Annotated in this window: 83 protein-coding genes, 1 rRNA gene and 1 other RNA gene (1 of these 85 running past the window's edge); 56 read left to right on the top strand and 29 right to left on the bottom strand. The window is 73.1% G+C overall.

The window, feature by feature from the left end:
* A 5S ribosomal RNA gene (rrf, locus tag ABZY20_RS30625) occupies positions 1-87 on the top strand; the annotation flags it as partial.
* Between the two features lie 94 nt (positions 88-181).
* On the opposite strand, the gene ABZY20_RS30630 is transcribed toward rrf, so the two are convergent.
* The 5 genes from ABZY20_RS30630 to ABZY20_RS30650 are packed head-to-tail and all read right to left on the bottom strand — an operon-like array spanning position 182 to position 5,807.
* Complete coding sequence (locus ABZY20_RS30630; RefSeq protein ID WP_356445668.1) at positions 182-1,492, bottom strand: DUF58 domain-containing protein; 1,311 nt, start codon at positions 1,490-1,492, stop codon at positions 182-184.
* Positions 1,492-2,481, bottom strand: coding sequence for a MoxR family ATPase (locus ABZY20_RS30635; protein ID WP_356445836.1), 990 nt, complete (start codon positions 2,479-2,481; stop codon positions 1,492-1,494). The genes ABZY20_RS30630 and ABZY20_RS30635 overlap by 1 nt, the downstream gene beginning before the upstream one ends.
* The gene (locus tag ABZY20_RS30640; protein ID WP_356445670.1) at positions 2,481-3,677 is read right to left on the bottom strand and encodes a DUF4350 domain-containing protein; all 1,197 of its coding nucleotides are present in this window, start codon (positions 3,675-3,677) and stop codon (positions 2,481-2,483) included. The genes ABZY20_RS30635 and ABZY20_RS30640 overlap by 1 nt, the downstream gene beginning before the upstream one ends.
* Positions 3,674-4,441 (bottom strand): DUF4129 domain-containing protein, encoded by a 768-nt coding sequence (locus tag ABZY20_RS30645; RefSeq protein ID WP_356445672.1) that lies wholly within the window; start codon positions 4,439-4,441, stop codon positions 3,674-3,676. The genes ABZY20_RS30640 and ABZY20_RS30645 overlap by 4 nt, the downstream gene beginning before the upstream one ends.
* A 4-nt stretch (positions 4,442-4,445) precedes the next feature.
* Complete coding sequence (locus tag ABZY20_RS30650; RefSeq protein WP_356445838.1) at positions 4,446-5,807, bottom strand: glycerophosphoryl diester phosphodiesterase membrane domain-containing protein; 1,362 nt, start codon at positions 5,805-5,807, stop codon at positions 4,446-4,448.
* A 140-nt stretch (positions 5,808-5,947) separates the two neighbouring features.
* Between ABZY20_RS30650 and mtnA the strand changes: the two genes are divergently transcribed.
* The 7 genes from mtnA (at position 5,948) to ABZY20_RS30685 (ending at position 15,423) form a co-directional block, all read left to right on the top strand.
* A complete protein-coding gene (mtnA, locus tag ABZY20_RS30655; RefSeq protein WP_356445674.1) occupies positions 5,948-7,096 on the top strand; it encodes an S-methyl-5-thioribose-1-phosphate isomerase in 1,149 nt (382 codons plus the stop codon).
* A 379-nt stretch (positions 7,097-7,475) separates the two neighbouring features.
* Positions 7,476-8,165 (top strand): two-component system response regulator MtrA, encoded by a 690-nt coding sequence (mtrA, locus tag ABZY20_RS30660; RefSeq protein WP_009188938.1) that lies wholly within the window; start codon positions 7,476-7,478, stop codon positions 8,163-8,165.
* Between the two features lies 1 nt (position 8,166).
* Positions 8,167-10,587 (top strand): MtrAB system histidine kinase MtrB, encoded by a 2,421-nt coding sequence (gene mtrB, locus ABZY20_RS30665; RefSeq protein WP_356445676.1) that lies wholly within the window; start codon positions 8,167-8,169, stop codon positions 10,585-10,587.
* Positions 10,577-12,409, top strand: a complete 1,833-nt coding sequence (locus tag ABZY20_RS30670) for an LpqB family beta-propeller domain-containing protein (protein ID WP_356445678.1) — start codon at positions 10,577-10,579, stop codon at positions 12,407-12,409. Before mtrB ends, ABZY20_RS30670 begins: the two co-directional genes overlap by 11 nt.
* 92 nt (positions 12,410-12,501) lie before the next feature.
* On the top strand, positions 12,502-13,458 hold the full coding sequence (locus tag ABZY20_RS30675; protein WP_356445680.1) for a ComF family protein: 957 nt from the start codon (positions 12,502-12,504) through the stop codon (positions 13,456-13,458).
* 311 nt (positions 13,459-13,769) lie between these two features.
* Complete coding sequence (gene raiA, locus ABZY20_RS30680) at positions 13,770-14,471, top strand: ribosome-associated translation inhibitor RaiA (RefSeq protein WP_356445682.1); 702 nt, start codon at positions 13,770-13,772, stop codon at positions 14,469-14,471.
* 205 nt (positions 14,472-14,676) lie between these two features.
* Positions 14,677-15,423 carry a response regulator transcription factor gene (locus tag ABZY20_RS30685; RefSeq protein WP_356445684.1) on the top strand — a complete coding sequence of 249 codons (747 nt, stop codon included), beginning with the start codon at positions 14,677-14,679 and terminating at the stop codon, positions 15,421-15,423.
* A 71-nt stretch (positions 15,424-15,494) separates the two neighbouring features.
* On the opposite strand, the gene ABZY20_RS30690 is transcribed toward ABZY20_RS30685, so the two are convergent.
* Complete coding sequence (locus ABZY20_RS30690) at positions 15,495-16,694, bottom strand: crosslink repair DNA glycosylase YcaQ family protein (RefSeq protein ID WP_356445686.1); 1,200 nt, start codon at positions 16,692-16,694, stop codon at positions 15,495-15,497.
* Between the two features lie 68 nt (positions 16,695-16,762).
* Positions 16,763-17,332 carry a GNAT family N-acetyltransferase gene (locus tag ABZY20_RS30695; protein ID WP_356445688.1) on the bottom strand — a complete coding sequence of 190 codons (570 nt, stop codon included), beginning with the start codon at positions 17,330-17,332 and terminating at the stop codon, positions 16,763-16,765.
* 303 nt (positions 17,333-17,635) lie between these two features.
* On the opposite strand from ABZY20_RS30695, the gene secA reads away from it, so the two are divergent.
* Entirely contained in the window at positions 17,636-20,482 is a 2,847-nt protein-coding gene (secA, locus tag ABZY20_RS30700) for a preprotein translocase subunit SecA (protein ID WP_356445690.1), read from the top strand.
* Between the two features lie 94 nt (positions 20,483-20,576).
* On the opposite strand, the gene ABZY20_RS30705 is transcribed toward secA, so the two are convergent.
* Positions 20,577-21,134: an Rv3235 family protein gene (locus tag ABZY20_RS30705; protein WP_356445839.1), complete on the bottom strand. Its 558-nt coding sequence runs from the start codon at positions 21,132-21,134 to the stop codon at positions 20,577-20,579.
* Between the two features lie 761 nt (positions 21,135-21,895).
* On the opposite strand from ABZY20_RS30705, the gene ABZY20_RS30710 reads away from it, so the two are divergent.
* The 3 genes from ABZY20_RS30710 to ABZY20_RS30720 all read left to right on the top strand — a co-directional run bounded on the left by ABZY20_RS30710 (position 21,896) and on the right by ABZY20_RS30720 (position 28,602).
* Complete coding sequence (locus tag ABZY20_RS30710; RefSeq protein ID WP_356445692.1) at positions 21,896-22,411, top strand: hypothetical protein; 516 nt, start codon at positions 21,896-21,898, stop codon at positions 22,409-22,411.
* 69 nt (positions 22,412-22,480) lie between these two features.
* Complete coding sequence (locus ABZY20_RS30715; protein WP_356445694.1) at positions 22,481-23,146, top strand: HAD hydrolase-like protein; 666 nt, start codon at positions 22,481-22,483, stop codon at positions 23,144-23,146.
* Between the two features lie 494 nt (positions 23,147-23,640).
* On the top strand, positions 23,641-28,602 hold the full coding sequence (locus ABZY20_RS30720) for an NAD-glutamate dehydrogenase (RefSeq protein WP_356445696.1): 4,962 nt from the start codon (positions 23,641-23,643) through the stop codon (positions 28,600-28,602).
* Positions 28,603-28,680: 78 nt separating this feature from the next.
* Here the strand turns inward: ABZY20_RS30720 and ABZY20_RS30725 are convergent, their stop codons facing one another.
* The 4 genes from ABZY20_RS30725 to ABZY20_RS30740 all read right to left on the bottom strand — a co-directional run bounded on the left by ABZY20_RS30725 (position 28,681) and on the right by ABZY20_RS30740 (position 34,347).
* A complete protein-coding gene (locus ABZY20_RS30725) occupies positions 28,681-30,327 on the bottom strand; it encodes a glycosyltransferase family 2 protein (RefSeq protein WP_356445697.1) in 1,647 nt (548 codons plus the stop codon).
* Positions 30,324-32,519 carry a CDP-glycerol glycerophosphotransferase family protein gene (locus ABZY20_RS30730; protein WP_356445699.1) on the bottom strand — a complete coding sequence of 732 codons (2,196 nt, stop codon included), beginning with the start codon at positions 32,517-32,519 and terminating at the stop codon, positions 30,324-30,326. Before ABZY20_RS30730 ends, ABZY20_RS30725 begins: the two co-directional genes overlap by 4 nt.
* Before the next feature lie 78 nt (positions 32,520-32,597).
* The gene (locus ABZY20_RS30735; RefSeq protein ID WP_356445701.1) at positions 32,598-33,428 is read right to left on the bottom strand and encodes an ABC transporter ATP-binding protein; all 831 of its coding nucleotides are present in this window, start codon (positions 33,426-33,428) and stop codon (positions 32,598-32,600) included.
* Entirely contained in the window at positions 33,421-34,347 is a 927-nt protein-coding gene (locus ABZY20_RS30740) for an ABC transporter permease (protein WP_356445703.1), read from the bottom strand. Before ABZY20_RS30740 ends, ABZY20_RS30735 begins: the two co-directional genes overlap by 8 nt.
* Before the next feature lie 231 nt (positions 34,348-34,578).
* Here ABZY20_RS30740 and ABZY20_RS30745 point away from each other — a divergent pair, with 231 nt between their 5' ends.
* On the top strand, positions 34,579-35,205 hold the full coding sequence (locus tag ABZY20_RS30745; RefSeq protein WP_356445704.1) for a TetR/AcrR family transcriptional regulator: 627 nt from the start codon (positions 34,579-34,581) through the stop codon (positions 35,203-35,205).
* A 48-nt stretch (positions 35,206-35,253) separates the two neighbouring features.
* Here ABZY20_RS30745 and galE read toward each other — a convergent pair whose 3' ends face one another.
* Together galE and ABZY20_RS30755 are read right to left on the bottom strand one after the other, a co-directional pair.
* Positions 35,254-36,231: a UDP-glucose 4-epimerase GalE gene (gene galE / locus ABZY20_RS30750; protein WP_356445706.1), complete on the bottom strand. Its 978-nt coding sequence runs from the start codon at positions 36,229-36,231 to the stop codon at positions 35,254-35,256.
* A 58-nt stretch (positions 36,232-36,289) separates the two neighbouring features.
* Complete coding sequence (locus ABZY20_RS30755; protein WP_356445708.1) at positions 36,290-37,969, bottom strand: glycosyltransferase family 2 protein; 1,680 nt, start codon at positions 37,967-37,969, stop codon at positions 36,290-36,292.
* 157 nt (positions 37,970-38,126) lie between these two features.
* Here ABZY20_RS30755 and ABZY20_RS30760 point away from each other — a divergent pair, with 157 nt between their 5' ends.
* Complete coding sequence (locus ABZY20_RS30760; RefSeq protein WP_356445841.1) at positions 38,127-39,683, top strand: glycosyltransferase family 39 protein; 1,557 nt, start codon at positions 38,127-38,129, stop codon at positions 39,681-39,683.
* On the opposite strand, the gene ABZY20_RS30765 is transcribed toward ABZY20_RS30760, so the two are convergent.
* Positions 39,616-40,101, bottom strand: a complete 486-nt coding sequence (locus ABZY20_RS30765; RefSeq protein ID WP_356445710.1) for a MarR family transcriptional regulator — start codon at positions 40,099-40,101, stop codon at positions 39,616-39,618. The genes ABZY20_RS30760 and ABZY20_RS30765 overlap by 68 nt on opposite strands.
* 124 nt (positions 40,102-40,225) lie before the next feature.
* On the opposite strand from ABZY20_RS30765, the gene ABZY20_RS30770 reads away from it, so the two are divergent.
* Positions 40,226-40,639, top strand: a complete 414-nt coding sequence (locus ABZY20_RS30770) for an organic hydroperoxide resistance protein (RefSeq protein WP_356445712.1) — start codon at positions 40,226-40,228, stop codon at positions 40,637-40,639.
* A gap of 12 nt (positions 40,640-40,651) precedes the next feature.
* Here the strand turns inward: ABZY20_RS30770 and ABZY20_RS30775 are convergent, their stop codons facing one another.
* From ABZY20_RS30775 to ABZY20_RS30815, 9 genes are all read right to left on the bottom strand, one after another.
* Positions 40,652-42,211 (bottom strand): hypothetical protein, encoded by a 1,560-nt coding sequence (locus ABZY20_RS30775; RefSeq protein ID WP_356445714.1) that lies wholly within the window; start codon positions 42,209-42,211, stop codon positions 40,652-40,654.
* Between the two features lie 78 nt (positions 42,212-42,289).
* Positions 42,290-44,131, bottom strand: coding sequence for a hypothetical protein (locus ABZY20_RS30780; RefSeq protein WP_356445716.1), 1,842 nt, complete (start codon positions 44,129-44,131; stop codon positions 42,290-42,292).
* Positions 44,128-46,368 (bottom strand): bifunctional glycosyltransferase family 2 protein/CDP-glycerol:glycerophosphate glycerophosphotransferase, encoded by a 2,241-nt coding sequence (locus tag ABZY20_RS30785; protein WP_356445718.1) that lies wholly within the window; start codon positions 46,366-46,368, stop codon positions 44,128-44,130. The genes ABZY20_RS30780 and ABZY20_RS30785 overlap by 4 nt, the downstream gene beginning before the upstream one ends.
* Positions 46,369-46,376: 8 nt before the next feature.
* Positions 46,377-48,578 carry a bifunctional glycosyltransferase family 2 protein/CDP-glycerol:glycerophosphate glycerophosphotransferase gene (locus ABZY20_RS30790; RefSeq protein WP_356445720.1) on the bottom strand — a complete coding sequence of 734 codons (2,202 nt, stop codon included), beginning with the start codon at positions 48,576-48,578 and terminating at the stop codon, positions 46,377-46,379.
* A 176-nt stretch (positions 48,579-48,754) separates the two neighbouring features.
* Positions 48,755-51,016 carry a bifunctional glycosyltransferase family 2 protein/CDP-glycerol:glycerophosphate glycerophosphotransferase gene (locus tag ABZY20_RS30795; protein WP_356445722.1) on the bottom strand — a complete coding sequence of 754 codons (2,262 nt, stop codon included), beginning with the start codon at positions 51,014-51,016 and terminating at the stop codon, positions 48,755-48,757.
* A gap of 142 nt (positions 51,017-51,158) precedes the next feature.
* Positions 51,159-52,073, bottom strand: coding sequence for a carbohydrate ABC transporter permease (locus ABZY20_RS30800; protein WP_356445724.1), 915 nt, complete (start codon positions 52,071-52,073; stop codon positions 51,159-51,161).
* Complete coding sequence (locus tag ABZY20_RS30805; protein ID WP_356445843.1) at positions 52,070-53,353, bottom strand: ABC transporter permease subunit; 1,284 nt, start codon at positions 53,351-53,353, stop codon at positions 52,070-52,072. The genes ABZY20_RS30800 and ABZY20_RS30805 overlap by 4 nt, the downstream gene beginning before the upstream one ends.
* Positions 53,354-53,420: 67 nt before the next feature.
* Positions 53,421-54,821 carry an ABC transporter substrate-binding protein gene (locus ABZY20_RS30810; protein WP_356445726.1) on the bottom strand — a complete coding sequence of 467 codons (1,401 nt, stop codon included), beginning with the start codon at positions 54,819-54,821 and terminating at the stop codon, positions 53,421-53,423.
* A gap of 166 nt (positions 54,822-54,987) precedes the next feature.
* Positions 54,988-59,043: an FHA domain-containing protein gene (locus ABZY20_RS30815; RefSeq protein WP_356445728.1), complete on the bottom strand. Its 4,056-nt coding sequence runs from the start codon at positions 59,041-59,043 to the stop codon at positions 54,988-54,990.
* A gap of 363 nt (positions 59,044-59,406) precedes the next feature.
* On the opposite strand from ABZY20_RS30815, the gene ABZY20_RS30820 reads away from it, so the two are divergent.
* The 4 genes from ABZY20_RS30820 to ABZY20_RS30835 all read left to right on the top strand — a co-directional run bounded on the left by ABZY20_RS30820 (position 59,407) and on the right by ABZY20_RS30835 (position 65,181).
* On the top strand, positions 59,407-61,095 hold the full coding sequence (locus ABZY20_RS30820; protein ID WP_356445730.1) for a serine/threonine-protein kinase: 1,689 nt from the start codon (positions 59,407-59,409) through the stop codon (positions 61,093-61,095).
* Between the two features lie 122 nt (positions 61,096-61,217).
* Positions 61,218-62,465, top strand: a complete 1,248-nt coding sequence (locus ABZY20_RS30825; protein WP_356445732.1) for a serine/threonine-protein kinase — start codon at positions 61,218-61,220, stop codon at positions 62,463-62,465.
* A 688-nt stretch (positions 62,466-63,153) separates the two neighbouring features.
* Positions 63,154-64,260, top strand: coding sequence for a peptide chain release factor 2 (gene prfB, locus ABZY20_RS30830; protein WP_356445734.1), 1,107 nt, complete (start codon positions 63,154-63,156; stop codon positions 64,258-64,260).
* A 291-nt stretch (positions 64,261-64,551) separates the two neighbouring features.
* Positions 64,552-65,181: a hypothetical protein gene (locus ABZY20_RS30835; protein ID WP_356445736.1), complete on the top strand. Its 630-nt coding sequence runs from the start codon at positions 64,552-64,554 to the stop codon at positions 65,179-65,181.
* 123 nt (positions 65,182-65,304) lie between these two features.
* Here the strand turns inward: ABZY20_RS30835 and ABZY20_RS30840 are convergent, their stop codons facing one another.
* Entirely contained in the window at positions 65,305-65,496 is a 192-nt protein-coding gene (locus tag ABZY20_RS30840) for a hypothetical protein (protein WP_356445738.1), read from the bottom strand.
* Between the two features lie 237 nt (positions 65,497-65,733).
* On the opposite strand from ABZY20_RS30840, the gene ftsE reads away from it, so the two are divergent.
* The 5 genes from ftsE (at position 65,734) to ssrA (ending at position 69,649) form a co-directional block, all read left to right on the top strand.
* A complete protein-coding gene (ftsE, locus tag ABZY20_RS30845) occupies positions 65,734-66,423 on the top strand; it encodes a cell division ATP-binding protein FtsE (protein WP_055624645.1) in 690 nt (229 codons plus the stop codon).
* Between the two features lie 38 nt (positions 66,424-66,461).
* Positions 66,462-67,379 (top strand): permease-like cell division protein FtsX, encoded by a 918-nt coding sequence (gene ftsX, locus ABZY20_RS30850; RefSeq protein WP_356445740.1) that lies wholly within the window; start codon positions 66,462-66,464, stop codon positions 67,377-67,379.
* A gap of 68 nt (positions 67,380-67,447) precedes the next feature.
* On the top strand, positions 67,448-68,617 hold the full coding sequence (locus ABZY20_RS30855; RefSeq protein ID WP_356445742.1) for a S41 family peptidase: 1,170 nt from the start codon (positions 67,448-67,450) through the stop codon (positions 68,615-68,617).
* Positions 68,618-68,662: 45 nt separating this feature from the next.
* The gene (smpB, locus tag ABZY20_RS30860; protein ID WP_356445744.1) at positions 68,663-69,142 is read left to right on the top strand and encodes an SsrA-binding protein SmpB; all 480 of its coding nucleotides are present in this window, start codon (positions 68,663-68,665) and stop codon (positions 69,140-69,142) included.
* A 107-nt stretch (positions 69,143-69,249) separates the two neighbouring features.
* Positions 69,250-69,649, top strand: a transfer-messenger RNA (tmRNA) gene (ssrA, locus tag ABZY20_RS30865).
* Between the two features lie 74 nt (positions 69,650-69,723).
* Here the strand turns inward: ssrA and ABZY20_RS30870 are convergent.
* The 3 genes from ABZY20_RS30870 to ABZY20_RS30880 all read right to left on the bottom strand — a co-directional run bounded on the left by ABZY20_RS30870 (position 69,724) and on the right by ABZY20_RS30880 (position 74,278).
* Entirely contained in the window at positions 69,724-70,725 is a 1,002-nt protein-coding gene (locus tag ABZY20_RS30870; RefSeq protein WP_356445745.1) for a LacI family DNA-binding transcriptional regulator, read from the bottom strand.
* The gene (yicI, locus tag ABZY20_RS30875; RefSeq protein WP_356445747.1) at positions 70,725-72,980 is read right to left on the bottom strand and encodes an alpha-xylosidase; all 2,256 of its coding nucleotides are present in this window, start codon (positions 72,978-72,980) and stop codon (positions 70,725-70,727) included. Before yicI ends, ABZY20_RS30870 begins: the two co-directional genes overlap by 1 nt.
* A 77-nt stretch (positions 72,981-73,057) precedes the next feature.
* Entirely contained in the window at positions 73,058-74,278 is a 1,221-nt protein-coding gene (locus ABZY20_RS30880; RefSeq protein WP_356445749.1) for an MFS transporter, read from the bottom strand.
* A gap of 261 nt (positions 74,279-74,539) precedes the next feature.
* Here ABZY20_RS30880 and ABZY20_RS30885 point away from each other — a divergent pair, with 261 nt between their 5' ends.
* The 15 genes from ABZY20_RS30885 to ABZY20_RS30955 all read left to right on the top strand — a co-directional run bounded on the left by ABZY20_RS30885 (position 74,540) and on the right by ABZY20_RS30955 (position 93,467).
* A complete protein-coding gene (locus ABZY20_RS30885) occupies positions 74,540-74,785 on the top strand; it encodes a hypothetical protein (protein WP_356445751.1) in 246 nt (81 codons plus the stop codon).
* A gap of 11 nt (positions 74,786-74,796) precedes the next feature.
* Positions 74,797-75,603 carry a hypothetical protein gene (locus tag ABZY20_RS30890; protein WP_356445753.1) on the top strand — a complete coding sequence of 269 codons (807 nt, stop codon included), beginning with the start codon at positions 74,797-74,799 and terminating at the stop codon, positions 75,601-75,603.
* 348 nt (positions 75,604-75,951) lie between these two features.
* Positions 75,952-76,974, top strand: a complete 1,023-nt coding sequence (locus ABZY20_RS30895; protein WP_356445754.1) for a LysR family transcriptional regulator — start codon at positions 75,952-75,954, stop codon at positions 76,972-76,974.
* A 102-nt stretch (positions 76,975-77,076) separates the two neighbouring features.
* A complete protein-coding gene (locus tag ABZY20_RS30900; RefSeq protein ID WP_356445756.1) occupies positions 77,077-78,093 on the top strand; it encodes a hypothetical protein in 1,017 nt (338 codons plus the stop codon).
* A 418-nt stretch (positions 78,094-78,511) separates the two neighbouring features.
* A complete protein-coding gene (locus ABZY20_RS30905; RefSeq protein WP_356445758.1) occupies positions 78,512-80,701 on the top strand; it encodes a bifunctional polysaccharide deacetylase/glycosyltransferase family 2 protein in 2,190 nt (729 codons plus the stop codon).
* Positions 80,698-81,906 (top strand): acyltransferase, encoded by a 1,209-nt coding sequence (locus ABZY20_RS30910; protein ID WP_356445760.1) that lies wholly within the window; start codon positions 80,698-80,700, stop codon positions 81,904-81,906. Before ABZY20_RS30905 ends, ABZY20_RS30910 begins: the two co-directional genes overlap by 4 nt.
* A 26-nt stretch (positions 81,907-81,932) precedes the next feature.
* Entirely contained in the window at positions 81,933-82,937 is a 1,005-nt protein-coding gene (locus tag ABZY20_RS30915; RefSeq protein ID WP_356445761.1) for a hypothetical protein, read from the top strand.
* A 157-nt stretch (positions 82,938-83,094) separates the two neighbouring features.
* Positions 83,095-84,480, top strand: coding sequence for a nitrate/nitrite transporter (locus ABZY20_RS30920; RefSeq protein WP_356445762.1), 1,386 nt, complete (start codon positions 83,095-83,097; stop codon positions 84,478-84,480).
* Between the two features lie 117 nt (positions 84,481-84,597).
* Positions 84,598-85,749, top strand: a complete 1,152-nt coding sequence (locus ABZY20_RS30925) for a uroporphyrinogen-III synthase (protein WP_356445764.1) — start codon at positions 84,598-84,600, stop codon at positions 85,747-85,749.
* A gap of 679 nt (positions 85,750-86,428) precedes the next feature.
* Positions 86,429-87,022 (top strand): ABATE domain-containing protein, encoded by a 594-nt coding sequence (locus tag ABZY20_RS30930; RefSeq protein ID WP_356445766.1) that lies wholly within the window; start codon positions 86,429-86,431, stop codon positions 87,020-87,022.
* A gap of 352 nt (positions 87,023-87,374) precedes the next feature.
* A complete protein-coding gene (locus tag ABZY20_RS30935) occupies positions 87,375-87,896 on the top strand; it encodes a sigma-70 family RNA polymerase sigma factor (RefSeq protein ID WP_010039908.1) in 522 nt (173 codons plus the stop codon).
* Positions 87,896-88,729, top strand: coding sequence for a zf-HC2 domain-containing protein (locus ABZY20_RS30940; RefSeq protein WP_356445768.1), 834 nt, complete (start codon positions 87,896-87,898; stop codon positions 88,727-88,729). The genes ABZY20_RS30935 and ABZY20_RS30940 overlap by 1 nt, the downstream gene beginning before the upstream one ends.
* A 60-nt stretch (positions 88,730-88,789) precedes the next feature.
* Positions 88,790-91,075, top strand: coding sequence for a UvrD-helicase domain-containing protein (locus tag ABZY20_RS30945; protein ID WP_356445770.1), 2,286 nt, complete (start codon positions 88,790-88,792; stop codon positions 91,073-91,075).
* A gap of 332 nt (positions 91,076-91,407) precedes the next feature.
* Positions 91,408-92,841, top strand: coding sequence for an NAD-dependent malic enzyme (locus tag ABZY20_RS30950; protein ID WP_356445772.1), 1,434 nt, complete (start codon positions 91,408-91,410; stop codon positions 92,839-92,841).
* Positions 92,842-93,185: 344 nt separating this feature from the next.
* The gene (locus ABZY20_RS30955; protein WP_003990598.1) at positions 93,186-93,467 is read left to right on the top strand and encodes an HU family DNA-binding protein; all 282 of its coding nucleotides are present in this window, start codon (positions 93,186-93,188) and stop codon (positions 93,465-93,467) included.
* A gap of 113 nt (positions 93,468-93,580) precedes the next feature.
* On the opposite strand, the gene murA is transcribed toward ABZY20_RS30955, so the two are convergent.
* Positions 93,581-94,921 carry a UDP-N-acetylglucosamine 1-carboxyvinyltransferase gene (gene murA / locus ABZY20_RS30960; RefSeq protein WP_356445774.1) on the bottom strand — a complete coding sequence of 447 codons (1,341 nt, stop codon included), beginning with the start codon at positions 94,919-94,921 and terminating at the stop codon, positions 93,581-93,583.
* Positions 94,922-95,176: 255 nt separating this feature from the next.
* Here murA and ABZY20_RS30965 point away from each other — a divergent pair, with 255 nt between their 5' ends.
* The 17 genes from ABZY20_RS30965 to ABZY20_RS31045 form a co-directional block, all read left to right on the top strand.
* Entirely contained in the window at positions 95,177-95,749 is a 573-nt protein-coding gene (locus ABZY20_RS30965; protein WP_356445776.1) for a YqgE/AlgH family protein, read from the top strand.
* 29 nt (positions 95,750-95,778) lie between these two features.
* On the top strand, positions 95,779-96,060 hold the full coding sequence (locus ABZY20_RS30970; protein WP_073931595.1) for a DUF3039 domain-containing protein: 282 nt from the start codon (positions 95,779-95,781) through the stop codon (positions 96,058-96,060).
* 209 nt (positions 96,061-96,269) lie between these two features.
* Complete coding sequence (locus ABZY20_RS30975; RefSeq protein ID WP_356445778.1) at positions 96,270-97,568, top strand: extracellular solute-binding protein; 1,299 nt, start codon at positions 96,270-96,272, stop codon at positions 97,566-97,568.
* A 5-nt stretch (positions 97,569-97,573) separates the two neighbouring features.
* Complete coding sequence (locus tag ABZY20_RS30980) at positions 97,574-98,632, top strand: sugar ABC transporter permease (RefSeq protein ID WP_356445780.1); 1,059 nt, start codon at positions 97,574-97,576, stop codon at positions 98,630-98,632.
* Positions 98,629-99,474, top strand: coding sequence for a carbohydrate ABC transporter permease (locus ABZY20_RS30985; protein ID WP_356445782.1), 846 nt, complete (start codon positions 98,629-98,631; stop codon positions 99,472-99,474). Before ABZY20_RS30980 ends, ABZY20_RS30985 begins: the two co-directional genes overlap by 4 nt.
* A 1-nt stretch (position 99,475) precedes the next feature.
* Positions 99,476-101,107, top strand: coding sequence for a beta-N-acetylhexosaminidase (locus ABZY20_RS30990; RefSeq protein WP_356445783.1), 1,632 nt, complete (start codon positions 99,476-99,478; stop codon positions 101,105-101,107).
* A gap of 261 nt (positions 101,108-101,368) precedes the next feature.
* Entirely contained in the window at positions 101,369-102,262 is an 894-nt protein-coding gene (locus ABZY20_RS30995; protein ID WP_356445785.1) for an FAD binding domain-containing protein, read from the top strand.
* Positions 102,259-104,805, top strand: a complete 2,547-nt coding sequence (locus ABZY20_RS31000; RefSeq protein ID WP_356445787.1) for a 2Fe-2S iron-sulfur cluster-binding protein — start codon at positions 102,259-102,261, stop codon at positions 104,803-104,805. The genes ABZY20_RS30995 and ABZY20_RS31000 overlap by 4 nt, the downstream gene beginning before the upstream one ends.
* A complete protein-coding gene (locus ABZY20_RS31005; RefSeq protein WP_356445789.1) occupies positions 104,802-107,111 on the top strand; it encodes a molybdopterin cofactor-binding domain-containing protein in 2,310 nt (769 codons plus the stop codon). The genes ABZY20_RS31000 and ABZY20_RS31005 overlap by 4 nt, the downstream gene beginning before the upstream one ends.
* Positions 107,112-107,118: 7 nt before the next feature.
* Positions 107,119-107,649 carry an AAA family ATPase gene (locus ABZY20_RS31010; RefSeq protein ID WP_356445845.1) on the top strand — a complete coding sequence of 177 codons (531 nt, stop codon included), beginning with the start codon at positions 107,119-107,121 and terminating at the stop codon, positions 107,647-107,649.
* A 170-nt stretch (positions 107,650-107,819) separates the two neighbouring features.
* On the top strand, positions 107,820-108,986 hold the full coding sequence (locus ABZY20_RS31015; RefSeq protein WP_356445791.1) for an SUKH-4 family immunity protein: 1,167 nt from the start codon (positions 107,820-107,822) through the stop codon (positions 108,984-108,986).
* Between the two features lie 91 nt (positions 108,987-109,077).
* On the top strand, positions 109,078-110,568 hold the full coding sequence (locus ABZY20_RS31020; protein ID WP_356445793.1) for an MFS transporter: 1,491 nt from the start codon (positions 109,078-109,080) through the stop codon (positions 110,566-110,568).
* A 208-nt stretch (positions 110,569-110,776) separates the two neighbouring features.
* Positions 110,777-110,977: a hypothetical protein gene (locus ABZY20_RS31025; protein WP_356445795.1), complete on the top strand. Its 201-nt coding sequence runs from the start codon at positions 110,777-110,779 to the stop codon at positions 110,975-110,977.
* Entirely contained in the window at positions 110,974-111,348 is a 375-nt protein-coding gene (locus ABZY20_RS31030) for a type II toxin-antitoxin system death-on-curing family toxin (RefSeq protein WP_356445796.1), read from the top strand. Before ABZY20_RS31025 ends, ABZY20_RS31030 begins: the two co-directional genes overlap by 4 nt.
* Positions 111,349-111,484: 136 nt before the next feature.
* Positions 111,485-113,284, top strand: coding sequence for a DEAD/DEAH box helicase (locus ABZY20_RS31035; RefSeq protein ID WP_356445798.1), 1,800 nt, complete (start codon positions 111,485-111,487; stop codon positions 113,282-113,284).
* A 303-nt stretch (positions 113,285-113,587) separates the two neighbouring features.
* Positions 113,588-114,229 carry a helix-turn-helix domain-containing protein gene (locus ABZY20_RS31040; protein ID WP_356445800.1) on the top strand — a complete coding sequence of 214 codons (642 nt, stop codon included), beginning with the start codon at positions 113,588-113,590 and terminating at the stop codon, positions 114,227-114,229.
* 410 nt (positions 114,230-114,639) lie between these two features.
* A protein-coding gene (locus ABZY20_RS31045) for a S16 family serine protease (protein ID WP_356445802.1) crosses the window boundary here: on the top strand, positions 114,640-115,343 show its 5' portion. The gene runs 88 nt beyond the window's last position; 704 of the gene's 792 nt are visible here — the first part of the coding sequence; its start codon is at positions 114,640-114,642; its stop codon lies off the right edge, out of view.

A 115,343-nucleotide genomic window follows, 5' to 3' on the forward strand; every position in this document is an offset into this window, starting at 1 on the left:
GGTTACATTCCGAACCCGGAAGCTAAGCCTTACAGCGCCGATGGTACTGCAGGGGGGACCCTGTGGGAGAGTAGGACGCCGCCGAACAATTATTGGGAAAACCCCCGCATCTTATGATGCGGGGGTTTTCTGCGTTCTGGGCTCCCTTTCGGGAGCCGAATGGATGCTGGAAGGGCGATGCTTAAAGGCGGCCCGCTGCTTTCAACGCCAGGTAGGCGTCCGCCAGGGCCGGCGCCAAGTCGTCCGGGGTGGCGTCGACGACCGTGACGCCGTGGCGGCGGAGTTGTTCCGCCATGCGGTGGCGTTCGGACTGGGCCTGGGCCGCTGCCGCGGCCTCGTAGACGGCGTCGACGTTTCCCCGTGCCGTGGCCATCGCGGTGATGTGCGGGTCGGCGACCGAGGCCACCAGGACCGTGTGGCGTTGGGTGAGCTGGGTGAGGACCGGGAGGAGGCCCTCCTCGATCGGGGCCGCGTCCAGTGTGGTGAGCAGGACGATCAGGGAACGGCGGGGGGACGAGCGCAGTGCCGTGGCCGTGAGGCCCCTGGCGTCGGTTTCCACCAGCTCCGGCTCCAGCGTCGCCATCGCGTTGACCAGAGACGGAAGGACGTCGCCCGCGGAGCGGCCCTGGACGAGGGCGCGGATTCTGCGGTCGTAGGCGAGGAGGTCGACTCGGTCGCCGGCACGGGATGCGAGGGCCGCCAGGAGCAGGCCCGCGTCCATGGAGGCGTCGAGGCGGGGTGCGTCGCCGACCCGTCCCGCTGACGTGCGTCCGGTGTCGAGGACCAGGAGGATGTGGCGGTCGCGTTCGGGGCGCCAGGTGCGGACGGCGACGGCGGTCTGGCGGGCTGTGGCACGCCAGTCGATGGAGCGGGTGTCGTCGCCGGGGACGTACTCGCGCAGGCTGTCGAACTCGGTGCCTTCGCCTCGGGTGAGCACGCTGGTGCGGCCGTCCAGTTCGCGGAGACGGGCCAGCTTCGAGGGCAGGTGCTTGCGGCTGGTGAACGGCGGCAGGACACGTACCGTCCAGGGCACTTTGTGCGCGCCCTGGCGGGAGAAGAGGCCCAGGGGGCCGTAGGAGCGGACGGTGATGCGGTCCGCCTGGCGGTCGCCCCGGCGGGTGGGGCGCAGGCGGGTCGTGACGCGCCGGCGTTCGCCCGCGGGGACCGTGAGGCGGTGGCGGGACGCCGTGGTCTCCGTGCCCGGCTGCCAGCTGCTGGGGGGCCAGGCGTCGCGGAGGTGGCCGCGCAGGGGGCGGCGGGACGGGTTGGTGATCGTGAGGGTGACGTCGGCGGTCTCGCCCAGGCGTACGGAGGTGTCGCCGGAGCGTGTGAGACCCAGGCGGCGTACGGGGGCGGCCAGGGCGAAGTCGCAGGCGCAGGCCAGGGCCAAGGGGGCGTTGACCGCCAGGATGCCCGTCCAGCTGGGCTCCCAGATCCCGACGGGGAGGGAGCCCAGGGCCGCGAGGAGGGCCGCGCGTCCGGTGAGTGCCATCAGCGGGGGACGGGGACGTGGGCGAGGATCGCGTTGATGACGGAGTCGGCTGTCACGCCTTCCATTTCGGCCTCCGGGCGGAGCTGGACGCGGTGGCGGAGCGTGGGGAGGGCAAGGGCCTTCACGTCGTCGGGGATGACGTAGTCGCGGCCGGTCAGCCAGGCCCAGGCGCGGGCGGTGGCGAGGAGGGCCGTGGCGCCTCGGGGGGAGACGCCGAGGGTGAGGGACGGCGACTCGCGGGTGGCGCGGCAGATGTCGACGACGTAGGCGGTGATCTCGGGGGAGATCGTCGTCTTGGCGACGGCGGCGCGGGCAGCTTCCAGGTCGGCCGGTCCCGCTACGGGGCGTACGCCGGCGGCCTTGAGGTCGCGGGGGTTGAAGCCCTCGGAGTGGCGGGTGAGCACGTCGATCTCGTCCTGGCGGGAGGGGAGGGGGATGGTGAGTTTGAGGAGGAAGCGGTCCAGCTGGGCTTCCGGGAGGGGGTAGGTGCCCTCGTACTCGACCGGGTTCTGGGTCGCCGCGACCAGGAACGGGTCGGGGAGGAGGCGGGGGGTGCCGTCGACGGTGACCTGGCGTTCCTCCATGGCTTCCAGGAGGGAGGACTGGGTCTTCGGCGGGGTGCGGTTGATCTCGTCGGCCAGGAGGAGGTTGGTGAAGACCGGGCCGGGCTGGAAGGAGAACTCGGCGGTGCGGGTGTCGTAGACCAGGGAGCCCGTGACGTCGCTCGGCATGAGGTCGGGGGTGAACTGGACGCGCTTGGTGTCGAGTTCGAGGGCGGAGGCGAGGGCGCGGACCAGGAGGGTCTTGGCGACTCCGGGGACGCCTTCGAGCAGGACGTGGCCGCGGCAGAGCAGGGCGACGACGAGACCGGTCACGGCGGGGTCCTGGCCGACCACGGCCTTGGCGATCTCGGCGCGCAGGGCTTCCAGGGAGGCCCGGGCGGTGCCCGGGTCCCCGCTCTGCCCGGCGTTGTCAGTGGTCGGGTCCATCATGGACGGCGTACCTCTCTTTCGAGGGCGTCGAGTCGGTCGGCGAGTGCGATGAGTGCTGCGTCGTCGCTGGGCTGTGGTCCGAAGAGGAGTGCGTGCAGGTCCTGTCCTTCGCCGTTCAGGCGGGCGGACAGGGCGGGGAGCAGTGCCTCGGGCGAGTGCGCCTGGGTGACGGGGACGCCTACGAGGGGGGCGAGGCGGGTGCGCGTGGTGGAGCGGAGAGCGCCGGCGGCGCGGTCGCGGGCGTCGGCCTTGCGGTAGAGGCGTGCGCGGCCTTCGGCGGTCTCGGAGGCGCGGATCGCGACGGGGAGCTTCTCGGGCACCAGGGGGCCGAGTCGGCGTGCCCGCCACAGGGCGGCCAGGGCTGCGGCGATGAAGAGCTGCAGGGTGCCCCAGAGCCAGCCCGAGGGGAGCAGGTCGAAGAAGCCGCGTTCGTCGTCGGTGCCGGTGGCCGAGGTGTCGGAGAGCGAGGGGAGGTACCAGACCAGATGGGGGCGGGAGCCGAGGAGTTGGAGGGCGAGCGAGGCGTTGCCCTGCTCGTCGAGGCGGTCGTTGAGGAGGATGTCGGGGGCGCCGAGGACGACGGTGTCGCCGCCCCCTGTCTCGGCGGGGATGCGCAGCAGGGTTGCCAGACGCTCGCTGGGGTAGCAGGAGTCGGCGTCGAGGTGGGTGGTGGTGTAGCGGACGCCGCCCGTTTCGGCGGTGCCGGCGCGCTGCGCGGTGGGCAGGTCGCAGTCGGGGGCGAGCGCCGAGTCGAGGCTGATGGCGGGGTCGGCGGTGACGCCGGGTGCGAGCCGTTCGACGGAGGCGCTGCCGGAGGCGACCAGGACGGTGCGGCCGCCGGAGTCGGCGAACGCGTCGTGCAGCCGGGTCTGCTGACCGCGGGTCAGCAGGTCGGGGACGGCGACCAGGAGGGTGGTGTCCGGGCCGGTCGCGGTGGCTGCCTCGTCCAGGGTGGTGACGACGCGGGTGTCCACGCCGCGGTCGGCGAGCAGCTCGGCGACGGCGCGGCTGCCGTTGGGGTCGGCGGAGCGCGGGTCGAGTTCGCCGTGGCGGGCGTCGGAGCGGATCACGGCGATGGCGACGGCTCCGGCGAGGAGCACCACGAGGGCGAGCGCGATGCCGCGCGCGCGGGTCCACACCTGGCGGGCGGTGGGCGAGGCCGAGGTGGACGGGAGCGTGGCCTCGGTGGTCATTCGGCGGCTCCCTGGCGGGTGTGGGGGGCCGTGCTCGCGCTGCTCGTCGCGAGCTGGGGCTTGGTGCGTTCCAGATCGCGGTCGAGTTCCGCCATGCGGTGGTACGACTGCTCGGTCGCCGAGCGGCCGCCGTACGTGACGTCGTCGAAGTCGTGGGCGGCGGTGCGCAGCCGGTCCGTGTGGGCGGGGAGGGCGCGGCCGGCCTCCGCTGCGGCCTCGTCGGCGGTGCGGCCGGGGCGGACGTCGAGGAGCGCGCGTTCCTCGAGGGCGCGGACGAGGGCGCGCATGCGTTCCTGGACGGCCTGGTTCCAGTGCCCTTGGGCGGCGTGTGCCTCGGCGGCGGCGCGGTGGTCCGCGGCGCTGCGGGGGCGGTCGTCGAACAGGGCGGGGGACGAGGTGGGCCGGCGGCGGGGGGTGCCCAGGCGCCACCAGACGGCGGCCAGGACGGCGACGACGGCCAGGATGATGACGACGAGGCCGAGCGTGCCGCCGGGGGTGGCGGTGGAGGCGGAGTTGAGGAGTTTGCCGAGCCAGTCCCAGAAGGCGTCGAGGGCGCGCTGGACGAGGCTGGGGTCGTCCTCGTGGTACATCCGTTTGGACAACTCGCGCCGGGCCGCTTCCCGTGCGGGGTCGCGCGGGATGGTGAGGGGCGGCTCGTCCGCGGAGCGGGCCGGCGACAGCACGGAGGTGTCGCCGGCGCTCAGCAGCGTCCGTATGGTGGCGCGCGGCAGCGCCGTGGTGAGAGGTTCCCCCGCCGAACTCACCGCATCAGCTCCCCGGGGTGGTGCCGGGCGCGGCGGGGCCGTAGCCCTGGACTCCGGCGACGCGGGCCAGTTCGAGGTCGAGGGCCTCGCGGCGGATGCGCTGGTCGATGTAGAGGAGCACGGTGACGCCCGCCGTGATCGGGAACGTGATCATGGAGCCGATCACCGAGCCGATGCCGCTGACGATGAGGAACGTCCAGCCGAGGCTGCCGACGCCGCTGTCGAGCCAGCCGGTGAGGCCGTCGCCGCTGAGGGCCGCCGCGAGGAAGGTGAAGGGGATGACGATGATCGAGGCGACGACGTTCGCGATGATCGTGGCGAGCAGCTGGATGCCGAAGATCCGCCACCAGGTGCCCTGGACGAGCTTCGCGGAGCGGCTCATGGCCTTCTTGATGCCCTGCTTCTCCAGCATCAGCGCGGGCGAGGCGAGGGAGAAGCGGACCATCAGCCAGAGGGCGACGATGCCGGCGCCGATGACGCCCAGGACGGTGAGGGCGACGCCCGCTCCGCCGTTCACGGCGACGCCGACGAGGATGCCGGGCAGGGTGCCGACGGTGACGAGTCCGGCGGTGATGAGCAGCAGCAGGCAGATGAGGCCGAACAGCCGGGGGATCTGAGGGCGGGCGTCGCGCCAGGCCTCGCCGATGGTCACCGGCTTGCCGAGCACGGCACGGCTGGTGACGGTCGTGAGCAGGGCGGTGGCGATGACCGTGCCGACCAGGGAGATCACGAAGATGACGGTGGAGTTGAGCAGGGCGTCGCTCATGGCGCGGCTCAGCTCGCTGAGGGTGGCGCTGGGGTCGTTGAGGGCCTCGGTGCTGGAGTCGTCGAGGACGAGCCCCTGGAACAGCACGACGATGATCTCGGTGAGGACCGCGACGGTCAGCGCGATGCCCAGGACCGTGCGCCAGTAGGTGCGCATGGTGGAGACCGCGCCGTCGAGGATCTCGCCCACGCCGAGCGGGCGCAGCGGGATCACGCCGGGCTTGGCGGCGGGCGGCGGGCCGCCCCAGCCGCCTCCCCAGCCGCCGTGCGGAGCGGGGCCGCCGGGCCGGCCGTAGCCGCCGGGGCCTCCGGGTCCGTAGCCGCCGGGGGGCTGGTTGCCCCAGCCGGGGCCGGGCGGCGGGGGCGGGGGTGCCTGGCCGGGGACGGCCGGGCCGCCGGGGGCGCTGGGGGCGGACCACTGGGCCGGTGGCGGCTGCTCCTTGGACCACTGCGGGCCGGTGCCCTGCGGGGTCTGGCCGGCCTGGCCAGGCTGGTCCGCGGGGCCGGGGCGGTCTGCGGGCTCGGCAGGGCCGGACGCGTCAGGCTTCTGCCCGTCGGACGGGGCGGATCCGGGCGAGGCCCAGCCCGGAGTGTCGTTCATCATCGCTCCTTCACGGTGCCCGTCCGCGGTCGCGGCGGCAGGTTGGCAGCCATCGTGCCATGGGGTGGTCTTGGTGTGACCGGCCGCGGTACGGCGTGCGTACCTTCAATTGTCCGCCGGATAGGGGGCAGACTGACGGCATGGCTGATCAGTACGCGTACAGCGGCGAGGACAAGCGGCCGATCGAGATCCCGGCGATCCGTTGGGAGGAACCGCCGGAAGGCCCGGTTCTGGTCCTGCTCGACCAGACCAGACTGCCGGCAGAGGAAGTCGAGCTGGTCTGCACGGACGCGCCCGCGCTCGTGGAGGCGATCCGCTCGCTGGCCGTGCGCGGGGCGCCGCTGCTCGGGATCGCGGGCGCCTACGGTGTCGCGCTCGCCGCCATGCGCGGGTTCGACGTGAACGACGCCGCGTCCGCGCTGGCGAGCGCCCGTCCGACCGCGGTGAACCTGGCCGTCGGGGTACGCCGGGCGCAGGCGGCTCATGAGGCTGTGCTCGCCGAGGGCGGTGACGTCCGGCAGGCGGCAGCGGCCGCGCTGGCCGCGGCGCGGCAGCTGCACCGGGAGGACGCCGAGGCCAGTGCGCGGATGGCCGAGCACGGGCTGGCGCTGCTGGACGAGCTGATGCCCGGCGGCGGGCACCGGATCCTCACCCACTGCAACACCGGTGCGCTGGTGTCGGGCGGGGAGGGGACGGCGTTCGCGGTGGCGCTCGCGGCGCACCGGGTGGGCCGGCTGCGGCGGTTGTGGGTGGACGAGACGCGTCCGCTGCTGCAGGGCGCGCGGCTGACGGCGTACGAGGCGGCGCGCAGCGGGATGGGGTACACGCTGCTCACGGACAACGCGGCGGGGTCGCTGTTCGCCGCCGGCGAGGTGGACGCGGTGCTGATCGGCGCGGACCGGATCACGGCGGACGGCTCGGTGGCGAACAAGGTGGGGAGTTATCCGCTGGCGGTGCTGGCGCGGTACCACCATGTGCCGTTCATCGTGGTGGCACCGGTGACGACGGTCGACCTGGACACGCCCGACGGCGCGTCCGTCGAGGTCGAGCAGCGGCCCGGGCACGAGGTGACCGAGCTGGTGGCGCCGCAGGCTCCGGTGGCCGGTGCCGAGGCGGGAGGGGGGATCCAGGTGGCGCCGCTGGGGACGCAGGCGTACAACCCGGCGTTCGACATCACCCCGCCCGAGCTGGTCACGGCGATCGTGACGGAGGAGGGGGTCGTGTCCCCGGTGACGGCCGAGGCGCTCGCCGAGGTGTGTGCGCGGTCGCGCTCGGCATCGAGGAGCTGAGCTCGGCTTCGGCGTCCTGAACCGACCGGGCCGTTCGGGGGGTCTCCGCTTCCGCGGCTTCGCTCCCCGGGGCTCCGGCTGCCCGCTCGTCGTTCCGTCCGTCGGTGGATGGTGCCCGGCTGCCGGTGCGTGATGCCCGGGTGCCGGCGGGTGGTGCCCGTCCGGCGGTGGAGGGTGCGCCCGCCCGTTGCTGGGTGGTGCCGTCCGGCGGTGGAGCGCCCGTGCGCTGGTGGTGCCGTTCGCGGTCCTCGGCGGGTGCGTACCCGTCGTCGAGATCATCGGCCGGGCGGGCGAGGGCAGACAGTGGCGCTTGCTGCGACTATGGTCACTGGCCGGTGACCTACCTCACCACTGCCTTCGCCACCGTTATGAGAATGGGATGATGTCGTTTATGAAGGGACGAGTCCTTGTCGTCGACGACGACACCGCACTGGCCGAGATGCTCGGCATTGTGCTGCGTGGTGAGGGTTTCGAGCCGTCTTTCGTTGCCGACGGCGACAAGGCGCTGGCCGCCTTCCGTGAGGCCAAGCCCGATCTGGTGCTCCTCGACCTGATGCTGCCCGGCAGGGACGGCATCGAGGTGTGCCGTCTGATCAGGGCGGAGTCCGGGGTGCCGATCGTGATGCTGACGGCGAAGAGCGACACGGTCGACGTCGTCGTGGGCCTGGAGTCGGGCGCGGACGACTACATCGTGAAGCCGTTCAAGCCGAAGGAGCTGGTGGCCCGGATCCGGGCGCGGCTGAGGAGGTCGGAGGAGCCGGCTCCGGAGCAGCTCGCCATCGGTGACCTGGTCATCGACGTGGCGGGGCACTCCGTGAAGCGGGACGGGCAGTCGATCGCGCTGACGCCGCTGGAGTTCGACCTGCTGGTCGCGCTGGCGCGCAAGCCGTGGCAGGTGTTCACGCGTGAGGTGCTGCTGGAGCAGGTCTGGGGCTACCGGCACGCGGCGGACACGCGGCTGGTGAACGTGCATGTGCAGCGGCTGCGCTCCAAGGTCGAGAAGGACCCGGAGAAGCCGGAGATCGTGGTGACCGTCCGTGGTGTCGGGTACAAGGCAGGACCGAGCTGACATGCCCGGCGACAGTGCCGCTTCGGCGCCCGGCCGGTCCGGGGGCCGCCCGGGGCGGCCTGTCGGGCGCAAGGGGTCCGGCTCGCGATGGGGACGGTTCCTGGAGAGCGGGCTGCTGCTCCAGGGCGGTGTCCAGGGCAGCCCGGTCATCCGCCTGCTCATGCGGTGGATACGGCGGCCGCTGCTGCCCGTCATGCGGCTGTGGCGGCGCAACATCCAGCTCAAGGTCGTCGTCACGACGCTGCTGATGTCGCTGGGCGTGGTGCTGCTGCTCGGTTTCGTCGTCATCGGGCAGGTGCGCAACGGGCTGCTGGACGCGAAGGTGAAGGCGTCCCAGAGCCAGGCCGCGGGCGGGTTCGCGGTGGCCAAGCAGCGGGCCGACGAGGCGGCGAGCGGCAGCGGCGACGACGTCGCGACGGCGGACGGCCGTCCCGCGCAGAACGTCATCCAGTGGATGAGTGACCTGGTCTCCTCACTGTCCAGCGGCGGCCAGGGCGCCTTCGACGTGGTCACGCTCCCGGCCTCCGACGCGGACGGCACCGGGGGACGCGGACCGCGCGCTTCGGGCGAGGTGAACTGGAGCACGAGCGTCCCCACCGATCTGCGCGACCGTGTCGGCAGCAGTACGACGGCCGCCCAGAGCTACACCCGCATCACCTACAACAGCGCCACCAAGGACTCCCAGCCGGGCCTGGTCATCGGCAAGCAGGTCAACGACCCCAACGGTGACCCGTACCAGCTGTACTACCTCTTCCCGCTGACGCAGGAGGAGAAGTCGCTGAGCCTGGTCAAGGGCACGCTGGCGACGGCCGGACTGTTCGTCGTCGTGCTGCTCGGGGCGATCGCCTGGCTCGTCGTACGGCAGGTCGTCACGCCGGTGCGGATGGCCGCGGGGATCGCCGAGCGGCTGTCGGCCGGGCGGCTGCAGGAGCGGATGAAGGTCACCGGCGAGGACGACATCGCGCGGCTCGGCGAGGCCTTCAACAAGATGGCGCAGAACCTCCAGCTGAAGATCAGCCAGCTCGAGGACCTGTCGCGGATGCAGCGCCGGTTCGTGTCGGACGTGTCGCACGAGCTGCGTACGCCGCTGACGACCGTGCGGATGGCCGCCGACGTCATCCACGAGGCGCGCGAGGACTTCGACCCGGTGACCGCGCGGTCGGCGGAGCTGCTCGCCGACCAGCTGGACCGGTTCGAGTCGCTGCTCGCGGACCTGCTGGAGATCAGCCGGTTCGACGCGGGTGCGGCGGCGCTGGAGGCGGAGCCGATCGACCTCAGGGACGTCGTCCGGCGGGTGGTCAGCGGGGCCGAGCCGCTCGCGGAGCGCAAGGGCACGCGGATCAGGGTCCTGGGCGACCAGCAGCCCGTCGTCGCCGAGGCCGACGCCCGGCGCGTGGAGCGGGTGCTGCGCAACCTCGTCGTCAACGCCGTCGAGCACGGCGAGGGCAAGGACGTCGTGGTCAGGCTCGCCGCGGCCGGCGGTGCCGTCGCCGTCGCGGTGCGGGACTACGGGGTCGGGCTCAAGCCGGGGGAGGCGACCCGGGTCTTCAGCCGTTTCTGGCGGGCCGACCCGGCACGCGCGCGTACCACCGGCGGTACGGGTCTGGGGCTGTCCATCGCCCTGGAGGACGCGCGGCTGCACGGCGGCTGGCTCCAGGCGTGGGGCGAGCCGGGCGGCGGCTCGCAGTTCCGGCTGACCCTGCCCAGGACCGCGGACGAGCCGCTGCGGGGCTCGCCGATACCCCTGGAGCCGAAGGACTCGCGGCGGAACCGGGGGCTCGACGACGCCGGGCTGCCGAGCGGCGGCGGGGACGGCGAGAAGCGGGCGACCGTACCGGCGCAGTCGGCGAACGGGCAGGCGCCCGCCGCGTCGCACCGGGACCCGATACCGCCGAGGGCCGGTGCGTCGGCTCCCACCGCCGATCCGACGGCGATGCCCGGCAACGGCGCTCGTGTGGTGCCGCGCCCGGCTTCGGGCAACCGGCGGCAGGACGACCCGGAGGCGGCGGCCGGGCCGGCGCGTGACGCGGGCACGAGTGCGAGTGCGAGCGCGCTGACGGGGGCGGGCGGCAACGGCGTGATGAGCGGGAGAGGCTCCGACGGACCCGCCGCCTCCGTCGGTTCCGCGGGATCCACGGGATCCACGGCGACCGACAAACCGACAGTGACCGGCCAATCGTCAGTGACGGACGGATCCACGGTGCCGCCCGGACACACGGTGCCGCCCGGACATACGGTGTCCGCCGGGCCCGTCGTCTCGGTCGGGAGCGGTGTGGCGAGTGGCCCGGCGCGGAGCGAGGCCCGCGGTCCTGTCGTGGGCGGGCCGCGGGGAGCGGAGCGGGACGACGCCGCCGCGCCGCCCGGTGGGGAGACCGGGCCGGGAGAGGCGAACAGGCAAGGGGAGGGATCTCGTGGGCGCTGACCGCGAGGGGCGCGGCCGGCGCAGGCCCGCGCGTGTGATGACGTACGCCGCCGGTGGTGTGCTGGTGCTGGCGGGGTGCGCCTCGATGCCGGACAGCGGCGATCTGCGCGATGTGGAGTCCACCCCGCGCCAGGAGACGCAGGTGCGGGTGTTCGCCGTGCCGCCGGGGGAGGACGCGGCGCCCTCGGAGATCGTGCAGGGCTTCCTGGAGGCGCTCACCAGCGACGATCCGCACTACAAGACCGCCCGCCAGTACCTGACGGGCGAGGCGGCGAAGACCTGGCGGCCGGAGCTGTCCACCACGGTGCTCACGGACGGGCCGGGTGCCAAGCCGGAGAGCACGGGCGGCGGTGAGGACACCCGCCAGATCTCGTTCCGGCTGACCGGCACCAAGGTGGCCACCGTGGACGCGCGGCAGGCGTACGCGCCGGCGACCGGGCCGTACGGCAGGACCGTGCATCTGAAGCAGGACGAGAAGAGCGGGCAGTGGCGGATCGACGCGCTGCCGCAGGGCGTCCTCATCGGTCAGTCGGACTTCCAGCGCAACTACATGTCGGTCAGCAAGTACTACTTCGCCTCGAACTCGGTGGCGGCCGGGACGGACTCCCAGCCGACGGCGGTCGCGGACCCCGTGTACGTGCGGCGGCGCGTGGAGCCCATGACACAGATGGTGCGCTCCCTGCTCAGCGGGCCCACGCGGTGGCTCAACCCCGTGGTGCGCTCCAGCTTCCCGACCGGCACGGCGCTGGCGAAAGACGCCGGAGCCCTCACGCCCGACGACCGGAACCGGCTGACGGTCCCGCTCAACGACAAGGCCGCGGGCATCGGCGCCAACCGCTGCGACGAGATGGCCGCACAGCTGCTGTTCACGCTGCGCACCCTCAGTCCCGCGGTGGACGAGGTCGAGCTGCGGGCCGGCGGGACGGAGCTCTGCACGCTCACGCAGGACGCGGCCGACGCGGCGGCCGTCCGCAGCTCCGCGCGCCATCCCGACTACCTGTACTTCCTCGACGGCAAGGACCGTCTCGTACGGCTCCCCGCCGGCAGCGACGACAGTGAGGCGGACCCGGCGCCGGGAGCGCTGGGCGAGGGCGAGACGGCACTGCGGTCGGTGGCGGTCTCGCGCGACGAGCGCAGCGCCGCAGGCGTCAGCCTCGACGGCCGCTCGCTGTACGTGGGCTCGCTGGTCTCGGGCGGGTCGCTCGGGGAGCCGGTGCTGCGCAGCCAGGGCGGGAGCGAGGCGGAGCGGCTGACGACGCCGAGCTGGGACGCGGAGGACGGCCTGTGGGTGGCCGACCGTGACCCCGACCGTCCGCGGCTGCTGCTGCTCGAGGAGGGCAAGGGCGAGCCGGTGGAGGTCCGGACGCCGTCCCTGGACGGGCGGATCCAGTCCGTACGGGTGGCCGCCGACGGCGTGCGGATCGCGCTGGTGGTGGAGAAGGACGGCAAGAAGACCCTGCTGGTCGGGCTGATCGAGCGGGACGGGAAGCCGGGCGAGGAGCCGGCCGTCCGGGTGGTCGAACTGCGCTCCGCGACACCGGAGTTGGAGGAGGTCACGGCCATGTCGTGGGCCGGGGACAGCCGGCTCGTGGTGGTCGGGCGCGAGCACGGGGGCGTGCAGCAGATGCGCTACGTGCAGGTCGACGGCTCCACTCCGGACGTACCGGCGCCCGCGGCCCTGACCGGCGTCAAGGACGTCACCGCCGCCGACGACGACGAGCTGCCGCTGGTGGCGTACTCGGTGGACGGGATCGTCCGGCTGCCCTCGGGGGCGCAGTGGCAGAAGGTGACGAAGGGGACGGCGCCGGTCTATCCGGGGTGAGCGGTGCGGTGACCGGCAGGCGCCCCCGGTTGTCCACAGGCGGTTTTCCACAGGGGTGGCAGGGCCGTGGCCGGGGCGTCACAGTGGTGTCCATGCGGGGGTGGTGGCAGGACTTCGCCGACCTGGTGCTGCCGGGTGAGTGCGGCGGCTGCGGGGCGCCTCGTGCGGTGCTGTGCGCCCGGTGCCGCGCGGTGCTGGACGGGGCCGGTGTGCGGCGCGTCCGGCCGGTGCCCGAGCCGCCCGGGCTGCCCGTGGTGCACGCGGCGGCCCGGTACGCGGACGAGGTCCGGGCGACGCTCCTGGCCCACAAGGAACGGGGTGCTCTGGCTCTGGCCGGTCCACTGGGCGCGGCGCTGGCGGGAGCCGTGCGGGCGGGGCTCCGGGGAGCGTGGTCACCGGGCGGGCAGCGGTGGTCCCGGCGGGCCGGGGACACCGTGCTGCTCGTGCCCGTGCCGTCCGGGCGGCGCGCCGTACGGGCCCGGGGGCATGACCCGGCGCGGCGGATCGCCCTCGCGGCGGCGGCCGAGCTGCGGCGCGGCGGGGTTCCGGCCCGGGTGCTCGGCGTGCTGCGGCAGCGGCGGGCCGTCTTTGACCAGTCGGGGCTCAACTCCCGTCAGCGACTGGACAATCTCGCGGGCGCGCTGGCGGTGGTGCCCGGTGGCGCCGGGCTGCTGACGGCGGGACCGGTCGTCCTCGTCGACGACGTGATGACCACGGGGGCGTCCCTGGCGGAGGCCGCGCGGGCCGTGCGTGCGGTCGCCCTCGGGCAACCGATGCCGTACGGGGTGCCGCACGGGGTGCCGCACGGGGTGCCGTACGGACCGCGATCGGGGCTGATTTCCCACGCTCGGAGGACTATGGCCGTGTACGGGGGAGAGACGTGGGAAAGCAGAGAGGAACAGTACGTCGGAACAAGGCGGGAGAGGACGGGCCGGCGGCCCGGCAGGCAGGGAATGGCGGGCGCTGACGGCGCCGCCGGAGTCGGCGACGTGGTGTGCGCGGCAGTGGTCGCGGCGCCACCGGACTCTTTCGAAATAAACCGGAACTGACTGAGATCTTGTGTCGTTGCAGGTAATGAGAGGGCCTTTTCACCGGAACGGAGGTACGCCGCAGTAGAGGGTGACGACATCCGTCCGGGCGAGATATGTTCGGTTCAGAGGGAAAGCCGCAGGCCACACCTCTTAAATCCGAATGCCGTACTGCGGGTTTTCGTTCATCACTCGCGACGGTGGAGTGGAGATCTCGCCCTCGGGGGAGGAGGTGGAAGTCACCGAGTCCGAGGTTCCGGGACACCCCGGGACCTGGTGCAAAAGGGAGATGCTCCGCACCGCAGCGGAGCGATCCGGGAACGGAGTTCTGCGTGGACATCGTCGTCAAGGGCCGCAAGACCGAGGTGCCCGAGCGGTTCCGGAAGCACGTGGCCGAGAAGCTGAAGCTGGAGAAGATCCAGAAGCTCGATGGCAAGGTGATCAGCCTCGACGTCGAGGTGTCCAAGGAGCCCAACCCCCGACAGGCCGACCGTTGTGACCGAGTGGAGATCACGCTCCGCTCCCGCGGTCCGGTGATCCGGGCGGAGGCAGCGGCGAGCGATCCGTACGCGGCGCTCGACCTGGCGGCGGAAAAGCTGGAAGCCCGGCTGCGCAGGCAGCACGACAAGCGGTTCTCGCGCCGTGGTGCGCGCCGGATCCCGGCCGCGGAGGTCGCCGACCACGTCCCGGGCGTGGCGACGCTCAACGGGAACGGCGAGGCGGTCCCCGCTCACGAGGAGGAGCCGGAGGCGGCCGTCCCCACGAAGAAGATCGGCTCGCTGGAAGTACAGGGTGACGGCCCCATCGTCGTCCGTGAGAAGACCCACGTCGCAGCGCCCATGACCCTCGACCAGGCTCTCTACGAGATGGAGCTGGTCGGGCACGACTTCTACCTGTTCGTCGACTCCGAGACCAAGGAACCGAGTGTCGTCTACCGACGGCACGCCTACGACTACGGCGTGATCCACCTCCGGACGGACACGATGGTCACACAGGCGCACTCCCCCGAGGCGGGCGGTGCGCTCGGCGGCTGACCGTGCCGGTTGATAGCGGAGAAGGTGCCCCTGGAGCGCGTGTGCGCCCCCAGGGGCACCCCTGTGCGACCACTTCGCGCCCCGCTCCGTCACCCCGGCGCCGTCCGGGCATGAAATCATGGCGGCCACGGCCCAACCGGTGGGTCGTTGCTCTGGGTTGGCGATGGCTCAGGACCTCAGGCCACAGCCTTCAGGGGGAGGAACGATGGCGGACAGCTTCGGACCGATGCGTGACGGGGATGCCGACGACGGCGTCGTCGGCACCGGCCCGGACTCGGGGACTCCACGCAAGGAACCGATCAGAGTCCTCGTGGTGGACGACCACGCCCTGTTCCGCCGCGGTTTGGAGATCGTGCTCGCCGCCGAGGAGGACATCCAGGTCGTCGGGGAGGCGGGCGACGGTGCCGAGGCCGTCGAGAAGGCCGCCGACCTGCTGCCCGACATCGTCCTGATGGACGTGCGGATGCCCAAGCGGGGCGGGATCGAGGCGTGCACCTCCATCAAGGAGGTGGCGCCCAGCGCGAAGATCATCATGCTGACGATCAGCGACGAGGAAGCCGATCTCTACGACGCCATCAAGGCAGGAGCGACCGGTTATCTCCTCAAGGAGATCTCCACGGACGAGGTGGCCACCGCCATTCGGGCCGTCGCCGACGGGCAGTCGCAGATCAGCCCGTCCATGGCGTCGAAACTGCTCACCGAGTTCAAGTCGATGATCCAGCGCACCGACGAGCGCCGGCTGGTGCCCGCACCGCGCCTGACGGACCGCGAGCTGGAAGTCCTCAAGCTCGTGGCGACGGGGATGAACAACCGAGATATCGCCAAGGAGTTGTTCATCTCCGAGAACACCGTGAAGAACCATGTGCGCAACATCCTGGAGAAGCTGCAGCTGCACTCCAGGATGGAGGCCGTGGTGTACGCGATGCGGGAGAAGATCCTCGAGATCCGCTGACGGCCGGGCGTCCGGCCGGCAGCGGCATCCGGGGCGTCCCGGGCGTCAGGCGGTCGCGCGGGCCGGTTCCGTCAGCCGGTCGCGCGGGCCAGTTCGCTCACGAGCGGCTCGCGCAGATCGGGTGCGTCGACCCGTTCCACGCGGACATCCGTGCAGTCCACCCAGGTCGCCGCCTCGACGAGGGCCTGTGCGACGGCCGGGACCGCCTTCGGGCCGTCGAGCGTGACCTGGCGGGCCACCAGTGTGCGCCCCTCGCGGGCCGGGTCCACCCGGCCGACGAGCCGGCCGCCGGCCAGGACCGGCATCGCGAAGTAGCCGTGGATCCGCTTCTGTTTGGGCACGTAGGCCTCCAGGCGGTGCGTGAAGCCGAAGATCCGCTCAGTTCGGGCCCGCTCCCAGATCAGGGAGTCGAAGGGGGACAGGAGTGTGGTGCGGTGACGGCCGCGCGGAGTCGTCTCCAGGGCGGCGGGGTCGGCCCAGGCGGGCTTGCCCCAGCCCTCCACCGTGACCGGGACCAGACCGGAGTCGGCGATCACCGCGTCGACCTGCTCCGCCTTGAGGCGGTGGTAGTCGGCGATGTCCGCACGGGTGCCCACGCCCAGGGACTGGCCCGCCAGACGGACCAGTCGGCGCAGGCACTCCCTGTCGTCCAGCTCGTCGTGCAGCAGCGCCTCCGGGATCGCGCGCTCGGCGAGGTCGTAGAGGCGCTTCCAGCCGCGGCGCTCCACGCAGACGACCTCGCCGTACATCAGGGCGCGTTCGACGGCGACCTTGGAACCCGACCAGTCCCACCAGTCGTTCGTCTTCTTCGCGCCGCCCAACTCGGTCGCGGTGAGGGGGCCTTCGGCGCGGAGCTGCTTGATGACCTGGTCGTAGGTGCCGTCGGGGAGCTCCTGGTTCCAGTGCGGGCGGTCGCGGTAGGCGCGCCGGCGGAAGGCGAAGTGGGGCCACTCCTCGATGGGCAGGATGCAGGCGGCGTGCGACCAGTACTCGAAGGCGTGGGGTCGCGCCGGAGGCGTGCCGGGGATCGCAGGCTTCCAGTAGGCGTCCTCGACCGTCTTGCGGCCCACCGCGCCCAGGCGGGCGTACGGCACGAGTTCGTGCGAGCGGGCCAGGACCGAGATCGTGTCGAGCTGTATCGCGCCCAGGTGGCGGAGGACGCCGCGGACGCCGGAGCGGCGGTCGGGGGCGCCGAGGAAGCCCTGGGCGCGCAGCGCGATTCTGCGGGCCTCGTCTGCGGAGAGATCTGCCGTGGGGTGCGGGGTGGTCATGGTTCCGCACGATAGGGGGTGGGACTGACAACGGGGGGTGACCTGCGGGATTCGCCGAGCAGCCGCCGTCAGGCCGGTGCCGGCAGGTACGGGGCCGTCGACGGGAGGCCCAGGTCCGACGGGAGCAGCGAACCCACCCAGGTGTCCCGGCGTACTCCGTTGTTGTTCGTCGCCGAGCGCAGCGTGCCCTCGATCGTGAAGCCCGCCCGTTCCGCCACCGCGCGCGACCCGTGGTTCCCCACCTCCGCGCGCCATTCGACGCGGTCGATCGCGGCGTGGACGAAGGCCCAGCGGCAGACGGTGAGGGTGGCCTCGGTGATGTGGCCGCGGGCGCGGTGCTCCTTCGCGGCCCAGAAGCCGACCTCCCCCATGCCGAGCCCGCGCAGGGTGATGCCGAGCATGCCCGCGAGTTCTCCGGAGTGCAGGAAGACGCCGAAGGTGAACATCGACCCGTCCGCCCAGCCGTCCGGAGCCACCTGTTCCGTGAAGCTCCGGGCGTGCTCGCGCAGATAGGGCGAGGGGATCGTGGTCCAGCGCTGGATGTCGGGGTCCTGACAGGCGTCGTACACCGCGTCGGTGTCCTGGGGGCCTACCGGGCGCAGCAGGAGGCGGTCCGTGGTGAGGGTGACGGGGTCCATCGGCCGATTCTGCTCGGCGCACGTGCGGGACCGCCATCCGTTTGTCAGGACCGACCGGCCGGGAACGACCGAGGGTGAGGTGCGGTCACGCTTTGTGCAATTCGGTGGAAGGGTGCGGCACTATCCGAAGGGCTCGGACGTTGTCCCCTTCGAAGCAGACGTGAAACAGAATCGAAGCAGCGGACGGTGCCGTCACGGCAGGCCCTCCCGGCGCGGCGGGGTCCTCGCATACGATGGCCGTTGCTCAGTAAGTCAAGTGGTAACCGACCGTCCCAGGCCCGACCGGCAAGGAGACCAACCCCCGTGTCCGTCCTCTCGAAGATCATGCGTGCAGGCGAAGGCAAGATCCTGCGCAAGCTGCACCGCATCGCGGACCAGGTCAACTCCATCGAAGAGGACTTCGTCGACCTCTCCGACGCCGAGCTGCGGGCCCTCACCGATGAGTACAAGCAGCGCTACGCCGACGGAGAGAGCCTCGACGACCTGCTGCCCGAGGCGTTCGCCACCGTCCGCGAGGCCGCCAAGCGCGTCCTCGGCCAGCGTCACTACGACGTGCAGATGATGGGCGGCGCCGCCCTGCACATGGGCTACGTGGCGGAGATGAAGACCGGTGAGGGCAAGACCCTTGTGGGCACGCTGCCGGCGTATCTGAACGCCCTGTCCGGCGAGGGCGTTCACATCATCACGGTGAACGACTACCTGGCCGAGCGCGACTCCGAGATGATGGGCCGCGTCCACCGCTTCCTGGGCCTGACCGTGGGCTGCATCCTCGCCAACATGACGCCGGCTCAGCGCCGCGAGCAGTACGCCTGCGACATCACGTACGGCACGAACAACGAGTTCGGCTTCGACTACCTGCGCGACAACATGGCGTGGTCCAAGGACGAGCTCGTCCAGCGCGGCCACAACTTCGCCATCGTCGACGAGGTCGACTCCATCCTCATCGACGAGGCCCGTACGCCGCTGATCATCTCCGGTCCGGCCGACCAGGCGACCAAGTGGTACGGCGACTTCGCCAAGCTCGTCAAGCGCCTCAAGCGCGGCGAGGCCGGCCAGCCGCTCAAGGGCCTCGAGGAGACCGGCGACTACGACGTCGACGAGAAGAAGCGCACGGTCGCCATCCACGAGTCCGGTGTCGCCAAGGTCGAGGACTGGCTGGGCATCGACAACCTCTACGAGTCGGTGAACACCCCGCTGGTGGGCTACCTGAACAACGCCATCAAGGCCAAGGAGCTCTTCAAGAAGGACAAGGACTACGTCATCATCGACGACGAGGTCATGATCGTCGACGAGCACACCGGACGTATCCTCGCGGGCCGCCGTTACAACGAGGGCATGCACCAGGCGATCGAGGCGAAGGAAGGGGTGCCGATCAAGGACGAGAACCAGACGCTCGCCACGATCACCCTCCAGAACTTCTTCCGCCTGTACAAGCGCCACGACCACAGCGGCAAGGAACAGCCGGGCCTGTGCGGCATGACCGGTACGGCCATGACCGAGGCCGCCGAGTTCCACCAGATCTACAAGCTCGGCGTGGTGCCGATCCCGACCAACCGGCCGATGGTCCGCAAGGACCAGTCGGACCTGATCTACCGGACCGAGGTCGCCAAGTTCGAGGCGGTCGTCGACGACATCGAGGAGAAGCACCGCAAGGGCCAGCCGATCCTCGTCGGCACGACGTCCGTCGAGAAGTCCGAGTACCTCTCGCAGCAGCTCAGCAAGCGCGGCATCCAGCACGAGGTGCTGAACGCCAAGCACCACGAGCGCGAGGCGCAGATCGTCGCCCAGGCCGGCCGCAAGGGCAGTGTCACGGTGGCCACCAACATGGCCGGCCGCGGTACGGACATCAAGCTCGGCGGCAACCCCGAGGACCTCGCCGAGGCGGAGCTGCGCCAGCGCGGCCTCGACCCCGAGGAGCACATCGAGGAGTGGGCGCACGCCCTGCCCGAGGCGCTGCAGCGGGCCGAGAAGGCCGTCCAGGCGGAGAAGGACGAGGTCGAGAAGCTCGGCGGTCTCTACGTGCTGGGCACCGAGCGGCACGAGTCGCGGCGGATCGACAACCAGCTGCGCGGTCGTTCCGGCCGTCAGGGCGACCCGGGCGAGTCGCGTTTCTACCTCTCCCTCGGTGACGACCTGATGCGGCTGTTCAAGGCGCAGATGGTCGAGCGTGTGATGTCCATGGCGAACGTGCCGGACGACGTGCCGATCGAGAACAAGATGGTCACGCGCGCGATCGCCTCAGCCCAGTCGCAGGTCGAGCAGCAGAACTTCGAGACGCGCAAGAACGTCCTGAAGTACGACGAGGTCCTCAACCGCCAGCGTGAGGTCATCTACGGCGAGCGCCGCCGCGTCCTGGAGGGCGAGGACCTGCACGAGCAGGTGCAGCACTTCATGGACGACACCATCGACGCGTACGTCCAGGCCGAGACCGCCGAGGGCTTCCCGGAGGACTGGGACCTCGACCGGCTGTGGGGCGCGTTCAAGCAGCTCTACCCGTGCAAGGTCACGATCGAGGAACTGGAGGAGGCGGCCGGCGACCGGGCCGGTCTGACGGCCGAGTTCATCGGCGACTCCATCAAGGACGACATCCACGAGCAGTACCAGGCGCGTGAGGAGCAGCTCGGCTCCGAGATCATGCGTGAGCTGGAGCGCCGGGTCGTGCTGTCGGTCCTCGACCGCAAGTGGCGCGAGCACCTCTACGAGATGGACTACCTCCAGGAGGGCATCGGCCTGCGGGCGATGGCCCAGAAGGACCCGCTGGTCGAGTACCAGCGCGAGGGCTTCGACATGTTCACCGCGATGATGGAGGGCATCAAGGAGGAGTCCGTCGGCTACCTGTTCAACCTGGAGGTCCAGGTCGAGCAGCAGGTCGAGGAGGTCCCCGTCGAGGACGCCAAGCCGGTGGCCGACCTGGAGAAGCACGACGCGGTGCCCGCGCAGGCCGGTGCCCGTCCGGAGATCCGTGCCAAGGGGCTCGACGTCCCGCAGCGGCGCAACCTCCACTTCTCCGCGCCGACGGTCGACGGCGAGGGCGGCACGATCGAGGGCGACTTCGCCACCGACGACGAGCCGGTGCGTTCCGAGGCCGACGGCCTCACCCGCGCGGAGCGCCGCAAGCAGGCGCGAAGCCGCGGGCGTCGCAAGAAGTGACGGCCGGCGAAGCGTCGTAGCGGCTTGAAGGGAAGGGCCGGGCACCTTGAGGGTGCCCGGCCCTTCGGCTTGCCGTGCCCGGGCGGCCGCGGGGTCAGTCGTCGTCCGCGCGCGGACGACGCGGGCCGCCCAGCTCGACCGCTGTGCAGCGCCAGCGGAGGTCCTGGCCGAGTTCCAGACGGAAGGCCATGGCGCGCAGCCGGTCTCCGGCGCCGATGCGGGCGAAGGCCTCGATGGCGCCCGGGCGGGGTTCGAAGTAGCCGATGTCCCGGACGACGGGGCGGGCGCCGCGGGTGCGCAGGGGGCCGCGTTCGGCCAGCCGGGCCAGTTCGTCGTAGGCGCGTCCGCGGGTGTGGCGCAGCATCGAGTGCACGGGCCGGTGGCCGCTCAGGACGGCGACGAGGAGATCGGCGAACCGGTCGGTGGGCAGCGGGTGGTACAGCGGGCGGCGCGGGGTCTGGGACGGGACGCGGGGGCCGGTCTCGGGCGTCACCGGGGTGCGGGTGTCCGCCGGGGCCGGGGCGCTGCCGCGGACCGTCCTGCGCGCTGCTGAGCGCGTGCCCGCAAGGGTCGGCGGGCGGGTGTCGGCGGGACGGCTCTGGCCACGCCTGGCGCGGGCGGCCCCCGGAGGACGATCACCGGCCGCCGGCATGCGACGCCCGCCGCCGGGGATGCGGGGCGGGGTGGTGCTGCTCCCGGTCCGGCGTGCGGTGGCCGGGTCCTGAGCGGGGTGAGGGTTGTTCTTCGCCTGCCGGGTGGTGAGGGTGGCCTGGGCGGGTGGGGTCGAGCTGCCCGTCCGGCGTGCGGTGATGGCCTGCTCGGCGGGTGTCGTGGTGCTGGTGGCTCCCTGACCCAGTGCCGTGGTGCTGGTGGCCCGCTGGGCGGTGGCTGCGCCTCGGGTGGGTGAGGCGGGGCTGTTCGCCTGGTGGGCGGGGGTGGCCTCCTGGGCCGGTGTCGTGGTGCTGGTGGCCTCCTGGCCCGATGGTGCGGTGCTGGTCGCCCGCTGGGCGGACGCTGCACCCCGGGCCGGCTGCGCCGTGCCGTTCGTCCCGCGGAGCAGGCGGGCGTGGTGTGCCCTGGTCATGACCTTGCGCATGGGGGTCCCCGTTCGTGGGCCGGACGCGGAGGTCCGGTCGGTACCGATGAGTAACTTCGGTCGGGGATCTTGTACGGGGTCGAGGGGGGCCGGAGCAAGGAAGGCGGCGCCGGGTCGCAGGGGCCGGAAACTTCACCTATCCGGGTGATGAAGGAGGACAACGCCCTGGACAGGCGGGGTGGGGTGGGTGAATTTCCGGACCGGAGTGGACGTCTTCGGGGCCATGGGGCGGGACTCGAAAGGGGACGTCCCGCACGTATCCTGAAGACCTCTCCGGAGCCCTCCGACCACGAGACGACCACGAAAGCGGCCAGCCCATGCGTGTCTACGTGCCCCTGACCCTCCCCGGTCTCGCCGAGGCGTACAAGACGGGGGAACTGGGCGCCGGGCCGTTCGTCGCGTACGCCGTGACGCCCGGGCTGCGCGAGTGGTACCTCTCCGAGGACACCGAGGAACTGGAGTACGCGGCGCTGAGCCGGGCCGCCCTCGCCTCGCTGCGGCTGCTCGCGGCCGATCCGCAGGCGCCGCGGCGCCGGGTCGTGGTCGCCGTGGACGTGCCCGACCGGGCCGCGAGCGCGGACCCCGACCGCGGACTCGACCCGGCGGCGCTGGGCGAGGTCCGGGTCTCGGGCGCCGTGGCGCTGTCCAAGGCCGCGTCCGTGCACGTGGACGCGGTGGACGCGGAGGCCGACGTGACGGCCGCGGCCGACGCGCTGCCGGCGGCGGACGGCGGGGACGACGACGCCCAGTTCGTGGTGGACGGGGCCGAGGACCACGAACTGCTGTGGTACGCCACGCAGGAGATCCCGAACCTGGTGGGCCGCGGGGACTGAGCGTCCCGCAGGGGGCGCGTTGAGGCGCCGTCCTCTTGATTGTCAGTGGGGCCGGGTACGTTTTGGTGCATGGGGACGAAGACGGGCGCGCACATTGTCTGGGACTGGAACGGCACGCTGTTCCATGACATCGACGCGATCATCGGGGCGACGAACGCGGCGTTCGCCGAGCTGGGGCTCGAGGCGCTGACGCTGGAGAAGTACCGGGAGCTGTACTGCGTGCCGGTGCCGAAGTTCTACGAGCGCCTCATGGGGCGGCTGCCCACCGAGGCCGAGTGGGAGCTGATGGACGACATCTTCCATCGGTACTACGCGGAGCACCGGACCACCTGCGAGCTCACGTCGGGGGCCGTGGAGCTGCTCTCCGGCTGGCGGTCGTCGGGTCGCAGCCAGTCGATCCTGAGCATGTACGTGCACGAGGAGCTGGTGCCCTTGGTGCGCGGGTTCGGGATCGAGCCGCACTTCATACGGGTGGACGGGCGCACCGGCCCGTCGGGCGGCAGCAAGGCCGAGCACATGGTGCGGCACCTGGGGTCCCTCAGCGGGGTGGCGCCGGAGCGCACGGTGGTGATCGGGGACGCCGCCGACGACGCGGTGGCCGCCCTGCACGTGGGGGCGCGGGCGGTGCTGTACACCGGCGGCTCGCACAGCCGGGCGAGCCTGGAGGCGGTGGGAGTGCCGGTCGTGGACACGCTGGAGGAGGCCGTCGCCGAGGCCGAGCGGCTCGCGGCGTAGTGACCGCTCCTGGTGTGGCCGCCGGGGACGGCCGGATGCCTCCGGACCGTCCCCGCCCGTAGCGACACTGTGCAGAACGTCAAACTTCGAGGGCTGGTTTTGTACACATACGGCTCATGACGGAGCCCCTGTAAGGAGCGATAGCCTTAGTGGCGTGATCAGCGCGATAGTTCGCGGGGACGCCGTCGTCCCTGCCCTGCGCCCGGAGAGCACGGACGACATCCGTGTCCGGGCGGCAATCGCTGGTCCTCGCGGGCGGGACGGGGCATCGAGAACTCCCTGGACGCCGAGCACCACCCGGACCCAGGCGTCGCCGAGAGCAGCGTCACACCGGTGGCACAGCTCAAGAATGGCTCAGACACCCCCGCTTTTCTCACCTTGCGGCATAGCGTCGGAACAGACCGGATACCCCGTGACACGACGTGACGTCGTAAGCGCAGAGGCCGTACTTCCTTCTACGTCACGCAACGGCGCGCGACAGGAGCCAGAGGACAATGCAGACCAAGCTGGACGAAGCCAAGGCCGAGTTGCTCGAGAGGGCCGCCCGGGTAGCTGAGAACGGCCCGGTCGGGGGGCACCTACCGACCGGGTCGACGGGCGAGGAGACCCCGGACGCCCCCGAAGCCCCGGACCGCGAGTCCCTGCTCTCGTTCCTCCAGCGCTACTACCTGCACACGGCCCCGGAGGACCTCACCGACCGCGACCCGGTCGACGTCTTCGGAGCCGCCGTATCCCACTACCGGCTGGCCGAGAACCGCCCCCAGGGCACGGCCAACGTGCGGGTCCACACCCCCACCGTGGAGGAGAACGGCTGGACCTGCAGCCACTCCGTCGTCGAGGTCGTCACGGACGACATGCCCTTCCTCGTCGACTCCGTCACCAACGAGCTGACGCGGCAGGGCCGCGGGATCCACGTCGTCATCCACCCGCAGTTCGTCGTGCGGCGCGATGTCACCGGCAAGCTCATCGAGGTGCTGCCCACGCCGACGACCGGCATCGGCGACCTCCCGCACGACGCGCACGTCGAGTCCTGGATCCACGTCGAGATCGACCGCGAGACCGACCGGGCCGACCTGAAGCAGATCACCGCCGACCTGCTGCGCGTGCTCTCAGACGCCCGTGAGGCCGTCGAGGACTGGAGCAAGATGCGGGACGCGGCGCTCCGGCTGGCCGAGGGCCTGCCGGACGAGCCCATCCCCGACGACCTGCCCGGACCGCAGGTCGAGGAGGCCCGCGAGCTGCTGCGCTGGCTGGCCGACGACCACTTCACGTTCCTCGGCTACCGCGAGTACCAGCTGCGCGACGACGACTCGCTGGCCGCCGTGCCCGGCACCGGTCTGGGCATACTGCGCGCGGACCCGCACCACTCGGACCAGGAGAGCCACCCGGTCAGCCCGTCCTTCGAGCGGCTGCCCGCCGACGCCCGGGCCAAGGCGCGCGAGCACAAGCTGCTGGTGCTGACCAAGGCGAACAGCAGGTCGACCGTGCACCGGCCGTCGTACCTGGACTACATCGGGGTCAAGAAGTTCGACGCGGACGGCAACGTCATCGGCGAGCGGCGCTTCCTCGGACTGTTCTCCTCGGCCGCGTACACCGAGTCGGTGCGCCGCGTGCCGGTCATCCGGCGCAAGGTCGAGGAGGTCCTCGAACAGGCCGGCTTCTCGCCCAACAGCCACGACGGGCGCGACCTGCTGCAGATCCTCGAGACGTACCCGCGCGACGAGCTGTTCCAGACCCCGGTCGACGAGCTGCGCGCCATCGTCACGTCCGTGCTGTACCTCCAGGAGCGCCGCCGGCTCAGGCTCTACCTGCGCCAGGACGAGTACGGGCGCTACTACTCCGCCCTCGTCTACCTCCCGCGCGACCGCTACACCACGGCCGTCCGCCTGCGGATCATCGAGATCCTCAAGGAGGAGCTCGGCGGCATCAGCGTCGACTTCACGGCCTGGAACACCGAGTCGATCCTGTCCCGGCTGCACTTCGTGGTCCGCGTCCCGCAGGGCACCGAGCTGCCGCAGCTGTCCGACTCCGACAAGGAGCGCATCGAGGCCCGGCTGGTCGAGGCCGCCCGCTCCTGGGAGGACTCCTTCGCCGAGGCGCTCAACGCCGAGCTGGGCGAGGAGCGAGCGGCGGAACTGATGCGCCGCTACGCGCACGCCTTCCCCGAGGGCTACAAGGCCGACCACAACCCGCGCGCCGCGGTCGCCGACCTCGTCCACCTGGAGCAGCTGAAGGCCGAGGAGGGCACGGACTTCGCGCTCAGCCTCTACGAGCCGGTGGGCGCCGCCCCCGAGGAGCGCCGCTTCAAGATCTACCGCACGGGTGACGCGATCTCGCTGTCCGCGGTGCTGCCGGTCCTCAACCGGCTCGGCGTCGAGGTCGTCGACGAGCGGCCCTACGAGCTGCGCTGCACCGACCGCAGCGTGGCCTGGATCTACGACTTCGGCCTGCGCATCCCCCGCCCGCAGGGCGGCGGCGCGGACTACTTCGGCGACGACGCCCGCGAGCGGTTCCAGGACGCCTTCGCGGCCACCTGGACCGGCAAGGCGGAGAACGACGGCTTCAACGCCCTCGTGCTGAGCGCCGGGCTGACCTGGCGGCAGGCGATGGTGCTGCGCGCGTACGCGAAGTACCTGCGCCAGGCCGCGTCGACGTTCAGCCAGGACTACATGGAGGACACCCTCCGCAACAACGTCCACACCACCCGCCTGCTCGTCTCCCTGTTCGAGGCGCGGATGTCGCCCGACCGGCAGCGGGCCGGGCACGAGATCGTGGACGCCCTGCTGGAGGAGGTCGACGCGGCCCTCGACCAGGTGGCCTCGCTCGACGAGGACCGGATCCTCCGGTCCTTCCTCACCGTCATCAAGGCGACGCTGCGGACCAACTTCTTCCAGGAGGCGGACGGCGGCGAGCCGCACGACTACGTCTCCATGAAGTTCGACCCGCAGGCCATCCCGGACCTGCCGGCGCCCCGCCCGGCGTTCGAGATCTGGGTGTACTCGCCGCGGGTCGAGGGCGTGCACCTGCGCTTCGGCAAGGTCGCGCGCGGCGGTCTGCGCTGGTCCGACCGGCGTGAGGACTTCCGCACCGAGATCCTCGGCCTGGTCAAGGCGCAGATGGTGAAGAACACCGTCATCGTGCCGGTCGGCGCCAAGGGCGGCTTCGTCGCCAAGCAGCTCCCGGACCCGTCCGTGGACCGGGACGCGTGGCTGGCCGAGGGCGTGGCGTCGTACAAGACGTTCATCTCGGCGCTGCTCGACATCACCGACAACATGGTGGCGGGCGAGGTCGTCCCCCCGGCGGACGTGGTCCGGCACGACGAGGACGACACCTACCTCGTGGTCGCCGCCGACAAGGGCACCGCGACCTTCTCCGACATCGCCAACGAGGTCGCCGAGAAGTACAACTTCTGGCTCGGTGACGCCTTCGCCTCCGGCGGCTCCGCCGGCTACGACCACAAGGGCATGGGCATCACCGCCCGCGGCGCCTGGGAGTCCGTCAAGCGGCACTTCCGCGAGCTGGGCGTGGACACCCAGACCGAGGACTTCACGGTCGTCGGCATCGGCGACATGTCCGGCGACGTGTTCGGCAACGGCATGCTGCTCTCCGAGCACATCCGGCTGGTGGCCGCCTTCGACCACCGGCACATCTTCATCGACCCGAACCCGGACGCCGCGACCTCCTACGCCGAGCGCCGCCGGCTGTTCGAGCTGCCCCGCTCCAGCTGGGAGGACTACGACAAGGAGCTGCTGTCGCCCGGCGGCGGCGTCTTCCCGCGCACGGCCAAGGCCATCCCGGTCAACGCCCACATCCGCGAGGCCCTCGGCATCGAGGCCAAGGTCACCAAGCTGACCCCGGCCGACCTGATGAAGGCGATCCTGCACGCCCCGGTGGACCTGCTGTGGAACGGCGGCATCGGCACGTACGTCAAGTCCTCGGCCGAGTCCAACGCGGACGTCGGCGACAAGGCCAACGACGCCATCCGCGTCGACGGCAAGGACCTGCGCGTCAAGGTCGTCGGCGAGGGCGGCAACCTGGGCCTGACCCAGCTCGGCCGGATCGAGTTCGCGCTGCACGGCGGCCGGATCAACACCGACGCCATCGACAACAGCGCGGGCGTGGACACCTCCGACCACGAGGTGAACATCAAGATCCTGCTCAACGGGCTGGTCACCGAGGGCGACATGACCGTCAAGCAGCGCAACAAGCTGCTCGCCGAGATGACCGACGAGGTCGGCCGCCTGGTGCTGCGCAACAACTACGCGCAGAACACCGCGATCGCCAACGCCCTCGCCCAGTCCAGCGCCATGCTCCACGCCCAGCAGCGCTTCATGAAGCACCTGGTCAGGGAGGGCGACCTCGACCGGGCGCTGGAGTTCCTGCCCACCGACCGGCAGATTCGCGAACGCCTCGCGCAGGGCCAGGGCCTGACCGGCCCGGAGACGGCCGTGCTGCTGGCGTACACGAAGATCACGGTCGCCGAGGAGCTGCTGCACACCTCGCTGCCGGACGACCCGTACCTGAGCACGCTGCTGCAGGCGTACTTCCCGACCGAGTTGCGCGAGCAGTTCCCCGAGCACCTCGTCAGCCACCCGCTGCGCCGTGAGATCACCACGACCGTGCTGGTCAACGACACGGTGAACACGGGCGGCACGACGTATCTGCACCGGCTGCGCGAGGAGACCGGGGCGTCGCTGGAGGAGATCGTGCGGGCGCAGACCGCGGCCCGGGCGATCTTCCGCCAGTCACCGGTGTGGGACGGCGTCGAGGCGCTCGACAACAAGGTCGAGGCCGAGGTCCAGACCCGGATCCGGCTGCACTCCCGCCGCCTGGTGGAGCGCGGCACGCGCTGGCTGCTCAACAACCGGCCGCAGCCGCTCCAGCTCGCCGAGACGATCGACTTCTTCGCCGACCGGGTCGAGCAGGTCTGGGGCCAGCTGCCGAAGCTGCTGCGCGGCGCCGACCTGGAGTGGTACCAGAAGATCTTCGACGAGCTGTCGGGCGCCGGGGTCCCGGACGACCTGGCCACGCGCGTGGCCGGGTTCTCCTCCGCCTTCCCCACGCTGGACATCGTCTCGATCGCCGACCGGATGGGCCGGGATCCGATGGAGGTCGCCGAGGTGTACTACGACCTCGCCGACCGGCTGCGCATCACCCAGCTCATGGACCGCATCATCGAGCTGCCCCGCTCCGACCGCTGGCAGTCCATGGCCCGCGCGGCGATCCGCGAGGACCTGTACGCGGCGCACGCGGCGCTGACCGCCGACGTCCTGGCGGTCGGCAACGGCAGCTCGACGCCGGAGCAGCGCTACAAGGCCTGGGAGCAGAAGAACGCCGCGATCCTCGGCCGCGCCCGTACGACGCTGGAGGAGATCCAGGGCTCCGACGCGTTCGACCTCGCCAACCTGTCGGTGGCGATGCGCACGATGAGGACGCTGCTGCGCACGCACTCGTAGCGGGCACGGCGTCCTGAACGCCCCGGGCCGGTGCGGACCGGCCCGGGGCGTTCCGTCATGGCCGTCCGCCGAGGCGGCTCACTTCAGCGCGCTCGCGAGCAGGCGTGCCGCCCGCTTCACGCGCGGTCTCGCCACCCTGCGGACCATCGGGCGGATGACCTTCGCCGTGACTCCGACCGGCTCCCAGCGCACCTGCAGCCGGCCCGGTCCGTGGCCCTCCGGTTCCACGGTCAGCCGGTGGTGGGGTACGCGGGCGGTCAGGGCGGGGAAGACCAGCGGGGCCAGGAGCAGGCCGGTGTTGGTCAGGCCCCGGTGGTGCAGGCGGAGCAGGGGGTGGCGGATGCCCGCGAAGCCCTGGAACGGGAGGGAGGCGGCCGCGAGGTCCAGATGGGCGTGGCCCTCGAACAGGCCGGGGCCGACCGGGGAGAGCCGGAAGGCGACGTGCAGGCGGCGGCCGCCGGGGGCGATCAGCAGGGTCGCGCGCTGGGGGCCGACGGGGAGGCGCAGCGCGGGGTCGTACGTGCGGATCGTGAGGTCGACGGAGGCGCCCGGGCCCCGGGTGATCTCCGTGATCTCGTGGCGGAACTGGGCGGCGGGGAAGGGGCGGGTGTCCAGCTCCAGATCCGAGAGGTCGAGTTCGCGGCGGGACCAGGCGGTGGGGGGGATCCGGTCGCCCCAGTACGTGCGGCCCTCCTCGTCCGTCGTCACCTGCCGGGGTGCCACCCCGTGGCCCAGGCCGCGGGCCGCCGTCCCGGCCTCGGCGAGGCGGCGGTCGCGGATCAGCTGGAGGACCACGCGTTCCGCGCGGGGCAGGCGGGCGAACGCGCCCGGGGTGAGGGTGTCGAGGTAGGGGGTGACGAGGTCCGCGAAGGCCGTCAGCCACTCCTCGTCCCGGTAGGGCAGGTCACCGGCGTACATGCGGAAGTCGTGCTTGAGGAACTTGTGGTCCTTGTCCTCGCGCAGCGACTCGTGCCCGCTCTCGGCGAGGAACCTGTCGATGAGGTGCTGGACGTGGATCCGGTCGCGGACGTTGGCGAGCTTGTGCCGCTGGTTGGATATCGAGGCCGCGTCGGAGGCGGCGAAGGGCGCCACGTACCAGCGGTAGACCGGCTCCGGGATGATCGTGAACGCCTTGGCCAGGCAGTACGCCCGCACCGAGAACAACTGGTCCTCGTAGTGGATGCCCTCGGGGAAGCGCAGGTCGTGCCGGTCGAGGAAGGCCCGGGCGTACATCTTGCTGGTCGACAGGTGCTCGAAGAGCAGCCGGGGGTCGGCCTCGATGCCCTCCAGGGTGCGGCGTTCGGCGACCAGGTGCGGCATCCACGTCGAGCGCCGGCCGTTGTCGACGCGGATCCGCTGCACCGCGCCCATGGCGAAGTCGATCTCGCGTTCGCGGTGCGCGGCGAGCAGCAGTTCGACGGCGTTGTCCGGGAGTTCGTCGTCGCTGTCGAGGAACATCAGCAACGGCGCCCGGGCGATCTCCAGGGCGCGGTTGCGCGGGGCGCTGCAGCCGCCGCTGTTGCGTTCCAGGCGCAGGTGGCGGATGCGGGGGTCCTCGGCCGCCAGCCGCCGTGCCACCGCCGGGGTGGCGTCCGTGGAGTGGTCGTCGCTGATGATGATCTCGAGGCCGGCGTGGGTCTGCCGGCGGACCGAGTCGACCGCGCGGGTGAGGCGTTCGGCGTCGTTGTAGACGATGACCGTCACGGTGACGTCGGGTGTGCTCATGCGGTCGCCTCCCGCGGGGTGGGGGCCGGGGTGCGTTCCTCGATCGGCAGCACCGGCGGCAGGTCCGGCCCGTCCTGGCCGAGGAAGACGCGCCGTACGACGCGTTCGGCGGCGCGGCCGTCGTCGTACTCGCAGAACCGGCGGCGGAAGACGGCCCGGGTCTTCGCCGCGTTGTCGTCGTGCCAGGCGTCGCCGGCGAGGATCTCCGTCAGCTCCTGCTGGGTGCGGGCCACCGGGCCCGGGGCCTCGGCCATCAGGTCGAAGTACACGCCCCGGGTGGTGCGGTAGGTCTCCCAGTCGTCGGCGTGGATCACGATCGGGCGGTCGAGGTTGGCGTAGTCGAACATGATCGAGGAGTAGTCCGTGACCAGCGCGTCCGCCGCCAGGCACAGCTCCTCGACCGGTTCGTAGGAGGAGACGTCGATGATCCGGCCCGTGCGGCGCAGGTGCGTCAGGGGCGAGGCCGCGCCGCCGTAGAAGTAGTGGCCGCGCACGAGCAGCACCGTGCCCTCGCCCAGCCGGTCGGCGAGGGTGGCGAGGTCCAGGCGGGGCGTCCAGCCCGCCTCGTAGTCGCGGTGGGTCGGCGCGTAGAGGACGGCGCGGTGGCCCGGGGCGATGCCGAGGCGGTCGCGCACCGCGCGGACGTCCGCGGCTCCGGCCGTGTAGTAGACGTCGTTGCGCGGATAGCCGTAGTCCAGCGAGACGTAGCGCGAGGGGTAGGCGCGTTCCCACATGCGGGTGGTGTGGCTGTTGGCGGAGACGCTGAAGTCCCACTTGTCGATGCGCTCCAGCAGCGCCTGGAAGTCCAGGCCCTGGGCGGCCGCGGGGAACGCCATCTGGTCGATGCCCATGCGCTTGAGCGGGGTGCCGTGGTGGGTCTGGACGTGGACCGCGTCCGGGCGCTTGACGACCGCGTTGGGGAAGTTGACGTTGTTGACGAGGTACTTGGCGGTGGCCAGCGTCTCCCAGTAGCGGCGCGTGCCGGGCACGACGTGGTCGGTGCCCGGCGGGAGGAGGGCCGCGTTCTGCTCGGACACCACCCACACCGCGTGGATCCCCGGGGCGAGTTCGGCGAGCTTCGCGGCGATCGCGGCGGGGTTGCAGGCCACGCCGCGGTTCCAGTACGCCGAGAACACGGCGAGGTGCGGGTCGACCGGGCGGCCGAGCGCCCTGCGGTACTGGTGGTCGCGGAGCTTGGCGCCCACCTGGCGCCTGCGGGTCCGGACGGCCGACCTGGCCGTGCGGCGGGTGCGGTTGACGGCCTGGAACGCCCGGTACTTGCCGTAGGCGCCCTCCTCCAGCAGGGAGCGGCGGACCCCTTCCAGGCCGCCGGGGCGGCGGTGGCCCTCGGGGCGGCGGCGCAGGGCGGCGAGGGACGCCCGGCGGAAGAACTCCCGGGCGACGTCCTCCTCCATGCCGCCGCGGGCGAAGGTGCGCAGGCAGTCGCGGACCATGACCTCGTAGAGCACGGTGTGGGCGGAGCGGCGGTCGCGGGTGAGGTCGAGGAGGGACTCGTAGCGCGCGACGAGGCCGTAGCGCTGCTCGGCGGTGACCGGGGGCAGGCTCGCGGGGCGCAGCCTGCGGTCCTCGTAGCCGACATGCGGCAGGCAGGCGACGCGGTCGGCGAGCAGCAGGACGGCCAGGGCCGCGTACGGCTCGTCGTCGGTGGTCAGCCGCTGTTCGTGCGCCCGCCAGAAGTCCGCGCGCAGGACCCGGGTGCCGAGCAGCGGGGTCAGGCGCAGCAGGGGCGCGCAGTCGTCGAGGGCGAGGTCGGCGCGGCCCGCCCGGGCGAGCAGGGGGCCGTCCGGGGAGGGCAGGCCCGAGGTGTGCCAGGTGCTGCGCAGGTGGTCCGTCAGCAGGACGTCCACCTCGGGCGGGAGCCCGGCCACCCGCTCGGCGATGGTGCGCGGGGTGCCGGCGGGCAGGCCGTCCTTGGCGTGCACGAAGTGCAGCCAGCGTCCGCCGGCCCGGGCCGCGCCTGCCGCCCGGGCCGCCGCGTCGCCCGTGCCGTCCGGCAGCGGCAGCACCTGGACGTCCGGGGCGTGCCGCTCGGCCGTCTCCCGGGCCCAGTCGCCGACCGCCGCCACGATCACCTCGGCGTCCGGCAGGGGGTGCGCGGCGAGGGAGTCGAGGAGTTCGGTCAGATGGTCCTGCACGTTCGGCCCGTGCACGATGACGCTGAGTTCGGCCATCACGGACTCCTCCTCACCAGACACGCCTATGCGGTCATGGTGGCACCGATGCGGCGAAAGGACCGGCCGGGCTGCGCCTCACGAGGGAACGGCGGCCTTGGGCTTCGGCTTGGGCTTCGCCGACTTGTCCCCGGTGAACGCCTCGTACTCCTTGAGGACCTCCTCGGTCGGGCCGTCCATGAGCAGCTCGCCGCGCTCCAGCCACAGCACGCGGTCGCAGGTGTCGCGGATCGACTTGTTGTTGTGGCTCACCAGGAAGACCGTGCCGGCGTGCTTGCGCAGCTCGCGGATGCGCTGTTCGGAGCGCTTCTGGAAGGAGCGGTCGCCGGTGGCCAGCGCCTCGTCGATGAGCAGCACGTCGTGGTCCTTGGCGGCGGCGATGGAGAACCGCAGCCGCGCGGCCATGCCCGAGGAGTACGTCCGCATCGGCAGGGTGATGAAGTCGCCCTTCTCGTTGATGCCCGAGAAGTCGACGATCTCCTGGTAGCGGTCCTTGATCTGCTCGCGGGACATGCCCATGGCCAGGCCGCCGAGGTGCACGTTGCGCTCGCCGGTCAGGTCGTTCATCAGGGCCGCGTTGACGCCGAGCAGGGAGGGCTGGCCGTCGGTGTAGATGTGGCCGTTCTCCACGGGCAGGAGCCCGGCGACGGCCTTGAGCAGGGTCGACTTGCCGGAGCCGTTGGTGCCGATCAGGCCGATCGCCTCGCCCTTGCAGGCGACGAACGACACGTTCTTCACGGCGTGCACCCGGCGCACGCCCGCCGCCTTCTCGGTCTGCTTGCGGCGCAGCATGCGGTTGAGGGCGGCGGTCGCGGAGCCGCGTCCGGCGCCGGTGCCGTTGACGCGGTAGACGATGTCGACGCCGTCGGCGACGACGGTGGGGATCTTCTCGCTCGGGTGCTCAGCCACGGCCGTACGTCTCCTCAGCCTTCCAGAAGTAGATGAAGCCGCCGACCCCGGCGACCAGCGCCCATCCCACGGCGATCGCCCACACGTGGGAGGGCAGCCGGTCCGCGTGGAAGCTGTCGATCAGGGCGAAGCGCATCAGGTCGATGTAGACGGCGGCCGGGTTGGTCTCCAGCAGCAGCGTCACCGCGCGGGGCAGCCGGTCCTTGTCCGCCAGCTGGTCGATGCTCCACATGACACCCGAGACGTACATCCAGGTGCGCAGCACGAACGGCATCAGCTGGGCGATGTCGGGGGTCCTGGCGCCCATCCGGGCCATGACCAGCGAGACACCCGCGTTGAACGCGAACTGCAGGAACAGCGCCGGCACCGCCAGCAGCCAGGACACCCCGACCGGCACCCCGAAGCAGAGCAGGATCACGACCAGGGCCGCCATGGAGAACAGCAGCTGCTGGAGCTGCTGCAGGCAGAACGACAGCGGCAGCGCGGCGCGCGGGAAGTGCAGGGCCCGGACGAGGCCGAGGTTGCCGGATATCGCGCGGGTGCCCGCCATGATCGAGCTCTGCGTGAACGTCCACACGAACACGCCCGTCACCAGGAACGGGACGTAGTCCGGCACGCCGTGCTTGGTGCCGAGCAGCACGCCGAAGATGAAGTAGTAGACCGCCGCGTTCAGCAGCGGGGTCATCACCTGCCAGACCTGGCCGAGCTTGGCCTGGCTGTACTGGGCGGTGAGCTTGGCGGTGGCGAACGCGGTGATGAAGTGCCGGCGGGCCCACAGCTGCCGGACGTACGCGGGCAGGGAGGGCCGGGCGCCGCTGACCGAGAGGCCGTGGCGGGCGGCGAGGGCCGCGAGGTCGGGACCGGCCGGGACCGGGACCGGGGCCGGGATCTGGGGCGGTGTGTCGAGGACCTGGCTCACATCCGCTGCTTTCGTTCGGGGGAGGGGGGTGGGGTGTGGGACCGGGGGCCGGGAAGAGGGGGCGGCAGGCCGGCAGGCGGCGGCTCTCACCGGAGTCCTGCTCTCACCGGATTCCTCACGGCTTCACACGGTCCTCTTACGTCGGGACGGGACCGTATCGTCGCAACGCGAGCGTACGACGGGCGGACGTCGGGACGCAACCGTTCCGTCGTCCCGCCCTATGCTGTCGGCATGACGACGAAGCCCGACGGGCCCCAGCAGCCCCGGCGCCGCCGGGCCCCCGCGGGGGCGGCCGTGCTGCGCGAGGACGTGACGGAGGCGATCCGGGCGGCGGTCTTCGAGGAGCTCGCGGCCGTCGGCTACGCGCGGATGTCCATCGAGGGGATCGCGCGCCGGGCGGGGGTGGGCAAGACGGCGGTGTACCGCCGCTGGCGCTCCAAGCTGCACCTGGTCCTGGACATCGTGTCGGCTCTGGCCGTACAGGGCCTGCCCGTGCCGGACACCGGCTCCCTGGAGGGCGACCTGCGGCTGCTCTACGAGGTGACGTCCCGCGCCCTGCGCCACCCCGTCGCCTCACAGGTCATCCCCGACCTCCAGGCCGAGGCGGCCCGCAACCCGGACATCGCCGAGGCGCTGCGCAAGGCCCTGCGGGAGGGGCAGGACGGGGTCGCCACCGGCATCGTGACGGCGGCCGAACGCCGCGGTGAGCTGCGCGAGGGCCTCGACCGCGACCTGGCCCTGGACCTGATCTCCGGCCCGCTGTACTGGCGCTCGGTGGTGATCCGCAGCCCGAGGCCCCCGAAGGGCTACCTGGACGCGCTGGCCCGGGCCACGGCGGAAGGGCTGCGGGCGCTGTAGGACCGGGCCCGCCGGGCGGAGACGCGGCGCCGGTCAGGGGCCGTCCGGTCAAGGGCGGGCCTGCGGGTGCAGCCGCACCCAGCCCTCCCACGCCGAGGTGATCATGTCCTGGACGTCGTGCCGGGCCTTCCAGCCCAGTTCGCTCGCGGCCCGGTCCGCCGAGGCGACGACCCGGGCCGGGTCGCCGGGGCGGCGGGGGGCGACCGTGGGCGCCAGATCGTGGCCGGTGGCCGCGGTGATGCGGTCGATCATCTCCCGCACGGAGACGCCCTCGCCCCGCCCGATGTTGAGCGTGAGGTCCCGGCCGGGGGAGGAGCGCAGCACCCGGGCGGCCGCCACATGGGCCTCGGCCAGGTCGACGACGTGGATGTAGTCGCGTACGCAGGTGCCGTCCGGGGTCGGGTAGTCGTCGCCGAAGATGCGCGGCGGGGCGTTCTCCGTGAGCTTCTCGAAGACCATGGGGACGAGGTTGCACACGCCGGTGTCCGCCAGCTCGGGGGCCGCCGCGCCCGCCACGTTGAAGTAGCGCAGGGACGCGGTCGACAGCCCCGTGGCCCGGCCCGTCGCCCGCACCAGCCACTCACCGGCCAGCTTGGTCTCGCCGTACGGCGACATCGGCACGCAGGGCGTCTCCTCGGTGACCAGGTCCACGTCCGGCATGCCGTACACCGCCGCCGAGGACGAGAAGACGAAGGAGGGCACCTGCGCCGCCGTCACCGCCTCCAGCAGGGTCCGCAGGCCCTCGACGTTCTCCCGGTAGTAGCGCAGCGGCTGCTCGACCGACTCGCCGACCTGCTTCTTCGCCGCGAGATGGACGACGCCGGTGACCTCGTGGTCCGCGAGGGCGCGCGCGAGCCGCCCGGCGTCCAGCGTCGAGCCCACCACCAGCGGCACCCCGTCGGGCACGCGCTCGGCGATACCGGTGGACAGGTCGTCGTACACCACCGCCTGTTCCCCCGCAGCGGTCATCGCCCGTACGACGTGGGCGCCGATGTAACCGGCGCCGCCGGTGATCAACCAGGTCATGTGCGGCCGTCCCCTCGTTCGTGCGTTCGTCCGTGGTGGTGCGCGTCTGACGCGGATCTCAGTGAAGCAGCCGGCGCAGCCGTCCGCGTACGACCGACAGCACGCCGCCCGCGCCGGGTGCGAGGCGCAGCGCCAGCGCGCCGGAGTGTGTGGCGTACGGCTGTACGAGTACCACGCCGTGCCGGGCGCTCGGGACGGCGCGACGGCGCAGCAGACCGGCGCCCGTGAGCGCGTGCGCGGTGACGTCCCGGCTCACGCCGTCCCGGAAGCGGATGCGCAGCCGCAGGTCCCAGGTCCCCGCCCCGGCCGCCGCCAGGGCGGCCAGGTCGACGGCGGCCTCGGCCGACCAGGTGCCGGCGGCCCCCTCCGGCCCGGCGGTCCCGGCGGCGGGGGCACCCGGCACCAGCGCCGCGCTGCCGCCCGCGACCACACCGCCGTCGTCCCGGTGCACCCACTGCGTCTGCACCGTCTCAGGACCCGCCTGCGCCACGCGTCCGTACAGCTCGTGCAGGCGCAGCCGGAGCCGGGTCCCGCCGCGGGCGCGCGGCCGGAGCCCGGCGTCGACGGCGAGCGGCAGCGCGCGCACCGGGGCGGTCAGCAGGGGTTCCAGGGAGACCTGGGGGAGGTCGGCCGCCCAGACGGGCGTGCCGTCGGCGGCACGGGCGTACGGCGGGTACAGACGGGCCGGGCGGGCCGCCAGCTCCCGCAGCCGCGGCAGGTCGCGCGGCTCCGGGGACGCCAGCACGACCCGTCCGGCCAGCCGGCCGGGGGCGGCGGGATTGCGGGCCCAGTCGTCCGCGTCGTACTCCGCGAGGTGCGCCCGCGCCAGTTCCCACCACGCGCGCCGGTACGCGGCGTCACGCAACCCCAGCTCGCGCAGGTACATCCGCAGGTCGTGGTCGAGGAACTTGGCGCGTGCGGCCCGCGCGAGTTCCTTCTGCCCGGCGCCCAGCAGGATCTCGTACGCCTGCCGGCAGGCCTCGGTGCGGGCCCGCCAGTTGGCGACGCCGGCCCGGTCCAGGGAGATCGACAGCCGCTCGGCCGACCGCCGCACGTGCCAGACGTAGACCCGGTCCGGGATCAGGGCCACGCGCGGGGCGGCGGCCAGCACGCGCGCGGTGAAGACGACGTCCTCATACGGGAAGCGGCCCTCGGGGAAGCGGATGCCGTGCTCGCGCAGGAAGGCGGTGCGGTACAGCTTGTTGACGCACAGCGTGTCGTGGACCAGGCGGGGGCGGCGGGCGGGGTGCGGTACCGCGGCGTGCAGCGCGTACAGGCGCGGCTGCCAGGGCACCTCGCGCCCCGAGGGCAGCTCCCGGCGTACGCACAGACCGCTCACGACCTCCGCGTGCGCCCCCGTCGCCGCGTCGAGGAGCGCGTCGACCGCGCCGGGCGGCAGGACGTCGTCGCTGTCCAGGAACATCACGTACGGCGAGGTCACCGCGTCGAGCCCGGTGTTGCGCGGGGTGCCGCAGCCGCCGCTGTTGACCCGGCGGCGGATCACCCTCAGCCGGGGCTCCGTCGCGGCGAGCCGGTCCAGCAGCGCGGCGCTGCCGTCGGCCGAGCAGTCGTCGACGGCCACGACCTCCCGCACGGCCGGGCCCTGGGCGAGCGCCGAGCGCACGGCGCCGGTGACATGGGCGGCGTCGTCGTAGCCGATGACCACGACGGCGACACCGGCCGGCGGGCCGGTCCCGCTCCTGCCGGTGTCCCTCTCGGCGTCTCTCTCCGCATGCATCACGAGGGATCGTAAGCCGGGCGAATGACATGAAAGTGATAACACACCACTAAATGCCATCAATACGGACCCTACGGCGCAGAATCGGGCCGTGACGATCGGACAGTCGAGGGGGAGCGGCCGGTTCGGCACGGGCGCGGCGCCCGTGGTGGTCCCGATGGCGGTGATGCTCGCGCTCGGCCTGTGGGGCCTGGACCGCGGCGGCATGTGGGGCGACGAGAGCGTCACCTTCCAGGTCGCGCAGCGCACGGTCCCGCAGATCTGGCGGCTGCTGCACGACGTGGACGCGGTGCACGGCCTGTACTACCTGCTCATGCACGCCGTCCTGACGGTCCACCCGGACGAGGTCGTCCTGCGCCTGCCGTCGGTGTGCGCGGCGACGGCCACCGCCGGCCTGGTCGCCGCCCTCGGCGTCCGCCTGGCGGGCCCGCGGGTCGGGCTGTGGGCGGGCCTCCTCTACGCGATCACCCCGATGACCGGCCACTACGCCCAGGAGGGGCGCTCCTACGCGCTCGTCGCGGCCGGTGCGGCGGCGGCGACGCTGCTGCTCGTGAAGGCCGTGGAGGGGGCGGGGAGGCGGACCTGGTGGCCGTACGGGGCGGTCGTCGCGGTGACCTGTGTGCTGCACGAGCTGGCCGTGCTGGTGCTCTGCGCGCACGCGGCGACGCTGGCGCTGATGCGGGTGCCCCGCCGGGTGTGGTCCCGCTGGGGCCGGGCGGCGGGGGCCGCGGTGGCGCTCCTGCTGCCGATGGTGTGGGTGTCGCAGGGGCAGTCCGGGCAGGTGGCGTGGCTGGTGGAGCCCGGGTGGGACAGGGTCGAGCGGCTGGCGCGGAACGTCGTGCCCGGCCGGACCGGGGTGGTGTTCTGGGTGTCCCTGCTGCTGATGGCCGCCGGGCTCCGGCAGCGGCGGCTTGCGGCGGTCGCGGCTCCGCTGCTGCTCGTGCCCCCGGCGATCCTGCTGACCGTGTCGCAGGCCCGGCCGCTCTACCACGACCGGTACGTGCTGTACGCGCTGGCGGGCGCTTCGCTGCTGGTCGCCGCGGGAGCCGGGCGGGTGGCCGGGGCGCTGGGGCGGGTGCGGTTCGACGGGCGGCGGATGCGGGTCGGCGGCCGGCAGGCGCGCGCCCTGCTGGGCGTCACCGGCGCCCTCGCCCTCACCGCGGCCTTCCTGCACCAGCTGCCCGTCCACCGCCAGGACCGTGCGGCCGCGCACCGCCCGGACAACCTCGCCGTGGTCTCCGCGCTCGCCGTCCGCCAGATGCGCCCCGGCGACCCGGTGCTGTTCGTGCCGTCGGTCGGCAGGCTCGCCGCGCTGGCCTACCCGAAGGGGTTCCGGCGGGTGCGGGACATCGCGCTGCGGGAGTCCGCGCCCCGCTCCGGGACGCTGTGGGGCCGTGAGGCGACCCCGGCGGAGCTGCGGCGGCGGCTCGCCTCGGTGGACCGCGTCTGGGTCGTCGCCGAGACGTCCGTGCTGGACCCGCGCTGGTCGCCGCCTGACCCCGTCGAACGGGCCAAGCTCGCCGTTCTGGCGGCCGACTTCACCGTCCGGGAGGAACACATGCGGGACGGGGTCGTGCTGCGCCTCCACGTCCGGCGGAGCCCTGCCGGTGTGCCTGCGGACCCGGCCGGCGTGCCGCCCGGATCCGCTACGACGGCCCGGCTGCCGGACCGCCCGGGGCGTCCGCGAGGGCGGCGGCGTCCAGCGCGGAGGTGAGTTCGTCCAGGCGGGCGCGCAGGGCGCGGATCTCCGCGGCGTCGAAGCCGGTCGAGGAGGCGATCCGGCGCGGCACCTCGACCGCCCGCCGCCGCAGCGCACGGCCCTCCTGCGTGAGCCGCACCTCCACCGACCGCTCGTCGCGGGCACTGCGCTCCCGGGTCACCAGACCCGCCGCCTCCAGCCGCTTCAGCAGCGGCGACAGCGTGCCGGAGTCCAGGCGCAGATGCTCCCCGAGCTTCTTGACGGGCAGCTCGCCGTGCTCCCACAGCACCAGCATCACCAGGTACTGCGGGTAGGTGAGCCCCAGGTCCTTGAGGATCCCGCGGTAGACGCCGTTGAAGGCGCGCGAGGCCGCGTGCAGGGAGAAGCAGATCTGCTGGTCCAGGCGGAGCCAGTCGTCGTCCGGCGTGTTCATGCGTCCAGGGTAGCTCGGGCCCACCATTCAATTGCGCACAACTTAATTGCGTGCTTTAATCATGGCTGTCGGGCGGCCCGGAAGCGGGCCGCCGCACCGTGACATGTGAGAGGGAAGGATTTTCATGGACGCGCTCTACACCGCTGTCGCCACCGCCACCCACGGCCGCGAGGGCCGCACCGTCAGCTCCGACGGCGTGCTGGACCTGGCGCTGGGGATGCCGCAGGCGCTGGGCGGCAACGGCCAGGGCACCAACCCCGAGCAGCTCTTCGCCGCCGGCTACGCGGCCTGCTTCGGCAGCGCCCTCGGCCTCGTCGGCCGCCAGGCCAAGGTCGACGTCAGCGACGCCGCCGTCACCGCCGAGGTCTCCATCGGCAAGCAGGGTGAGGGCTTCGGGCTCGCCGTCACCCTCCGCGTGGAGCTCCCCGACAGCGTGGACGAGGCGACCGGCCGCAAGCTCGTCGACCAGGCCCACCAGGTCTGCCCGTACTCCAACGCCACCCGCGGCAACATCGACGTCGACCTCGTCATCGAGTAACCGCCCCGCGCCTCACCCCCCGACCCGCGCCAGCACCTCCCCCGTCCGTCTGCTCCACGCCACCACCACCGCCTCCTCGGGCACCGGGTGCCAGCGCGTCAGCAGCAGCCAGCGCACGTGGTAGCGGCGGACGACGGCGGCACGCTCGGCGCGGGTCGACCCGGGGGCGAGATAGGCCCGGACGTCGGCCGCCCGGCGCTGCCGCTCCCGCTCGTCCAGGGCGGGGTCGGGCCAGATGGGCGCCGCGAGGTTCGGCCCGTACCCGGCGATCGCGTGACTCGCGAGATACCCGTCGGTGATCACCACCTCGCCCGGCCCGATGTGCCGCGCCGCCCAGTCGTACGACGGCCAGCGCGTCGGCTGTGCGAACCCCACCGGATCGACCGAGCGCGGCACGACCGCCCCGGCGTGCACGGTGACGAACCCGGCGCACACCCCCGCCGCCGCCACCCCGCCCAGCACCCGCCGGGCCCGCTTCCAGGGCCGGGGCGCCGCCAGCTCCACCGCCAGGGCGAACTGCAGCGGCACCAGGACCGCCCACAGCACCCGGGCGTAGGTGTAGTGCCCGCTCACCCAGCCGTACGCCAGCAGCAGGCACTCCAGCAGGAACATCAGCACCAGCGGATCGCGCGCCGACCGGCGTGCCCGCACCCACAGCGCGGGCAGGCCCGGCAGCGCCAGCCAGGAGTTGGCGAACAACCGCTCGTACAGTTGCCGGTGCATCGCGTCCAGCCCGGTGTCGCCGACCAGCTCCCAGACGTCGTAGTACGGCCACGCCAGCGCCACCGCCGTGCCCACCGCCCCGGCGAGCGCCCAGCGCGCCGCCACCCCCCGGCGCCAGCCGCGCTGCCGGGACGCCACCACCGCCACCGCACCCGTCAGCGCCGCGGCCGCCGTGACCGGGTGGGTCAGCAGGATCAGCGCGTACAGCGCGCCGATCCCGGCGTACCCCCACCAGCCGCCCAGGCCGCTCGGGCCGACGAACCTGACCGACGTGGTGTCGTCGTGCGCGCGCCTGCCCGTCCAGGCCCACGCCCAGAACGTCAGGCCGATGGCGAGCGCGGACGGATACCCCAGGTTGACCGTCATCGGCATCAGCCCGAGGTAGCCGCTCCACAGGATCCGTGTGGTGCCCCACAGCAGCGTCATGAAGACCAGGGCCCACACCGGCGCCCACGGGCGCGGGGAGATCGTCCGGACGAAACGGCCGAGCCCCGCCAGCAGCACCACCAGGTGCACCGGGCCGGCGAGCTTCACGACCTCCCAGCCGCTCAGCCCCGTCAGCCGCGCCAGCGCGCCCTGCGCCACCGCGTACGGCCCGTAGTACGGGCTGCCCTCGCCCGGCAGGTCCGCCATGCTGTGCGCCGGGTGGAGCAGATCCGCCTTGAGGCGCTCGACGACCGCCGCGTGCTGCCCGGCGTCGCAGCACAGCGGGACACGCCAGTACGCCAGCGTCATCACCAGCCAGAACAGCGCGCCGAAGACCTGGTACGGAGTCGGCCGCCCGTACCGGCCGCCGCGCAGCGCGGTCGCGCCGCGCACCGTCCGCCGGACGACGTTCGGGGCGCTCACAGGACGGGGGGAAGGGCGAGGGTGTGGGGCATGCGCCGAATGTTCCCGCCCGTCCGCACCCCCTGACCCGGCGTCACTTCATCGGGTGAGGCCGCTTCGCCCACCTGCCGACCGGCCGTCGCACAGCGCCTGCTCCGCCGCCGCCGGCCAGCGGGCGAACCGGAACTGCGTCCGCTGGTAGGCCCCGGTGAGGTTCCGCCAGAACCGCTCGGCGGTGAGCGGCGCGCGCACCGACTCCCTCAGCTCGGCGAGCCGCCCGCAGCCCAGCGCCGCCCGGGCCGCCCCGACCGTCTCTTGCGAGGCCCCGGCACGCCGCAGGTCGCGCGCCGGTGGACGGTCGGCCGCCCACTCCGCGAAGACCCAGTGGTTGCGCAGGAACTTCTCGTGCCCGGGCCAGCTCCACCGCTCCAGCGTCAGATGCGCGCCGATCGGGCTGGCCAGCCCCCAGGCGTCGTTGACGTAGGCGTCGAGCGGCGCGGCGGCCCCCGTGACGCCGAGATGGCGACCCACGATCACCACGTGGTACGGGGAGTCCGCGCGCATCGGCGTCGCGTGCAGCCGCCGCTCCCCGTCGAAGTACAGCAGCGTCGGCCGGGGCGACCGGGCGGCCTCGGCCAGCATGCGGCGGCCCTCCGGCAGGGCGGGCCAGTTGTCCACCCAGGTGGCGGTGCGCACCGGGTTGTGGTCGCCGAGGCCCTCCACGTCGGAACTGCGCACGTTGAAGGAGCCGGGCGTGCTGCGCACGTCGAACGGCGTGCGCAGCGGACTGACCGCCGCGCACAGCCACACCACCAGCAGCGCGCTCGCCGCACCGGTGAACCGGTTCGCCGGGACCACCAGCACCGGCAGGAGCAGCAGCAGGAGCGCGGGCAGGATCATGCGCGCGTGCATGTAGTCGCCGCCGACCCGGACGACGTACCCGGCGAGCAGCAGGCCCGCCGCGAAGGGCGCCAGCAGCACCGCGAGGGAGGCGCGGCCCGGGACGCGGTCCCGCCGCTGCCCGCGCGTGCGCCGCACCAGCAGCACGGCCAGCGCGCCCAGCACGGGGACGACGGGCCACAGCCAGTAGGGCCCGAGCGTCTCCTGCACGTACCCGGCGCCCCGGCTCCAGTCGCTGGCGCTCGCCTCCTTGGCGATGGCGGGCAGCGGCACCAGGATCCCGTAGTACCCGGCGCGGAAGACCTCGTAGGCGAGGGGCAGCGCCCCCGCCGAACCCAGCATCGCCGCCGTGCCCCGCCCCGAGGGCCGCAGCACCCACCACTGCGCCGCCAGGAAGCACCCCGTGACCACCGCCAGATCGGGCCGGACCAGCGGCCCCAGCCCGAACACCAGGGCAGCCGCGTACGTCACCCGGGCGTCCTGGCCGCGCCGGGTGCCCGTCAGCAGCCACCACGACAGCCCGGTCCAGAACGCGCCGAGACCGCTCTCCAGACCGGAGGTCATGTACGACCAGAACGGCGGCACGGCCAGCAGCACGCACACGCCCCCGGGCAGCAGCAGCCCCGCGCTCCGGTGCAGCCGGCAGGTGGCGTACAGGGCGAGCCCGAACCCGGCGGTGCTCAGCACCAGTCCGAGCCCCACCGCCAGGAACGCCGGGTCCTCGCCGGTCACCCAGGTGGCCAGCGCCAGCAGCCACTGCCACAGGGTGCCGGTCGAACTCTCCGCCCGCTCCCCGACGTTGAACACGGGCCCGTTGCCCGCCAGGATCTGCCGGACCGGGCGCAGGTAGATGAGCCCGTCGTCGCAGATCCAGCGGCGCCGGTAGCCCAGCACGAACAGGGCCGCGGCGGGCACGGCGACCAGGGCCGCGTGCCACCAGTGCACCGGACCGAGCCGCTCGGCGGCGGCCGGGGGACGCACCGAGCCGGCCCGCTGACCGGGCACGGAGGGGACGGTTCCGGAGCCGGCGGGCGTCCTCATCGCTCGACCAGCACCTCGGTGCGGGGGCTCACGCCGTCGGTCCGGCGGGCCGCGGGCAGCGGTGTGCCGGACCGCTCGCCCAGCATCAGCAGCCGGACCACCCGCTCGGCGGCCCGCCCGTCCTCGAACTCGCAGTACCGCTCCCGGAACCGGGACCGCAGCCGGGCCGCCTCCGCGTCCTGCCAGGTGCCGGAGGCGAACAGCCAGGCCAGCTCCCGGTAGGAGCGCGACACGTGCCCGGGCGCGTCGGCGGTGATGTCGAAGTAGGCGCCCCGGCTGGCCGCGAACGCGCCCCAGTCGTCGGCGTGGACGACGACCGGCCGGTCCAGCAGCACGTAGTCGAACATCAGGGCCGAGTAGTCGGTGACCAGCACGTCGGAGGCGAGCATCACCTCCTCGACGTGCGGCTCGTCCGTCGCGTCCACCACCACGCCCCGCCGGTGCAGGTCGGACAGCCCCAGCCCGCGGGCCACGCCCTGGGCCAGCGAGGGGTGCAGCCGGACGACCAGGGTGTGGCCAGGGCCGAGGTCCTCGGCGAAGCGGGCCGGGTCGAAACGGTCGACGTGGCCGCCGCGCCGGTAGTCGCGGCGGGTCGGCGCGTACAGCACGACCGTGTGACCGGCGGGGATGCCGAGCCGCTCCCGCACCTGCCGGCCCCGCTCCGGCCCCGCGCCGACCAGGACGTCGTTGCGCGGGCTGCCGGTGCGCAGCGAGGTGAAGTGGCAGGGGTAGGCCCGCTCCCAGGCGAGCTCCGCGTGCCGCCCGGCGACCAGGCTGTAGTCCCAGCGATCGGCCCGGCGCAGCATCTGCGGCACGTCGAAGCCGTGCCGGGCGCCCGGCTTGGTCAGCAGGTCCGCGCCCATGTACTTCAGCGGGGTGCCCTGGTGGGTGTGGATGTGGACGCTGCCCGGCCGCTTGGCGAGGGTGCCGGGCCAGTTGACGTTGTTGACCCAGTACGTGGCCCGTGCCATGACCTCGTGGTAGCGCCGCGAGCCGGGCGTCACGTGGTCCACGCCCGGCGGCAGCAGGTCCACCGCGTCCTCCCGCACCACCCACACGCCCCGGATGTGCGGGGCGATCTCGCGCGCCTTCTCGTAGATCGCGGCCGGGTCGCCGGTCACGCCCCGGTGGTGGGTCGCCGAGTAGACGGCGAGGTGCGGATCGAGCGGCCGCTTCGACTGGGTCCGGTACCAGGCGCGCAGGGCGCCGCCCGAGGCCTTACTCGCCACCTTCCGCTTCCCGGCCAGCGCGGACGCCCGCAGGTCGCGCAGCCCGCGCACCATCGCGTACGAGGCGTAGGGCGCCGCCGCCAGCAGCCGCATCTCCACCCCCCGCCAGCCGTCCGGCTCGGCGAAGCCGCCCTCGGACAGGTGCCGGCGGTGGAAGGCGCGGATCTCGCGGTAGAAGTCACCCCGGTCGGCCGGCCGTACCCGGTCCTCGCGGGCCAGCACGAACAGCATGTGGTCCAGCGCCCGCTCCAGCAGCAGCGGACGCGCCCAGTCCAGGTCGGGGCGCTGCTCCAGGAACGCGAACAGCCCCTCGTACTGCGGGAAGATCTCGAAGTGCCGCCGCCCGGGCGTCTTGGTGATGGCGCCCTGCCGGCGCTGCCGGTACTCCACGCCGATCCGGTCCAGGCAGGCGATCCGCCCGGCCAGCACCATCGACCGGTAGGTCACCGGCGCGTCCTCGTACAGCCCCGGCTCGTACCGCAGGCCGTGCTCCTGGAAGAAGGACCGGCGGTACGCCTTGTTCCAGGCCACCAGGAACAGGTTCAGGTACTGCGGGCTCTCCCGGACGGAGAAGGTGTCCAGGCCCGCCGCGGCCAGCAGGTCCGCCGCCTCGCTGCGCCCGCCCCGGCCCCACCAGTGGGTGCGGACATGGTCGAAGACCAGGATGTCCGGGTCGCCGGTCGCCTCCAGCCGCGCGGCGACGGCCGCCAGCAGGCCCGGCGTGTAGTGGTCGTCGCTGTCCAGGAACAGGACGTAGTCGCCGGTGGCCTCCTCCACACCGGCGTTGCGGGCCCGGCCCAGGCCGACGTTCTCCGGCAGGTGCAGCACCCGCACCCGGGCGTCGCGGGCGGCGTACTCGTCGAGGATCGCGCCGCTGCCGTCGGGCGAGCGGTCGTCCACGGCGATCACCTCGATGTCGCGGTACGACTGTCCGAGCACCGAGTCGAGACACTCGTACAGGAAGCCCTGCACGTTGTAGACGGGGACGATGATGCTGAAGCGGGGCACTTCTTCGGTCAGCTCCTTACGGGGGTGGCGGCCGCGGGGGCCGGGATCCGCTCCGCGAGCGGGGTCACGGGCGGGATCGACGCGGGCGGCTCGCCCAGCAGCACCCGGCGCACGACGCGCTCCGCGGCGCGCCCGTCGTCGAACTGGCAGAAGCGCTCCCGGAAAGCGGCCCGCAGCGCCGCCGCGGACTCGTCGGCCCAGCCGCCGTCGCGGAAGACGGCCGCCAGCTCCCCGGGCGTGCGGGCGACCCGGCCGGGAGGGCACTCCATCAGGTCGAAGTAGACGCCCCGGGTCTCCCGGTAGACGTCCCAGTCGTCGGCGTACACGACGATCGGCCGGTCCAGGTTGGCGTAGTCGAACATGATCGACGAGTAGTCGGTGATCAGCGCGTCGGCCGCCAGGCACACGTCCTCCGAGGAGCGGTGGCCGGTGACGTCGATGATCCGGCCGCCGCCGCGGCCCGGCCCCCCGTCGTAGAAGTAGTGGGCGCGCAGCAGGACCACGTACTCGTCGCCGATCGCCTCGCAGAACTCCGCCAGGTCCAGGCCCGACGCGAAGCCGGTGGCGTAGTCGCGGTGCGTGGGGGCGTACAGCAGGGCCTTCTTGCCCTCGGGCACGCCCAGTTGCGCGCGGACGCGGGCGACGTCCCCGGCGGACGCCGTGCAGTACACGTCGTTGCGCGGATAGCCGTACTCGAGCGTCTCGTGGGTGCTGGGGAACGCCCGCTCCCACATCTGCGTGGAGTGCCGGTTGGAGGTGAGGTTGTAGTCCCAGCGGTCGACGCGGGCCAGCAGCTTCGCCATGCTCCCCGTCGCCGCGGCCACCACGGGGTAGGCCGCCTGGTCGGCGCCCATCTTCTTCAGCGGTGTGCCGTGCTGGGTCTGCAGATGCACGCTGCCGGGGCGCTTGACCACGGCGTCCGCGAAGTTGGCGTTGTTGACCAGGTACTTCGCCCGGGCCAGCACCTCCCAGTACCTGCGGCTGCCGATCACCGCGTACTCCACGCCCGGCGGCATGCCGCCCACCGCGTCCGGCTCCACCAGGAACACCGCGCGCAGGTGCGGGGCGAGTTCGCGCGCCTTGGCGTGGATCGCGGCCGGGTTGCAGGCGTAGCCGCGGCCCCAGTACGCGCAGTACACGACGAGGTTCTCGTCGAGCGGGAGCCGCCGCCACACCGCGTACCGCAGGCGGGTGCGCAGGCCCCGCGGGCGGGGCAGCAGCGCGGCGGCCCGCGCGGCCCGCCGGTTGGCGGCGCGCAGGGCACGGAACGCCGCGTACGAGCCGGACGCCAGCAGCCGGTGCTGGACGCCCAGGCTGCCCCCGGGCGGCCGGTAACCGGCGGGGCGGTGCCGCCGGTACAGCGCGCTCGCCCGGCGGAAGAAGGCACGGCGCCCGGCCGGCAGCCGCCTCGGGTGGGCGGCCGTCTTCAGCACGGCGGCGAAGAGCTGCTCGAACAGCGGGTGCAGCCGCTCGGCCGCCAGATCCTGCCGCGCGGCCTGCCGCAGCACCAGTTCGGCCTGGTCGAGCAGCTCGGTGTGGTGCGCGCCCGGCAGGCCCAGCCGGTTGCCCTGCCGGCGCAGCAGATGCCGGACGACGACCGCGCGCAGCACCGCCACCCGCTCCGCCCGCAGCGCGGCCAGCCCGCCGAACCCCACGTCGGTGAAGTGGTTCCCGGGGAACGTGACGTCCCGCTCGACGAGGAAGGCGCGGCGGTAGACCGCGCTCCACGCCGGGAGCACCACACCCGTCAGCCGCGGGGCCCGGCCGGGGGAGAACGCCCCGTCCGGTGTCCTGGCCAGCAGCGCGGCGGCCGGGTTGGCCGGCTCGCCCTCCCACCAGGGCGTGCGCTCGTGCTCGGTGTACAGGACGTCCACGTCGCCCACCGCGCGCAGCCGGTCGTCCAGCGCCGCCAGCGCCCCGGGGACCAGGACGTCGTCGCCGTCGAGGAACAGCACATGGCCGCCGACCGCCGCCCGCAGCCCGGTGTTGCGCGCCCCGGCCAGCCCGGCCGACGGCGGCGAGTGCACCGGCGTCACCCGGGAGTCCCGCTCGGCGTACCCGGCGGCGACGTCCGCCGCCGGTGCGTCGGGGGCGTCGCACACGGGGATCAGCTCGAAGTCGCCGAACGACTGGGCGAGGACGGAGTCCAGCGCCTGGGACAGCCGGCCCGCGACCCCATGGGACGGGACGACGATGCTGAAGCGGGGCATTCTGCTCTTTCTGTCGAGGATTCTCGGGTGCTGGTCTGCGGCGGGCGGCTCGTCAGGCGGCGCCCCGGCGTCCCGGCCGCCCCGACGGGCGCCAGGAGGGCGGCCGGCTCGGGGTCGGCCGCGACGGGCTGGAGGGCATGGGGACTCCCGGAGCGAGAACCGTGGGACGGGGGCGGTCAGAGACGGTCGGGGACGGCGGGCGGGCCGGCCGGCTGCGGCACCGACGTCAGCGGCTCGCGCGTCAGCGACGCCGCCGCCGACGGCACCGGACGGCGTTCGCGGAGCGGCACGACCGGCGGCAGGTCCGTCTCGCCGAGCACCACCCGGCGGACCACCCGCTCGGCGGCCCGGCCGTCGTCGTAGGTGCAGAACCGCTCGCGGAACGCCGCCCGCAACTGGGCCGAGCGGGACCCGCGCCAGTGGCCGGTGGCGAAGATGTCGGTCAGCTCGTCCTCGCCGCGCGCGATCGCGCCCGGAGGGAAGGCGCGCAGGTCGAAGTAGGTGCCGCGGACCGCCTCGTAGGCCTCCCAGTCGTCGGCGTGGATCACGATCGGACGGTCCAGGTTGGCGTAGTCGAACATCAGCGACGAGTAGTCCGTGACCAGGGCGTCCGAGGCGAGGCAGAGCGACTCCACGCTCGGGTGGCCGCTGACGTCGACGACCCGGCCGCCGGTGGTGGTCAGCGGGGCGCCGTAGGCGTGGTGGGCGCGCGCCAGGATCACGAAGCGCGGGCCCAGGCGGCGCACGATCCGCTGCAGGTCGAGGGTGTGCCGCTGGGAGCGGCGGTAGGCGCGGTGGGTCGGCGCGTAGAGGATCGCGACCGCGCCCTCGGGGATGCCGAGCGAGCCGCGCAGCCGGGCCACGTCCGCCGGGGTCGCGGTCCGGAACCGGTCGTTGCGCGGGTAGCCGTACTCCAGCGTGGTGTAGCGGCCCGGGTGGACGCGCTCGTGGGTGAGGGTGGTGTGGCGGTTGGCGGACAGCACGTAGTCCCACTGGTCGACGCCCCTGAGCAGCTGGGCGAAGTCGCGGCCCCGGGCGGCGGCCGGGCGTTCCTGCAGGTCCAGGCCGATGTGCCCGAGCGGGGTGCCCTGCCCCGTCTGGAGCAGGACCTGGCCCCGGCGCTTGGCCAGGCGGGGGTCGAAGTCGGTGTTGCTGACCAGGTAGCGGGAGCGGGCCAGCGCCGTCCAGTACGCGGCCGTGCCGGGGACGAGGCGGCGTGGGCCGGGCGGGACGGTGTGGTGGTGCTCGGGGCGGGCGACCCAGGCGGTGCGGATGTGCGGCGCCAGCTCGCGGAACGCGCTCTCCAGCGCGCCGGGGTTGCAGCTGTGCCCGCGGCCGTCGTACGCGGTGAAGACGGCCCGGTCGGCGCGCAGCGGGAGACAGCGCTGGACGCGGTAGTGGACCCGGAGCGCGGCGGAGCGCAGCCCGTGCCCGCACCGCCCGGTGAGTCCGGCGAGGCCGCGCTGCAGGGCCGAGGCCAGTTGCAGCGTGCGGTAGGTGCGGTGCAGGCCGAAGCGGATCAGGGTGTGGTGAACGCGGGCGCGCAGGGGGACGGGGGCGCCCGGGGTGCGGTAGCGGCGGTAGTGGGCGCGCGCCCGGCGCAGGAAGTCGGCGCGCGAGCCGCGGGGCAGCCGGTCCCGCCGCGCGTACACGATGCCCAGGTGGTGCACCATGCGGCGGAACAGCACGGGCCGCCACCGCGCGAGTTCGGGCCGCTCCTGGAGGAACGCGAAGACCCGGTCGTACTGCTCGAAGACGTCGAAGTGCCGTTCGCTGGTGGTGCGCAGGATGCTGCCCTGCCGCCGCTGCCGGTAGTGCACGCAGACCCGGTCGAGGGTCGCGATCGACTCCGCGGTCATCAGCACCGGGTACGTCCACGGCGTGTCCTCGTACCAGCCGGGCGGGAAGGCGAACCCCTTGGCCTCGACGAACTCCCGCCGGTACGCCTTGTTCCAGGCGACCATCAGCAGCCGCAGCAGGCCCGGGCGGTCCTCCAGCGTGAAGGGGGCCCGGCCCTCCTCGCTGAGCTGCGGGGCCGCCTGGTTGCGGACCGCCTCGCCCGTCCAGTAGGTGCGCGCGTAGTCGAAGACCAGGACGTCCGGCTCGCCCGTCTCCTTCAGCCGGTCCGCGATCGAGCGCAGGGCGTCCGGGGTGAGGGTGTCGTCGCCGTCGAGGAACAGCAGGTAGTCGCCGCTCGCGTGGGCCGCGCCCGCGTTCCTCGCGGGGCCCAGGCCGAGGTTCTCCGGCAGGTGCACGGGGCGTACGCGCGCGTCGCGGACGGCGAACTCGTCGATGATCGCGCCGCACGCGTCCGGCGAGCAGTCGTCGACGGCGATCAGCTCCAGATCGGGACAGGACTGGGAGAGCACCGATTCGAGGCACTCGTGCAGGTACGCCTGAACCTGGTACGCGGGGACAATGACACTGAACCTGGGCAAGAGGCCATCCATCGGTCGGCGCGGGCGTTCGGCCCGGGAACGGCCGGTGGGGCCACTTGGTTACGGTCGCTACGGCATCCGGATGAATGTCGACGGGGCGGACCGTGTCCGGCCCGCCCCGTCAACTACGGTGTCACGAGTGCTACTTGACGGCACCGGCCATCACGCCGGAGACGAACTGCCGCTGGAACGCGAAGAAGACGGCCAGCGGCACCACCATCGAGATGAACGCGCCGGGTGCCAGCACGTCGATGTTGTTGCCGAACTGCCGTACCTGGGTCTGGAGTGCGACCGTGATCGGCTGGCTCCCGGAGTCCGAGAAGATCAGCGCGACCAGCATGTCGTTCCACACCCACAGGAACTGGAAGATGCCGAGCGAGGCGATGGCCGGAGCGCCCAGCGGCATCACGACGCGGAAGAACAGCCGCAGTTCGCCCGCCCCGTCCAGCCGCGCCGCCTCCAGCAGCTCCCGCGGGATCTCCGCGAAGAAGTTCCGCAGCAGGAACACCGCGAACGGCAGACCGAAGCCGACGTGGAACAGCACCACGCCGAGCACCGAGCCGAAGACGCCGATGGTGCCGAAGAGTTCGGCGATCGGGATGAGCGCGACCTGCACGGGCACCACCAGCAGGCCCACCACGCCCAGGAACCACCAGTCGCGGCCCGGGAACTCCATCCAGGCGAAGGCGTAGCCGGCCAGCGAGCCGATGATCACGACCAGCAGGGTCGCCGGGACCGTGATCCACACCGTGTTCAGCAGGCTGCTGGTGATGTCGTCGTTCTCCAGCAGCTTCGCGTAGCTGTCGAAGGTGATCTGGGACGGCTCGGTGAACACCTTCCACCAGCCGCTGGCCGCGATGTCCTCCGGTGAGCGGAGGCTGGCCAGCAGCAGACCGATCGTCGGGACCAGCCAGAACAGGCCGACCACGACGAGGAACACCCGCACCAGGCCGCCGCTGACCCCCTCGACCAGCCGCGACCCCAGCGAGCGCCCGGCGTTCGCCGTACCGGAGGGCTCCGCCGCCTTGCCGGGCACAGGGCCCGCGTCCGTGGTCATCGCCGCACCTCCCGCCTCAGCCGCCGTACGTTGAACCACATCACCGGGATCACGAGCAGCAGCAGGAACACCGAGATGGCGCTGGCGATGCCCGGCTGGTCCTCGGAGAAGCCCTTGCGGTACAGCTCCAGGGCGAGCACGTTCGCGTCGTCCTGGGCGGAGCCGGGGGCGATGATGAAGACCAGGTCGAAGATCTTCAGCACGTTGATCATCAGGGTGACGGTGACGACCGCGAGCACCGGCGCCAGCAGCGGCACCGTGACCCGTCTGAACACCTGCCACTCACTGGCGCCGTCGACCCTGGCCGCCTCCAGCAGCTCCCGGGGCACGCCCGCGAGCCCGGCCGCGATCAGCACCATCGCGAAGCCCGCCCACATCCAGATGTACGCGCCGATGATGGACGGGGTGACCAGGGACGGGCCGAGCCAGTCCAGGCCGTTGTAGGGCTCCTTGAAGTTGCTCTCGGGCAGCCGGAGCCGGGCGCCGTCGGCCGCGGCGGGCAGTGTGAAGGTGCCGTCGTCGCCGGCCGTGGTGGAGGCCACGACCCTGCCGTCCTTCACGGCCTCGATCTTCATGCCCGCGTAGCCGAGTTCGGCGGGGTCGATCCCGTTGAGCTTGCCGACGCCCTGGCCGCGGGTGAAGTCCTGCCAGGTCGTGCCCGTGACCTTGTCCGGCGAGGGCTTCGCCGCCGCGGCCGGTTCCGCGCCGTCGGGCATCTGGCCCGGCGCGACGCCCACCAGCGGCAGCGAGACCGGCTCACCGGCGCTGACCGGCGACGTGGTGATGAACGCGCCGCCCCCGGCCGGTTCCAGCGGCGACTGACGGCCCGGGTGGGCCTTCGGGAACGCCGACGACTGGGCGAAGGTGTCGTGCACGCCCACCCACACCGCGTTCGCCACGCCCTTGTCCGGGTCCTGGTCGTACACCAGGCGGAAGATGATGCCCGCCGCCAGCATGGAGATCGCCATCGGCATGAAGACGACCAGCTTGAACGCCGTTCCCCAGCGCACCCGTTCGGACAGCACCGCGAAGATCAGGCCGAGCGCCGTCGCGACCGTGGGCGCGAACACCACCCAGATGACGTTGTTCTTCAGCGCGGTGCGGATGCCCTCGTCGGTGAAGAGGGCCGTGTAGTTGTCGATGCCGGCGAAGCCGTCGCCGGACTGGTCGTAGAAGCTGCGGACCACCGAGTACCCGATCGGGTACACCACGAGCGCGCCGAGCAGGACGAGCGCGGGCAGCAGGAACAGCGCCGCCACGGTCCTGCGGGTGCCGGTCACACTCTTGCGCGACTTCGGAGCGGCAGGGGGCTTGGCGCCCCCTGCCGCCGTGGCCGACGTCATCCCGTCAGTCCCCGTACGCCGCGGCCGCCTCGGCCTCCAGCTTCGCTTGCGTCCCGGCGATGTCCTTCGGGTTCTTCAGGAAGTCCTGGAGGATCTTCCACTCGCCCTTGCCGGGGGTGCCGCCGAAGGCCTGCGGGGCCTGGTCGGACATGTCGAAGCGGAAGTCGTCACCGGCGTCGATGAGCGCCTTGGCGATCTTCTGCTGCACCGAGTTCGGATAGGCGGAGTTCGGCACGTTCTTGTTGGGCGACAGATAGCCGCCCAGCTTGGCCTGGATCTCCGCGGCGTCCGGCGAGGCCAGCCAGGTGGCCAGCGCCTGCGCCCCCTTCGAGTCCTCCAGGATCACGGCCGCGTCGCCGCCCGAGACCACCGGGCCGTTGTCACCGACCGCAGGGAACGGGAACACCTTGGCGTCCGTGCCGATCTTCATGTTCTCGGGGATGTTGACCTGGGCGAAGTCACCCGCGGCGACCATGGCCGCCTTGGGCTGGTCCCCGCCGGTGAAGACCTGCGTGACCGAGGCCGGGAAGTCGGTCTGCAGCGCCCCGCCGGCGATGTAGTCCGGCTTGCCCCAGACCTGCGCGAGGGTGGTCAGCGCGTCCTTCACGGACGGGTCCGTCCACTTGATCTCGTGCTTGGCCAGCTGGTCGTACTTCTCCGGTCCGGCCTGGGAGAGGTAGACGTTCTCGAACCAGTCGGTCAGCGTCCAGCCCTCGGCGCCGCCGACGGAGAACGGCGTGACGCCGGAGTCGTAGACCGTCTGCGCGGTCTTGAGCAGGTCCGGCCAGGTCTCCGGCTCGCTCGCCCCGGCGTTCTCGAAGACCTGGTTGTTGTACCAGATCAGGGACTTGTTGGCGGCCTTGTAGTAGACGCCGTACTGCTTGCCTCCCACCTTGCCGATGTCCTGCCAGCCCTGCGAGTAGTTCTCGCCGAGCTCCTTCAGGGCCTCGGAGCCGAGCTGCTTGGCCCAGCCCCTGTCGACGGCCTGCTTGATGGCGCCGGGCTGCGGCAGCATCGCGATGTCCGGCGGCTGCCCGCCGGCCACCTTCGAGCCGATGAAGTTGATGATCGGGTCCTGGGCCGGCACGAAGGTGACCTCGGCGCCGGTGCGTTTCTCGAACTCCGCCAGGACCTTCTTGAAGTTGGCCTGTTCCGCGCCGGTCCACACGGCGGCGATCTCCAGGCTCGTCCCGTCCAGCTTCGGAAGGGTGACGTCGCTGGTGGTGCCGTCGGTGCCCGGGCTTCCACCGCTGTCGTTGTCGTCGCCTCCGCAGGCGGTGAGCGAGAGCGCGAGCGCTCCCGCGGCGACGGCTGCCGCGGCCCTGGTGGCTCTGCGGCTTCGGGGGGTCGCCTTGTCCCGCTCGGGCGACCAGCGTGTCCGGATGGTGCTGCTCGTCATGCGCATGACTGCCCCGTTCTTCGTCCTCGTCGAACGTCGAGCGCGCTCCCGTGCGATCTGGTCTACGCCCGGGTGTGCGGGGGCGGCAAGATGGCGTCAGCTGTCAAGCGGGGGATCGTGACTCCTCCGTGACCAGGGGTGAGGGCCCGGCACAGGGCGGGACCCTTCCTCGTCACAGAAGGGACGGCACCCGTGCCGCCGCGACCTCCCGCGCCGCCCTTTCCAGCGCGCTGGCCAACAGTGCCAGGTCGGTCGGGCCGTTTCCGAGCTCCCGCACCGGACGCCGGGCCGGAGGGTCACCCATGCGGTGCCATTCCAGCGGGACGACCGTGGGGCGCAGCGTCGCCGTCCGGGGGATCCGCCCGGTCACGCGCCCGCCCTGGAACGGGACACTCCGCCCGTCCGGCCGGGCCAGGCTTCCCCGGCCGGGGGCCGGCTCGTCCGGGCCGGGGGCCGGCGCGTCGAGCGTGACGTGCAGGGTGGCCCGGCGGGCCGGTTCCGTCTCCGCCGTACGGGGGCACGGGCCGGTGGCCGCCACCAGGTGCACACCGAGCCGCTCGCCCTCCCGGGCCACGGCCTCCAGGGCGCGCATCACCGACCCGGCGGCGGGCCGCCCGGTCGAGCCGAGGGCGGGGGAGACCAGCGCGTCCAGGTCGTCGACGACCACGACGAGCCGGGGCAGCGGCGGCGCGGCGGCCTCGGCCTGCCGCCGCGCGGCACCGGGCCGCAGGCGCAGGGTGGAGCTGGACGGGCTGTCCAGGTCCCCGGCCCCGGCGTCGGCTGCCTGCGGGCCGCGGCCGGCCGCCGTGCGCTGGGCGACCATACGGCCCGACAGCTCGCGCCCGGTGTGCCACTCGGCGAAGTCGGACCGGCCCAGCAACTCGGCGCGCCGCTTCAGCTCGGCGCTCAGCGACTGCGCGAACTCCCGCATCAGCACCGGGTCGTGAGCCGTGAGGTAGGTGCCGACATGCGGTACGTCCGTACAGATCCGCAGGCCCTCGCCCGGCCCGCCGCCCGCGCCCGGGCCGCCCCGGCCGTCGACCAGCACGATGCCCAGGCGGTCCGGCCGCTCCGCGGCCGCCAGCGAGGCGACGACCGCCCGCAGCAGCTCCGTACGGCCGCTGCCCGGCGGGCCCTCGATCAGCAGGTGCGGTCCCTGGGCCGCGAGGTCGGCGGTGACCGGGCCGCGCGGCCCGGCGCCCAGCACCGCGCGCACGCGCCCGCCCAGCGCGTCGGCGTCGTCGGCGGCGTCCGCCCAGCGCGCCATCAGCGAGGCCGGGGTGGCCCGGGCCAGGCCCAGCTCGTCCAGGAGCCGGGCGGCCTGGGGCAGCGGGGCGGAGACACGCGGCTGCCGGTCGCCCGCCGAGCCCTCCGTCCGCAGCGGTGCCAGCGCCCGGGCGAACCGCTCGGCCCAGGCGGGGGAGACGGCGTCGACCGTGGCGACCGTGCCGTGCCCCACGGGCCCGGCCGGGGAACCGTCTCCGGCGACCCGGGCCACGCGCAGCAGGCGCAGGGCCGTCGCCACGTCCCCGCTGAGCAGCGCGACCGCGCCGCAGTGCCGGAACGTCGGCGCCGCCGAGCAGGCCGCCTCGTAGGTGTCCGTCACGGGCGACGCGGGGGAGGCGGCGGCGGTCTCGGCCAGGCACAGCACGTGGATACCGGCCCGGGGGCCCTCCAGCGCCAGCCGGGCGACGGACTCGCGGAGGCCGGCGCCGCCGGGGTCGCCGTCGACGACGACGACGGTGTAGGGGCCGGGGTGGACGGCCGGGGCGTCGGGGACGTCGTCGCGGGCCCAGGAGGGGCGGCGGGGGCCGCTGCCGCCGCGCGGGGCGGGCGCCGACGGGCCGGCGGGGCCGGGGGTGCCGGCCGGCCGGCCGCTGCCCGTCGCGGCGCCGGACGGTCGGCCGGTGCCGTCGTGGACGCCGGGGAGGTCCTGGACGCCGGGGCCTATGGACCGGCCGGGCGGGCTGCCGGGGACCGGACCACCACCCGCACCCGCGTCCGCGATCTGGTCCTCCAGGCGGCGGAGCAACTCGTCCGTACGGGCGGCCGCCTGCTCACGGTCGTGCGCGAGCAGCAGACGGCAGTCCTGACCGTGGCCCGGGCGGACGTGGGGCAGCCATCCCAGCCAGGACCACTCGGCCGTGCGCTCCTCCAGCGGCCGGGAGCGGTCCGCGGCGATCAGGACGATCTCCAGCGAGTCGGGGGAGTGCAGCGCGGCGAGCTGGGCCAGCACGGCACGGGCCAGCCCGGACAACCGCGCCCGCGGCCCGGCCAGCCCCAGCGCGCCCACCTCCCGCAGTCCGGCCGTCACCGGTACGGCGGGCAGCAGCCCCGAGCCGTCCGGCGCCGCGCGGTCGGCCGTGCCGAGCCGTACCGCCAGCGCCTCCGGGTGGCCCGGCCCGCGCTCCCACAGCCGAGGGCCCGGCCCCAGCGCCGTCAGCAGCAGTGCGGCCGGGTCGGGCCAGGTCTCCGGCGCCACCGGCCCCGGGACCGGGCGCTCGGCCGCCGCACCGGCCGGCTCGGCCGCGTACTCCTCCCGCGCGGTGGCGGCCTGGTCCCCGCGTCCTCCGGCCAGCCGCCTGGCCCACGCCCCGAGCCCGCCGCGCTTGCGCGTCCCGGGCGGTACGTCCGTGCCCCGCAGGGGGGTGCCCTTGCGCCCGCGGCCGGCCTGCTCGTCCGGGGAGGCGGGGGCGGGAGGTGTGGGAGAGGTCCGGCCGTCGCCGTGGGTGCTGCCGTCGCCGTCGCCGTGGGTGCTGCCGTTGCCGAAGCGATCGTTCCGGGGGGAAGCGGAAGCGGTGGAAGCAGTGGATGCGAGGGAAGAGGGGGAGCCGGCGGGCCCGGGGGCCGGGAAACCGGAGTCCTGAGCGCCGTAGCCGGAAGGACCGGGGGCGGAGGCCGAGAAGCCGTGCGCCGGGGCGTCGGGGCCAGGGGCGGAGGCCGAGGAGCGGTGCGCCGGGGCGTCGCGGTCGGGGGTGGAGGCCGAGGAGCGGTGCGCCGGGGCGTCGGGGCCGGCGGGAGCCGCCGCTCCCCGGCCCGCCGGGCCGTCCGCGCCCCGGGTACCCGGCGCGGTGCCGTCACCGGGTGCCCCGCCCGGGCCCGCGGCCCCGGCCCGGCCCGCATGCGTGTCCCCGTCCCCGAGCCCCGCGGGTGACGCACCCCGCTGCCGGGGGGCCCGCACCACGCCCTCGGCGCCCTCGGCGCCTTCGGCGGACGCCGCGCGCGCCGGCTCACCGGACGCCGGGCGCGCCTGGTCCCTGGAGGAGGCGGAGCCCATGGCCGCCGTGCCGCCCGCAGCCGGGGGCACGGGGGAACGGTCGCCCCGCGCATCCTCCGCGACGGCGCCCGCGATCCCGTCCCCGATCGCGATCCCGTCCCCGATCGCGGTCCCGGTCTCGATCCGTGGCACGCCGCCCTGCCCGGGCACCGGGGCGGGTTCACCGGGCCTGGCGCCCGGCCCGCCCGAGGCCGCCGCCCCGCGCGTATGACCTGTGGGACCGGAAGGGCGCGCCGGTGCCGGGTCCGGCGCGGGCGCGTGGGCCGCGGGTGCGTGCGCCGCGTCTCCGGGCGGCCCGGGGACGCGCACATGGCCCTCCCCGTCCGGGGCCGTCTCCACCCGGCCCCCCGGCCCCCCGGCCGGAGCGAGGCGCAGGGCCGACTCGCCGATGCGCAGCAGCGCTCCCGGCGCGAGACGGACCGGCCGGGAGCCCACGCGGGTCCCGTCCAGCGTCGTGCCGTTCGTGGAGTCCAGGTCGGCGACCGAGACGCGGCCGTCCGGGCTCACCGTCACCGCGCAGTGCAGCCGGGAGACGTCCGGGTCGTCGAGGGGCACGTCGGCGTCGGCGGAGCGGCCGATGCGGACCTCGCCGCCGTGCAGGAGATGGACACCGCCCGCGTCCGGTCCGGCGACCACCTGGAGCTGGGCGGGGGCGTCCTCCAGCTCGGGGTGCGGCTCGGGCTCGCCGGGCGCGCCCACGGACAGCACGGCACCGTCGGTCAGCGGGGGCTCGCCGAGCGTGCAGCGCTGGGCGTCGAGCCGCTGCTCCCCGGCGTACAGCACCGGCGTGCCCGAACCGTCACCGCCGCAGACGACCTGGGCGAGCGCCGAGGCCACCGCCGCGAGCGCCGTACCGGCGGGGGCCGTGACCAGCACGTCGGTGCGCGGGGCACGGTCCCGCGCCGATGCCGACGGGCCCTGCGGGTCTATGACGGTCAACCGGATCTGCATCGCCGTCAGCGGTCCCTTCTGCCCGGGCGCGGAGTCCCCCAACCCCGCCCCGGCACGTCGGCCAGTACTGCACGCATCCTCGCACCTGCCACTGACACCGCGCTGCTCGCTCCGGAACAAGTGATCTTGATTGGTCGGCTCTGCCCGCAAAAGTGCCTGAGAGATGACCCACAGGCGACCGGTTGAGATCGGTCACGTCCACTCACGGCAACCGTGAGACCGAGGTGAGCGTCTTTGCTTCGAACGAGTGTGAGCACGGATACGTAAGACGCACAGAAAGACGACACTCCGGTCCGGGACGCCCCGGCACTACAGTGGGGCGGACAGGCCAGCAGGCAAGGCAAGCACCAGGGAGCGCATGACGTGCGGCCGGTAGGCAGCAAGTATCTGCTCGAGGAGCCGCTCGGACGCGGCGCCACGGGCACCGTCTGGCGGGCCCGCCAGCGCGAGACCGCGGGCGCCGAGGCGGCCGTGCCCGGACAGCCCGGTGAGACCGTCGCGATCAAGGTCCTCAAGGAGGAGCTGGCCGGCGACCCGGACATCGTCATGCGGTTCCTCCGGGAGCGCTCCGTCCTGCTCCGGCTCACCCACCCGAACATCGTCCGGGTCCGTGACCTGGTCGTCGAGGGCGAGCTGCTGGCGCTGGTCATGGACCTCGTCGAGGGCCCCGACCTGCACCGCTACCTGCGCGAGAACGGCCCCTTCACACCCGTTGCGGCGGCGCTGCTCACCGCCCAGATCGCCGACGCGCTCGCCGCCAGCCACGCCGACGGCGTCGTCCACCGCGACCTCAAGCCGGCGAACGTGCTGCTCCAGCAGTACCAGGGGCGGATGCACCCGCTGCTGACGGACTTCGGCATCGCCCGCCTGGCCGACTCCCCGGGCCTGACCCGGACCCAGGAGTTCGTCGGCACGCCCGCGTACGTCGCGCCCGAGTCCGCCGAGGGCCGCCCGCAGACCTCCGCCGTCGACATCTACGGCGCCGGCATCCTGCTCTACGAGCTGGTCACCGGCCGGCCGCCGTTCGCCGGCGGCTCCGCCCTGGAGGTGCTGCACCAGCACCTGAGCGCCGAGCCGCGCCGCCCCTCCACGGTCCCCGACCCGCTGTGGACGGTCATCGAGCGCTGCCTGCGCAAGAACCCCGACGAGCGGCCCAGCGCCGAGAACCTCGCCCGCGGCCTGCGCGTCGTCGCCGAGGGCATCGGCGTGCACGCCAACTCCGCGCAGATCGCCGCCGCCGAGGGCGTCGGCGTGCTCCTGGCGCCCGACCCGGCGCCCGCGCCCGTGCCGGACACCCCCGGCGCGGCCGACCCGACCCAGGTCCTGCCGCAGGGCGCGGGGGCGTACGACCCGAACGCCGCGACCAGCGTCCTGCCGCACACCGGCGGGCCGGCCGGCGCCGCCGACCCCACCGCCGTCATGCCCCACCGGGGCGCGGCCGACCCGACCGCCGTCATGCCGCCGGTCCCGCCGGGCTCGCCCGGCCACCCCGGACAGCAGAACCAGCAGGGCGGTCCCGAGGACCCGCACCCCTGGCAGAACCAGCTGCGCGCGGCCCGCGACCGCAACGAGCAGACGCAGGTCCAGTACCTCGACCCGAACGAGGACCCGCTGCGCCGCCGCCCCCAGCGCCAGGTCGCCCGGCCGCAGCAGCAGCCCCCGCGCCGCCAGGCGCCGCCGCCCGGGCCCGGCTACGGCTACCCGCAGCAGCAGCCCCGGCATCACACCCCGCAGCCGCAGCAGCCCCAGCCGCCGCAGCGCTACGCGCCGCCCGCGCCGCCGCCGGCCCAGCCGCAGCGGCCCCAGCGCGAGCCCCGCCAGCCGCGGCAGCGCAGCGCCAACCCGATGCGGATCCCCGGGCTCGGCTGCCTCAAGGGCTGCCTGTTCACGATCGTCATCCTGTTCGTCGCCGGATGGCTGATCTGGGAACTGAGCCCGCTCCAGGAGTGGATCGGCACCACCAAGGGCTACTGGGACCAGCTCACCGACTGGTTCTCCACGGTGACCGGCTGGTTGGAGAAGCTCGGCGGGAGCGGTTCCGGCACGAACTGACCGGAACCGCCCCGCGAGGTTGGTGATTTGTCGACACCTGGCGGGTGATTTCCGCCTCCCCGGTGAAGGTTGGCTCCTCGGACGCGTAGTTTTAGCGACAACACGCGTCGGTAGGAGCAGCCTTGGCACGGAAGATCGGCAGCCGGTACACCGCCCACCAGATCCTGGGCAGAGGCAGCGCCGGCACGGTGTGGCTGGGCGAGGGACCGGAAGGCCCCGTCGCCATCAAGCTGCTGCGCGAGGACCTCGCGTCCGACCAGGAACTGGTCGGACGCTTCGTCCAGGAGCGCACGGCCCTGCTGGGTCTGGAGCACCCGCACGTGGTGTCGGTGCGCGACCTGGTCGTCGACGGCAACGACCTGGCCCTCGTCATGGACCTCGTCCGCGGCACGGACCTGCGGACCCGGTTGGAGCGCGACCGGCGCCTCGCGCCCGAGGCGGCCGTCGCGATCGCCGCCGACGTCGCCGACGGGCTGGCGGCCGCGCACGCCGCCGGTGTCGTGCACCGGGACGTGAAACCGGAGAACGTCCTGCTGGACATGCAGGGCCCGCTCGGCCCCGGCGGCTCCCACCGCGCGCTGCTGACCGACTTCGGCGTCGCCAAGCTCATCGACACCCCGCGCCGCACCAAGGCCACGAAGATCATCGGCACGCCGGACTACCTCGCCCCGGAGATCGTCGAGGGCCTGCCCCCGCGCGCCTCCGTGGACATCTACGCGCTCGCCACCGTCCTCTACGAGCTGCTGGCGGGCTTCACCCCGTTCGGCGGCGGCCACCCGGGGGCGGTCCTGCGCCGGCACGTCACCGAGACGGTCGTCCCGCTGCCCGGCATCCCCGACGAGCTGTGGCAGCTGCTCGTGCAGTGCCTCGCCAAGGCCCCGGCCTCCCGGCTGCGGGCCTCGGAGCTCGGGACACGGCTGCGGGAGCTGCTGCCGCTGCTGGCGGGCATGCCGCCGCTGGAGGTGGACGAGCCCGACACCGAGCAGACCGAGGAGACCGACCGCGAGGAAGAGCCCGCCGGGCCGGCACCGGCCGGGGAGCGGATACGGCGCCGGGGCGCGGTCCCCCTGGTGCCGGGCGCGAAGCCGGCCGACTCCAACCGGGACACCCACACCTCGATGCGCGTGCCGGCCCCCGACGAGCTGGCCGGCGGCGCCCACGGCACGGCCCGCGCCCCACGCGCGAGCGGCGCCCCGCGCCCCGGCTCGGCCCGCAACCGTGCGGTCACCCGCCGCCGCAGGCTGGCCCTGGGCGCGGGCGCCGTGACCCTGGCCACGGCGATCGGCGTAGGAGCCTGGCTCTCCTCCTCGGGCGACGACACGGACACCCCACCCCAGGACACCCGCAACTCGGCACCGCAGTCACCCTGAGGGGCGGGGCGGGGAAGCGGGTGGGTCTGTACGTCCCTCCGAGGGCTGGGCGGTCGACCGACTGAAGTGCGAGCCCGGAGCCCCGGTCGCCACGGGGTACGCGGGCTTGGCGCACCTGTCCCCGTGGGGTTGCCTGGGAGAGGCCGGGCGGCGACTGCGGTGCTTGCGAAACCGGCCGCAGGACGAGCCGGCGCCCGGGCGGCCGCAGGGCGTGCGCACCCAAGCGATCCGGTCCCCGTCCGGCCGCCATGCGGGGTGGGCGCGCCTGCGGCACGGTTACCCGCCGCGGGAGACCAGCCGGGCAGTGCCTCGGCCCTGGCACAGCCCACCGGCGGGCCGCCACAGGGTCCAGCCGCGCAGCACCTCGGGCCCTCGGCGGCCCGCGGAGCGCCCCCGGGCCCTCCTGCCGCCCCTGTCCCGGTCAGGCCCGGGCGCGGTGCCACCCCCGGACGCGCCACCGGCGAGCGCAAGGCGCCGCACCTGAGCCCGGGCCCACCGGGCGCGGGAGCCATGGCACCGCACATCCCCCCTGCCCCGCCCCCACCCCCTGCCCTCTCCTGCCACTCCCGCCTCCTCCCCCAACCTCCCCCACCGCCCCCTCCACAAGCCGCCCCGCAACCCACCTCCACGTCCCCCGGCCCCCACGGCCCGGCGAAGGCCGGTGGGCGGAGCCGTTACGCTGGAGGGCGTGGCAGTCGTCGATGTATCCGAAGAGCTCAAGTCCCTCTCCTCGACCATGGAGTCGATCGAGGCCGTTCTGGACCTCGACAAGCTGAGGGCAGACATCGCCGTGCTCGAGGAGCAGGCGGCCGCGCCGTCCCTGTGGGACAACCCCGAAGAGGCGCAGAAGATCACCAGCAAGCTGTCGCACCTCCAGGCGGAGGTGCGCAAGGCCGAGGCCCTGCGCGGTCGTATCGACGACCTCGGTGTCCTCTTCGAGATGGCCGAGGAGGAGGACGACCCGGACACCCGCGCCGAGGCCGAGTCCGAGCTCGTCGCCGTGAAGAAGGCGCTGGACGAGATGGAGGTCCGTACCCTCCTGTCCGGTGAGTACGACTCCCGCGAGGCCCTCGTGAACATCCGCGCCGAGGCCGGTGGCGTCGACGCCGCCGACTTCGCCGAGAAGCTGCAGCGGATGTACCTGCGGTGGGCCGAGCAGCGCGGCTACAAGACGGAGCTCATCGAGACGTCGTACGCGGAAGAGGCCGGCATCAAGTCGACCACCTTCGCCGTCCAGGCGCCCTACGCGTACGGCACGCTCTCCGTCGAGCAGGGCACGCACCGGCTGGTGCGCATCTCGCCCTTCGACAACCAGGGGCGTCGCCAGACCTCCTTCGCGGGCGTGGAGGTCCTGCCCGTGGTGGAGCAGACCGACCACATCGAGATCGACGAGTCCGAGCTGCGAGTCGACGTCTACCGGTCCTCCGGTCCCGGCGGCCAGGGCGTGAACACCACCGACTCCGCGGTGCGCCTCACCCACCTGCCCACCGGCATCGTCGTCTCCTGCCAGAACGAGCGCTCACAGATCCAGAACAAGGCCACGGCGATGAACGTCCTCCAGGCCAAGCTGCTGGAGCGGCGCCGCCAGGAGGAGCAGGCCAAGATGGACGCCCTCAAGGGCGACGGCGGCAACTCCTGGGGCAACCAGATGCGTTCGTACGTCCTGCACCCGTACCAGATGGTCAAGGACCTGCGCACCGAGTTCGAGGTCGGCAACCCCGAGGCCGTCTTCAACGGCGAGATCGACGGGTTCCTGGAAGCCGGAATTCGCTGGCGCAAGCAGCAGGAGAAGTAAGTTTGTCGACAAGGCAACTGCCGCCCACCGGGCGGCAGTTGCCTTTTCCGTGCCCGCATGTCTGGGTTTTGCATCACACTCACACGCTCAGACTCCCGGCATAGCCCCCGTAGTTGGACATGGCGCCCGCAAACGGCCTTGACGTGTTCTTGAAAAATGGGAAGGGTGAAGCGCGGCATGCGTGTCTCTGGGGCGCATGTGAACCGGGGGCCCTCGACACTGCGGTCGTCCCCGTCGAGCACAGCCCCGAACGCTGCCTAATGACGATGAGCTACTGGGGGTAGCAACCACATGACCAAGAAGACACGGATCCGTGTCGCGCGGATCGCGGCCGGTGCCGTGATCGCCGCCGGTGCCTCGCTGACCGCCGCGGGCGCCGCATCGGCTCTCGACCTGGGCGTGAACGTCGGCGTGAACGTCGGCGACGACGACCCGACGACCCCGGCCCCGACGGATGTCCCGACCGACGTCCCCACCGACGTCCCGACGGACCTCCCGACCGACACGCCGCCTACGACCGAGGAGCCCACGGAGGAGCCGACCCTTCCCGAGGAGCCCACGGACGAGCCCACCGAGCCGACCGAGGAGCCCACGCAGCAGCCGTCCGACCCGGGCAACGGGAACGGCAACGGCGGCGGCAACGGTGGCGGCAACGCCAACGGGGGTGGCAACGGCGGCGGCAACAACGCCGACCCCGACGGTGGCACCTCCCCGCAGGAGGAGGGCTCCTCCGCGCTCACCGACACCGGCTCGGACAACACCCCGGCCCCGCAGGCCCAGGGCAGCGGCGACGAGCTCGCCGAGACGGGTGCCGCGCAGACCACCTTCCTGGTGATCGGCGCCGCCACGATGATCGCCGGCGGTGTCGGCTTCCGTCTGCTGCCGCGCCTCGTCGCGGGCCGTGGCGGGGCTGCCGCCTGACGGTGGCCGCGTCCGCACGGACCGTGCGCACAGTGCGACACCGAGGGCCCGGAGCGTCACGCTCCGGGCCCTCGGCCGTGTCTTCGTCTTCGTCCCGCCCGCGCCGCGTGCGCGAGCCCTTCGCTACGCCGTCTGGTGCGCCAGCAGCGCCACGGCCGCGATCAGCACCGTCAACAGGGCGATCAGCGCCATCGGGCTGAGATTCCCGAGGAAGTTCTCCTGCTGCATCCGCTCACGGTTCGCACGGCACACGGGGCACCGGCCCTCGTTCACGGGCGCCGCGCAGTTCGCGCACACCAGCCGGTCGTACGTCATGCGCTCGCCCTCCTTGCGCCGGTTCCACGTGGTCAACGTTCGTCGGGTGGGGAATGTTCCCCCCTCCACTGTGCCAGGTTCCGGCACGGGCCGCGCGGGCGCCGGGAGAGCCGGGGTCCGGGTTCTCCCGGGCACAAAAAGGCACAAGCGCCGCACATGCGCCACCGGTGACTGCGGTCGGCTCCCCGGTTCGCGTATGGTCACGCTCATCTACCCCCGGCGACCCGTGGTGCATCCGTGATCCGATTCGACAATGTCTCCAAGGTCTACCCCAAGCAGACCCGCCCCGCCCTCAGGGATGTCTCCCTGGAGGTCGAGAAGGGTGAGTTCGTCTTCCTCGTGGGGTCCTCCGGCTCCGGAAAGTCCACCTTCCTGCGGCTGATCCTCCGCGAGGAGCGGTGCAGCCACGGACAGGTGCACGTCCTGGGCAAGGACCTCGCCCGCGTCTCCAACTGGAAGGTGCCGCAGATCAGGCGCCAGCTGGGGACGGTCTTCCAGGACTTCCGCCTGCTGCCCAACAAGACGGTCGGCGAGAACGTCGCCTTCGCGCAGGAGGTCATCGGCAAGTCGCGCGGCGAGATCCGCAAGTCCGTGCCGCAGGTGCTCGACCTCGTCGGGCTCGGCGGCAAGGAGGACCGGATGCCCGGCGAGCTGTCCGGCGGTGAGCAGCAGCGCGTCGCCATCGCGCGGGCCTTCGTCAACCGGCCCAAGCTGCTCATCTGCGACGAGCCCACCGGCAACCTCGACCCGCAGACCTCCGTCGGCATCATGAAGCTGCTCGACCGCATCAACCGCACGGGCACGACCGTGGTGATGGCCACGCACGACCAGAACATCGTGGACCAGATGCGCAAGCGCGTCATCGAGCTGGAGAAGGGCCGCCTCGTCCGCGACCAGGCACGCGGCGTCTACGGCTACCAGCACTGACGACCGACCGGCTGCACGGAAAGGCTTAACCAGACGCCATGCGCGCCCAGTTCGTACTGTCGGAGATCGGAGTCGGTCTCCGCCGCAATCTGACGATGACCTTCGCGGTCATCGTCTCCGTCGCCCTGTCCCTGGCGCTGTTCGGTGGATCGCTGCTCATGAGCGACCAGGTGAGCACCATGAAGGGCTACTGGTACGACAAGGTCAACGTCTCGATCTTCCTCTGCAACAAGAGCGACGCCGAGTCCGACCCCAACTGCGCCAAGGGCGCGGTGACCGACGACCAGAAGAACCAGATCAAGGCCGACCTCGACAAGATGGACGTCGTCCAGACGGTCACCTACGAGTCGCAGGACCAGGCCTACAAGCACTACAAGGAGCAGTTCGGCGACTCCCCGCTGGCCAGCTCCCTCACGCCGGACCAGATGCAGGAGTCCTACCGCATCAAGCTGAAGGACCCGCAGAAGTACCAGGTCATCGCGACCGCCTTCGACGGGCGGGACGGCGTGCAGTCGGTGCAGGACCAGAAGGGCATCCTCGACAACCTCTTCGAGCTGCTGAACGGCATGAACTGGGCGGCGCGGGCGGTGATGGCGCTCATGCTGGTCGTGGCGCTGATGCTGATCGTCAACACGGTGCGCGTCTCCGCGTTCAGCCGGCGGCGCGAGACCGGGATCATGCGCCTGGTCGGTGCCTCGGGCTTCTACATCCAGGCGCCGTTCATCATGGAGGCCGCGGTCGCCGGGCTCATCGGCGGCACGGTCGCGTGCGCCTTCCTGGTGATCGCCCGGTACTTCATCATCGACCACGGACTCGCCCTGTCGGAGAAGCTGAACCTGATCAACTTCATCGGCTGGGACGCGGTGTTCAAGTACCTGCCGCTCATCCTCGTCACCAGCCTGCTGATGCCCGCGCTGGCCGCGTTCTTCGCGTTGCGCAAGTACTTGAAGGTGTGACGCATCCCAAGAGGGGCCGTGCGGTCAACCGGCCGTACGGCCCTTTCCCTTGTCCTAGACTCACCGGCATGTCAGGTCGTGACCCGTTCTGTCAGCCCCGCCGCATCCGCCGCGGGGCCGCCCTGACACTGGTGTTCGCGAGCGTGCTCGTCGCCGGTGCGGCCACCGGCACCCTGCCCCAGGCCGGCCCGAAGTCCGCACCGGGCGAGGCCCTTTCGGGAAGCCCGGCCGGGCGGCACGCCGAGGTCACCAGGGCGGCCGAGGAGGCGATGGCCGACGGCAAGTCCCCCGTGGAGGCCGCGAAGCGGGCCGTCAGCCGCAGCGGGGACCGCTGGGAGGCCGTCTACTCGCGGGGCGAGTACGAGGAGTTCGAGGACGCCCTCGACGGCCAGTACACCGGCGTCGGCCTGTGGGCCCGCAGCCGGGACGACGGCCGTGTCGCGGTGACGAAGGTGCGCGAGGGCTCGCCCGCTGCCGCCGCCGGGATCCGTCCCGGAGACCGGCTGCGCAGCGTCGACGGCCACCGGACCGACGGCCGGCCCGTCACGGAGGTCGTCTCCTTACTGCGCGGGGACGCCACCGGCGCCTCCGCCGGCACCACCGTCCGCCTCGGACTGCAGCGCGGCTCGCGCACCTGGACCGAGACCCTGCGCCGCGCCCAGCTCTCGACCGACTCGGTCACCGTGCGGGAGACCGCCGGTTCGGTCACCGTCATCCGGGTCGACACCTTCACCAAGGGCTCCGGCGACCAGGTCCGCGAGGCCGTCCGGCACGCCCCGCCCGGCGGCGGCATCGTCCTCGACCTGCGCGGCAACTCCGGCGGCCTGGTCTCCGAGGCCGTCACCGCCGCCTCCGCCTTCCTCGACGGCGGCCTCGTCGCCACCTACGGCGTCGGCGGCGAGGAGCGCGTCCTGCACGCCGAGCCCGGCGGCGACACGACCAGACCCCTGGTCGCGGTCGTCGACGGCGGGACGATGAGCGCGGCAGAGCTGCTCACCGGCGCCGTCCAGGACCGCGGACGGGCGCTGGTCGTGGGCTCCCGCACCTTCGGCAAGGGCTCGGTCCAGATGCCGAGCCGGCTGCCCGACGGCTCCGTGGCGGAGCTGACCGTGGGCCACTACCGCACCCCCTCCGGCCGCGGGGTCGACGGCCGGGGCATCACGCCCGACCTGGAAGCCGGCGACGAGGCACTCCAGCGGGCCGAGACCGTACTGCGCGGCCTCGGCAGCCCTTCGTAATCGACTTCCCGCGGACCCCCCGCGTAGTGCGAAAATGGCGGCACTATGGCTAAGGAAAAAGGGCGCAAGCTGATCGCGCAGAACAAGAAGGCGCGGCACGACTACCACATCATCGACACCTACGAGGCCGGCCTGGTCCTCACCGGGACCGAGGTGAAGTCGCTGCGCCAGGGCCGGGCGTCGCTGGTCGACGGCTTCGTGCAGCTCACCGACCACGAGGCGTGGCTGCACAACGTGCACGTGCCGGAGTACAGCCAGGGCACCTGGACCAACCACAGCGCCCGCCGCAAGCGCAAGCTGCTGCTGCACCGCGCCGAGATCGACAAGCTGGAGTCGAAGACCGGCGAGACGGGTCACACCATCGTGCCCCTCGCGCTGTACTTCAAGGACGGCCGGGCCAAGGTCGAGATCGCGCTGGCCAAGGGCAAGAAGGAGTACGACAAGCGGCAGACGCTCCGCGAGAAGCAGGACCGGCGCGAGGCCGAGCGGACGATCTCCGCGATCCGCCGCAAGCAGCGGGCCTGACCCCCGGGAATAGGCTGGCACGGTCGTGCGTTGGTCACGTACGATGGCATCCGCACCCCAGTGAGGGTGCAGGCCCCCCTCCCAGGAGGGGTTTGAAAAAACAACATGGGGATGATCGGTTTCGACAGCGGCTGTCGAAGCAGGGGAAGCGTGTCGAGGAAGCGGCCATGATCTCGTAAACCACAGGCCGAAAAAAATAATCGCCAATTCCAAGCGCGATTCCTCCCAGCAGGCCTTCGCCCTCGCTGCCTGATCTCAGGTAGCAGAGCGAGCCTCCTACAAAGGGAGTGTCAGCCCGGGGCTGTTCCCGACCCGGATCCTGGCATCAGCTAGGGAACTAAACCTTGATCCCGGTCACGGGGTGAAGAGGGAAACCAAACAGTGACTGGGCCCGTCGGAGACTTGTCCGCGTGATCTCCGGGGCCGAGAAAAGCGAAGCGGACTGCACACGGAGAAGCCCTGGTTCCGCACCGTTGGACGCGGGTTCGATTCCCGCCATCTCCACTCATCCCATGTGGGCGAAGGCCCCGTCGCTTCCGAGCGGCGGGGCCTTCGTCATGCGCGGGCGGCGGTGCGGTCCGTCATGCCGGGCCCGAGCCGGCCCGCACCGTCAGCAGCGGCGGCAGCAGGACCACCTCCGGGGCGGACGCCCCGTGCAGCCTGTCCACCAGCAGGTCCACCGCCCGGGCGCCCGGCTCCCCGGCCGGGAGGGACACGGACGTCACTGGGACGCAGGGCGCCGGCGCCTGCTCGTCGGGACGGACGGCGACCACCGACAGGTCGCCGGGCACACGTGCGCCGAGCCGCCGGAAGGCCCTGAGCAGCGGGTCCAGGAGGGGTTCGTTGTGGACGACCACGGCCGTCAGGGCGGGCCGCTCGCGCAGCAGCCGCTCCGCGAGACGGCCGGCGCTCCCCGGGGCGGACTCGGCGGGGTGCACGCAGGAGCCCAGGCCGTGCCGGTCGGCCGCGGCCGTGAAGCCCTCGACCAGGCGGTGCGCCGAGGCCGTCCGGCGCAGGTAGGCCTCCGGCGGCGAGCCGACCAGCGCCAGCGTGCGGTGCCCCAGGGCGGCCAGATGCTCCACGCACGCCTCCCCGGCCGCCCTGAAGTCGAGATCGACGCAGGTCAGACCCTGCGGATCCGCCGGGATTCCCATCAGGACCGCCGGGCGGTCCAGCGAGCGCAGCAGGGGAAGGCGCGGGTCCTCCAGGCCCACGTCCATCAGGATCAGCCCGTCCACCGGGGTGGTCCTTATTACGCGGCGCAGGGAGCGCTCGCCCTCCTCCTGGGTGAGGAGCAGGACGTCGTGACCGTGACGGCGGGCCGCCGTCACCACCGAGACGGCCGACCGCATCACCTCCGGCGGGTGCACACCGGGGCGGAGCGGCGCCGACAGGGCCAGGATCCGGGACCGGCCACCGGCCGGGGCGGGGACGGCCGCCGGGGGCCGGTAACCCAGCTCGCGGGCGGCCGCGTCGACGCGCCGCCGGGTCTCGTCGGAGATCGGGCGCTTGCCGCTCAGAGCGTAGGAGACGGTGCTGGGGGAGACCCCGGCCCGTCGCGCCACGTCCTTGATCCCGACCATCAGGCGGGCTCCGCGGCCAGGGCCAGGGCGCCCGTCCCCGGCAGGGCCCGGGCCTCGCGCGCACCGGCGGCCAGCGCCCAGGGCGCAGCGGGGTCGCTGCACGTGGCCCGCAGGACGTCCCCCTCGCGTACGACCGTGAAGGTCACGTCCCCGACCGGCACCGTCACCCGCTCCCCGGGCCGCAGTCCGTAGGCCCGCAGCGTCACCCCGTCCGCGTGGTCGTAGTCGGGGCGGTCGTCCCGGGCGCCGACGGGGAGCACCGCGCCCGGCCGGACCAGCAGGGGCACGCTCATCACGCCGTGCCGTTCGCGCACCCAGCGCGGGCCGGTCACCGCCCGGCCCGTGAGGAAGTGCGTCCAGGTGCCCTCGGGGACGTAGTAGGTGACGTCGCCCTCGTCGTCGAACACGGGCGCGACCAGCAGGTCCGGGCCGAGCATGTACTGCCGTTCCAGGTGGGCGCAGCCCGGGTCGTCCGGGAACTCCAGGACCATCGCCCGCATCACCGGCAGGCCCTCGCGGTGGGCGGTGCGGGCCGCCTCGTAGAGGTAGGGCATCAGGCGGAGCTTCAGCCGGGTGAAGTGCCGGGCCACGTCCACGGACTCCTCGTCGAACAGCCAGGGGACGCGGTAGGAGCCGCTGCCGTGCAGGCGGCTGTGGGAGGAGAGCAGGCCGAAGGCCAGCCAGCGCTTGAACAGGGCCGGGGACGGGGTGCCCTCGAAGCCGCCGATGTCGTGGCTCCAGAAGCCGAAGCCGGACAGCCCGAGGGACAGCCCGCCGCGCAGCGACTCGGCCATGGACTGGTACGTCGCCTCGCAGTCGCCGCCCCAGTGCACGGGGAACTGCTGGCTGCCCGCCGTCGCCGAGCGCGCGAACAGGACGGCCTCCTCCTCGCCGCGGTGCTCGCGCAGCACCTCGAAGACCGTGCGGTTGTACAGGTACGTGTAGTAGTTGTGCATCCGCTCCGGGTCGGAGCCGTCGGACCAGACGACGTCGAGCGGGACCCGTTCGCCGAAGTCGGTCTTGAAGCAGTCCACGCCCTGCGCGAGCAGCGCCCGGAGCTTCGCGGCGTACCAGTCGCGGGCGGCCGGTGACGTGAAGTCGACCAGCGCCATGCCGGGTTGCCACATGTCCCACTGCCAGACGCCGCCGTCCGGGCGTCTGAGCAGATGCCCGAGCGCCTTCCCCTCGGCGAACAGCGGGGAGCGCTGGGCGATGTACGGGTTGATCCACACGGAGACGCGCAGGCCACGCGCCTTCAGCCGGGCCAGCATGCCCTCCGGGTCGGGGAAGACCCGGTCGTCCCACCGGAAGTCGCACCAGTGGAACTCGCGCATCCAGAAGCAGTCGAAGTGGAAGACGGACAAGGGCAGTTCGCGCTCCCGCATGCCCTCGATGAAGGACGTCACCGTCTCCTCGTCGTAGGAGGTGGTGAACGACGTCGACAGCCACAGCCCGAACGACCAGGCGGGCGGCAGGGCCGGGCGGCCGGTCAGGGCCGTGTACCGGCGCAGGATGTCCTTCGGGGTGGGGCCGTGGATGACGTAGTACGTCAGCTCCTGGGTCTCGGCGCTGAACTGCACCCGGGACACGACCTCCGAGGCGACCTCGAAGGACACCCGGCCCGGGTGGTCGACGAAGACGCCGTAGCCCGCGTCGGTGAGGAAGAACGGCACGTTCTTGTAGGCCTGTTCGCTGCAGGTGCCGCCGTCGGACTGCCAGATGTCCACCGTCTGCCCGTTCTTCACCAGCGGGCCGAAGCGCTCGCCGAGGCCGTAGACGGAGGTGCCGACGTTCAGGACCAGCTGTTCGCGCAGGTGGTGGGCGCCGGAGGGGTCCCGCATGATGCCGGTGTTCCGGGGGCCGCTGCGGGTGAGCGTACGGCCGTGCGCGCGGAACTCGACGTTCCAGTGGCCGGTGCGGGCCACCCGGACCGACAGGTCGCCGGAGGTCAGGGTCGCGTGCTCGTCGTCGCAGGTGATCCGCGGGACGGTCGCGGCGGCCGGGAGCTCGAACGCGGGGCGGTGGGAGGGGTCGCCGCTGAAGTGCGTCAGGGTCAGGCCGATGACGTCCGGCAGAGGGCTGTGCGCCCGGAGCGTGAGGACCGGGCCGGTCATCAGGTCGCCGCGGGAGCGGATCGGCCGGGTCGGGGCGTGGACCTCGAGGGCGCCGTCGGTCTCCTCGACGTCGAGCACCTGGGCCGGGTGGGCCGCGGTGACACCCTCGCGCAGCAGCCAGTAGCCGTCGGTGAACTTCATGTGGGGGTCCCTCACTCTGCCGCCGCCCGATGTCGAAGCGCTTCGACGACCGAACGTAGGCGTGGTGCGGGAGAGCGTCAATGGGGCGTGCGTCGAACGGTGAAGCGGTTCGACACGCCGAACAGGGAGAGCGGGAGAGCCAGCGCGGCGGCCGCCACCGGGACTCCGTAGCCCGCCGTCGCCGACGCGTGCTCCACCGTGAAGCCGCCGAGCGCGCTGCCCCCGGCGATGCCGCCGAGCAGGCCGGTCACCGCCAGGGTCATGCCCTCGTTCAGCCGGCCCTTCGGGGTGCGCTGCTGGACCAGCGTCATGGTGGTGACCATCGTCGGGGCCGTGGCCATCCCGGCCACCAGCAGGGCGGCCGCCAGCAGGACGAGTGACCCGGTGAGGGCGGCGGCGAGCAGCGGCAGGGCCAGCAGGGCGGTCATCGCGGCCACGCACCAGGGCAGCCGGGCCGCGGCCGGGCCGGTGGGGCGCGCGGCGCCGTAGACCAGACCCGCGGCACAGGAACCCGCCGCCTGGAGCGCCAGCACGACGCCCGCCGCCGAGCCGTGCCCCTGCGCGTCCGCGAACGCCAGCGTGACGACCTCCGTCGCGCCGAAGACCCCGCCCATCGCCAGACAGGTCACGAGCAGCGGGGGCATGCCGGGGGCGCGCAGCGGCGCCTTCGCCGGTGTCCCCGCCCGGACCGGCGGCTCCGTCGCCCGGCGGCTCGTGAACAGCACCACGCCGGTCAGCAGCAGCACCGCGCCGACCAGGGTGCCCGCCTCCGGGAACAGCGCCGTGCACAGGAACGCCGCGAGCACCGGGCCCAGCATGAAGCACAGTTCGTCCACGGCCTGCTCGAAGGAGTTGGCGGTGTGCAGGGCCTTGGGGTCGCCGTCCAGCAGATACGCCCAGCGGGCCCGGGACATGCCGCCGGTGTTCGGGGTCGTGGCGGTCGCCGCGTAGGAGGCGAACAGGGTCCAGTCGGGGGCGCCTTGGCGCACGCACAGCAGCAGGGCGAGGGAGCCGAGGGCGGCCAGGGCCGCGGCGGGCAGCGCCACCCGGGCCTGGCCGTGGCGGTCGACGAGCCGGGCGATCCAGGGCCCGGCCACCGCGGTCGCCGCGAGCCCCGTCGCCGTCACGGCGCCGGCCAGGGCGTACGAGCCACGCGTCCCGGCGATCATGATGACCGCGCTGACGCTGAACATGCCCATCGGCAGCCGCGCGATGAGATTGCCGGCGGTGAACGCACGGGCGCCCGGCAGGCGGAACAGGCTGCGGTACGGGGCGACTTGGGCGGTGAGTTGGGCCATGCCCCCACCGTCACCCGGGGGTGATCACCCGGTCCAACACCTGTTCGGTGCCGACTCACGCACCTGTGATGTGAATCCGCCCGGCGGGTGGTCGCGGCCGGGCCGAAAAGCCGTGGCGAGAAGTATTCGCTCCTTGTTCTTCATACATTGCTATGGAGATTCCTCATGCTCCTCATAGTGCACGGAAAAGATGCTCATTCGCGAAAATCCTTCACTCGTTTGCCGCGCATCCGGTGAAGTGAGCCGACGGTTAGTCGGTACATGACCGAGGCGACCAGGAAAGACGGCTGGGCGGTAACGCTCGGCCCGTACACCTACATTCCGGCTCCGGCGCACTCGTCGGCCACCGTCAACGGGACCCTCACCAAGGGTGGTTGCCCGGTCACGCTGCAGGTGACCGAAGCGGTGCTGCGGGATTTCATCGACGCCATGAGCGCGCTGGAAAAAGACCTCGCCCGGCGGTGGATGAGCGCCACGGAACGGCCCGCTTTCGCACTCGCGGAATAGCGGGCCGCGCGATGTACGACAACGAATTCGAGGGCACCGGGCGGCACCGGGCCCCCACCCGGGATTTCGTCACCCCCCTCACTCCGCCGGACCCCACCTGGGACCCCGCCGAGGAACTGGCCTTCATCCTCGAGGAAGCACTGGGCGAGCGGCCCCGGGCGCCGCGGATCCCCGCCCCGCGGGACGAGGCACCGGCCGTGGTGGCGGTCGGCGGCCAGGACCCCCACATGCGGCGGCTCCAGGACATCACCGAGGAACTGCCGCCGGTACGGGACGTCCCCCGGCGCCACCGCAAGGTCCGCACCCGGAAAGTCCCGGGCGTGCTGCGCACCACCAGCTTCCTCGTCGCCGCCCTGGCGGCCGTCATCGCCTGCGCCGTCAGCCTGCTGAGCGGCATCACCGCCTACGACCCGCTGCGCCTGGTCGCCGCGTCCCCCGCGGAGCGCGGCCTGCGCGCCTGGTGGCCCCTGCTGGTGTACGGCCCCTGGCTGGTCGGCTCCCTGTCGGTCCTGCGCGCCGCGCTGCACCAGCGCCGTGCCGTGCACTCCTGGTGCGTGGTGCTGGTCTTCTCGTGCGTCGCCGTGCTGCTGTGCGTCGCCCAGGCACCGAGGACGGTCCTCGGCACCGCGGCGGCGGCCCTGCCCGGCCTCGCGGCGCTGGCCTGCTTCCAGCAGATCGTCCGGCAGATCACCCTGACGCGTCCGCCGCTGCGGTCGACGCCCCGGCACCGCGTGGGGCTGGCCCCGCAGCGCGAGACGCCGGGTGCGGACGCCGCGAAGGACGGGCCCGGGGAGCCCTGGCAGACGGCGGGCCTGTAGGCCTACGGGCCGCCGGGCCTTGCCTGGTCGGGCTGTGGGCCACCGGGCGGCCGGGCCTGGTCGGGCTGTGGCCCGCGGGCCAGGACTTTCGGGTGCTGCCGGTTTTCGGGATCCACGACTGTCGGGGCCTGCCGGCTGCCGAGTCCACGGCTTTTGGCCCCCCGGTTCCCGGAGGGCCACGGCCGGGCGCCCGCCGTGGGCAGGACGAACCGCTTGCCGCCCTCGGCGAGGGAACTCGTCTCCTTCGAGCGGGAGTTGACGCCCTGAGCCTACGGCTCCCGAGCACGCGGGTTTCCGCGCCCACCGGCCCCTCGGCATCCCACCCCACCCCCGCTGTAGGTTCACCGCATGCCTGCCCACGTCGACCCCCGGCTTCTTCGTGCATTCGTCGCCGTTGCCGAGGAGCTGCACTTCACCCGCGCCGCGGCCCGGCTTCACCTGGCGCAGCAGGCGCTCAGCCGGGACGTGCGGCGGCTGGAGCGGGAGCTGGGTGCCGAGTTGTTCGTACGGACCACCCGGCAGGTGACGCTCACGCCCGACGGGGAGCGGCTGCTGCCGTACGCCCGGCGCGCGCTGCGGGCGCAGGACGACCTGCTCGCCGCCTTCGGCCAGGCCCGGCCCCTGCTGGTCGACCTCAACTCCCCGGGCCTGGCCACCCCGCGCCGCGTGCTGCACCGGGCGCGCGAACTCGCCCCCGCCCAGGAGCTGATGGCCCGCTACGAGAGCGGCCTGACCGGAGCCGCAGGCGAGCTGCTCGCGGGCCGGCTGGACGCGTCGTTCGGACGGTTCGCCGGGCTGGACCCGGCGCTGCGGGCCGGGCTCGCCCACCAGCCCGTCCGGTACGAGCCGATGGCGGTCGTCCTGCCCGAGGACCACCGGCTGGCCGCCCGGGCGCGGGTACCGCTCGCCGAGCTGGCCGGCGAGACCGTCTACGCGGGCGCCGGCAACGCGCGCACGCCGGAGTGGACCGGCCTGGCGCGGCTGCTGTTCGAGGGGCGGGGCGTGGACATCGCGCCACCGGCCCCGCTGGCCGTGGGGGAGGAGGAGTTCCAGCGGCTCATGGCCCGGACCCGTAACCCCGTTCTGGCGGTGGTGGGATTCCCGGCGCTGCCGTCCACCGTGGTCCGGCCGCTGGTCGATCCCGTGCCGCTGTCGCCCGTGTCGCTGGTGTGGCGCAAGGGCCTGACCCACCCGGCGTTCGACGCGCTGCGCCGGGCGGCGGCCCTGCTCAGCGCCGAGGAGGGGTGGCTGCGGCGGCCCGCGGGGGGATGGATTCCGGCCGTCGACGATGTCCTCATGGCGTCTCACGAATGCCACGATTCGACACGACGCGCACACAGAACCTGCGCGTGCGCTACATTCGACGCCTGAGCACGGTGTGGTAATGGGGGGCGCTCGGACGGGTGGGGGCCCGGTCCGACGACGGGTGCTCAGGTCGTAAGCGCACCTGAACCATCCCATGGGGGGAAGTGCGTGCGCGTGAAAGAGTGGCGGGAAAACGCCCAACCCGAATGGCCTGAGGCCGCGTCGACGACCGGTGACGTATCCGCCGACGGCAGAGTCCGGGAGCAGAGAGCCACGCAGGTCCTGGCCGGCGGTGAAGCCCGGGGGACCACGCGCGAACTGCCCGCCCCCACGGAGATACTGCGCGCCATTCCGCGGCAGAGCGAGGGCGAGGGCGGCGCGCGTCCCGCGGATCCCGCGCCCCGGCCCGCCGTGGATCGCGCACCCCGGCCCGCCGTGCGCGACCCCTGGGAGGAGCCGGAGGACAGCGACCCGTCCGAACCCGGCGGCGAGCACACCCACGACCCGCACGAGGTCACCGTCCAGCTCGACGCCGTGCAACTCGGCGACGGGTTCGTCCGGCAGGTCAAGGAGGGCACCGGCTCCGGAGCCCCCGCCGACCGGCCCGTCTTCGTCGACGAGTCCGGCCGCCGCAGCCGCCGCCTGCGCCGGATCGGCATGGCCGTGGCCCTGGCCTGCGGGGCGTACGCCGTCGTCATCGTGGCCACCCTGATGTCGGGCAGTTCCGACGCGCCCTGGCTGCCCGTGCCGGGCCAGAAGGACAACCCGCCGGCCGGGCAGGTCGACAGCCCGCCGCTGCCGGAGGGTTCGGCCCCGGCCGGGGACACCGGGGCGACCGCCCCCGGCGGCACGCCGAGCACGGGCGGCACGACGGCACCCGCGCCGGCCCCGACCGCCGTCATCCCCGAGGCCACCGCCGGGGCCGGCCGCACCGGCACGTCAGCGAAGCCGTCGCCGACCGCCACCGGGACCACTCCGAGGCCGGGCACCGGCGGCGGCACCGCCCCGACCCCGGCCGCACCGGCGGACCCGGTGACCACACCGTCCACCGCCGCGACGCCGACGACCGAACCCACGCCCGAGCCGACCGAGACCACCGGCGCCGCCGACGACGGCGGCACGGGCACGGTCGCGGAAGGCCCGGTCGCGGACCCGCTCGTGACCGAGACACCGGCCGCCGCCTAGGCCGCGTCCCGCCACCCGGCACCCGGCACCCGGCACCTGGCCACCCGGCACCCGGCCACCCGGCACCCGGCACCCGTTCTCGGCCGGACACCGGACGCCGGGCGCCGGACGGCCGGCCACCGGCCACCGGGCGACGACGCCGTCGCCGCGGGCCCGGGCGGACACCCTTCTCATCGCGGTGACCCGCCGGCGGCACCCCGGTGCCCGGCGGTCACCGCACCGCTCGCACGGTGTCCGCTCGACCAGTGGACCCCGGACCCCCGGACCCCCGGGCCCCGGGCCCCCGGCTCCGAGCCCCGGACGCCGAAGCGCCCGCCCCCACCCCGGGCGGGCGGGACGCCCCGGCCCGCCGGCCCTTCTCCCCGCCGCAACCCGTCCCCGTACCACCCCGATCGCACCACCCGGAGTACCACCACCCATGGCATCCCGAATCCGCCGTTCCGGGCCCGCGTCCCGAGCCCCTGGCGGCTCAAGGCGCCGGCGCCTGCCCATGCGCCTGCTGCTGCCCCTGCTGGTCCTCGTCGCCCTGGCGGCGATGCTCATGCTGCGCGGGTACGTGCACAGCGAGATCCTCGCCGACCACCGCGTGGGGCCGCCCGCGGCGAACGACCGGGTGCCCGAGGAGATCCTGAAGGGCGGGCCCGTCATCGACACCCGGAGCGGGAAGCCGGCCAGCCTGGACCTCCCGGACCGCGAGCTGGTCCTCACCTTCGACGACGGGCCGGACCCCGTCTGGACGCCCAGGGTCCTCGACGTGCTGAAGAAGCACGACGCCAAGGCCGTCTTCTTCATCACCGGCACCATGGCCTCCCGCTACCCGGACCTCGTCCAGCGCATGGTCGACGAGGGCCACGAGATCGGGCTGCACACCTTCAACCACCCCGACCTGTCGCTGCAGAGCAAGAGCCGCGTCGACTGGGAGCTGTCCCAGAACCAGCTCGCGCTGGCCGGTGCGGCCGGCATCCGCACCTCGCTGTTCCGTCCGCCCTACTCGTCGTACGCCCGGAACATGGACAACAACTCCTGGCCGGTCACCGAGTACATCGGCAGCAAGGGCTACATCACCATCGTCAACGACACCGACAGCGAGGACTGGCGGCGGCCCGGCGTCGAGAAGATCATCAGCAACGCCACGCCGAAGGGCCGCAAGGGCGCCATCGTGCTGATGCACGACTCCGGCGGCGACCGCTCCCAGACGGTGGCCGCGCTCGACCGGTACATCTCGGGGCTGCAGGACAAGGGGTACCGCTTCCACACCCTCACCCGCGCCCTGCAGGCACCCAGCGCGCACACCCCGGTCGCCGGACTGGAGTCGCTGAAGGGCGAGGCGTGGGTCTTCCTGGTGCAGGCCTCCGAGAAGACGACCGACGTGCTCGTCGCGGGCCTCGCGGTCGTCGGCGTCCTGGTCTTCGCCCGGCTCGGGCTGATGCTGATCCTCTCCGTCGCGCACGCCCGCCGGGTCCGCCGCCGCGACTTCCGCTGGGGCGAGACCGTCACGGAACCGGTGTCCGTGCTCGTGCCCGCCTACAACGAGGCCAAGTGCATCGAGCAGACCGTCCGCTCCCTCGTCGCCAGCGACCACCCCATCGAGGTGCTGGTCATCGACGACGGCTCCAGCGACGGCACCGCGCGCATCGTGGAGAACCTCGGCCTGCCCGGCGTACGCGTCGTGCGCCAGCTCAACGCCGGCAAGCCCGCCGCCCTCAACCGCGGCATCGCCAACGCCAGGCACGACCTGATCGTGATGATGGACGGCGACACCGTCTTCGAACCGACCACCGTCCGCGAGCTGGTGCAGCCCTTCGGCGACCCGCGCGTCGGCGCCGTCGCCGGCAACGCCAAGGTCGGCAACCGCGACTCGCTCATCGGGGCCTGGCAGCACATCGAGTACGTGATGGGCTTCAACCTCGACCGCCGCATGTACGACGTGCTGCGCTGCATGCCCACCATCCCCGGCGCGGTCGGGGCGTTCCGGCGCAGCGCCCTGGAGCGGGTCGGCGGCATGAGCGACGACACGCTCGCCGAGGACACCGACATCACCATGGCCCTGCACCGCGACGGCTGGCACGTGGTCTACGCCGAGAAGGCCGTCGCCTGGACCGAGGCGCCGGAGTCCGTCCAGCAGCTGTGGTCCCAGCGCTACCGCTGGTCGTACGGCACCATGCAGGCGATCTGGAAGCACCGCCGCAGCCTCGTCGAGCGCGGGCACTCCGGGCGCTTCGGGCGGGTGGGGCTGCCGCTGGTGTCGCTGTTCATGGTGGTCGCGCCGCTGCTGGCCCCGCTGATCGACGTGTTCCTGCTGTACGGCCTGGTGTTCGGCCCGACCGAGAAGACCATCGGCGCCTGGCTGGGCGTCCTCGCGGTGCAGGCGGTCTGCGCGGCCTACGCGTTCCACCTGGACAAGGAGCGCATGACCCACCTGATCTCGCTGCCGCTGCAGCAGATCCTCTACCGCCAGCTCATGTACGTCGTCCTGCTCCAGTCCTGGATCACCGCCCTCACCGGCGGTCGGCTGCGCTGGCAGAAGCTGCGGCGCACCGGCGCGGTCGGCCTGCCCGGCGGATCGGGCACGCCCCAGCAGCAGATGGACGAAAGGCCGGTCGGATGACCACCGCTCCCGTCACCGCCGAGACCGCGCCGCAGGAGCAGACCGCGGCGCGCAGGCCCGGACGCGATCGCTACTTCGACCTGCTGCGCGCCCTCGCGCTGTTCCGCGTGGTGCTGTACCACCTGACGGGCTGGGCCTGGCTGCCGCTGGTGTTCCCGTCGATGGGTGTGATGTTCGCGCTCGCCGGCAACCTCATGGCCCGCTCGCTCAAGCGGCCCGCCGTGCGGGTGATCCGGGGCCGGATGCGGCGGCTGCTGCCCCCGCTGTGGCTGCTGGGCGCCGTCGGCGTCACCGGCATGGTCCTGCAGGGCTGGGGGCCGGACGCCGAGGGGCACCCCGGCTGGTGGTGGCTCCACCTCGCCTTCTGGATCGTCCCGCTCAGCGACCCGCCGTACGCCGAGGGACTGCCCGGCATCCACGGCTTCGTCGGCGAGAACTGGGCCGCCGAACTCGCCGGCCCGCTCTGGTACCTCCGCGCCTACCTCTGGTACGTCCTGCTCTCCCCGCTGATCCTCAAGGCCCTGCGCGCCCGGCCCGCCGTCACGATCCTGGCGCCCGTCGCCCTGGCGGTCGCCTTCGAGCAGGGCTGGCTCACCCTGCCCGGCGAGCGGCTCCCCTCCGCGCTCACCGACTTCTCCACCTTCGGCGCCTGCTGGATCATCGGCATGGCCCACCAGGAGGGCGTCCTGCGCAGGCTGCCGCGCTACCTCGTCCCGTCCGTGGCGCCCGCCATCGCGCTGGCCGGCCTCTGGTACGCCCTGCACCACGGCTTCGGACCCGGCAACGACCTGGACAGCATGCCCCTGGCGCAGGCCCTGTGGTCCTTCGGCACGGTGCTGTTGCTGCTGCACGTCAGCCCCTCCTGGTCGGAGTGGCCGCGCCGGCTGCGCCGCTGGTCGGGGGCGATCACCCTGCTCAACTCGCGCGCCGTGACGATCTACCTCTGGCACAACGTCTGCATCCTGGTCGCCGCGACCCTGTGGGACCGGCTGTGGAGCGTCACCGTGCTGGAGCGACACGTCCCGTGGCTGCTGGAGAGCGTCTGGCCGGTCCTGGTCCTGGTGTGGGTGCTGATCGGCGCCTGCGTGCTGGCGTTCGGCTGGGCGGAGGACCTGGCGGCGCGGCAGCGGCCCCGGCTGTGGCCGACGGGGTCCCGTTCCGCGGGGCCCGACCCGTGTGGAAAACTGCCCGAGTTGCGCTTGTGAACAGGGTGGCCAGGGGAGCGGTGGGGATGAGCAGACGGCAGACGCAGAAGATGCTGCGGCTGATGGCGAGCGGTGAACCCGTGGAGCTCACCAGCCCGATGGCGTCCGTGAAGAAACTCGCCCGACTGGCCTGCATCGCCCAGCAGTTCGGCTACGAGTACGCCGACGTCCGGCAGAGCAGCGGCCGCAACGGCGCCCTCACCATGCTGCTCCTGCCCGACCCCGGTCCGCAGGCCCGGGCGCGGGCCGCGCAGAACTGGGCCCAGTACCCGGGTGCCGCCGACGGCGTCTCCCTGCCGCCGCTCGTGCCCGACGCGTTCGAGCTCCTCAAGGCCAGGATCAACTTCGACCTCACCGGCAAGAACGCCGAGAAGCGCATGGGCTACGGCGCCCTGGGCGTCACCATCGGCTGCGTGGTCCTGGCCTTCCGCGCGGGCGGCGACTCCGGCGACTTCGAGGTGGCCGCGGTGGTGTGGCTGCTGCTGATGGCGGTCTTCGGCATCGGCCTGGTGGTCACGCGCAAGCGCAACGCCAAGTTCGCCGGACGGCTGCAGGCGGCCGGCTTCGTACCGGTTTCGGACGAGAACGGGCGGACGCGCTACCTGCCGCCGGGGGCCCAGCTGCCGGGGCAGGGCAACCCGTTCGCGGGCGGTCCGTACGGCGGACCGCAGGCCGGCGGGCCGGGGCAGACCGGCCCGTACGGCGTCCCGGCCCAGCCCGGCGGCATGCCCGGCCCGTACGCCCAGCCCGCACCGCACGCGGCCCAGCCCGCACCGGCTCCCTACGGCAGCCCGGCTCCCCACGGCAGTCCGGCCCCTTATGGCGGTCAGCCCGCACCGGCTCCCTACGGCGGACAGCCCGCGCCCGCTCCCTACGGCGGTCAGCCGGCTCCGGGCCCGTACGGCGGCCAGCCCGCGCCCGCTCCCCACGGCGGACAGCCCGCCCCCGGCCCCTACGCTGCTCAGCCTCCCGGCCCCCACCACCAGCCCTATCCCCAGCAGAATCCCAACTGGCAGCCCCCTCAGCGCTGACCCGGACGCCCGCCGGGACCTCTCATCCCGCTCCGGCGCGGGGTGAGAGCAACGTTCCCTCGCGGTCACCCGCTGCCACAGGCAGGAAACGCGCCCTCCCTACCTTCGGGACCAGCCACTCGTAGAACGACCGAGTCCCGGAGCAAGTGGAGGCGTCATGACAGGCCCTGGCACGGCACCCGAACCCCCGAGCAGGGGCGGACGCTGGATCCGGCACTGGGATCCGGAGAACGAGACGTTCTGGAAGGAGACCGGCGAGAAGGTCGCCCGCCGCAACCTCTGGTTCTCCGTCCTGTCCGAGCACATCGGCTTCTCGATCTGGACCCTGTGGTCCGTGCTCGTGCTCTTCATGGGCCCCGAGTACGGGCTGACCCCGGCCGACAAGTTCATGCTGACCTCGATGGTCACGCTGGTCGGCGCGGTCGTCCGGGTCCCCTACACCTTCGCCGTCGCGCTCTTCGGCGGGCGGAACTGGACCATCATCTCCGCCGCCCTGCTGCTGATCCCGACCGTGGCGGCGTTCGCCGTGATGGAGCCGGGCACCTCGTTCTCCACGTTCCTGCTCGTGGGCCTGCTCGCCGGCATCGGCGGCGGCAACTTCGCCTCCTCCATGACGAACATCAACGCCTTCTTCCCGCTGCGGAAGAAGGGCTGGGCGCTCGGCCTGAACGCGGGCGGCGGCAACATCGGCGTACCGGTGATCCAGCTGGCCGCGCTCGCGATCATCGGCGCCGGCGGCGGTCCGCGCGTGCTGCTCGGCGTCTACATCCCGCTGATCGTCGTGGCCGCCACGCTGGCCGCGCTCTACATGGACAACCTGGAGAACGTCAGGAACGACACCGGTGCCGCCAAGGACGCCGCGCGGGACGCCCACACCTGGATCATGTCCCTCCTCTACATCGGCACCTTCGGCTCCTTCATCGGCTACAGCTTCGCCTTCGGCCAGGTCCTGCAGAACCAGTTCGGCCGCACCCCGCTGGAGGCCGCGTACGTCACCTTCATCGGCCCGCTGCTCGGCTCGCTGATCCGTCCGCTCGGCGGCCGGCTCGCCGACCGCTACGGCGGCGCGAAGATCAGCCTGTGGAACTACGTGGCGATGGGCGTCGCGACGGCCGTCCTGATCGGTGCCTCCATGGAGAAGTCGCTGGCCCTGTTCACCGCGGCGTTCGTGGTGCTGTTCGTGCTCAGCGGGCTCGGCAACGGCTCGACGTTCAAGATGATCCCCGGCATCTTCCAGAACAAGGCCCTGGCCAAGGGGCTCACGGGCGAGGCGGCGGCGGCGTACGGGCGGCGGCTGTCGGGGGCGTCCATGGGGCTGATCGGCGCGGTGGGCGCGCTCGGCGGCGTCGGCATCAACCTGGCCTTCCGCCAGTCCTTCCTCTCCTACGGTTCGGGCACCGGGGCGTTCGTCGCCTTCCTCGCCTTCTACGCGGTCTGCTTCGTGATCACCTGGGCCGTATACCTTCGCCGCACGGCACCCCGGGTACCCGCCGAGTCGGCGACCTCGGAGGCGAAGCCGCAGCTCAGCTACGCCGAGGTGTGACGTAACACCAGCGACATCCAGCCGATCCGGGCCTGTCACGAGCCGTTGACAGGCTCGATCGGCATGTAGGTACGCCGTACCCACGCAGTACGACGACTCGAGTGCGGGACGACAGCCATGTACGAGGAAGAACAGCGACCGGACCACGGGCCCCTGGCGGGTTTCACCGTGGGTGTGACGGCCGCGCGCCGGGCCGACGAGCTGGGGGCGCTGCTGCAGCGGCGCGGTGCCGTCGTCCTGCACGCCCCCGCCCTGCGGATCGTGCCGCTCGCCGACGACAGCGAGCTGCTGGACGCGACGAAGGAGCTCATCCGGCAGGTGCCGGACATCGTGGTCGCCACCACCGCGATCGGCTTCCGGGGCTGGGTGGAGGCCGCCGACGGCTGGGGCCTCGGCGACGACCTGCTGGCGCGGCTGGGCGGCGTGCGGATCCTGGCGCGCGGGCCGAAGGTCAAGGGCGCGGTCCGGGCCGCCGGTCTGACGGAGGAGTGGTCGCCGTCGTCGGAGTCCATGGCGGAGGTGCTCGACCGGCTGCTGGAGGAGGGCGTCGACGGGCTGCGCATCGCCATCCAGCTGCACGGCGAGCCGCTGCCCGGGTTCGTGGAGGCGCTGCGGGAGGGCGGGGCCGAGGTCGTCGGGGTGCCGGTCTACCGCTGGATGCCGCCGGAGGACCTCGCCCCGGTCGACCGCCTCCTGGACGCGACGGTCTCCCGCAACCTGGACGCGCTCACCTTCACCAGCGCCCCGGCCGCGGCCTCCCTGCTCTCCCGGGCGGAGGACCGCGGACTGCTCCCCGAACTCCTGGCCGCGCTCGGCCACGACGTGCTCCCGGCCTGCGTGGGCCCGGTGACGGCCCTGCCCCTGCAGTCCCGCGGCATCGACACGGTCCAGCCCGAACGCTTCCGGCTCGGGCCCCTGGTCCAGCTCCTGTGCCAGGAACTCCCCACGCGGGCCCGTGCTTTGCCGATCGCCGGGCACCGGGTCGAGATCCGCGGTCACGCCGTCCTGGTCGACGGCGACCTCAGGCCGGTGCCGCCCGCCGGCATGTCCCTCCTGCGGGCCCTGTCCCGCCGCCCGGGCTGGGTGGTGGCCCGCGCCGACCTGCTGCGTGCCCTGCCGGGTTCCGGCCGTGACGAGCACGCCGTGGAGACGGCCATGGCCCGCCTGCGCACGGCCCTGGGCACCCCGAAGCTGATCCAGACGGTGGTCAAACGCGGCTACCGCCTGGCCCTGGACCCGGCGGCGGAGACGAAGTACGCGGACGCGTGAGGCGACCGGCGGGCCGGGCATCGGTGAAGATCGGCGGCCATGCCGTCTCGGTCGGCGGCGACTTCAGGCCCGTGCCGCCCGCGGGCACGGACCCGCCGCCCGGATCGGGTCGTGGCCCGCGCCGCCCCGGACGGTGGCAGAAGGAGGTTGTCGCCGGGCTTCGGGTCCGGCGGCGGAAGCGAGGTAGGCGGGGTGTGAGGCGGTCGGCGGGCCGGGCCTCGGGGGAGATCGGCGGCCATGCCGTCCTGGTCGCGGCGGGTTCAGGCCCGTGCCGCCCGCGGGCGCGGACCCGCCGCCCGGGCCGGGTCGTGGCCCGTGCCGCCCCTGACGGTGGTCGATCGCGGCTGTCGCCTGGCCTGGAACCCGGTGGCTGAGGCGAAGTACGCGAACGTGCCCGTGCCGCCCCCGGCGGTGGTCACGCGCGATCACCCGCCCGGCCCTGCACCCTCCGGCGGAGGCGAAGTGCGCGGACGCGTGCAGCGGCTGGCCGACCCCGGGGGAGGGCGGGGGCCCCGAAGGCCCTCGGAAGGCAGGGGCGGGATCGCGTCCCGCCCCGTACCGAGGGGTTTCCGGGGCAGCCGCGGGCAGGCACTGTAGGAGGGAACGGTTTCCCGGCCCTCTCACTGGCGTCGCACCGAACCCCGCCCGGCCGCGGGGAACCCTAGGCGGTGACAGGCACATGGCACTGGGTACGGCCACGGCCCCGTACGAGCTGCGGTTCGACGCCGGGCGGATCTGCCTGGATCTGCTCGCCACCGCGCACCCGGAGGAACGGCTCGACTCCGTGGAGGTGCTGCGGGCCTGGATCACCGGCTCCGGACTCGTCCCGGCGGGCACCGCCCTCACCCGGGCCGACGCCGCCTGGCCGGCTGCCTTCCGCGAACTGCGCGGCCAGATCGACCGGTTGGTGCGCGGCTGGTCGGGCTGCGGCATGACGACGTACGACGTCGCCCTCGCGCGGGTCAACGACCTGGCCCGCACCGCGCCCCCGGCCCCGCGCGCCGTCCGCGGCGAGGACGGCGGTCTGGTGCGGAGGCTGGACGGACCGCCCGGTTGCGCCGCCCTGCTCGGGGCCGTCGCCCGGGACGCCGTCGACCTGCTCACCGACCCCGTCGCCCGCGCCGCCCTGCGCCAGTGCGAGGGGGACAACTGCCGGATCGTGTACCTCGACACCTCACGGGGGCGCAGGAGGCGCTGGTGTTCCAGCGAGGTCTGCGGAAACCGCGAGCGCGTCGCCCGGCACCGCCGCCGTGCGGCACTCGCCCGCGCGTAAAACGGAATTGAGTGGTTCCTGCATTCAATTTCCCCGTCCTATATGCCAGTTCTGCGTCCGCGCTGTCGAAGTGATTTCGATTACACGTCGTTTACCTACGCTCCCGTAGGGAAAGCCTGGCGTGATCGGTCCGTTGTGGCGGAAATGTAAAGATCGCGGGGTGGGAATGTGCACCCATGTCCCCCTCGTCACGTCACTCCGAAGAAAAGTGTCACCTCTCTTTGAACGCGCAACGCCCCCCGTCCGTACGGCATGTCGAGCGACCGACTGGGGGAACCCCCGGACATCGGAGGTGGGCGTGCGCAAGGATTCCGTCGTGGCCAATGAACGTGCACCGAGGGCCCGACATCGCATGTCCCAGCCCTCGGAACCCGACGAGGAGCTGATGCGTGCGCTCTACCGTGAACACGCCGGCCCCCTGCTGGCGTACGTCCTGCGCCTGGTCGCCGGAGACCGGCAGCGCGCCGAGGACGTCGTCCAGGAGACGCTCATCCGTGCCTGGAAGAACGCCGGTCAGCTCAATCGGGCGACCGGTTCGGTACGCCCCTGGCTGGTGACGGTCGCCCGGCGCATCGTCATCGACGGCCACCGCAGCCGGCAGGCCCGGCCGCAGGAGGTCGACCCGTCGCCGCTGGAGGTCATCCCCGCGGAGGACGAGATCGACAAGGCGCTGTGGCTGATGACTCTGTCGGACGCACTCGACGACCTGACCCCCGCTCACCGGGAGGTGCTCGTCGAGACGTACTTCAAGGGGCGTACCGTCAATGAGGCGGCCGAGACCCTGGGCATACCCAGCGGAACGGTCCGCTCCAGGGTGTTCTACGCCCTGCGTTCGATGAAGCTGGCACTGGAGGAGCGGGGGGTGACGGCGTGATGAGTGTTTACGGGGGTAACCAAGGGTTCGGTACGGGAGGCATGGGTATGTCTGGTCCCATGCAGGGATCTCCGGTGCCGAACGAGCACGAGACCGTCGGCGCCTACGCCCTCGGCATCCTCGACGACGCCGAAGCGACCGCCTTCGAAGCCCACCTCGCCACCTGCGAATGGTGCGCCCAGCAGCTCGACGAGCTGGCCGGCATGGAGCCGATGCTCGCCGCCCTCGCCGACCTGCCCGGCTCCGGCAGCACACCCGCCATCGGCGAGTCGCTGTCCGCGAAGCCCCGGCCGCGCCTGGTCGAGAAGCTGGTCGACGAGGTCGCCGACCGCCGCGCCCAGAAGCGCCGCCGCAGCTTCTACATGGTGGCCGCGGCCGGTGCGCTGATCATCGGCGGTCCCTTCGTCGCGGTCGCGACGAACGGCGCGGACGGCGACAGCGGCGGCGCGGAGAACCGCCCGCTCGCGGCGAGCCCCGCCAAGGAGGCCTTCGAGGGCATCTCCGACAAGATCTCCGCCACGGACCCGACCACCAAGGTCTCCGCGACCGTCGCCCTGCAGAAGAAGGACTGGGGCACGGGCACGGTCCTGGAGCTGAAGAACGTCAAGGGCCCGCTGAAGTGCGCCCTCGTCGCGGTCGGCAAGAACGGCGAGCGGGAGACGCTCTCCTCCTGGTCCGTCCCGAACTGGGGCTACGGCGTCCCGGACGCCAAGACGGACAAGGCCAAGGAGCCGCTGTACGTCCAGGGCGGCGCCGCCTTCGAGCCGAACGAGATCGACCACTTCGAGGTCGTCACCTTCGACGGCAAGCGGCTCGTCGAGGTCGACGCGTAGCCTTTCCGGGTCCCCTTCGCGTACGGTAGACGGCTGCCCAGCACGTCAGAAGGGGGCCCGGTGGCCGCTCAGGCTCAACAGGGAACCGCGCTCGACTCCCTGAGAGACAGAGAGATCAGCGTCGAACAGGAACATCTGGACCGGGTGTACCGGCGCCTCGAGGAGAAGATCCACGAGGCGGAGTTCCTCATGAACGACGCGGCCCAGCGCGGCCAGGTCGGCACGCCCGGCGCGCTCGCCGAGCGCGACGCCCAGGTGTTCCGGGCGGGCATCCACCTCAACCGTCTCAACAACGAGTTCGAGGACTTCCTCTTCGGCCGTATCGACCTGCTGTCCGGCAAGGACGGCAAGAAGGGACCCGACGGCGCGTACACCGCCGTCGAGCCCGCCGAGGGAGCGGTCCGCGCGGACAACACCGCCGACATCGCCGAGACCCTGCACATCGGCCGCATCGGCGTCCTCGACACGGACTACGCCCCGCTGGTGATCGACTGGCGCGCCCCGGCCGCCGCCCCCTTCTACCGCTCCACCCCGGTCGACCCGGGCCGGGTCGTGCGCCGCCGCGTCATCCGCTCCAAGGGCCGCAGGGTGCTCGGCGTCGAGGACGACCTGATGCGTCCCGAGCTGACGGCGTTCCTCGACGGCCGCGAGCTGCCCGTCATCGGCGACGGCGCCCTGATGGCCGCCCTCGGCCAGGCCCGCAGCCACACCATGCGCGACATCGTCGCCTCCATCCAGGCCGAGCAGGACCTGGTCATCCGCGCCCCCGCCGCCTCCGTGACCTACGTCGAGGGCGGCCCGGGCACCGGCAAGACCGCCGTCGCCCTGCACCGCGCGGCCTACCTCCTCTACCAGGACCGGCGCCGCTACGCGGGCGGCATCCTGATCGTCTCGCCCACCCCGCTGCTCGTCGCCTACACCGAGGGCGTGCTGCCCTCCCTCGGCGAGGAGGGCCAGGTCGCCATCCGCGCGATCGGTTCCCTGGTCGACGGCAGCGAGGCCACCGTCTACGACGCGCCGTCGGTGGCCCGGGCCAAGGGGTCGTACCGCATGCTCAAGGTGCTGCGGAAGGCCGCGCGCGGCGCCCTGGAACGGAGCGAGGCGCCGACCCGGCTGCGCGTGGTCGCCTTCGGCCGCCGCCTGGAGCTTCAGGCCGGGGAGCTGGACGGCATCCGCCGCGCCGCCCTCGGCGGCACCGCCCCCGTGAACCTGCTGCGCCCCCGCGCCCGCAAGCTGCTCCTGGACGCCCTGTGGGAGCGCTCCGGCGCGGCAGGCCGGCACACCGACCCGGAACTCGCCGCCGAGCTGCGCTCCTCCTTCGACGAGGACATCACCTCCGAGGACGCCTTCCTCGCCTTCCTCGACGCCTGGTGGCCGGAGCTGACCCCGGCGGCCGTCCTGGACGCCATGTCCGACGAGCGCCGCCTGGGCCGCTGGGCCCGGCGGATCCTCAACCCCGGCGAGATCCGCAAGGTCGCCCGCTCCCTCAAGCGGGACGGCCGCTCCGTGCACGACATCGCGCTGCTCGACGAGCTCCAGGCGATCCTCGGCGCCCCGGCCCGCCCCCGCAGGAGGCGCGAGCTCGACCCGCTGGACCAGCTCACCGGCCTGGAGGAGCTGATGCCGGTGCGCGAGGAGTCCCAGCGCGAGCGGGCCGAGCGCCTGGCGCAGGAGCGCACCGAGTACGCGCACGTCATCGTCGACGAGGCCCAGGACCTCACCCCCATGCAGTGGCGCATGGTCGGCCGCCGCGGCCGGCACGCCACCTGGACGGTGGTCGGCGACCCGGCCCAGTCCTCCTGGTCCGACCCGGACGAGGCAGCCCAGGCACGCGACGAGGCGCTCGGCAGCCGGCCCCGCCGCCGCTTCGAGCTGACCGTGAACTACCGCAACCCGGCCGAGATCGCCGACCTCGCCGCGAAGGTCCTGGCCCTGGCGATGCCCGGCTCCACCTCCCCGAGGGCGGTCCGCTCCACGGGGGTCGTGCCGCGTTTCACGGTCGTGGAGGACACGCTCGGCGACACCGTCCGCGCGGAGGCCGCCCGGCTGCTGGAGCGGGTCGACGGCACGGTCGGCGTGGTCGTCGCCATGCAGCGCCGCGAGGAGGCCCGGCGCTGGCTCGCCGGGCTCGGCGACCGGGTCGTGGCACTCGGCAGCCTGGAGGCCAAGGGCCTGGAGTACGACGCGACGGTCGTGGTCTCCCCGGCGGAGATCGCCGACGAGTCCCCGGCCGGCCTGCGGGTGCTCTACGTCGCGCTGACCCGGGCCACCCAGCAGCTCACCGTCGTCTCGGCCGAGCGGGACGTGCCCGACGCGGCCGGTGTGCCGGACCTGCTCAGGGACTGAGCGGGGTTACCCACCAACCGGCGAAATGAACTCCCGGTGAGGGAATGGCCTTACGGGATCCGTTTGTTAGCCTGGACGTGGCACCGGCTCGATCCAAGCCCCCGGGCCCAACCTTCGTCGCTACGAGCGACCACTTGCCGCGAGGCGAGCATGGCGGGTCGGTGCCACCTGCTTCATGAAGAGACCCACGTCCGCGTGACGTGGGTCTCTTCTTTCTGGGCGGTTCCGCGAACAAAACGTTCGCAATCGAGGGCGGCTACCCGCTACTCAGCGGTAGGTGCGACGATCGGACGGCACAACTCAGCGTCAGGTGAAAGCAGAGGAAGTCGGCCATGGCAACGGCGCCCAGCGTCTCCTACTCGATGACGGTCCGGCTGGAGGTGCCCGCGAGCGGAACCGCCGTCTCGCAGCTCACCACCGCCGTGGAGTCCTCCGGAGGCTCGGTGACCGGCCTCGACGTCACCGCGTCCGGTCACGAGAAGCTCCGCATCGACGTGACCATCGCGGCCTCGTCCACCGCGCACGCGGACGAGATCGTCGAGGAGCTCCGCCGCATCGAGGGCGTCACGCTCGGCAAGGTCTCGGACCGTACGTTCCTGATGCACCTCGGCGGCAAGATCGAGATGCAGTCCAAGCACCCCATCCGCAACCGTGACGACCTCTCCATGGTCTACACGCCCGGCGTGGCCCGCGTGTGCATGGCCATCGCCGAGAACCCCGAGGACGCCCGCCGCCTGACCATCAAGCGCAACTCCGTTGCGGTCGTGACGGACGGCTCGGCCGTACTGGGCCTGGGCAACATCGGCCCGAAGGCCGCGCTGCCCGTGATGGAGGGCAAGGCGGCCCTGTTCAAGCGGTTCGCCGGGATCGACGCCTGGCCGATCTGCCTGGACACCCAGGACACGGACGCGATCGTCGAGATCGTCAAGGCCATCGCCCCGGGCTTCGCCGGCATCAACCTCGAGGACATCTCCGCCCCCCGCTGCTTCGAGATCGAGGCCCGGCTGCGCGAGGCCCTCGACATCCCCGTCTTCCACGACGACCAGCACGGCACCGCGATCGTCGTCCTCGCCGCCCTGACCAACGCGCTGCGCGTGACGGGCCGGGCCATCGAGAACATCCGCGTCGTCATGTCGGGCGCCGGCGCCGCCGGTACGGCCATCCTGAAACTGCTGATCGCCGCGGGCGTCAAGAACGCCGTCGTCGCCGACATCCACGGCGTGGTGCACGCCGGCCGCGAGGACCTGGTGGACGCCGCCCCGGACTCGGCGCTGCGCTGGATCGCCGACAACACCAACCCCGAGGGCCTCACCGGCACCCTGAAGGAGGCCGTGCGCGGCGCGGACGTCTTCATCGGCGTCTCCGCCCCGAACGTCCTCGACGGCGATGACGTGGCCGCCATGGCCGACGGCGCCATCGTGTTCGCGCTCGCGAACCCGGATCCCGAGGTGGACCCGGCAATCGCCCGCCAGACCGCGGCCGTTGTCGCCACGGGCCGTTCCGACTTCCCGAACCAGATCAACAACGTGCTGGTCTTCCCGGGCGTCTTCCGCGGCCTGCTGGACGCGCAGTCCCGCACGGTCAACACGGAGATGATGCTGGCCGCCGCGAAGGCGCTGGCGGACGTGGTGACCGAGGACGAGCTGAACCCGAACTACATCGTCCCGAGCGTCTTCAACGACAAGGTCGCGGGCGCGGTCGCCGGGGCGGTGCGGGAAGCGGCCAAGGCGGTCGGCGCGGCGGCGGCCGGCGCCACCCGGGTCTGAGACCGGGAGCACGTCCGGGCCGGGGAAGAGGGGTCCGGGGGCCTCGGCCCCCGGACTGTGAGGATCCCCACGCGGCCCGGAGACCGGCGCGTCGCAGGACTCCCACCACCTGCGGAGCCCTATCGTGGCGGCCAGGCTCAGGCCCTCTTACGTGTGACCCCCCCAGGGTGTTCTCACGACTCATGCGGGTGCCGGATTGGCTTTCCCGCCGCAGGTAGAGGCAGGATGCCTCCCTGGGCGCGAGGGTCTGACGACGGACCCGGGTCCGGGGACTCATCGAGGACCCTGGCAGCATCGGCTTCGATCTGACGCCTCAACGGCAAGATGAACACGGGAGTAAGAACATGAACCGCAGTGAGCTGGTGGCCGCGCTGGCCGACCGCGCCGAGGTGACCCGCAAGGACGCCGACGCCGTGCTGGCCGCGTTCGCCGACGTCGTCGGCGACATCGTCTCCAAGGGGGACGAGAAGGTCACCATCCCCGGCTTCCTGACCTTCGAGCGCACCCACCGTGCCGCTCGCACCGCCCGCAACCCGCAGACCGGCGAGCCCATCCAGATTCCCGCCGGGTACAGCGTGAAGGTCTCCGCGGGCTCGAAGCTCAAGGAAGCCGCCAAGGGCAAGTAACCCTGCCGTTCGTACGCCGGCGGTGTACGACACGCAGTGAGAGACCTCAAAGGGGCGGCCACCCGAACCGGGTGGCCGCCCCTTTGACGTCACTGCGCGTGCGCGCGGTACTCCTAGCCGAGCGCCTTGCCCGGCAACTCGACCTTCGCGCCCAGCTCGACGAGCTTCTCCATGAAGTTCTCGTAGCCGCGGTTGATGAGACCGATGCCGTGGACGCGGGACGTGCCCTGGGCCGCCAGCGCCGCGATGAGGTACGAGAAGCCACCGCGCAGGTCGGGGATGACCAGGTCCGCGCCCTGCAGCTTGGTCGGGCCCGAGACGACCGCGGAGTGCAGGAAGTTGCGCTGGCCGAAGCGGCAGTTCGAGCCGCCCAGGCACTCGCGGTAGAGCTGGATGTGCGCGCCCATCTGGTTCAGCGCGGAGGTGAAGCCGAGGCGGGACTCGTAGACCGTCTCGTGGATGATGGACAGGCCCGTGGCCTGGGTCAGGGCGACCACCAGCGGCTGCTGCCAGTCGGTCTGGAAGCCCGGGTGGACGTCCGTCTCCAGCGCGATGGACTTCAGCTGGCCCCCGGGGTGCCAGAAGCGGATGCCCTCGTCGTCGATCTCGAAGGCACCGCCCACCTTCCGGTAGGTGTTCAGGAACGTCATCATCGAGCGCTGCTGCGCCCCGCGGACGTAGATGTCGCCCTCGGTCGCCAGCGCCGCCGACGCCCAGGACGCGGCCTCCAGGCGGTCCGGAAGGGCGCGGTGGTTGTAGCCGCCGAGCTTGTCCACACCGGTGACGCGGATCGTGCGGTCGGTGTCCATCGCGATGATGGCGCCCATCTTCTGCAGGACGCAGATGAGGTCCTCGATCTCCGGCTCGACGGCCGCGTTCGAGAGCTCGGTGACACCCTCGGCGAGGACGGCCGTCAGCAGCACCTGCTCGGTCGCGCCGACGGACGGGTAGGGCAGCTGGATCTTGGTGCCGCGCAGCCGCCGGGGCGCCTCCAGGTACTGGCCGTCCGCGCGCTTCTCGATGGTCGCGCCGAACTGCCGCAGCACCTCGAAGTGGAAGTCGATGGGCCGGCCGCCGATGTCGCAGCCGCCGAGGCCGGGGATGAACGCGTGGCCGAGACGGTGCAGCAGCGGGCCGCAGAACAGGATCGGGATACGGCTGGAACCGGCGTGGGCATCGATGTCAGCGACGTTCGCGCTCTCCACGCGCGTCGGATCCATCACCAGTTCGCCGGGCTCGTCACCCGGACGGACCGTCACACCGTGCAGCTGCAACAGGCCCCGTACGACCCGCACGTCACGGATGTCCGGAACATTGCGCAGCCGGCTCGGAGCGCTGCCCAGCAGCGCTGCGACCATGGCCTTCGGTACGAGGTTCTTCGCACCGCGGACACGGATCTCGCCCTCCAGCGGGGTTCCGCCGTGGACAAGCAGGACATCGTCGTTGACGGTCATGAATCTCGCGTTCCGTGGAGTCGGGCAGGGGCCAGGAGGGAAAGGGTAATCGCCTTCCACCCCCCTTCCGTAAGCCCGCGTCGGACCCAGCCACGTCATAGCTCTGTCACAACACGAACCGTTCCGGCCCGGCCACGGGGGGTCACGACCGCTTCCGTGCGCGCCGCGGTGCATCAGTGTCGCCTTGAGCTGCGTTCCCTCCCCCCTGCCCCATTGCCTCCCCAAGGAAAGGGAAGATGCGGGATCATGTCTGGCATGACCGAGGTGTCCTCGCTCACAGGGCGGCTGCTCGTGGCCACGCCCGCCCTGGCGGACCCGAACTTCGACCGCGCGGTGGTGCTGCTCCTCGACCACGACGAGGAGGGCTCGCTCGGTGTCGTCCTCAACCGGCCCACCCCGGTGGACGTGGGGGACATCCTGGAGGGCTGGGGCGACCTGGCCGTCGAGCCCGGTGTCGTCTTCCAGGGCGGCCCGGTGTCGCTGGACTCGGCCCTCGGTGTCGCCGTCGTCCCCGGCGGCGCGACCGGGGAGGCGGCGCCGCTGGGCTGGCGCCGGGTGCACGGCGCGATCGGCCTGGTCGACCTGGAGGCCCCGCCCGAGCTGCTGGCCTCCGCCCTCGGCTCGCTGCGGATCTTCGCCGGGTACGCCGGCTGGGGCCCGGGCCAGCTGGAGGACGAGCTGGTCGACGGCGCCTGGTACGTGGTCGAGTCGGAGCCCGGGGACGTCTCCTCGCCGGCCCCCGAGAGGCTCTGGCGCGAGGTGCTGCGCCGCCAGCGCAGCGAGCTGGCGATGGTGGCCACGTATCCGGACGACCCTTCGCTCAACTGATGGGTGTGAGCTTCAGTACCCTTGGGCCTATGAGCACTCTCGAGCCCGAGCGCGGGACTGGTACGGGGACCCTCGTAGAGCCGACGCCGCAGACCTCCCACGGTGACGGTGACCACGAGCGCTTCGCCCATTACGTCCAGAAGGACAAGATCATGGCGAGCGCCCTCGACGGCACCCCCGTCGTGGCGCTGTGCGGCAAGGTCTGGGTTCCGGGCCGCGACCCGAAGAAGTACCCCGTGTGTCCCATGTGCAAGGAGATCTACGAGTCCATGGGTGCCGGCGGCGACGACAAGGGCAAGGGCGACAAGTAGGCCCGGTCCGCCCGGCGTAAGGCCTCCAGGGTGCGTTTCGCGCGCCCTGGGGGCTTTTGTGCTGTTCGGGCGTTGCGCAGGGCGCGTCCGCCGGTCACAGAGTGGTTGAGACCTCTTGTGGGCGTGTTCCCCGAGTCCCTAGCCTCCGGGGTGTTGTGCACAGCGAAACATTCATTGCGCATGTTGCAACACACTCGGAGGAGCGCTCCATGAAACTGCCCGTCCGTCTCGCCGGTCTCACCGCGCTCGCCGCCCTGGTGGCCACCGCGTGCGCGCCCCAAAGCTCAGGCGACACCTCCTCCGGCAAGGACGAGAAGTCCGGCACGCTGCGCGTGTGGCTCTTCCAGGAGGTCGGCAACGCCCCCAAGGAGAAGGTCGTCGACTCGGTCGTCGCCGGCTTCGAGAAGGCCCACGCGGGCACCGAGGTGGAGGTCGAGTACATCCCGGTCGAGACCCGCGCCCAGCGCGTCAAGGCCGCCTTCAACGACCCCTCCTCCGCTCCGGACGTCATGGAGTACGGCAACACCGACACGGCCGGCCATGTGAAGGACGGCGGACTCCTCGACGTCACCGGCGCGTTCGGCGACTGGAGCGAGGCGAAGGACACCGACCCGACCGCCAGGCGCTCCGTGACGGTCGACGGCAAGGTCTACGGCGCGCCCTTCTACGTCGGCGTCCGCGCCCTGTACTACCGCACGGACGTCTTCCGCGAACTGGGCCTGAAGCCCCCGGAGTCGATGGACGAACTGGCCTCGGCCGCCCGGACGATACGCGCCGCGAAGCCCGGCCTGTACGGGCTGGCGGTCGGCGGCGCCTACACCTACGGCGCGCTGCCGTTCGTATGGGCCCACGGCGGTGAACTCGCGGACCGCGAGGGCGGTTCGTACACCTCCGCCATCGACAGCCCGGCGGCGCGGAAGGGCATCGAGGCCTACACCTCCCTGTTCGGCGACGACAACTGCCCGGCCGCGAAGTGCGCGGGCATGGGCGGCAACGACACGGTCTCCGCGTTCGCCGCGGGCAAGGCCGGCATGGCGATCGGCGGCGACTTCAGCCACGCCGCCGTCGAGGCCGGGAAGGTCAAGGGCAAGTACGCCGTCGTCCCGCTGCCGGGCGTGAAGTCCGGCTCGATCGCCCCCGCCTTCGCGGGCGGCAACAACATCGGCGTCCTGAAGAGCACCTCGCACCGCACGCTCGCCGTCGACCTGATGAAGCGGCTCGCCTCCAAGAAGACGCAGGGCGAACTCTTCGACGCGATGGGCTTCCTGCCGACCTTCACGGACGTGCGCCGGCAGGCCGCGGCCGAGGAGCCGTTCGTCAAGCCCTTCGTCCGGACCCTGTCCGCCGGCACCGCGTTCGTGCCCGCGTCCCCCGCCTGGGCGCAGATCGACTCCCAGCTCGTCCTGCCGACGATGTTCCAGGAGATCATCGCCGGCAAGAAGGACGTGGCCGGCGCCTCGGAGGCCGCCGCGCGGAAGATGGACAGCGCGTTCGGCTCCGCCGGGTGAGCCGGATGGATCACCGCACCGGGACGGCCGGGGCCGACCCGGCCGGCGCGCCCGCCGTGGCCGCCCCCGCGGGCGGCCCGGCGACGGGCCTGCCGCGTTCGCCCGCCGCGCGCGGGAAGGGCCCCGCGCCCGGCCCCCGCGCCCGGCGGCCCGCACCGCGCGGCGGCGGCGCGGGCCGGACCGGGCGCACCTCGGGCGGCTGGACGCCCTGGCTGTATCTCGCGCCCGCGCTCGTCGTCCTCGGCGGGCTGCTCGTCTACCCCATCTACCAGCTCGGCCTGATCTCGCTCTTCCGGTACACCCAGGCGCAGGTCAGCGGCGGCGAGCCGGCCACCTTCGAGGGATTCGGCAACTACGCCCGGCTGTTCGGGGATCCGGAGTTCTGGCAGGTGCTGCTGGCCACCGTGCTGTTCGCGGCGGCCTGCGTGGTCTCCACCCTCGCGGCCGGCTGCGCCCTCGCCGTGCTGCTCACGCGGGTGCGGGCCGTACCGCGGCTCGCGCTGATGCTGGCGGCCCTGGGCGCCTGGGCGACCCCGGCCGTGACGGGCTCCACGGTGTGGCTGTTCCTGTTCGACCCGGACTTCGGCCCGGTCAACCGGATCCTGGGCCTCGGCGACCACGCCTGGACGTACGGCCGGATCAGCGCCTTCTTCCTCGTCCTGCTGGAAGTGGTGTGGTGCTCCTTCCCGTTCGTCATGGTGACGGTGTACGCGGGCATCCGCGCCGTACCGGCCGAGGTGCTGGAGGCCGCCGCCCTCGACGGCGCCTCGCAGTGGCGGATCTGGCGGTCGGTGCTCGCCCCGATGCTCCGGCCGATCCTGGTCGTCGTCACCATCCAGTCGGTCATCTGGGACTTCAAGGTCTTCACCCAGATCTACGTCATGACGAACGGCGGCGGCATCGCCGGCCAGAACCTGGTCCTCAACGTCTACGCCTACCAGCAGGCCTTCGCGTCCTCGCAGTACGGCCTCGGCTCCGCGATCGGCGTCGTGACACTGCTGATCCTGCTCGCCGTCACGCTGGTCTACCTGCGGCTGCTGCGCAGGCAGGGGGAGGAACTGTGAATCTTCCGCGCGTCCGTGTGCGCCGCCCGGGGCGCCTGGCCGCCGAGGCCTCCGCCCTGCTGATCGCGGCCGTCGTCGCCTTCCCCCTGTACTGGATGGTGCTCAGCGCCTTCAAACCGGCCGGGGAGATCGAGTCGAGCCAGCCGCGGCCGTGGACCCTCGCGCCCTCCCTGGATTCCTTCCAACGGGTCTTCGGGCAAAGGGAATTCGGCCGTTACTTCCTCAACAGCCTGCTCGTCGCGAGCGGTGTCGTGATCGCCTCCGCGCTGATCGCGTTTCTCGCCGCGACCGCCGTGACGCGATTCCGCTTCCGCCTCCGCACAACGTTGCTGATCATGTTTCTGGTGGCCCAGATGGTGCCCGTGGAAGCCCTCACGATCCCGCTGTTCTTCCTCATGCGGGACTTCGGCCAGCTGAACACCCTGGGTTCGCTGATCCTGCCCCACATCGCCTTCTCGCTGCCCTTCGCGATCTGGATGCTGCGGGGGTTCGTGAAAGCCGTTCCGGAGGCACTGGAGGAAGCCGCGTACATCGACGGGGCGAGCCGGGCGAGATTCCTCTGGCAGATCCTTTTCCCGCTCGTCCTGCCGGGGCTCGTGGCCACCAGCGTGTTCTCGTTCATCTCCGCCTGGAACGACTTCCTCTTCGCCAAGTCGTTCATCATCAGCGACACCTCGCAGTCGACCCTGCCGATGGCCCTGCTGGTCTTCTACAAGCCCGACGACCCGGACTGGGGCGGCGTCGTGGCCGCGTCCACGGTGATGACGATTCCCGTCCTGGTCTTCTTCGTACTCGTACAGCGGCGCCTGGTCTCCGGACTGGGCGGAGCGGTGAAGGACTGACGTGACCCCTGAGACGCCGAAGCTGATTCCGGCCCCCCTGAGCGCCGAGACCGCAGGCGGGCCGGGCTTCCCGCTCGACGCCGCGACCGGAGTCGAGGCGGGCCCCGGCGCCGAGCGGACCGCGCGGTGGCTGCGGACGGCCGTGGGCGCGGCGACCGGCCTGCCGCTGGACCCGGCGGCCGGTGACGCCCGGCGCGTCCGGCTGCGCATCCGGCCGGACCTCGAAGGGGACGAGGCCTACCGCCTCACGGTGGACGCCGAGCGCGTCCTCATCGAGGGCGGGGGACCGGCCGGGGTGTTCTACGGCGCCCAGACCTTTCGTCAGCTCCTCGGCCCCGACGCCTTTCGCCGCGCGCCGCTCCACGCCGGGCGGGTGTGGGAAGTACCGGCCGTCACCGTCACCGACGCGCCCCGATTCCGCTGGCGGGGTCTCATGCTCGACGTCGCCCGGCACTTCATGCCCAAGGAAGGCGTTCTGCGGTACCTCGATCTGATGGCGGCGCACAAACTCAACGTCTTCCACTTCCACCTGACGGACGACCAGGGCTGGCGCATCGAGATCCGACGCCATCCCCGCCTGACCGGGATCGGCTCCTGGCGGGCCCGCACGAAAACCGGCCACCGCGCCTCGCCCCTGTGGGAGGAGAAGCCGCACGGCGGCCACTACACCCAGGACGACATCCGGGAGATCGTCGCCTACGCCGCCGAGCGGCATATCACCGTCGTCCCCGAAATCGACGTACCCGGCCACTCCCAGGCCGCCATCGCCGCGTACCCGGAACTCGGCAACTCCGACGTCGTCGACACCTCCGCCCTCTCCGTCTGGGACACCTGGGGAATCAACCCCAACGTGCTCGCCCCCACGGACACCACCCTGCGCTTCTACGAGGGCGTCCTCGAGGAAGTGCTGGAGCTGTTCCCCTCACGGTTCGTCCACATCGGTGGCGACGAGTGCCCGAAGGACCAGTGGCGGCGGTCCCCGGCCGCCCAGGCGCGCATCCGGGAACTCGGGCTCGCGGACGAGGACGCGCTGCAGTCGTGGTTCGTCGGGCACTTCGACGCGTGGCTGACCGCGCGCGGGCGCCGGCTGATCGGCTGGGACGAGATCCTGGAGGGCGGCCTGGCCGAGGGCGCGGCGGTGTCCTCCTGGCGCGGCTACGCGGGCGGGATCGCCGCCGCCCGGGCCGGGCACGACGTCGTCATGTGCCCCGAGCAGCAGGTGTACCTGGACCACCGTCAGGCGCCGGGCCCCGACGAGCCGGTACCGATCGGGTGGGTGCGCACCCTGGAGGACGTCTACCGGTTCGAGCCCGTTCCCCCGGAGCTGACGCCCGAGGAGGCCCGGCACGTGCTCGGCACCCAGGCCAACCTGTGGACCGAGGTGATGGAGGACCAGGGGCGCGTCGACTACCAGGCGTTCCCCCGGCTCGCGGCCTTCGCCGAGGTCGCCTGGAGCGCCCTGCCCGCCCCCGCCGAACGGGACTTCGCCGGCTTCGAGCGCCGGATGACCGCCCACTACCGGCGGCTCGACGCCCTGGGCGTCGCCTACCGGCCACCCGCGGGACCGCTGCCGTGGCAGCGGCGCCCCGGGGTGCTCGGCCGCCCCCTCGACGGCCCGCCGCCGCACCGGTGACGGCGGGCCCCCGGGTACCGAACAGCTCGAACAGGCCACGGAAAAAGCGCACAAGGGTCACCGAAAGTGCCAATCGCCACGCACCGGTGAACCCGTGCGAAAACGGACCATCTCCCCGATGAGGTGGGCGAATGCCTCCTAGTGGACCCGTGTCCTCGGCCCTCACCAAGATGTGCCAGAGTTGCCACGTCCGCCCTGTCAGCACGTACCGTACGGCAGCACAGGTGGGACCAGGTGGGGCAGCGGGAAGGGGCAGCCGGTTTGACCACGCACGCACCGCAGGCGGCGCAGGCCGTCACGCTGCCCACGACGCTGGACGAGGCCGTCGCGGCGCTCACCGCCGTGCCGGCCGCCGTGCCCGTCGCGGGCGGCACCGACCTGATGGCCGCCGTCAACTCCGGGCAGCTCAGGCCCGCCGCGCTGGTGGGCCTCGGGCGGATCAGCGAGATCCGCGGCTGGCAGTACCAGGACGGCCACGCGCTGCTCGGCGCGGGCCTCACGCACGCGCGCATGGGCCGCCCCGACTTCGCGGCCCTGATCCCGGCGCTCGCCGCCGCCGCGCGCGCCGCCGGACCGCCGCACATCCGCAACGCGGGCACCCTGGGCGGCAACATCGCCTCCGCCGCCCCCACCGGCGACGCGCTGCCGGTGCTGGCCGCCCTGGAGGCGACCCTGATCATCGCGGGCCCCGCCGGAGCCCGCCGGGAGATCCCGGTCTCGCACCTGCTGGCCGGGATGGACCTGCTGCGCCCCGGCGAGCTCATCGGCTACGTGCGCGTGCCGCTGCTGCACGCCCCGCAGGTCTTCCTGAAGGCGACCGGCCGCACCGGCCCGGGCCGCGCGGTCGCGTCCGTGGCGCTGGTCCTGGACCCCGCGCGCCGGGGTGTGCGCTGCGCGGTGGGCGCCATAGCGCCGATGCCGCTGCGCCCCCTGGAGGCCGAGCAGTGGGTCGGCGGCCTCATCGACTGGGACAACAACCGCGCGCTCGTCCCCGAGGCCCTGAGCGCCTTCGGGGAGTACGTCGCCGCGGCCTGCATCCCCGACGCGGCCCCGGGTGAGGACGGCTCCGTACCGCAGCTCCCGCCCGCCGTACTGCACCTGCGGCGCACCGTCGCCGCGCTGGCCCGACGAGCACTGGGGAGGGCGCTGTCGTGACCGACGACCAGCACGGAGAGGGCACGCCCCGGAGCGGCAGCCGCTGGGACCCGCTGCCCCAGGGCGAGTACGACGACGGCGCCACCGCCTTCGTGGAACTGCCCGAGGGGGGCGTCGACGCCCTGCTGGCCGCCGACAGCCCGCTCGCCGCGCCCGGCCACGGCTACGTCCCGCCGCAGATAACGGTCGCCCCCGCCACCACCGCCGGCACCGACCCGGCGGCCACGGGCGCGTGGCCGGTGCCCGGCGCGCCCGCCGACGGCGCCCAGTGGCACGACCCGCACGCCGCGCACCAGCAGCAGGGCCACGACACCGGGGAGCAGCCGTACGGCACTCCCGACGCGCCCTACGGCACGCCGTACGGCTCCGGCGCGCCGGAGGGGCAGCACGGCGGGAACGACCGCTTCACGTACAACCCGGGCGGCACCGGGCAGTGGGACTTCGAGGACGCCTCGGCGGCGCGGACCGCGCCCGGTCATGACGTGACCGGACAGTGGTCCATCCCCGTCGCCGGGGGCGACCTTCCCGACGAGTCGGGCGAGTTCACCACGTCCTCCCTGGTCGAGCAGTGGGGCGGCACGCCGCCGGCCACGCTCCCGGGCGGTGCTGCCGCGCCCTGGGCGGCCCAGGCGGCCGGACAGCCGTGGGGGCAGCAGACCGGGCAGGAGCAGGCCGGGCCCGGGTACCCGCAGGGCCACGAGCAGGGCGGGCAGCCGGGACCCGAGCAGCCCTACGGGCACGCCGAGCACGGGCACGAGCAGCCCGGCGCCGCCGGACCCGCCACCGGATACGCCCCGGACCGGACCTCCCATCACCCCGACGGGCACCTGCCGTACGCGACGGGCCCGGGCGAGCCCGGACAGCCGACGGACGGTCACGCGCCCGGCGCACCCGGGCACGCCGGACACGCCGCCCAGCAGTCCGAGCAGCCCGAGCAGTCCACGCCCGGCCACGCGCCGGAGCACCCCGGCTTCGACGACTCCGCGGCGGGCGCGCGGCACGCGCGCCCCGCAGGTCACGGGCAGCACGCGCCGTCCGGCTTCGCCGACGACGCGCCGGAGCGGCCGGACACGCCAGGCTCCGCCCCCCGGCAGGCCGGTTTCGGCGACCACGGCCCGCAGCAGCCCGGTTTCGACGGCCACGGCGCGCCGCCCTCCGGCTTCACCGGCCCGGGAGCGCAGCCGACGGGCACGCCCGGTCACGCGCCGGAGCAGCCCGGGCCCGCCGGACACCCGGCCGGACGCCCCGATTCCGCCCTCCATCTTTCGCAGCACCCGGAGCACGGACAGCACGCGGAGCACGGACAGCACGCGGACCACGGGCAGCCCCCGGAGCACGGGCAGCCCCCGGAGCACGGGCAGCACGCCGAGCAGGCGCAGCACCCGGACCACGGGCAGCACTCCGAGCACGGCCAGCACTCCGAGCACGGCCAGCACCCCGAGTACGCCGGTCCCGCGGCGTCCCCCCAGCCGTACCCGTCGTCGGCGCCCGCGGAGGCCGCCCTGCCCCCGCAGAGCGGTCAGGCGTCCTCACAGTCCTCACAGCCCGCTCCCGGGCCCGGTGAGCCCGGCGGTGACGCCACAGAGGCCGCGCAGGACCCCGGCGGCCCTGCCGAGGCCTCCGCCCAGCCCGCCGCCGAGCCTCCGGCCGACCAGCCCGCCGAACGGTCCGCCGAGCCCCATGAGGCCCCGGCGGACGCGGAGGAGGAGCCCGAGCAGGACGCCGCCGACGGCGAGACGCCCGGCGCCCCGGACGAACCCGCCCCGGACGAACCCGCCGCGGACGGCCCCGGGACGGACGAGGCGTCCGCCGGGCCGCCCGACGAGGCCGCCGCCCCCGACGGGCCGGCCGCCGGCACAGCCCCCGGCGCATCCCTCGCCTCCGCCCAGGAGGAACACCCCCTCGCCTCCTTCGTCCTGCGCGTCAACGGCGCCGAACGGCCCGTCGCCGACGCCTGGATCGGTGAGTCCCTGCTGTACGTGCTGCGCGAGCGGCTCGGGCTCGCGGGCGCCAAGGACGGCTGCTCGCAGGGCGAGTGCGGGGCGTGCAACGTCCAGGTCGACGGGCGGCTCGTCGCCTCCTGCCTGGTCCCGGCGGTGACCGCCGCCGGCAGCGAGGTGCGCACCGTCGAGGGCCTGGCCGAGGACGGGCAGCCGTCGGACGTGCAGCGGGCGCTCGCCCGCTGCGGCGCCGTGCAGTGCGGCTTCTGCATCCCCGGCATGGCGATGACCGTGCACGACCTGCTGGAGGGCAACCCCGCCCCCACCGAGCTGGAGACCCGCCAGGCGCTCTGCGGCAACCTGTGCCGCTGCTCCGGCTACCGGGGCGTGGTGGACGCCGTCAAGGAGGTCGTGGCCGAGCGCGAGGCACACGGCGGACCCGCCGAGGGCGACACCGACGAGGCCCGCATCCCGCACCAGGCGGGCCCGGGCTCCGGTGGCGTGAACGCGTCGGCCTTCGGAGCGCCCCCGGAACCGCACGGCACCGAACCGCACTCCGAACCCCATGACCAGTCCTACGGCCAGGACGGAGGCCAGGCGTGAGCAACGAAGCAGCCACCGCGCAGGCCGCGGAGGCCGCCCCCGCCCCGGAGCCCCTTCCGCACGGCCTCGGCGCCTCGCTCCCGGCCGCCGACGCCCGTGCCAAGACGGAGGGCACCTTCCCGTACGCCGCCGACCTGTGGGCCGAGGGCCTGCTGTGGGCGGCCGTGCTGCGCTCACCGCACCCGCACGCGCGCATCGTGTCGATCGACACCACGCACGCGCGCGAGATGCCCGGCGTGCGCGCCGTCGTCACCCACGAGGACGTGCCCGGCAACCCGCTGCACGGCCGCGGCACGGCCGACCGCCCGGTCTTCGCCTCCGAGGTCGTGCGCCACCACGGCGAGCCCATCGCCGCCGTCGCCGCCGACCACCCCGACACCGCGCGCATGGCGGCGGCCGCCGTCATCGTCGAGTACGAGGTGCTCGACCCGGTCACCGACCCGGAGCAGGCCTTCGAAGCCGAGCCGCTGCACCCAGACGGCAACCTGATCCGGCACATCCCGCTGCGCCACGGCGCCCCGGAGGCGGCCGGCGAGATCGTCGTCGAGGGCCTCTACCGCATCGGCCGCCAGGACCCCGCGCCCATCGGCGCCGAGGCCGGGCTGGCCGTACCGCGCCCGGACGGCGGCGTGGAGCTGTACCTGGCCGCGACCGACCCGCACGCCGACCGCGACGCGGCCGCCGCCGCCTTCGGCCTGGAACCCGAACGCGTCAAGATCGTCGTCACCGGCGTCCCCGGCGCCACCGCCGACCGCGAGGACCAGGGCTTCCAGCTCCCGCTCGGCCTGCTGGCGCTGCGCACCGGCTGCCCGGTGAAGCTCACCGCCACGCGCGAGGAGTCCTTCCTCGGCCACACCCACCGGCACCCCACCCTGCTGCGCTACCGCCACCACGCCGACGGCGAGGGCAGACTCGTCAAGGTCGAGGCGCAGATCCTGCTCGACGCGGGCGCCTACGCCGACACCTCCGCCGACGCCCTGGCCGCCGCCGTCGCGTTCGCCTGCGGCCCCTACGTCGTCCCGAACGCCTTCATCGAGGGCTGGGCCGTCCGCACCAACAACCCCCCGTCCGGCCATGTGCGCGGCGAGGGCGCCATGCAGGTCTGCGCCGCCTACGAGGCGCAGATGGACAAGATCGCCAAGAAGCTCGGCCTCGACCCGGCCGAGGTGCGGCTGCGCAACGCCCTGGCCACCGGCGACGTCCTGCCGACCGGCCAGACCGTGACCTGCCCGGCCCCCGTCGCCGAACTCCTGCAGGCCGTCCGGGACTTCCCGCTGCCGCCGCTGCCCAAGGACACCCCCGAGGAGGAGTGGCTGCTGCCCGGCGGCCCCGAGGGCGCGGGCGAACCGGGCGCGGTGCGCCGGGGCGTGGGCTACGGCGTGGGCATGGTGCACATGCTCGGCGCGGAGGGGGCCGACGAGGTCTCCACCGCGACCGTGAAGGTCCACGACGGCGTGGCGACCGTGCTGTGCGCGGCCGTCGAGACCGGCCAGGGCTTCACCACCCTGGCCCGGCAGATCGTCCAGGAGACCCTCGGCGTCGACGAGGTGCACGTGGCGCCCGTCGACACCGACCAGCCCCCCGCGGGCGCGGGCTGCCGCGGCCGGCACACCTGGGTGTCGGGCGGTGCGGTGGAGCGCGCGGCCAAGATGGTCCGCACGCAGCTCCTGCAGCCCCTCGCCCACAAGTTCGGCATGTCCACCGAGCTGCTCCAGATCACCGACGGCAAGATCACGTCGTACGACGGCGTCCTGTCCACGACCGTCACCGAGGCGCTGGACGGCAAGGAGCTGTGGGCCACCGCCCAGTGCCGTCCGCACCCGACCGAGCCGCTGAACGAGGCCGGCCAGGGCGACGCCTTCGTGGGCATGGCCTTCGCCGCGATCCGCGCGGTGGTGGACGTCGACATCGAGATCGGCTCCGTGCGGGTCGTGGAACTGGCCGTGGCCCAGGACGTGGGCCGGGTCCTGAACCCGGCGCAGTTGGCGGCCCGTATCGAGGCGGGCGTGACCCAGGGCGTCGGCATCGCTCTCACGGAGAACCTCCGTACGCCCCGCGGCCTGATCCGGCACCCCGACCTGACCGGCTACGCCCTCCCGACCGCCCTCGACGCGCCCGACATCCGCATCGTCCGGCTGGTCGAGGAGCGGGACGTGGTCGCGCCCTTCGGCGCGAAGGCGGTCAGCGCGGTGCCGGTGGTGACGTCCCCGGCGGCCATCGCGTCCGCCGTCCGGGCCGCGACGGGCCGCCCCGTGAACCGGCTGCCGATCCGCCCGCAGGCGGCGGTGGTCACGGAACGGTCCTGACCCCGTGCTGCACGGGGTGGTCCTGGTCACCGGGATCATGGCGGCCGGCAAGTCCACGGTGGCGCAGGCCCTGGCGGACAGGCTGCCGCGGTCCGCGCACGTGCGCGGCGACGTCTTCCGCCGGATGATCGTCTCCGGCCGCGAGGAGCACGTCCCCGGCGGCGGGCCCGGGGCCGCGGCGCAACTCCGGCTGCGGTACCGCCTGTCGGCGGCGACGGCGGACGCCTGTGCGGAGGCGGGGTTCACGGCGATCGTCCAGGACGTGGTGCTGGGCGAGGAACTGAGTGCCTACCCGGCCCGGGTGCGCACCCGCCCGCTGTACGTGATCGTCCTCGCCCCCCGCCCCGACGCGGTGGCCGCGCGGGAGGCGGAACGCCCCAAGACGGGGTACGGCGCCGGCTGGTCCGTCGGCCTGCTGGACGAGGCGCTGCGCACCCGGACCCCGCGCATCGGACTGTGGCTGGACACCTCGGAACTGACGGTGCCGGAGACGGTCGAGGCGATTCTGGCGGAAAGGGAACGCGCGAGGGTCGTCTGAGCGTCCTGTGAGGTGGACGCACCGCCGTCACCGGACGCGTGTCGCCGCTCCGGGGCGTTGTCAGTGGCCGGGCGTAGTGTTCTGGGCAGTGGGGGACGGCTGCCGGGCCCGGGCGGGCGGTGCGCCGTGCGCCACCAGGGGATGGTGAGCGATCACATGCGGGGGAGCCCATGAGTACGACCGACGCCGGTCCGGTGACGATCACCCTGACCGAGGCCGAGCTGGACCCGTGGGTGACGCACGCCTCGACGCGGCACTGGCTGACCGGCCCCGGACTGCCCGGGGACAACGGCGTGCTGAGCTTCGCGGAGCTGCGCCGTGAGGGCCTGCGCACGGTCGCCGACTCGACGGGCGGCGCGGAGGACCGGCTCGCGGCGGAGCTGCGCGAGCAGTTGGTGATCGGGGGGCTGCTGGGCCCCGGCGGCCTGCCGACCGAGTCGGTCCTGCTGGACGGCGCGACGGGCGAGATCTCCACGACGTACTTCCTGCACGACCGCCCCGACCTGATGGGCCGCCGCCCCCTGGCCCCCTCGCTGCGGACGCTGGTGCGCTTCGCCGAGGCGACGGACGAACTGGCGGGTCTGCGCGGCCAGTTCGCCTCCTACGCGGGCCGCCACGGCCTCAAGGCGGTGGCGGAGGCCTCCCAGCACCTGCTGGCGGTCTTCCGCGACGGCGCGGACGGCGAGCCGGCCCCGTTCTGGAAGATGGCGGCGCTCATCCGCCCCCTGTCCCTGGTCGCGGGCCGCGGCGGCGCCTCCGGCCTCTCCCTGGACCTCCCGCACCGCCTGCTGGACCAGGAGTTCGGCCCCGGCAAGGTGGCCCGCTTCGAGGACGTCGACTTCCCCTCGGCCCTCACGCACGAGCCGACCCGCCGCTTCCTGTGCCAGGTGGGCCTGCCGGAGGAGGCGTTCGTCTTCTCCCTGGACACGGACGGCCCCCCGCCGACCCTGGCCGAGTACTACGCGGACGCCGGCACCCCGGCCGCACTGCCCCCGCACGCCGGCCGCCTGCTGCGCCTCGGCCACCTGGCCGAGGACCACAGCCTGGTCGTCGACGGCGCCACGGGCGCGGTCCTGAACTGGAGCGAGCCCGAGGCGACGCTGTACCCCCTCAACACGGACGTCTCCACCCTCGCCTTCACCCTCTGGCTCCTGCACCGGGAGCGGGCCATCGACGCCGGCTCGTCCCACGAGCTGACGACCGACGCGTACGACCAGCTGGCCATGACGATGCTCCAGGTCCTGTCGACGGTCGACCCCACGGGCGTGACGACGGGCCACCCGGCCCGCCACTACTGGACGGACGCGTTCCAGGACGGGGCGGGCGGGGTGCTCTGACCTCCGCCACGGGGGAGTAGGACCAAGGTCTCGGTCCCGGACCGTCCCCGGACAGGGGTAAAAGGGTGCTGCGGGCCTTACGCTGGCCGTCATGCCCGATTCCCAGCCGCGTGACGCGGATGTCGTTGATGCCGTCGCCGACGCCGATGCCGTCGGGCCGCCCCCGGCCGCCCGGGGCGGCGGCGAGAGTGTGCTGGGGCGCAGCCATCGGGCCCTGAGCATCGGGATCGTCTCCGTGGTGCTGCTCATCGCCTTCGAGGCGACGGCCGTCGGTACGGCGATGCCCGTGGCCGCGCGGGAGCTGGACGGGATCCCGCTGTACGCGTTCGCGTTCTCCGGGTACTTCACGACCAGCCTGTTCGGGATGGTGCTCGCCGGGCAGTGGTCGGACCTGCGCGGACCGCTCGGGCCGCTGACGACCGGCATCGCGTCCTTCGGGGCCGGGCTGCTGCTGTCCGGGACCGCGGGGGCGATGTGGGTGTTCATCCTGGGGCGGGCCGTGCAGGGGCTCGGCGGCGGGCTGGTGATCGTCGCCCTGTACGTCGTCGTCGGGCGGGCCTATCCGGAGCGGCTGCGGCCCGCCATCATGGCGGCGTTCGCCGCGGCCTGGATCGTGCCGTCGATCGTCGGCCCCCTCGCCGCCGGCACGGTGACCGAGCAGCTCGGCTGGCGGTGGGTCTTCCTGGGGATCCCCGTCCTCGTCCTGCTGCCGCTCGCCTTCGCCCTGCCGCAGATACGGCGCCGGGCGTCCGGGCCGGTGGGGGAGCCGGGTGAGCCGGATTCCTCCGGCACCAGGGCCTCCTTCGACCGCCGCCGCATCCGTCTCGCCCTCGCCATCTCCCTCGGCGCCGGGCTGCTCCAGTACGCCGCCCAGGACCTGCGCCCGCTGTCCCTGCTGCCCGGCGCGGCGGGCGTCGCCCTGCTGGTGCCGGCCGTGCTCGGGCTGCTCCCGCGCGGCACGTACCGGGCGGCCCGCGGGCTGCCCTCCGTCGTGCTGCTGCGCGGTGTGGCCGCCGGGTCGTTCATCGCCGCCGAGTCCTTCGTGCCGCTGATGCTCGTCACCCAGCGCGGACTCAGTCCGACCCTGGCCGGGTTCTCGCTCGCCGCTGGCGGCGGGACGTGGGCGCTGGGCTCGTGGGTGCAGTCGCGCTCGCGCGTGGAGCCGTACCGGGAGCGGCTGACGACCGCCGGGATGCTGCTGGTGGCGGCTGCCGTCGCCACCGCGCCGAGCGTGCTGATCGACTCCGTGCCGGTGTGGACCGTGGCCGTCGCCTGGGGCTTCGGCTGCTTCGGCATGGGGCTCGTCATCTCCTCCACGAGCGTGCTGCTGCTCAAGCTCTCCGCCCCGAAGGAGGCCGGCAGCAACTCCGCCGCCCTGCAGATCTCCGACGGCCTCTCCAACGTCGTCCTGCTCTCCGCCGGAGGCGCCGCCTTCGCGGCCCTGGGCGGCGGCACGGTGTCCCACGCCACCGCCCACACCACGGGTTCGCACCCGGCCGCCTTCGCCGCGGTGTTCCTGCCGATGGCGGCGGTGGCGCTGGCCGGGGCGTGGGTGTCGACGCGGCTGCGGGAGCGCGGCTGAGGCGGCGCGGTGTCGACGAGGCTGAGGGAGCGCGGCTGAGGCGGCTCGGTCCGGGCAGCACCGGCCGTGACCGGCGGGAAACCGGTCACTGTGCCGTGATCGCCGGGAAACCGGTCGCCCTGCCGTGATCGGCGGGAAACCGGTCGCCGTGCCGTGACCGGCGGGAAACCGGTCGCCGTGCCGTGATCGTCCGCCGTACCCTCGGCCGGTGACCGGACTGAGCGTGCCCCTCGACCCCGCCTTGCACGAGGCTCTCGACGACCTCGCGGACGCGCAGGGGCGCACGCCGCAGGAGGTGGCGCTGGACGCCGTCCGCGCGCATCTGCGCGCGGAGGGCGCGCGGGTGCGCACCGTGGCCGAGGGGCTCGCCCGGGCGCACGCCGAGCTGCTGCGCAGGCTGGGCGAATGACCCGGCACCTCACCGTCCGCGAGGTCACGGCCGTGGCCGAGGTCGCGTTCGGCGGGCGGCCACCCGAGGCCCGCGCGCCCGGCCTGCTCGCCTCCGCCGTGCACCGGCCCCGCGCCCGGATGTTCGGCACGGCCGCCTACGAGGACCTCCACGAGCAGGCCGCCGCCCTCCTCCACGCGCTCGCCGCCAACCACCCCCTCGTCGACGGGAACAAGCGCACCGCCTGGCTCGCCACCGCCACCTTCCTCGCCCTCAACGGCGTCGACCTGACCGCGGTGGACCAGGACGTGGCGTACGGGCTGGTCGTCGACGTGGCCTCCGGGGCGGAGACGGAGGTCGCGAGGATCGCGGGGCGGCTGAGGCGGCTGTGACGTCGGTCCCACCCGGCGGTGCCCGGGCCCGGTCCGCGCATGGGCGGGTGTGAGGCGCCGGTAGGGTGGCCCGGTTGTCATACGTAGCCGAGCCGTCAGGCTCCTCCAGCGAGCCGCCCGACCCCCAACGGAGACCGTGACTACCACCGCCGGCACCAGCACCGCCTCGCACCACCTCTCCCCGGCGTTCCCCGGGCGCGCCCCCTGGGGCACCGCCAGCAAACTGCGCGCCTGGCAGCAGGGCGCGATGGAGAAGTACATCCAGGAGCAGCCGCGGGACTTCCTGGCGGTCGCCACCCCCGGCGCCGGCAAGACGACCTTCGCACTGACGCTGGCGTCGTGGCTGCTGCACCACCACGTCGTGCAGCAGGTCACCGTCGTGGCGCCGACCGAGCACCTGAAGAAGCAGTGGGCCGAGGCCGCCGCCCGGATAGGGATCAAGCTCGACCCGGAGTACAGCGCCGGGCCGCTCGGGCGGGAGTACCACGGGGTCGCCGTGACGTACGCCGGTGTCGGCGTCCGGCCCATGCTGCACCGCAACCGCGTCGAGCAGCGCAAGACGCTCGTCATCCTCGACGAGATCCACCACGCCGGTGACAGCAAGTCCTGGGGCGAGGCCTGCCTGGAGGCGTTCGAGCCGGCCACCCGCCGGCTGGCCCTGACCGGTACGCCCTTCCGGTCCGACACCAATCCCATTCCCTTCGTCACCTACGAGGAGGGCAACGACGGGATCCGGCGCTCCGCCGCCGACTACACCTACGGCTACGGCAACGCCCTCGCCGACAACGTCGTCCGGCCGGTCATCTTCCTCTCCTACAGCGGCAACATGCGCTGGCGCACCAAGGCCGGTGACGAGGTCGCCGCCCGGCTCGGCGAGCCGATGACCAAGGACGCCATCAGCCAGGCGTGGCGGACCGCGCTCGACCCGCGCGGCGAGTGGATGCCGGCCGTGCTGCGCGCCGCCGACCAGCGGCTGACCGAGGTCAGGAAGGCCATCCCGGACGCCGGTGCCCTCGTCATCGCCTCCGACCAGGACTCCGCCCGCGCCTACGCCAAGCTGATCCGGGACATCACCGGCAGCAAGGCGACCCTCGTGCTGTCGGACGACTCCGGCGCCTCCGAGCGGATCGACGAGTTCAGCCACAACACCGACCGGTGGATGGTCGCGGTGCGGATGGTGTCCGAGGGCGTCGACGTGCCGCGCCTCGCGGTCGGCGTGTACGCCACCACCATCTCGACCCCGCTGTTCTTCGCGCAGGCCGTCGGCCGTTTCGTACGGTCCCGGCGCCGCGGCGAGACGGCCTCCGTCTTCCTGCCGACCGTGCCGGACCTGCTCTCCTTCGCCAACGAGATGGAGCGCGAGCGCGACCACGTCCTCGACAAGCCCAAGAAGGAGGGCGAGGAGGACCCCTACGCCGAGTCCGAGAAGGAGATGGACGAGGCCAACCGGGAGCAGGACGAGGACACCGGCGAGCAGGACATGCTGCCCTTCGAGGCGCTGGAGTCCGACGCCGTCTTCGACCGGGTGATGTACAACGGCGCCGAGTTCGGCATGCAGGCCCACCCCGGGAGTGAGGAGGAGCAGGACTACCTCGGCATCCCGGGGCTGCTGGAGCCCGACCAGGTCCAGCTGCTGCTGCAGAAGCGGCAGGCCCGGCAGATCGCGCACAGCCGCAAGAAGCCGGACGAGGAGGCCGACCTGCTCGAACTGCCCGCCGAGCGGCGGCCGGTGGTCTCCCACAAGGAGATGATGGAGCTGCGGCGGCAGCTCAACACGATGGTCGGCGCGTACGTCCACCAGAGCGGCAAGCCGCACGGCGTCATCCACACCGAGCTGCGGCGCGTGTGCGGGGGACCTCCGGCGGCCGAGGCGACGGCGGGGCAGCTGCGGCAGCGCATCGCAAAGGTCCAGGAATGGGCCACCCGCATGAAGTGACAGGTCCCAAGCCGCGATCCACAACCTGGGGGGCGCGCATACCGTCCCAAACGGCAGCACTACGCCCCGGACCGTGCCCGGATTCTGGACGGAGCCTTCCGCTCAGCGAACCGGCTTCGCTACTGTCCCGCTACGCACACGCCCCGTGGCAGCGCCGCCGCGGAGCGCAGCCGTGAAGCGACGCGGCCCGGACAGGCCGGGCCGCCGGCCGATCGGCGGCCTCTGAAGCGCGTCGCCGACGGGACTCGGTGACGCATCCGCCGACCAGGGGGCCGCCGACCTCACCACTAAGGAGTGGGCGTCGTGACCGCGGAGACCTCCCAGACGCTCGACCGGGGACTACGTGTCCTCAAGCTGCTCGCCGACACCGACCACGGGCTGACCGTGACCGAGCTCTCCCTCAGGCTCGGCGTGAACCGGACCGTCGTCTACCGTTTGCTGGCCACCCTGGAACAACACGCCCTCATACGCCGTGACCTGGGCGGACGGGCCCGCGTGGGGCTCGGGGTGCTGCGTCTGGGGCGGCAGGTCCACCCGCTCGTACGGGAAGCGGCGATGCCGGCGCTGCGGTCGCTGGCCGAGGACATCGGGGCGACGGCGCACCTGACCCTGGTCGACGGGGCCGACGCGCTCGCCGTGGCCGTGGTGGAGCCGACGTGGACGGACTACCACGTCGCCTACCGGGCGGGCTTCCGCCATCCCCTGGACCGGGGAGCGGCCGGCAAGGCGATCCTCGCGGCGCGGCAGCACCCGGTGGGCGACCCCGGCTACACGCTCACCCACGGGGAGCTGGAGGCCGGCGCGTGCGGGGCGGCGGCGCCCCTGCTGGGGGTGACCGGCGTCGAGGGCAGCGTGGGCGTGGTGATGCTGGCGGACGTGGTGCCGGAGCGGGTGGGGCCGAGGGTGGTGGAGGCGGCCCGCGAGGTCGCGGACGCGCTGAGCTGAATCCCGCCCTGGCCCTGGACGCCCTGGCCCTGGACGCCGTGGCCCTGGACGCCCGTCGCGCTGGACGCCTTGGCTCCGGTCGCCGTGGCCTTGATCGCCGTCGCCTTGGACGCCCCGGCTCCGGACGCCCTCGCCTCGGACGCCCTCGCCTCGGACACCTCGCCTCGGACGCCCTCGCCTCGGACACCTCGCCTCGGACGCCCTCGCCTCGGACACCTCGCCTCGGACACCTCGCCTCGGACGCCCTCGCCTCGGACACCTCGCCTCGGACACCTCGCCTCGGACGCCCCGCCTCCGGACGCCGTCGCCCTGGGCGCCCTGGCTCCGGGCCCCCGGCCCAGGACGCCCCCGCCCCCGCCCCCAGACGCCCTGGCCCCGGCGCCAACGCGGCCCCGCGTTAGATTGACCCCGTGTTCTCTCGCCTCACGCGTCCCCAGGCCCTCGCCGTCTGTGCCCTGCCCGTCGTGGCCCTGCTCGCCACGGCCGTCTTCGCGCCGCTGCCGTTCTCGGTGGCGCAGCCGGGCGAGACGGCGAACGTGCTCGGCGCGCACAAGGGCACGCCGGTGATCACCATTTCGGGGGCGCCGACCCGCGACACCCGGGGCGAGCTGCGGATGACGACCATCATGGCGACCTCGCCGGACACCCGTGTCTCACTGCCGGACGTGGTCGACAGCTGGTTCCGCACTGACGAGGCGGTCATGCCGCGCGACGCCCTCTACCCGAGCGGGGACACCGTCAAGGAGATCGAGCGGCACAACGAGAAGCAGATGAAGGAGTCGCAGAACGCGGCCGCGCAGGCCGCGCTGGACTACCTCGGACTCGACGCCCGGGACGTCGAGGTCGATCTGAGGCTCGCCGACGTGGGCGGGCCGAGCGCGGGGCTCCTCTTCTCCCTGGGGATCGTCGACAAGCTCGACGGCGACGGCACCGGCGGCGACCTCACCGGCGGCCGGGTCATCGCGGGCACGGGCACGATCGACGCGGACGGCAAGGTCGGTGCCGTCGGCGGCGTCTCCCTCAAGACGCAGGCCGCGAGGCGGGACGGCGCCACGGTGTTCCTGGTGCCGAAGGCGGAGTGCGGGGACGCGCGCGCCGAGCTGCCGGAGGGACT

The sequence above is a fragment of the Streptomyces sp. NPDC006624 genome (assembly GCF_040611555.1).
In the GTDB taxonomy this organism is placed as follows: Bacteria; Actinomycetota; Actinomycetes; order Streptomycetales; family Streptomycetaceae; genus Streptomyces.

Excerpts from the sequence above, each read along its gene's own strand:
- ABZY20_RS30630 (WP_356445668.1), bottom strand. The coding sequence starts at position 1,492 with ATGGCACTCACCGGACGCGCGGCCCTCCTCGCGGCCCTGGGCTCCCTC.
- ABZY20_RS30635 (WP_356445836.1), bottom strand. The coding sequence starts at position 2,481 with ATGGACCCGACCACTGACAACGCCGGGCAGAGCGGGGACCCGGGCACC.
- ABZY20_RS30640 (WP_356445670.1), bottom strand. The coding sequence starts at position 3,677 with ATGACCACCGAGGCCACGCTCCCGTCCACCTCGGCCTCGCCCACCGCC.
- ABZY20_RS30650 (WP_356445838.1), bottom strand. The coding sequence starts at position 5,807 with ATGAACGACACTCCGGGCTGGGCCTCGCCCGGATCCGCCCCGTCCGAC.
- mtnA (WP_356445674.1), top strand. The coding sequence starts at position 5,948 with ATGGCTGATCAGTACGCGTACAGCGGCGAGGACAAGCGGCCGATCGAG.
- mtrA (WP_009188938.1), top strand. The coding sequence starts at position 7,476 with ATGATGTCGTTTATGAAGGGACGAGTCCTTGTCGTCGACGACGACACC.
- mtrB (WP_356445676.1), top strand. The coding sequence starts at position 8,167 with ATGCCCGGCGACAGTGCCGCTTCGGCGCCCGGCCGGTCCGGGGGCCGC.
- ABZY20_RS30675 (WP_356445680.1), top strand. The coding sequence starts at position 12,502 with ATGCGGGGGTGGTGGCAGGACTTCGCCGACCTGGTGCTGCCGGGTGAG.
- ABZY20_RS30685 (WP_356445684.1), top strand. The coding sequence starts at position 14,677 with ATGGCGGACAGCTTCGGACCGATGCGTGACGGGGATGCCGACGACGGC.
- ABZY20_RS30690 (WP_356445686.1), bottom strand. The coding sequence starts at position 16,694 with ATGACCACCCCGCACCCCACGGCAGATCTCTCCGCAGACGAGGCCCGC.
- ABZY20_RS30695 (WP_356445688.1), bottom strand. The coding sequence starts at position 17,332 with ATGGACCCCGTCACCCTCACCACGGACCGCCTCCTGCTGCGCCCGGTA.
- ABZY20_RS30705 (WP_356445839.1), bottom strand. The coding sequence starts at position 21,134 with ATGCCGGCGGCCGGTGATCGTCCTCCGGGGGCCGCCCGCGCCAGGCGT.
- ABZY20_RS30710 (WP_356445692.1), top strand. The coding sequence starts at position 21,896 with ATGCGTGTCTACGTGCCCCTGACCCTCCCCGGTCTCGCCGAGGCGTAC.
- ABZY20_RS30715 (WP_356445694.1), top strand. The coding sequence starts at position 22,481 with ATGGGGACGAAGACGGGCGCGCACATTGTCTGGGACTGGAACGGCACG.
- ABZY20_RS30720 (WP_356445696.1), top strand. The coding sequence starts at position 23,641 with ATGCAGACCAAGCTGGACGAAGCCAAGGCCGAGTTGCTCGAGAGGGCC.
- ABZY20_RS30725 (WP_356445697.1), bottom strand. The coding sequence starts at position 30,327 with ATGAGCACACCCGACGTCACCGTGACGGTCATCGTCTACAACGACGCC.
- ABZY20_RS30730 (WP_356445699.1), bottom strand. The coding sequence starts at position 32,519 with ATGGCCGAACTCAGCGTCATCGTGCACGGGCCGAACGTGCAGGACCAT.
- ABZY20_RS30745 (WP_356445704.1), top strand. The coding sequence starts at position 34,579 with ATGACGACGAAGCCCGACGGGCCCCAGCAGCCCCGGCGCCGCCGGGCC.
- galE (WP_356445706.1), bottom strand. The coding sequence starts at position 36,231 with ATGACCTGGTTGATCACCGGCGGCGCCGGTTACATCGGCGCCCACGTC.
- ABZY20_RS30755 (WP_356445708.1), bottom strand. The coding sequence starts at position 37,969 with ATGCATGCGGAGAGAGACGCCGAGAGGGACACCGGCAGGAGCGGGACC.
- ABZY20_RS30760 (WP_356445841.1), top strand. The coding sequence starts at position 38,127 with ATGGCGGTGATGCTCGCGCTCGGCCTGTGGGGCCTGGACCGCGGCGGC.
- ABZY20_RS30765 (WP_356445710.1), bottom strand. The coding sequence starts at position 40,101 with ATGAACACGCCGGACGACGACTGGCTCCGCCTGGACCAGCAGATCTGC.
- ABZY20_RS30770 (WP_356445712.1), top strand. The coding sequence starts at position 40,226 with ATGGACGCGCTCTACACCGCTGTCGCCACCGCCACCCACGGCCGCGAG.
- ABZY20_RS30780 (WP_356445716.1), bottom strand. The coding sequence starts at position 44,131 with ATGAGGACGCCCGCCGGCTCCGGAACCGTCCCCTCCGTGCCCGGTCAG.
- ABZY20_RS30790 (WP_356445720.1), bottom strand. The coding sequence starts at position 48,578 with ATGCCCCGCTTCAGCATCGTCGTCCCGTCCCATGGGGTCGCGGGCCGG.
- ABZY20_RS30800 (WP_356445724.1), bottom strand. The coding sequence starts at position 52,073 with ATGACCACGGACGCGGGCCCTGTGCCCGGCAAGGCGGCGGAGCCCTCC.
- ABZY20_RS30810 (WP_356445726.1), bottom strand. The coding sequence starts at position 54,821 with ATGCGCATGACGAGCAGCACCATCCGGACACGCTGGTCGCCCGAGCGG.
- ABZY20_RS30815 (WP_356445728.1), bottom strand. The coding sequence starts at position 59,043 with ATGCAGATCCGGTTGACCGTCATAGACCCGCAGGGCCCGTCGGCATCG.
- ABZY20_RS30835 (WP_356445736.1), top strand. The coding sequence starts at position 64,552 with ATGACCAAGAAGACACGGATCCGTGTCGCGCGGATCGCGGCCGGTGCC.
- ABZY20_RS30840 (WP_356445738.1), bottom strand. The coding sequence starts at position 65,496 with ATGACGTACGACCGGCTGGTGTGCGCGAACTGCGCGGCGCCCGTGAAC.
- ftsX (WP_356445740.1), top strand. The coding sequence starts at position 66,462 with ATGCGCGCCCAGTTCGTACTGTCGGAGATCGGAGTCGGTCTCCGCCGC.
- ABZY20_RS30855 (WP_356445742.1), top strand. The coding sequence starts at position 67,448 with ATGTCAGGTCGTGACCCGTTCTGTCAGCCCCGCCGCATCCGCCGCGGG.
- smpB (WP_356445744.1), top strand. The coding sequence starts at position 68,663 with ATGGCTAAGGAAAAAGGGCGCAAGCTGATCGCGCAGAACAAGAAGGCG.
- ABZY20_RS30870 (WP_356445745.1), bottom strand. The coding sequence starts at position 70,725 with ATGGTCGGGATCAAGGACGTGGCGCGACGGGCCGGGGTCTCCCCCAGC.
- yicI (WP_356445747.1), bottom strand. The coding sequence starts at position 72,980 with ATGAAGTTCACCGACGGCTACTGGCTGCTGCGCGAGGGTGTCACCGCG.
- ABZY20_RS30880 (WP_356445749.1), bottom strand. The coding sequence starts at position 74,278 with ATGGCCCAACTCACCGCCCAAGTCGCCCCGTACCGCAGCCTGTTCCGC.
- ABZY20_RS30885 (WP_356445751.1), top strand. The coding sequence starts at position 74,540 with ATGACCGAGGCGACCAGGAAAGACGGCTGGGCGGTAACGCTCGGCCCG.
- ABZY20_RS30890 (WP_356445753.1), top strand. The coding sequence starts at position 74,797 with ATGTACGACAACGAATTCGAGGGCACCGGGCGGCACCGGGCCCCCACC.
- ABZY20_RS30895 (WP_356445754.1), top strand. The coding sequence starts at position 75,952 with ATGCCTGCCCACGTCGACCCCCGGCTTCTTCGTGCATTCGTCGCCGTT.
- ABZY20_RS30905 (WP_356445758.1), top strand. The coding sequence starts at position 78,512 with ATGGCATCCCGAATCCGCCGTTCCGGGCCCGCGTCCCGAGCCCCTGGC.
- ABZY20_RS30910 (WP_356445760.1), top strand. The coding sequence starts at position 80,698 with ATGACCACCGCTCCCGTCACCGCCGAGACCGCGCCGCAGGAGCAGACC.
- ABZY20_RS30915 (WP_356445761.1), top strand. The coding sequence starts at position 81,933 with ATGAGCAGACGGCAGACGCAGAAGATGCTGCGGCTGATGGCGAGCGGT.
- ABZY20_RS30920 (WP_356445762.1), top strand. The coding sequence starts at position 83,095 with ATGACAGGCCCTGGCACGGCACCCGAACCCCCGAGCAGGGGCGGACGC.
- ABZY20_RS30925 (WP_356445764.1), top strand. The coding sequence starts at position 84,598 with ATGTACGAGGAAGAACAGCGACCGGACCACGGGCCCCTGGCGGGTTTC.
- ABZY20_RS30930 (WP_356445766.1), top strand. The coding sequence starts at position 86,429 with ATGGCACTGGGTACGGCCACGGCCCCGTACGAGCTGCGGTTCGACGCC.
- ABZY20_RS30935 (WP_010039908.1), top strand. The coding sequence starts at position 87,375 with ATGTCCCAGCCCTCGGAACCCGACGAGGAGCTGATGCGTGCGCTCTAC.
- ABZY20_RS30940 (WP_356445768.1), top strand. The coding sequence starts at position 87,896 with ATGAGTGTTTACGGGGGTAACCAAGGGTTCGGTACGGGAGGCATGGGT.
- ABZY20_RS30950 (WP_356445772.1), top strand. The coding sequence starts at position 91,408 with ATGGCAACGGCGCCCAGCGTCTCCTACTCGATGACGGTCCGGCTGGAG.
- ABZY20_RS30955 (WP_003990598.1), top strand. The coding sequence starts at position 93,186 with ATGAACCGCAGTGAGCTGGTGGCCGCGCTGGCCGACCGCGCCGAGGTG.
- murA (WP_356445774.1), bottom strand. The coding sequence starts at position 94,921 with ATGACCGTCAACGACGATGTCCTGCTTGTCCACGGCGGAACCCCGCTG.
- ABZY20_RS30965 (WP_356445776.1), top strand. The coding sequence starts at position 95,177 with ATGACCGAGGTGTCCTCGCTCACAGGGCGGCTGCTCGTGGCCACGCCC.
- ABZY20_RS30970 (WP_073931595.1), top strand. The coding sequence starts at position 95,779 with ATGAGCACTCTCGAGCCCGAGCGCGGGACTGGTACGGGGACCCTCGTA.
- ABZY20_RS30975 (WP_356445778.1), top strand. The coding sequence starts at position 96,270 with ATGAAACTGCCCGTCCGTCTCGCCGGTCTCACCGCGCTCGCCGCCCTG.
- ABZY20_RS30980 (WP_356445780.1), top strand. The coding sequence starts at position 97,574 with ATGGATCACCGCACCGGGACGGCCGGGGCCGACCCGGCCGGCGCGCCC.
- ABZY20_RS31015 (WP_356445791.1), top strand. The coding sequence starts at position 107,820 with ATGAGTACGACCGACGCCGGTCCGGTGACGATCACCCTGACCGAGGCC.
- ABZY20_RS31020 (WP_356445793.1), top strand. The coding sequence starts at position 109,078 with ATGCCCGATTCCCAGCCGCGTGACGCGGATGTCGTTGATGCCGTCGCC.
- ABZY20_RS31030 (WP_356445796.1), top strand. The coding sequence starts at position 110,974 with ATGACCCGGCACCTCACCGTCCGCGAGGTCACGGCCGTGGCCGAGGTC.